General features: G+C 70.3%; 98 protein-coding genes, 10 tRNA genes, 1 other RNA gene and 3 pseudogenes. 57 read left to right on the forward strand and 55 right to left on the reverse strand.

The features are described 5' to 3' along the window. Positions 1–1043 precede the first annotated feature (1043 nt). The 3 genes from ACFV6V_RS10075 to ACFV6V_RS10085 all read left to right on the forward strand — a co-directional run bounded on the left by ACFV6V_RS10075 (position 1044) and on the right by ACFV6V_RS10085 (position 2570). The gene (locus tag ACFV6V_RS10075; RefSeq protein ID WP_385561820.1) at positions 1044–1322 is read left to right on the forward strand and encodes a hypothetical protein; all 279 of its coding nucleotides are present in this window, start codon (positions 1044–1046) and stop codon (positions 1320–1322) included. A 463-nt stretch (positions 1323–1785) separates the two neighbouring features. Further along, on the forward strand, positions 1786–1959 hold the full coding sequence (locus tag ACFV6V_RS10080; RefSeq protein ID WP_167531786.1) for a hypothetical protein: 174 nt from the start codon (positions 1786–1788) through the stop codon (positions 1957–1959). Between the two features lie 422 nt (positions 1960–2381). Then, the gene (locus tag ACFV6V_RS10085) at positions 2382–2570 is read left to right on the forward strand and encodes a hypothetical protein (RefSeq protein WP_385561822.1); all 189 of its coding nucleotides are present in this window, start codon (positions 2382–2384) and stop codon (positions 2568–2570) included. Positions 2571–2746: 176 nt separating this feature from the next. Here the strand turns inward: ACFV6V_RS10085 and ACFV6V_RS10090 are convergent, their stop codons facing one another. Together ACFV6V_RS10090 and ACFV6V_RS10095 are read right to left on the reverse strand one after the other, a co-directional pair. Further along, positions 2747–3598, reverse strand: a complete 852-nt coding sequence (locus ACFV6V_RS10090) for a hypothetical protein (protein WP_385561825.1) — start codon at positions 3596–3598, stop codon at positions 2747–2749. An 86-nt stretch (positions 3599–3684) separates the two neighbouring features. Further along, positions 3685–4296: a hypothetical protein gene (locus ACFV6V_RS10095; protein WP_385561828.1), complete on the reverse strand. Its 612-nt coding sequence runs from the start codon at positions 4294–4296 to the stop codon at positions 3685–3687. A 135-nt stretch (positions 4297–4431) separates the two neighbouring features. Here ACFV6V_RS10095 and ACFV6V_RS10100 point away from each other — a divergent pair, with 135 nt between their 5' ends. The 8 genes from ACFV6V_RS10100 to ACFV6V_RS10135 all read left to right on the forward strand — a co-directional run bounded on the left by ACFV6V_RS10100 (position 4432) and on the right by ACFV6V_RS10135 (position 15106). Continuing rightward, entirely contained in the window at positions 4432–5319 is an 888-nt protein-coding gene (locus ACFV6V_RS10100) for a DUF2797 domain-containing protein (RefSeq protein ID WP_385561831.1), read from the forward strand. Between the two features lie 67 nt (positions 5320–5386). Beyond that, positions 5387–6289 (forward strand): amidohydrolase family protein, encoded by a 903-nt coding sequence (locus ACFV6V_RS10105; RefSeq protein WP_385561834.1) that lies wholly within the window; start codon positions 5387–5389, stop codon positions 6287–6289. Positions 6290–6438: 149 nt separating this feature from the next. After that, the gene (locus tag ACFV6V_RS10110) at positions 6439–7176 is read left to right on the forward strand and encodes a response regulator transcription factor (protein ID WP_385561837.1); all 738 of its coding nucleotides are present in this window, start codon (positions 6439–6441) and stop codon (positions 7174–7176) included. Positions 7177–7199: 23 nt separating this feature from the next. Then, entirely contained in the window at positions 7200–8678 is a 1479-nt protein-coding gene (locus tag ACFV6V_RS10115; RefSeq protein ID WP_385562106.1) for an ATP-binding protein, read from the forward strand. Between the two features lie 96 nt (positions 8679–8774). Beyond that, a complete protein-coding gene (locus ACFV6V_RS10120; RefSeq protein ID WP_385561840.1) occupies positions 8775–10211 on the forward strand; it encodes a glycosyltransferase in 1437 nt (478 codons plus the stop codon). Next, positions 10208–12526, forward strand: coding sequence for a glycosyltransferase family 39 protein (locus ACFV6V_RS10125; RefSeq protein ID WP_385561843.1), 2319 nt, complete (start codon positions 10208–10210; stop codon positions 12524–12526). The genes ACFV6V_RS10120 and ACFV6V_RS10125 overlap by 4 nt, the downstream gene beginning before the upstream one ends. 72 nt (positions 12527–12598) lie before the next feature. Next, entirely contained in the window at positions 12599–14158 is a 1560-nt protein-coding gene (locus ACFV6V_RS10130) for an MFS transporter (RefSeq protein ID WP_385561846.1), read from the forward strand. Between the two features lie 45 nt (positions 14159–14203). Continuing rightward, entirely contained in the window at positions 14204–15106 is a 903-nt protein-coding gene (locus ACFV6V_RS10135) for a TetR/AcrR family transcriptional regulator (protein ID WP_385562109.1), read from the forward strand. Positions 15107–15136: 30 nt separating this feature from the next. Here ACFV6V_RS10135 and ACFV6V_RS10140 read toward each other — a convergent pair whose 3' ends face one another. The 3 genes from ACFV6V_RS10140 to ACFV6V_RS10150 form a co-directional block, all read right to left on the reverse strand. After that, positions 15137–15988 (reverse strand): YceI family protein, encoded by an 852-nt coding sequence (locus tag ACFV6V_RS10140; protein ID WP_385562111.1) that lies wholly within the window; start codon positions 15986–15988, stop codon positions 15137–15139. A 104-nt stretch (positions 15989–16092) separates the two neighbouring features. After that, positions 16093–18546, reverse strand: coding sequence for an MFS transporter (locus ACFV6V_RS10145; protein WP_385561849.1), 2454 nt, complete (start codon positions 18544–18546; stop codon positions 16093–16095). A 74-nt stretch (positions 18547–18620) separates the two neighbouring features. Then, entirely contained in the window at positions 18621–19073 is a 453-nt protein-coding gene (locus tag ACFV6V_RS10150; protein ID WP_385561851.1) for a MarR family winged helix-turn-helix transcriptional regulator, read from the reverse strand. 232 nt (positions 19074–19305) lie between these two features. Here ACFV6V_RS10150 and ACFV6V_RS10155 point away from each other — a divergent pair, with 232 nt between their 5' ends. Continuing rightward, on the forward strand, positions 19306–19539 hold the full coding sequence (locus ACFV6V_RS10155) for a hypothetical protein (RefSeq protein ID WP_385561853.1): 234 nt from the start codon (positions 19306–19308) through the stop codon (positions 19537–19539). Positions 19540–19567: 28 nt separating this feature from the next. Here the strand turns inward: ACFV6V_RS10155 and ACFV6V_RS10160 are convergent, their stop codons facing one another. The 9 genes from ACFV6V_RS10160 to ACFV6V_RS10200 form a co-directional block, all read right to left on the reverse strand. Further along, on the reverse strand, positions 19568–19831 hold the full coding sequence (locus ACFV6V_RS10160; protein ID WP_385561856.1) for a hypothetical protein: 264 nt from the start codon (positions 19829–19831) through the stop codon (positions 19568–19570). A 596-nt stretch (positions 19832–20427) separates the two neighbouring features. Then, positions 20428–21393 carry a SigB/SigF/SigG family RNA polymerase sigma factor gene (locus ACFV6V_RS10165; protein WP_385561858.1) on the reverse strand — a complete coding sequence of 322 codons (966 nt, stop codon included), beginning with the start codon at positions 21391–21393 and terminating at the stop codon, positions 20428–20430. Positions 21394–21627: 234 nt separating this feature from the next. Continuing rightward, entirely contained in the window at positions 21628–22572 is a 945-nt protein-coding gene (locus ACFV6V_RS10170; protein WP_385561861.1) for an RNA polymerase sigma factor SigF, read from the reverse strand. Positions 22573–22796: 224 nt separating this feature from the next. Then, a complete protein-coding gene (locus tag ACFV6V_RS10175) occupies positions 22797–23090 on the reverse strand; it encodes a Dabb family protein (RefSeq protein WP_385561864.1) in 294 nt (97 codons plus the stop codon). 54 nt (positions 23091–23144) lie between these two features. Beyond that, positions 23145–23309, reverse strand: a complete 165-nt coding sequence (locus tag ACFV6V_RS10180) for a hypothetical protein (protein WP_361280882.1) — start codon at positions 23307–23309, stop codon at positions 23145–23147. Positions 23310–23683: 374 nt separating this feature from the next. Continuing rightward, positions 23684–23768 (reverse strand) — tRNA-Ser (locus ACFV6V_RS10185). Positions 23769–23870: 102 nt separating this feature from the next. After that, positions 23871–24413 (reverse strand): tRNA adenosine(34) deaminase TadA, encoded by a 543-nt coding sequence (gene tadA, locus ACFV6V_RS10190; RefSeq protein WP_385561868.1) that lies wholly within the window; start codon positions 24411–24413, stop codon positions 23871–23873. Between the two features lie 11 nt (positions 24414–24424). Next, on the reverse strand, positions 24425–24958 hold the full coding sequence (locus ACFV6V_RS10195; protein WP_385561870.1) for a hypothetical protein: 534 nt from the start codon (positions 24956–24958) through the stop codon (positions 24425–24427). 212 nt (positions 24959–25170) lie between these two features. Beyond that, the gene (locus ACFV6V_RS10200) at positions 25171–25359 is read right to left on the reverse strand and encodes a hypothetical protein (protein ID WP_385561872.1); all 189 of its coding nucleotides are present in this window, start codon (positions 25357–25359) and stop codon (positions 25171–25173) included. Between the two features lie 98 nt (positions 25360–25457). On the opposite strand from ACFV6V_RS10200, the gene upp reads away from it, so the two are divergent. After that, positions 25458–26093, forward strand: coding sequence for a uracil phosphoribosyltransferase (gene upp / locus ACFV6V_RS10205; RefSeq protein ID WP_385561874.1), 636 nt, complete (start codon positions 25458–25460; stop codon positions 26091–26093). 61 nt (positions 26094–26154) lie between these two features. On the opposite strand, the gene ACFV6V_RS10210 is transcribed toward upp, so the two are convergent. The 8 genes from ACFV6V_RS10210 to ACFV6V_RS10245 all read right to left on the reverse strand — a co-directional run bounded on the left by ACFV6V_RS10210 (position 26155) and on the right by ACFV6V_RS10245 (position 33846). Further along, positions 26155–26772: a LytR C-terminal domain-containing protein gene (locus tag ACFV6V_RS10210; RefSeq protein WP_385561876.1), complete on the reverse strand. Its 618-nt coding sequence runs from the start codon at positions 26770–26772 to the stop codon at positions 26155–26157. 107 nt (positions 26773–26879) lie between these two features. After that, complete coding sequence (locus ACFV6V_RS10215) at positions 26880–27176, reverse strand: type II toxin-antitoxin system VapB family antitoxin (RefSeq protein ID WP_003999914.1); 297 nt, start codon at positions 27174–27176, stop codon at positions 26880–26882. A gap of 224 nt (positions 27177–27400) precedes the next feature. After that, the gene (locus ACFV6V_RS10220; protein WP_385562114.1) at positions 27401–28933 is read right to left on the reverse strand and encodes a M28 family metallopeptidase; all 1533 of its coding nucleotides are present in this window, start codon (positions 28931–28933) and stop codon (positions 27401–27403) included. A 160-nt stretch (positions 28934–29093) separates the two neighbouring features. Beyond that, complete coding sequence (locus tag ACFV6V_RS10225) at positions 29094–29693, reverse strand: HhH-GPD-type base excision DNA repair protein (RefSeq protein WP_385561879.1); 600 nt, start codon at positions 29691–29693, stop codon at positions 29094–29096. 88 nt (positions 29694–29781) lie between these two features. Next, positions 29782–31065 carry a YncE family protein gene (locus tag ACFV6V_RS10230; protein WP_385561881.1) on the reverse strand — a complete coding sequence of 428 codons (1284 nt, stop codon included), beginning with the start codon at positions 31063–31065 and terminating at the stop codon, positions 29782–29784. 105 nt (positions 31066–31170) lie between these two features. Next, entirely contained in the window at positions 31171–32403 is a 1233-nt protein-coding gene (locus tag ACFV6V_RS10235; RefSeq protein WP_385561884.1) for an RNA polymerase sigma factor, read from the reverse strand. 17 nt (positions 32404–32420) lie between these two features. After that, a complete protein-coding gene (locus ACFV6V_RS10240) occupies positions 32421–32840 on the reverse strand; it encodes a YciI family protein (RefSeq protein ID WP_361280875.1) in 420 nt (139 codons plus the stop codon). 163 nt (positions 32841–33003) lie between these two features. Beyond that, positions 33004–33846, reverse strand: coding sequence for a nitroreductase/quinone reductase family protein (locus tag ACFV6V_RS10245; protein ID WP_385561887.1), 843 nt, complete (start codon positions 33844–33846; stop codon positions 33004–33006). A gap of 291 nt (positions 33847–34137) precedes the next feature. Here ACFV6V_RS10245 and mutA point away from each other — a divergent pair, with 291 nt between their 5' ends. The 3 genes from mutA to meaB are packed head-to-tail and all read left to right on the forward strand — an operon-like array spanning position 34138 to position 39222. Continuing rightward, complete coding sequence (gene mutA, locus ACFV6V_RS10250) at positions 34138–36000, forward strand: methylmalonyl-CoA mutase small subunit (protein ID WP_385561890.1); 1863 nt, start codon at positions 34138–34140, stop codon at positions 35998–36000. Continuing rightward, positions 36000–38207, forward strand: a complete 2208-nt coding sequence (scpA, locus tag ACFV6V_RS10255; RefSeq protein ID WP_385561892.1) for a methylmalonyl-CoA mutase — start codon at positions 36000–36002, stop codon at positions 38205–38207. Before mutA ends, scpA begins: the two co-directional genes overlap by 1 nt. 13 nt (positions 38208–38220) lie before the next feature. Then, the gene (gene meaB, locus ACFV6V_RS10260) at positions 38221–39222 is read left to right on the forward strand and encodes a methylmalonyl Co-A mutase-associated GTPase MeaB (protein WP_385561894.1); all 1002 of its coding nucleotides are present in this window, start codon (positions 38221–38223) and stop codon (positions 39220–39222) included. 64 nt (positions 39223–39286) lie between these two features. On the opposite strand, the gene ACFV6V_RS10265 is transcribed toward meaB, so the two are convergent. After that, positions 39287–40093, reverse strand: a complete 807-nt coding sequence (locus ACFV6V_RS10265) for a CAP domain-containing protein (RefSeq protein WP_385561897.1) — start codon at positions 40091–40093, stop codon at positions 39287–39289. A 607-nt stretch (positions 40094–40700) separates the two neighbouring features. Between ACFV6V_RS10265 and ACFV6V_RS10270 the strand changes: the two genes are divergently transcribed. From ACFV6V_RS10270 to ACFV6V_RS10280, 3 genes are read left to right on the forward strand one after another with little or no spacing between them, the layout of a single operon-like run. Then, positions 40701–41129, forward strand: a complete 429-nt coding sequence (locus ACFV6V_RS10270) for a hypothetical protein (RefSeq protein ID WP_385561900.1) — start codon at positions 40701–40703, stop codon at positions 41127–41129. Then, entirely contained in the window at positions 41123–41356 is a 234-nt protein-coding gene (locus ACFV6V_RS10275; protein ID WP_385561903.1) for a helix-turn-helix transcriptional regulator, read from the forward strand. The genes ACFV6V_RS10270 and ACFV6V_RS10275 overlap by 7 nt, the downstream gene beginning before the upstream one ends. Further along, the gene (locus ACFV6V_RS10280) at positions 41353–42345 is read left to right on the forward strand and encodes an NAD(P)-dependent alcohol dehydrogenase (protein WP_385561905.1); all 993 of its coding nucleotides are present in this window, start codon (positions 41353–41355) and stop codon (positions 42343–42345) included. Before ACFV6V_RS10275 ends, ACFV6V_RS10280 begins: the two co-directional genes overlap by 4 nt. Positions 42346–42349: 4 nt before the next feature. Here ACFV6V_RS10280 and ACFV6V_RS10285 read toward each other — a convergent pair whose 3' ends face one another. After that, on the reverse strand, positions 42350–43816 hold the full coding sequence (locus ACFV6V_RS10285; protein WP_385561908.1) for an FG-GAP-like repeat-containing protein: 1467 nt from the start codon (positions 43814–43816) through the stop codon (positions 42350–42352). Positions 43817–43931: 115 nt separating this feature from the next. Next, positions 43932–45395, reverse strand: a complete 1464-nt coding sequence (locus ACFV6V_RS10290) for an FG-GAP repeat domain-containing protein (RefSeq protein WP_385561911.1) — start codon at positions 45393–45395, stop codon at positions 43932–43934. Positions 45396–45857: 462 nt separating this feature from the next. Here ACFV6V_RS10290 and ACFV6V_RS10295 point away from each other — a divergent pair, with 462 nt between their 5' ends. The 5 genes from ACFV6V_RS10295 to ACFV6V_RS10315 all read left to right on the forward strand — a co-directional run bounded on the left by ACFV6V_RS10295 (position 45858) and on the right by ACFV6V_RS10315 (position 51231). Next, entirely contained in the window at positions 45858–47057 is a 1200-nt protein-coding gene (locus ACFV6V_RS10295; protein WP_385561914.1) for a DUF6777 domain-containing protein, read from the forward strand. A 44-nt stretch (positions 47058–47101) separates the two neighbouring features. Further along, positions 47102–47563 carry a helix-turn-helix transcriptional regulator gene (locus ACFV6V_RS10300; RefSeq protein WP_361280862.1) on the forward strand — a complete coding sequence of 154 codons (462 nt, stop codon included), beginning with the start codon at positions 47102–47104 and terminating at the stop codon, positions 47561–47563. A gap of 5 nt (positions 47564–47568) precedes the next feature. Continuing rightward, on the forward strand, positions 47569–47979 hold the full coding sequence (locus tag ACFV6V_RS10305; RefSeq protein WP_385561917.1) for a VOC family protein: 411 nt from the start codon (positions 47569–47571) through the stop codon (positions 47977–47979). Positions 47980–48116: 137 nt separating this feature from the next. Then, on the forward strand, positions 48117–50498 hold the full coding sequence (locus ACFV6V_RS10310) for an ATP-binding cassette domain-containing protein (RefSeq protein WP_385561919.1): 2382 nt from the start codon (positions 48117–48119) through the stop codon (positions 50496–50498). A 157-nt stretch (positions 50499–50655) separates the two neighbouring features. Then, positions 50656–51231, forward strand: a complete 576-nt coding sequence (locus ACFV6V_RS10315; protein WP_385561922.1) for a GNAT family N-acetyltransferase — start codon at positions 50656–50658, stop codon at positions 51229–51231. Positions 51232–51360: 129 nt separating this feature from the next. Here the strand turns inward: ACFV6V_RS10315 and ACFV6V_RS10320 are convergent. Further along, positions 51361–51717: pseudogene (locus ACFV6V_RS10320) on the reverse strand (AAA family ATPase); the annotation flags it as partial. Positions 51718–52075: 358 nt separating this feature from the next. Between ACFV6V_RS10320 and ACFV6V_RS10325 the strand changes: the two are divergent. Continuing rightward, complete coding sequence (locus ACFV6V_RS10325) at positions 52076–52861, forward strand: calcium-binding protein (RefSeq protein ID WP_385561925.1); 786 nt, start codon at positions 52076–52078, stop codon at positions 52859–52861. 268 nt (positions 52862–53129) lie between these two features. On the opposite strand, the gene ACFV6V_RS10330 is transcribed toward ACFV6V_RS10325, so the two are convergent. The 11 genes from ACFV6V_RS10330 to ACFV6V_RS10380 all read right to left on the reverse strand — a co-directional run bounded on the left by ACFV6V_RS10330 (position 53130) and on the right by ACFV6V_RS10380 (position 60483). Continuing rightward, positions 53130–53555, reverse strand: coding sequence for a PIN domain-containing protein (locus ACFV6V_RS10330; RefSeq protein ID WP_385561927.1), 426 nt, complete (start codon positions 53553–53555; stop codon positions 53130–53132). Next, the gene (locus ACFV6V_RS10335) at positions 53552–53833 is read right to left on the reverse strand and encodes a CopG family transcriptional regulator (RefSeq protein WP_385561930.1); all 282 of its coding nucleotides are present in this window, start codon (positions 53831–53833) and stop codon (positions 53552–53554) included. The genes ACFV6V_RS10330 and ACFV6V_RS10335 overlap by 4 nt, the downstream gene beginning before the upstream one ends. Positions 53834–53864: 31 nt before the next feature. After that, a complete protein-coding gene (locus tag ACFV6V_RS10340) occupies positions 53865–54050 on the reverse strand; it encodes a hypothetical protein (protein ID WP_385561933.1) in 186 nt (61 codons plus the stop codon). A 116-nt stretch (positions 54051–54166) separates the two neighbouring features. Beyond that, positions 54167–54997 (reverse strand): ABC transporter permease, encoded by an 831-nt coding sequence (locus ACFV6V_RS10345; RefSeq protein ID WP_385561936.1) that lies wholly within the window; start codon positions 54995–54997, stop codon positions 54167–54169. Beyond that, positions 54990–55928, reverse strand: coding sequence for an ATP-binding cassette domain-containing protein (locus ACFV6V_RS10350; RefSeq protein WP_385561939.1), 939 nt, complete (start codon positions 55926–55928; stop codon positions 54990–54992). Before ACFV6V_RS10350 ends, ACFV6V_RS10345 begins: the two co-directional genes overlap by 8 nt. Then, positions 55925–56572 carry an ABC transporter ATP-binding protein gene (locus tag ACFV6V_RS10355; protein ID WP_385561941.1) on the reverse strand — a complete coding sequence of 216 codons (648 nt, stop codon included), beginning with the start codon at positions 56570–56572 and terminating at the stop codon, positions 55925–55927. Before ACFV6V_RS10355 ends, ACFV6V_RS10350 begins: the two co-directional genes overlap by 4 nt. Next, the gene (locus tag ACFV6V_RS10360; protein ID WP_385561944.1) at positions 56569–58242 is read right to left on the reverse strand and encodes a hypothetical protein; all 1674 of its coding nucleotides are present in this window, start codon (positions 58240–58242) and stop codon (positions 56569–56571) included. The genes ACFV6V_RS10355 and ACFV6V_RS10360 overlap by 4 nt, the downstream gene beginning before the upstream one ends. Next, positions 58239–58763, reverse strand: a complete 525-nt coding sequence (locus ACFV6V_RS10365; RefSeq protein WP_385561947.1) for a hypothetical protein — start codon at positions 58761–58763, stop codon at positions 58239–58241. Before ACFV6V_RS10365 ends, ACFV6V_RS10360 begins: the two co-directional genes overlap by 4 nt. A 68-nt stretch (positions 58764–58831) precedes the next feature. Further along, positions 58832–59542: a hypothetical protein gene (locus ACFV6V_RS10370; RefSeq protein WP_385561950.1), complete on the reverse strand. Its 711-nt coding sequence runs from the start codon at positions 59540–59542 to the stop codon at positions 58832–58834. Next, a complete protein-coding gene (locus ACFV6V_RS10375) occupies positions 59539–60081 on the reverse strand; it encodes a stage II sporulation protein M (protein ID WP_385561953.1) in 543 nt (180 codons plus the stop codon). The genes ACFV6V_RS10370 and ACFV6V_RS10375 overlap by 4 nt, the downstream gene beginning before the upstream one ends. Positions 60082–60201: 120 nt before the next feature. Continuing rightward, positions 60202–60483: a hypothetical protein gene (locus ACFV6V_RS10380; protein ID WP_385561955.1), complete on the reverse strand. Its 282-nt coding sequence runs from the start codon at positions 60481–60483 to the stop codon at positions 60202–60204. Between the two features lie 322 nt (positions 60484–60805). On the opposite strand from ACFV6V_RS10380, the gene ACFV6V_RS10385 reads away from it, so the two are divergent. The 3 genes and pseudogenes from ACFV6V_RS10385 (at position 60806) to ACFV6V_RS10395 (ending at position 62333) form a co-directional block, all read left to right on the forward strand. Then, positions 60806–61444, forward strand: coding sequence for a LuxR C-terminal-related transcriptional regulator (locus ACFV6V_RS10385; protein ID WP_385561958.1), 639 nt, complete (start codon positions 60806–60808; stop codon positions 61442–61444). After that, positions 61378–61740: pseudogene (locus tag ACFV6V_RS10390) on the forward strand (asparaginase domain-containing protein); the annotation flags it as partial. The gene ACFV6V_RS10385 and the pseudogene ACFV6V_RS10390, both read left to right, overlap by 67 nt. 185 nt (positions 61741–61925) lie before the next feature. Further along, positions 61926–62333 carry a hypothetical protein gene (locus ACFV6V_RS10395; protein WP_385562118.1) on the forward strand — a complete coding sequence of 136 codons (408 nt, stop codon included), beginning with the start codon at positions 61926–61928 and terminating at the stop codon, positions 62331–62333. Between the two features lie 185 nt (positions 62334–62518). Here ACFV6V_RS10395 and ACFV6V_RS10400 read toward each other — a convergent pair. Continuing rightward, positions 62519–62606 (reverse strand) — tRNA-Ser (locus ACFV6V_RS10400). A gap of 72 nt (positions 62607–62678) precedes the next feature. Between ACFV6V_RS10400 and ffs the strand changes: the two genes are divergently transcribed. From ffs to ACFV6V_RS10430, 6 genes are all read left to right on the forward strand, one after another. Then, an RNA gene (ffs, locus tag ACFV6V_RS10405) (signal recognition particle sRNA small type) lies at positions 62679–62773 on the forward strand. Positions 62774–62864: 91 nt separating this feature from the next. After that, positions 62865–65171 carry a DNA polymerase III subunit gamma and tau gene (locus tag ACFV6V_RS10410; RefSeq protein ID WP_385561960.1) on the forward strand — a complete coding sequence of 769 codons (2307 nt, stop codon included), beginning with the start codon at positions 62865–62867 and terminating at the stop codon, positions 65169–65171. 61 nt (positions 65172–65232) lie between these two features. Further along, the gene (gene purD, locus ACFV6V_RS10415; RefSeq protein ID WP_385561963.1) at positions 65233–66483 is read left to right on the forward strand and encodes a phosphoribosylamine--glycine ligase; all 1251 of its coding nucleotides are present in this window, start codon (positions 65233–65235) and stop codon (positions 66481–66483) included. Between the two features lie 254 nt (positions 66484–66737). Beyond that, the gene (locus tag ACFV6V_RS10420) at positions 66738–68549 is read left to right on the forward strand and encodes a hypothetical protein (RefSeq protein WP_385561966.1); all 1812 of its coding nucleotides are present in this window, start codon (positions 66738–66740) and stop codon (positions 68547–68549) included. Between the two features lie 187 nt (positions 68550–68736). Beyond that, a complete protein-coding gene (locus tag ACFV6V_RS10425) occupies positions 68737–70203 on the forward strand; it encodes a N,N-dimethylformamidase beta subunit family domain-containing protein (RefSeq protein ID WP_385561969.1) in 1467 nt (488 codons plus the stop codon). Positions 70204–70357: 154 nt separating this feature from the next. Further along, on the forward strand, positions 70358–71272 hold the full coding sequence (locus ACFV6V_RS10430) for a phosphoribosylaminoimidazolesuccinocarboxamide synthase (RefSeq protein ID WP_385561971.1): 915 nt from the start codon (positions 70358–70360) through the stop codon (positions 71270–71272). A gap of 58 nt (positions 71273–71330) precedes the next feature. Here the strand turns inward: ACFV6V_RS10430 and ACFV6V_RS10435 are convergent. The 8 genes from ACFV6V_RS10435 to ACFV6V_RS10470 form a co-directional block, all read right to left on the reverse strand. Beyond that, a tRNA-Gly gene (locus ACFV6V_RS10435) sits at positions 71331–71403 on the reverse strand. Positions 71404–71425: 22 nt separating this feature from the next. Further along, positions 71426–72043 (reverse strand): response regulator, encoded by a 618-nt coding sequence (locus ACFV6V_RS10440; RefSeq protein ID WP_385561974.1) that lies wholly within the window; start codon positions 72041–72043, stop codon positions 71426–71428. After that, positions 72040–73353, reverse strand: coding sequence for a sensor histidine kinase (locus ACFV6V_RS10445; protein ID WP_385561977.1), 1314 nt, complete (start codon positions 73351–73353; stop codon positions 72040–72042). Before ACFV6V_RS10445 ends, ACFV6V_RS10440 begins: the two co-directional genes overlap by 4 nt. A 51-nt stretch (positions 73354–73404) precedes the next feature. Beyond that, on the reverse strand, positions 73405–74190 hold the full coding sequence (locus ACFV6V_RS10450) for an ABC transporter permease (RefSeq protein WP_385561980.1): 786 nt from the start codon (positions 74188–74190) through the stop codon (positions 73405–73407). Then, positions 74187–75125: an ABC transporter ATP-binding protein gene (locus ACFV6V_RS10455; protein WP_385561983.1), complete on the reverse strand. Its 939-nt coding sequence runs from the start codon at positions 75123–75125 to the stop codon at positions 74187–74189. The genes ACFV6V_RS10450 and ACFV6V_RS10455 overlap by 4 nt, the downstream gene beginning before the upstream one ends. A gap of 179 nt (positions 75126–75304) precedes the next feature. Continuing rightward, positions 75305–75377 (reverse strand) — tRNA-Gly (locus ACFV6V_RS10460). A gap of 80 nt (positions 75378–75457) precedes the next feature. After that, positions 75458–75529: transfer RNA gene (locus ACFV6V_RS10465), tRNA-Gly, on the reverse strand. A 152-nt stretch (positions 75530–75681) separates the two neighbouring features. Next, positions 75682–76011, reverse strand: a complete 330-nt coding sequence (locus ACFV6V_RS10470) for an Lsr2 family protein (protein WP_385561986.1) — start codon at positions 76009–76011, stop codon at positions 75682–75684. A 364-nt stretch (positions 76012–76375) separates the two neighbouring features. On the opposite strand from ACFV6V_RS10470, the gene purS reads away from it, so the two are divergent. From purS to purM, 7 genes are all read left to right on the forward strand, one after another. Further along, a complete protein-coding gene (gene purS / locus ACFV6V_RS10475) occupies positions 76376–76621 on the forward strand; it encodes a phosphoribosylformylglycinamidine synthase subunit PurS (protein WP_266379892.1) in 246 nt (81 codons plus the stop codon). Beyond that, positions 76618–77298 carry a phosphoribosylformylglycinamidine synthase subunit PurQ gene (gene purQ / locus ACFV6V_RS10480; protein WP_385561989.1) on the forward strand — a complete coding sequence of 227 codons (681 nt, stop codon included), beginning with the start codon at positions 76618–76620 and terminating at the stop codon, positions 77296–77298. Before purS ends, purQ begins: the two co-directional genes overlap by 4 nt. Then, positions 77295–79544: a phosphoribosylformylglycinamidine synthase subunit PurL gene (gene purL / locus ACFV6V_RS10485; protein WP_385561992.1), complete on the forward strand. Its 2250-nt coding sequence runs from the start codon at positions 77295–77297 to the stop codon at positions 79542–79544. The genes purQ and purL overlap by 4 nt, the downstream gene beginning before the upstream one ends. 126 nt (positions 79545–79670) lie before the next feature. Then, complete coding sequence (locus ACFV6V_RS10490; protein ID WP_385561995.1) at positions 79671–80495, forward strand: sterol carrier family protein; 825 nt, start codon at positions 79671–79673, stop codon at positions 80493–80495. Between the two features lie 35 nt (positions 80496–80530). Beyond that, positions 80531–81358: an META domain-containing protein gene (locus ACFV6V_RS10495; RefSeq protein WP_385561996.1), complete on the forward strand. Its 828-nt coding sequence runs from the start codon at positions 80531–80533 to the stop codon at positions 81356–81358. Between the two features lie 225 nt (positions 81359–81583). Beyond that, positions 81584–83101, forward strand: coding sequence for an amidophosphoribosyltransferase (gene purF / locus ACFV6V_RS10500; protein ID WP_385561999.1), 1518 nt, complete (start codon positions 81584–81586; stop codon positions 83099–83101). A 93-nt stretch (positions 83102–83194) separates the two neighbouring features. Beyond that, positions 83195–84259 (forward strand): phosphoribosylformylglycinamidine cyclo-ligase, encoded by a 1065-nt coding sequence (gene purM, locus ACFV6V_RS10505; RefSeq protein WP_385562002.1) that lies wholly within the window; start codon positions 83195–83197, stop codon positions 84257–84259. Positions 84260–84365: 106 nt separating this feature from the next. On the opposite strand, the gene ACFV6V_RS10510 is transcribed toward purM, so the two are convergent. Together ACFV6V_RS10510 and ACFV6V_RS10515 are read right to left on the reverse strand one after the other, a co-directional pair. Then, complete coding sequence (locus tag ACFV6V_RS10510; RefSeq protein ID WP_385562005.1) at positions 84366–84638, reverse strand: DUF3073 domain-containing protein; 273 nt, start codon at positions 84636–84638, stop codon at positions 84366–84368. A gap of 334 nt (positions 84639–84972) precedes the next feature. Next, positions 84973–86064 carry a Leu/Phe/Val dehydrogenase gene (locus ACFV6V_RS10515; protein ID WP_385562008.1) on the reverse strand — a complete coding sequence of 364 codons (1092 nt, stop codon included), beginning with the start codon at positions 86062–86064 and terminating at the stop codon, positions 84973–84975. 195 nt (positions 86065–86259) lie between these two features. On the opposite strand from ACFV6V_RS10515, the gene ACFV6V_RS10520 reads away from it, so the two are divergent. Together ACFV6V_RS10520 and bldC are read left to right on the forward strand one after the other, a co-directional pair. Beyond that, a complete protein-coding gene (locus ACFV6V_RS10520) occupies positions 86260–87105 on the forward strand; it encodes a hypothetical protein (protein ID WP_385562011.1) in 846 nt (281 codons plus the stop codon). Between the two features lie 587 nt (positions 87106–87692). Further along, positions 87693–87899: a developmental transcriptional regulator BldC gene (bldC, locus tag ACFV6V_RS10525; RefSeq protein ID WP_003949541.1), complete on the forward strand. Its 207-nt coding sequence runs from the start codon at positions 87693–87695 to the stop codon at positions 87897–87899. Positions 87900–88141: 242 nt separating this feature from the next. Here the strand turns inward: bldC and ACFV6V_RS10530 are convergent, their stop codons facing one another. From ACFV6V_RS10530 to hrpA, 3 genes are all read right to left on the reverse strand, one after another. Next, positions 88142–88339: a DUF6274 family protein gene (locus ACFV6V_RS10530; protein WP_385562014.1), complete on the reverse strand. Its 198-nt coding sequence runs from the start codon at positions 88337–88339 to the stop codon at positions 88142–88144. Positions 88340–88522: 183 nt separating this feature from the next. Further along, positions 88523–88597 (reverse strand) — tRNA-Asp (locus ACFV6V_RS10535). Between the two features lie 90 nt (positions 88598–88687). Continuing rightward, entirely contained in the window at positions 88688–92629 is a 3942-nt protein-coding gene (gene hrpA / locus ACFV6V_RS10540) for an ATP-dependent RNA helicase HrpA (RefSeq protein WP_385562017.1), read from the reverse strand. Between the two features lie 167 nt (positions 92630–92796). Here hrpA and ACFV6V_RS10545 point away from each other — a divergent pair, with 167 nt between their 5' ends. Further along, entirely contained in the window at positions 92797–93678 is an 882-nt protein-coding gene (locus ACFV6V_RS10545; protein ID WP_385562019.1) for a DsbA family protein, read from the forward strand. After that, a complete protein-coding gene (locus ACFV6V_RS10550) occupies positions 93675–94520 on the forward strand; it encodes a cytochrome c biogenesis CcdA family protein (RefSeq protein WP_385562021.1) in 846 nt (281 codons plus the stop codon). Before ACFV6V_RS10545 ends, ACFV6V_RS10550 begins: the two co-directional genes overlap by 4 nt. Before the next feature lie 83 nt (positions 94521–94603). Here ACFV6V_RS10550 and ACFV6V_RS10555 read toward each other — a convergent pair. The 4 genes from ACFV6V_RS10555 to ACFV6V_RS10570 all read right to left on the reverse strand — a co-directional run bounded on the left by ACFV6V_RS10555 (position 94604) and on the right by ACFV6V_RS10570 (position 96544). After that, a tRNA-Phe gene (locus tag ACFV6V_RS10555) sits at positions 94604–94677 on the reverse strand. Between the two features lie 22 nt (positions 94678–94699). Next, positions 94700–94774 (reverse strand) — tRNA-Asp (locus tag ACFV6V_RS10560). Positions 94775–94820: 46 nt separating this feature from the next. Beyond that, positions 94821–94893 (reverse strand) — tRNA-Glu (locus ACFV6V_RS10565). An 82-nt stretch (positions 94894–94975) separates the two neighbouring features. Beyond that, a complete protein-coding gene (locus tag ACFV6V_RS10570; protein ID WP_385562024.1) occupies positions 94976–96544 on the reverse strand; it encodes a metallophosphoesterase in 1569 nt (522 codons plus the stop codon). 74 nt (positions 96545–96618) lie between these two features. Between ACFV6V_RS10570 and ACFV6V_RS10575 the strand changes: the two genes are divergently transcribed. The 12 genes and pseudogenes from ACFV6V_RS10575 to ACFV6V_RS10630 form a co-directional block, all read left to right on the forward strand. Beyond that, positions 96619–96969, forward strand: coding sequence for a metallopeptidase family protein (locus ACFV6V_RS10575; protein WP_361280836.1), 351 nt, complete (start codon positions 96619–96621; stop codon positions 96967–96969). After that, entirely contained in the window at positions 96966–97526 is a 561-nt protein-coding gene (locus tag ACFV6V_RS10580) for a fluoride efflux transporter FluC (protein WP_385562027.1), read from the forward strand. Before ACFV6V_RS10575 ends, ACFV6V_RS10580 begins: the two co-directional genes overlap by 4 nt. Next, positions 97523–97897 (forward strand): fluoride efflux transporter CrcB, encoded by a 375-nt coding sequence (gene crcB / locus ACFV6V_RS10585; protein WP_385562030.1) that lies wholly within the window; start codon positions 97523–97525, stop codon positions 97895–97897. The genes ACFV6V_RS10580 and crcB overlap by 4 nt, the downstream gene beginning before the upstream one ends. A gap of 84 nt (positions 97898–97981) precedes the next feature. Further along, positions 97982–98608, forward strand: coding sequence for a hypothetical protein (locus ACFV6V_RS10590; RefSeq protein ID WP_385562032.1), 627 nt, complete (start codon positions 97982–97984; stop codon positions 98606–98608). A gap of 254 nt (positions 98609–98862) precedes the next feature. After that, entirely contained in the window at positions 98863–101016 is a 2154-nt protein-coding gene (locus ACFV6V_RS10595; RefSeq protein WP_385562035.1) for a DEAD/DEAH box helicase, read from the forward strand. A 320-nt stretch (positions 101017–101336) separates the two neighbouring features. After that, a tRNA-Lys gene (locus ACFV6V_RS10600) sits at positions 101337–101409 on the forward strand. A gap of 162 nt (positions 101410–101571) precedes the next feature. Further along, positions 101572–101790, forward strand: a pseudogene (locus ACFV6V_RS10605) (bifunctional DNA primase/polymerase); the annotation flags it as partial. Positions 101791–101932: 142 nt separating this feature from the next. Then, the gene (locus ACFV6V_RS10610) at positions 101933–102160 is read left to right on the forward strand and encodes a hypothetical protein (RefSeq protein WP_385562038.1); all 228 of its coding nucleotides are present in this window, start codon (positions 101933–101935) and stop codon (positions 102158–102160) included. Positions 102161–102662: 502 nt separating this feature from the next. After that, positions 102663–103007, forward strand: coding sequence for a transposase family protein (locus ACFV6V_RS10615; protein WP_385562041.1), 345 nt, complete (start codon positions 102663–102665; stop codon positions 103005–103007). Continuing rightward, positions 102959–104254, forward strand: coding sequence for an ISL3 family transposase (locus ACFV6V_RS10620; protein WP_385562116.1), 1296 nt, complete (start codon positions 102959–102961; stop codon positions 104252–104254). The genes ACFV6V_RS10615 and ACFV6V_RS10620 overlap by 49 nt, the downstream gene beginning before the upstream one ends. Before the next feature lie 188 nt (positions 104255–104442). Beyond that, complete coding sequence (locus ACFV6V_RS10625) at positions 104443–104724, forward strand: hypothetical protein (RefSeq protein ID WP_385562044.1); 282 nt, start codon at positions 104443–104445, stop codon at positions 104722–104724. A gap of 307 nt (positions 104725–105031) precedes the next feature. Beyond that, the coding region (locus ACFV6V_RS10630; RefSeq protein ID WP_385562047.1) for a hypothetical protein at positions 105032–106167 on the forward strand (1136 nt) is incomplete at its 3' end.

The raw sequence follows: 106167 nt of genomic DNA on the forward strand, positions 1-106167 counted from the left end.
ACACGCGCTGCAACGACGCGCACAGAAAAGCCGATCACGGCCACTGTCAACCATCAGTTGGGATCGAACTGTCAAGCATCACCCGGGATCGGACATCGCCCTCTGAGCGAGCGCGGTAAGAGTTTCTCTACTTCATCAAGGCACCCGCCGCGCACGGCGCGGCGCGCGCGGCCCGACGGCTCGGGCCGACGCTCCTGTCTACGCCCCGCTCCGGCCCGGCCGCCGGCCGCACGCCAAACGGCGAAGGGTTGATGCGAGACCCGACGTGGCTGGGGCGGTCGGCTCCACGGCTTTAGGCAGCCACCATGGGGCGAGCCTCGAAGATCGGGGGCCCACATCGGGCTATTGCGGGCAGGTCCAGAGACTGCCCGAGTCGCAGGAGCTTACGGGCCCCCGATCTCTCGCCCCATGGCAGCTCCCGCCCAAAGCCGTTCCACCGACCTACGTCGAGGGCTAGAGCCGGTGCGATACCTGGACTGCGAGTAGTTCACCAACGAGTTCATTAACTCGATCCCCGATGGCAAGGGCGGCGCGTTCCGCAAGGGGCACCAGCGATTAGCGGACCTGTCGCTGCCGAAGATCGGCGCACAGTTCGGCGTGCGGGACCGCACCACGGTGGTGCACATGGATCGGAAGATCCGGGCGCTCATGGCGGAGCGACGGTCTACCTACAACCAGGTCTCCGAGCTCACCCGCACCTGGAACGCCTGAGAGTGTTGGCTGTGTCGCACGTCACCATCCGGGTTATCCACAGGTTTTCTGTGGATATAGGGGTTGGCCTGCATGTTTCACGTGAAACGTTAGGAGGGCCATTGGTCGAGGTGGGGGTGCGCGACCGCCTCTGTTGTCCCCAGGTGCTTGATGGTGTCCACAGGGTCGTCCACAAGGCGGAGCTTCAACTGGCTTCGATGCAGCTGGCGTTGGGCTATGCGAGCCGCACCGAGTGTCGGTGCCGTGCCGTAACGTTGCCGAGCAACAGCAAGGGCGCGCCTACCCCTTGGCGAAGGAAAACAGGCGCGCCCCACTTCGACCCTGGAGGACGTATGCCCTTCCTGGCCCTCGGTGGCGTTCCGTTGTTGGACTGCCACCTGCTCCGTACTCTCGCACGGGCCACTGACAGTCGCAAGGAATACATGATCATCACGGCCGCCCTTGTGTTGGCTTGTGTGATCAATGGCGACACGGTGTCTGGTGTCCTGGAACAGGCGACTCGGCTGGTCGTCGTCATCACCGTCCTGGTGATCGTTCAGACGCTCGCTGGCGTCGTGGGGCGCAAGCGAACTGACCCAAGCCTCGAAGCGGGTCCTGACATCAGCCTCTGACGCCAACGGTGGCGGTTACCCCCGACTCTCCGCGAGCAGAAAGTCACGGGTCGAGCGCAGGTCGGGGCTGCTGAGCACGCTCGAACGGCCGCTTGGATCGACCCGATAAGGATGAGGCCGGATCTCAAAGCCTGAGCGGGTGGCGCCCGGCCCGCAGCCGCCGCCTTGTCAGTGGCTGCCGGTAGCCTAAAAAGTTCGCAGCTACCCCCACATCTAGTGGTTGAGCAACCTGACAGACCCACAAGTTGTGGTCCCCGTACCCCATTTGAGCCACAGGAGGCGCTATCCTTCTCAACAGCGCGAAAGACCCCAGTTCAGAAGGACTGACGCGGGGTCAGTGCCTGCTCAAACTGGGGTCGTGATGCGTTCCTAGGCGCCCAACGACCCTACATGGCTCAGCCCTTCAGCCAGAAGGGCGGGGTCAATATCGAGCGGCATCCAGCTCGAAAGGTAGGTGATCAGGATGGCCAAGAAGCTCACGCCGGGTACGCCGGCGCCGGAGTCGGGGCAGTACAAGGTCCCCGGTTCCAAGACCGAGGTTACGGCCGTGAAGGGCAAGCCCCTTCCGCCGACGCCCAAGGCTGGCCAGGGTTACAAGCTCGTTGACCCGACCAAGCACAAGCCGAAGGGCAAGTGATGGGCGGGGGCAGGCTCCTCGGGGTCTGCCCCCTTGCCTCGCGTTGCGAGTACAGCAGCGAAGTACAGCAACGACAGCAACCGACCACGGCCGTCGGCACACTTCATCCCCCGCCCGGCAGCCTGAATGACCACTGATGACCGATCTCTTTAAAGCTACGGATCAGAAGGTTGCAGGTTCGAATCCTGCCGAGTGCACACAGGTCAAAGCCCCCTCGGGATCATCCCGCAGGGGGCTTTGTCGTGCCGTAACACCGGCGAAGTACAGCAACCGCGCCGATCGTCGCCAGCCGGCACCCCCCATCGCGCCGGACAGCATGCCGCGCGGCCCCGGCTCGAAGCCCGGCCGGACCTCGAAGATGGGGGGTCCGTCGGGCTGTTGTGGCGGCGTGGAGCACCGTGTCGACTCAGGGGGAGCGCAGCATGAGCAGAAGGCGGTACGTGGCGAGAGGCGTCCCGGGTGGCTATCGCATCTGGGACAACAGGGGCCGACGCTGGTGGGGCGACCACTACGAACTCTGCCCTGATGATCTGCTGGTGGAGCTGAACGGCGCAGGTGACCAGGAGAAGATCACCGCGCTTCTCAAGAGGTACAGAGCCCAGAAGCGCTAGTGGCGTGCCCCTCCCGAGACGGAGGTGCGGCGCCGGCGTACCTCCGTCACGGCAGTTGGCGCTGATCGGACAGGTACGGCGAGGCCGGGGGCCTGAGGGGAGGGCGGGAGGTTCCGGGCGTCGCCGCCGGAGGGCAGGGTGCGTGCGCGGCCTGCGGTCGATCCGGTGGGTGTGGCCTACGGGTCTGCCTGCTGCGGGTGCTCGAAGAGCTGGAGCACACCACCGATGGAGAAGCACAGCGCGCCGGTGAGCGTTCCCCAGTTGGCGATGCCCGCGTTCACCAGGCTGCCGGTGCTCGGGAGGGTGAAGTCGGCCAGGGCGGAGATCATGAAGAGCGCGGAGCCCGCCTGGTTGACCGCCACGATCCACCAGCCGAGTTCCTGCGGCCGGAGGCCCGGGTGGCCGTGGCACACCTCTTCCAGGGCGAGGTGTCCGGAGATGAGGAAGAGCAGGCAGCCCACCATGTCGGGGGCCCAGATCAGCCGGTTGGTCTGCTGGGCGGAGAGGCCGTGGAGGAACGAGTCCAGCAGGTTGAGGCCGAACACCAGGGTCCCGGCGAACAGGACGAAGGTGCTGAGCCAGTCGATCCGCATGGGCTCGTAGCTCCACCAGCGCCAGCCGCGTGTTGCCAGCGTGTCCGCGGTGGGGCCCAGGGTGGGTGCGTTGATCGTCTGGAGCAGGGAGGCGTAGCCGCCCGCGTTGAAGAACAGACCGCCCGCGAAGTAGACCAGAGCGCTCGTCCACGCGGTACCGCCGCCGAGGGCGATCGCCGCGCCGAGGGCGAAGAGCGCCCCGCCGATCGTGAAGGTCACCGACGCCGTGGTGTTGAGGGTCCTGAGCCTCCCGATGGCCACCGCGTCGGCCGGCCGCGGGGCCTCCTCCGCGTCCGCGGCGGCCTTGACCGTCAGCGTGCCGCGTTTGCGTGCCGCACGGGACTCCCACACCGCGAGGCCGCCCTCGGCCGGTCGCCAGGTCAGCCTGGTGGTGAACGGCCCCGCCCCTTCGGCCCGTTTCTCGATGTGACCCACGCCGTCAGCGTAGGAGCCGGGGCGGCGCCGGGCGGTGAGCGGGCATCCCGACACGCGTGCGCGTCGACGAGGGGCGGGGCCGGGCGTCAGGCGTCCGGGTTCTTGCCCGACGCGGCGATCCTGGCGCGGTCGATCTGGAGCTTGGCGAACTTCTCCAGGTCGCTCTGCTCGCCGTCACGCACACCGACGTAGGCCACGACGGTGCCGATGCGCAGAATGGCCTTGTGGGAGTCCTCCGTGGTGAACGCCTCGGTCTCGTCGGCACCTGCGTCGAGGCTCAGTGCCTTGGGGCTGCCCTCGCCGTCCTTCTCGTCGGCGAGCACCTCCTTCATGCCCACCTTGGCGTTGTCGACGGTGTCGTAGGCGAGCAGGGCGAAGCGCACGCTGGCGCTGTCCGCCGACTCCGACGCGCTGACCGCGCTGTACCGCGTCGTGCCCACCACGGCCAGCCCCGAGCACGTCAGCTCTCCTTGGTCTCTGCACTGCTCAAGGGCCCGGTCGCCTTCGACGACCTCCGGCTGGCGGGCCTTCCACCCGTCCGGAGCCGCGAGCTTGCTGGGCAGTGCCTGGCTGACCTGGGTGGCGGTGAACGTCACGGGCGCGGCGTCGGTCCCCGCGTCACTCACGCCCCCCGAGCAGGCCGTCATCGCCAGCGTGAGCAAGGCGCCTATGGTGGCGTTGCGTGTCCCCCGGTGCATCTGGTGCTCCTTGATTTTCGATTGTGGTGGTTTGACCAGTGGTTCGACCGGTGCGTTGACGCAGTTGATCACACTGTCGTGTACACCTAAACATGGCCACGGGAAGCGACGCCAACTGCCCGTAGCGTGGGCCTCATGGGTGGTGACACAGGCCGGTGGCGGTTCCGCGGGATGGGGTGGGGCCGGGAGGCCGTGCCCGTTTTGCGGTGGGGTCGGGGCGGGGAGCGGCGGAGCAGCGGGCTCGCGTACGGCAGGTGGCTCGGGTTCCGGGCCGTCGGGGTGCGGGGGTGCCTGGGAGCCCGGGGGAACGCCTGTCCGCTCGGGGCCGTGGTGCCGGGGCGCAGCACGGGAGGGCTGTGTCCCGAGTGCGCGCGGCTCGACCGGGCGCACTCGGTGGCCGCCGACACCGTCGCCGACGATCCGCGGCCGTATCGCGTGTATCTGGCCTGGTTCGGGCCCGGCCTGGTGAAGGTGGGGATCACCGCGGAGGAGCGGGGCACGGCGCGGCTGCTCGAGCAGGGGGCCGTGGTGTTCGGCTGGCTGGGACGCGGACCGCTGATGGCCGCGCGACGTACGGAGGAGCTGCTGCGGGCGGCGCTCGGGGTGCCGGACCGGGTCCCGTACGCGCACAAGCGGGCGGTGCGTGCCCTGCTGGCGCCCACGGCAGGGGAGCGAGCGGCGGAGCTCGAGGCGCTCCATGCGCGGGCCGTCGTCCTGGACGGGCTGCCCGAGGCGCTGGAGGGCCTGCCGTTCCAGCCCGTTGACCACATGGGTGTGTTCGGGCTCGAGGGAATCCCGGCGGCATCGGCCGTCGTACGGGAGCTGGTGGAGGGAGGGACGGTCGCGGGGCGGCTGGTGGCTGCCGCTGGACCTGATCTGCACCTGGCCGGCACCGACGGCCGCACGTTCGTCGTCGACACCCGGGTGATGTCCGGCTGGGAGCTGGTGGCGGCGGATCCGTGCGACGCCGTCACCATCCCGCTGGACGAGCTGCCGCGCGGGGTGCAGGACGGGCTCTTCTGACGGTCTCCACCGGGGGTTCGTCAGGGGGCCTGGACACCGGGCCGGCAGCCGCTGGAAGGTGGTCGGCATGAGTGATCACCTCGGGGACCTCGAAGAGGCCGCGGCCGTACGGGCCTTCTGGGAGCGGCTCGGGCTGCCCGGGCTCGTGGACGTACACACCCACTTCATGCCCAAGCAGGTACTGGACAAGGTGTGGGCCTACTTCGACTCAGCCGGTCCGCTGACCGGTCTCGAGTGGCCCATCACCTACCGCGAGGAGGAGGACCGCCGGGTCGCCCTGCTGGAGGGGTTCGGGGTGCGGGCCTTCACCTCGATGCTCTATCCGCACAAGCCGGGCATGGCCGAGTGGCTCAACGGCTGGGCGGCCGGGTTCGCCGCCCGCACCCCCCGCTGTCTGCACACGGCGACCCTCTACCCCGAGCCGGGAGTGGAACGCTATGTCCGCGAGGCGGTGGAGAGCGGGGCACGCGTCTTCAAGTCCCATCTCCAGGTGGGGGCGTACGACCCCAACGACCCGCTGCTCGATCCCGCGTGGGGGCTGCTCGCGGAGGCCCGGGTCCCGGTGGTGATGCACTGCGGATCGGGCCCGGCGCCCGGCAAGTACACCGGGCCCGAGCCGGTCGGGCGGCTGCTCGCGCGCCATCCGAGGCTGCCGCTGATCGTGGCGCACATGGGCATGCCCGAGTACACCGACTTCCTGGACCTGGCGGGGCGCTACGAAGAGGTGCGCCTCGATACGACGATGGCGTTCACGGACTTCAGCGAACGCTTCAGCCCGTTTCCCCCGAGTGAGGGCGGGCGGCTCGCGGATCTCGGGGACCGGGTGCTGCTCGGTACGGACTTCCCCAACATCCCGTATCCGTATGTGCACCAGCTGGAGGCGCTGGAGCGACTGGCGGGGCGGCTGGGCCTCGGCGATGACTGGCTGCGAGCGGTCTGCTACCGCAACGGTGCGCATCTGTTCCTGTGAGGTCCGTGTCCCGGTGATGCCCTGGTGATGCCCGGTGGCGTCCCGGCGGTTCGCGGCCGGCCCCGCTATGTGACTCCCCCCGCGACGTTCTCAGGGAATTCACAGGAAGCGGAAAGGTAGCTCTCACGGCACGGGCCCAGGGTGGGACCATGACGACGACCTCCCCTCAGGGGCGTATCGAAATGCGCAGGCCGGACGGTGGCCCCGTCCGGGTGCTCGTCGTGGACGACGAGACCTCGCTCACCGAGCTGCTCTCCATGGCCCTGCGCTACGAAGGGTGGGAGGTGTGCAGCGCCGGCGACGGCGCGAGTGCGATGAGCACGGCGCGTTCCTTCCGGCCCGACGCGGTGGTCCTGGACATGATGCTCCCGGACATGGACGGGCTTTCCGTGCTCGGCAGGCTGCGCCGGGAGCTGCCTGATGTGCCCGTGCTGTTCCTCACGGCGAAGGACGCCGTGGAGGACCGGATCGCGGGTCTGACCGCGGGCGGTGACGACTATGTCACCAAGCCCTTCAGTCTGGAGGAGGTCGTGGCGCGGCTGCGCGGGCTGATCCGGCGCTCCGGGGCCGCCACCGAGCGCAGCGAGTCGATGCTCGTGGTCGGCGATCTGGCCCTGGACGAGGACAGCCACGAGGTCACCAGGGGCGGTGCGAACATCCATCTCACCGCGACCGAGTTCGAGCTGCTGCGCTATCTCATGCGCAATCCGCGGCGGGTGCTCAGCAAAGCGCAGATCCTCGACCGGGTGTGGTCCTACGACTTCGGCGGCCAGGCCAACGTGGTCGAGCTCTATATCTCCTACCTCCGGCGCAAGATCGACGCCGGCCGGGCGCCGATGATCCACACCCGGCGCGGCGCGGGCTATCTGATCAAGCCAGGGGAATGAGGAGCAAGCACCGCATGATCCGCATGCGCAGGCCGGGACGATGGTCCCTGCGGACCCGCCTGGTCGTGTCCGCCCTCGCGCTGATCGCGGTCGCGACCGCGGTGATCGGCACCGTCACCACGGTCGCTCTGCGCAGCCATCTGTACGGCCAGAAGGGCAGCCAGGTGCATGACCTCGCGCTGCGCGCCGCGGGACCCCCGCCCGGCGCGCGCGGCATGCTGCCGCCGCCCCGGGACCCGCTCACGTTCGTGAAAAGCGGCGGAGCCCCGATCGGTACCGTCGGCGCGCAGGTGGACACCGGCGGCAAGGTGACCGAGGGCGTGGCGTCGCTCCAGAAGGAGACCGGCGGCAGGCCGGAGCTCTCGGGCCGCGCGCTGACGGACGCCGAGCTCTCCGCGCTGGCGGAGGTGCCCCGCGACCGAGACTCGCACACCGTGGAGCTGCCGGGTCTCGGTGACTACCTCGTGGAGTACACCGAGGGGGCGAGCGGCACCTTCCTGGTCGGCGTCCCGCTCGCCGAGGCGCAGAGCACCGTCGGCACCCTCATCGTCGTCGAGGTCTGTGTGACCGCGGCCGGTCTGATCGCCGCCGCGCTGGCGGGCAGCTCCCTGGTGGGGATCGCGCTCAGGCCGCTGCGCCGGGTCGCCACCACCGCCACCCGTGTATCCGAAATCCCCCTGCACAAAGGGGAGGTGGCGTTGCACGAGCGGGTACCCGACGCCGAGGCCGATCCGCGTACCGAGGTCGGGCAGGTCGGCGCCGCGCTCAACCGCATGCTCGATCATGTCCACTCCGCCCTCCACTCCCGCCAGGTGAGCGAGACCCGGGTACGCCAGTTCGTCGCGGACGCCAGCCATGAGCTGCGCACCCCGCTGGCCTCGATCCGCGGATACGCCGAACTCCCGCGCCGAAGCCGAGAGGAGACCGGCCCCGACACCCGGCACGCGCTCGGGCGGATCGAGTCCGAGGCCGAGCGGATGACCGGGCTCGTGGAGGATCTGCTGCTGCTGGCCCGGCTGGACGCCGGACGCCCGCTCTCGTACGAGGAAACCGATCTCACCATGCTCGTCGTGGACGCGGTGAGCGACGCCCGGGCCGCGGGCCGGGGCCACAACTGGCGTCTCGCTTTGCCCGAAGAGCCGGTGAAGGTGTCCGGCGACGGTGCGAGGCTGCACCAGGTACTGGTCAACCTGCTGGCCAACGCCCGCACCCACACCCCGCCGGGGACCACGGTCACCGCGTGCGTGCGGCCCCTCGACGGAGGCCGGGAGGTCGCCCTGGAGGTCCGGGACGACGGGCCGGGTATCCCTGCCGAGCTGATCCCCCATGTCTTCGAGCGGTTCGCACGCGGCGACGCCTCCCGGTCGCGGGCGGCGGCCGGTGTGAGCTCCACCGGGCTGGGCCTCGCGATCGTGCAGGCCGTCGTGGCCGCGCACCGCGGCACGGTCACCGTGGAGAGCGTGCCGGGGCGCACGGTGTTCACGGTCCGGCTGCCGCAGTAGCCACCGCGGCGTGTCCTGGGCGGCCGCGCACGACTCACAGATGTCGCACAGGCGCACCACACAGCCATGACAGGCGCTCTGGCGAGAGTCGGGGCCATGCGAACCGACATTGCACTGGGCACCCTGCCGGCACGTGAGCATCTGCCCGTCGGGGCAGCAGGAACTCCCGTACTGGACGTGGTGATTCCCGTCTACAACGAAGAGAAGGACCTGGAGCGCTGTGTGCGGCGGCTCCACGACCATCTGGCGCGCACGTTCCCGTACGGGTTCAGGATCACCGTCGCCGACAACGCGAGCACCGACCGGACCGCTGAGATCTCGGCGTCGCTCGACGCGGTGATTCCCGAAGTGCGGGCGGTCCGGCTGGAGCAGAAGGGGCGCGGACGGGCCCTGCGGACCGTCTGGGGCGCGTCCGACGCTCCCGTACTCGCGTACATGGACGTGGATCTGTCCACCGACCTGAACGCCCTGCTGCCGCTGGTCGCACCGCTGATCTCGGGCCACTCGGACCTGGCGATCGGCTCCCGGCTGGCGCGATCGTCGCGGGTGGTGCGGGGGCCGAAGCGGGAGTTCATCTCCCGGACCTACAACCTGATCCTGCGGGGATCGCTCCAGGCGCACTTCTCCGACGCCCAGTGCGGATTCAAGGCCATCCGGCGCGATGTGGCCGAGCGGCTGCTGCCGTTGGTCGAGGACACCGGCTGGTTCTTCGACACCGAGCTGCTCGTGCTCGCCGAGCGGGCGGGGCTGCGGATCCACGAGGTGCCGGTGGACTGGGTCGACGACCCCGACTCCACGGTGCACATCGTCAGCACGGCGGTCGAGGACCTCAAGGGTGTCTGGCGGGTGGGCCGGGCGCTTGCGTCCGGTGCGCTGCCCCTCGACCGGCTCGCGCGGCCGTTCGGCGACGACCCGAGGGACCGGGCGCTCAGCGGAGTGCCGCGTGGGCTCGCCCGGCAGCTCGTCGGCTTCTGTGTGATCGGGGCACTGTCGACGTTGTTCTATCTGCTGCTGTACTCCCTCTTCCGGCTGGGCCTCGGGCCGCAACTCGCGAACGCCGCCGCCCTGCTGGTCTCCGCCGTCGCCAACACGGCGGCCAACCGCAGGCTCACCTTCGGAGTGCGCGGCAGGGACCGCGCGCTGCGGCACCAGGCGCAGGGTCTCGTGGTCTTCGGTATCGGCCTCGCCCTGACGAGCGGCTCGCTCGCCCTCCTCAACGCGGTCGCGGGCGAGGCCGCCCACGGTACGGAGCTGGCGGTCCTGGTCATCGCCAACCTCGCGGCGACGGTGGTGCGGTTCGTGCTGCTGAGGGCGTGGGTGTTCCCGGACCGCGGCGAGGGCGCATCCGCGGTCGGGTCCGCACCTTTGCCCGAGCCCGAGCCCGTACCGGCCATGCGTTCGTACGGCCACCACGGCGGACACGGCGGATGCGGCGGATACGGCCGCCAGAACGACCAGAACGACCAGAACGACGGGTACGGCCGCTACGGCGAGTACGGCGGCCCCACGACGAGCACGAGGAACCACGGATGACCATCGCCCAGGGCAACGACAGTCCGCCCGAGCAGAACACGTCCGGTACCGACACGCCGCTGTCTTCGGGCTGGGCCTTCCGGCGGCCGGACGCCGCTGCCAGCACGGCGTCCGGTGGGCCCGCGGCTCCGGCCCAGGCCCCGGCCCCGGCTTCGGGGCCCTCGACGTCCGGTGCCGCTGCGGGCAGGCTCGGCCGCGTCTGGCGCGGCCGGCCCGACGACGCCCCCTGGGTGCGGCCCGCGCTGCTCGGGCTGCTGCTGTTCACCGCCGTGCTCTACCTCTACGACCTCAGTGCCTCCGGCTACGCCAACTCCTTCTACTCCGCAGCCGTCCAGGCGGGCAGCGAGAGCTGGAAGGCGTTCTTCTTCGGCTCATCCGACGCCGGCAACTCCATCACCGTCGACAAGCCTCCGGCCGCGCTCTGGCCGATGGCCCTGTCCGTACGGCTGTTCGGGCTGGGGTCCTGGCAGATCCTGGTGCCCGAGGTACTCATGGGCGTGGCGACGGTCGGAGTCCTGTACGCCGCCGTACGCAGGCGGTTCAGCGCCCCGGCGGGACTGATCGCGGGGGCGGTGCTGGCCCTCACCCCGGTCGCCGCGCTGATGTTCCGCTTCAACAACCCCGACGCGCTGCTCGCCCTGCTGATGACGGCGGCCGTCTACTGCGTTCTGCGCGCCCTTGAGGACGCCCGGACGAAGTGGCTGCTCTGGGCGGGCGTCGCGGTGGGCTTCGCCTTTCTCACCAAGTCCCTCCAGGCCTTCCTCATCCTCCCGGCGCTCGCGCTGGTGTACGGGGTGTGCGCACCCACGACGCTGCGCCGGCGGCTGAGCCAGCTCGCCCTCGCGGGCGGGGCGCTGATCGTGTCGGGCGGCTGGTGGGTCGCGGTCGTCGAGCTGTGGCCGGCGTCCTCGCGCCCGTACATCGGCGGCTCCCAGACCAACAGCTTCCTGGAGCTGACCTTCGGCTACAACGGCCTGGGCCGTATCAACGGTAACGAGACCGGCAGCGTGGGCGGCGGTATGCGCGGTGGCGGCGGGGGTGCCGGTGGCGGCATGTGGGGCGAGACCGGCATCGGGCGGATGTTCGGCGACGGAAGCGGCGGCCAGATCTCCTGGCTGCTGCCCGCCGCGCTGATCCTGCTGGTCGCGGGGCTCGTGCTCACCTGGCGCGGCCGCCAGCACCGGACGGACACCGCGCTGGCCGCGTTCCTGCTCTGGGGCGGCTGCCTGGTGACGACCGTCGTGGTCTTCAGCCTGATGGCGGGGATCTACCACGAGTACTACACGGTCGCCCTCGCTCCGTACATCGCCGCGCTCGTCGGCATGGGGGCGACGATGCTGTGGGAGGAGCGAAGCCGTTTCGAGGCACGGGCCACGCTGGCGGGTGCGACGGTGGTCACCGCGGTGTGGGCGTATGTCCTGCTGGACCGGACGCCCGACTTCACCCCCTGGCTGGGCGTGCTGGTGCTGATCGGCGGGCTCGCCGCGGCCGCCGGGCTGCTGTTCGCCGGGACGGCCGGGCGCCGGCTCACGCTGGGAGCGGCGGGGCTCGCTCTGGCGACCGCGCTCGCCGGGCCGTTCGCGTACACCCTCGCCACCCTGGACTCAGGGCACCAGGGCTCGATCGTGACGGCAGGCCCGGCGTCCGCGCAGCGTGGGCCCGGCGGTGGGGGCGGCCGGGGGCCCGGCGGGCAGACGGGCGGTGCCGGTGGGCCTGGTGGCGGCGGAATGATGCCGCCGGGCATGCAGGGCGCCCAGGGCCAGGGCATGATGCCGGGCCAGGGCGGTATGCCTGGCGGCGGTACGGGGCAGCCCCCGACAGGTGGTCAGGGCCAGGGTGGCCAGGGCCAGATCCCCGGAACGGGTCAAGGCGGTCAAGGGGGTCAAGCCCGGGGCGGCCAGGGCCCAGGGGGTCAAGGCGGCCAGGGCGGCGGAGGCCGCGGGGGCATGGGCGGTCTCCTCAACGGCGCCAAGGTCGACGCCGCCACCACCGACAAACTGAAGGAGAACGCATCCGCCTACACCTGGGTCGCTGCCACCGTCGGCGCCCAGAACGCGGCCAGCTTCCAGCTCGCAGCCGAGGAGTCGGTCATGCCCATCGGTGGCTTCAACGGCACCGACCCGTCACCGACCCTCGCGCAGTTCAAGCAGTACGTCGCGGCAGGGAGGATCCACTACTTCATCGCGGGCGGCACCGGAATGGGGAGCCGGAGCGGAAGCGGCAGCAGCAGCGAGATCTCCGCCTGGGTCCAGGAGAACTTCTCCCAGGTCACGGTGGGTGACACCACCCTCTATGACCTGACCACCGGAAAATAGCGCTATACATCGTATGAGGGATGCCTATACGGTGTACGGGACCAAGCCCCGTACACCGTATAGGAGTATGCAATGACGGCGACGGCCGCCGAACCCGGGAACCACTCGGCCACCCCCCTGACCACCCCCGCCGGCCCCCGCCATCCGCAGCGCTGGCTGATCCTCGGCGTCATCTGCCTCGCCCAGCTCACCGTGCTGCTCGACAACACCGTCCTCAGCGTCGCGATCCCCTCCCTCACCACCGAACTCGACGCGTCCACGGCCGACATCCAGTGGATGATCAACGCCTACTCCCTGGTCCAGTCGGGACTGCTGCTCACCGCGGGCAGCTCGGCCGACCGCTACGGCCGCAAGAAGATGCTCACCGCCGGGCTCGTGCTCTTCGGGCTCGGCTCACTGGCGGCCGGACTCGCCCAGGACTCAGGGCAGTTGATCGCCGCACGGGCGGGCATGGGCATCGGCGGCGCGCTGCTGATGACCACCACCCTCGCCGTCGTCACCCAGGTCTTCGACGAGCAGGAGCGGGTCAAGGCCATCGCGCTCTGGGCCACCGTCGGCGCGCTCGGCTTCGCCGCGGGCCCGCTGATCGGCGGGATCATCCTCAACCACTACTGGTGGGGGATGGTCTTCCTGATCAACCTCCCGGTGGCGCTGATCGGACTGATCGCGGTCGTCAAGCTCGTACCCGAGTCGAAGAACCCGCAGGGCGACCGGCCCGACCTGCTGGGCGCGCTGCTCTCGACGGTCGGGATGTCGTCGGTCGTGTACGCGATCATCAGCGGTCCGGTGGACGGCTGGACCTCCGCACGCGTGCTGGTCGCGGCCGTGCTCGGTCTGGTGGTGCTCGGTGCGTTCGCGCTGTGGGAGCTGCGCATCCCGCATCCGATGCTGGACATGCACTTCTTCCGCGACCAGCGGTTCACGGGCGCGGTGGCGGGTGCCCTGCTCGTGGTCTTCGGCATGGGCGGCTCGATCTTCCTGCTCACCCAGCACCTGCAGTTCGTGCTGGGCTACGAGCCCCTGGAGGCCGGCCTGCGCATGGCCCCGTTCGCCCTCACCGTCGTGCTGCTCAACCTCACCGGTCTCGGCCCCCGGGTCATGGTGAAGCTGGGCACCCCGCTGACGGTGCTGGCCGGGATGACGCTGGTGTCGGGCGGTCTCGCGGCGGTCGCGGTGCTCGGCGGGGGTAAGGACGGCAGCTACGGCGGCATGCTGCTCGGACTGGTCCTGATGGGCGCCGGTCTCGCGCTCTCGCAGCCCGCGATGGCCGCCGCGATCATGGGTGCGATCCCGGCCGAGAAGGCCGGTGTGGGTGCGGGCGTCAACGGCACCCTGGCCGAGTTCGGCAACGGCCTCGGCGTCGCGGTGCTCGGCGCCGTACTGAACTCACGGTTCGCCTCGCTCGTCGCCGTGTCGGCGGCCTCGCTGCCCGCGGCGCTCGCCGCGGCGAAGGGGCCGGCGGAGCGGGCTCGCATCGCCGATGCCTTCGCCACCAGTCTCCAGACCAGCCAGCTGGTGGGTGCGGTGGCCGTGCTGGCGGGTGGCGTGGTGGCGGCGGTGCTGCTGCGCAGGGCCGAAAGGACCGGGCCCGTCGCTCAGCCGGCCGGGGACGAACCCTTGGCCGAGGCATAGCATCGGGCACGTATCGAGCAGAGCAGGCAGGTTGGAGTGAACGCCATGGTGTCGGACGCCGACCGCCCGAAGCGCCCGGCCCGGATGAGCGTGTGGCTCGAGGGCAAAGCCCCCAAGAGCCGCAAGGCCGACCAGCCCTCCGGCCTCGACCGGGACAGGATCACCGAAGTGTCGGTGCGGCTGCTCGACGCCGAGGGGCTCGCCAAGTTCTCCATGCGTCGGCTCGCCGGAGAGCTGGGTGTCACGGCCATGTCGCTCTACTGGTACGTCGACACCAAGGACGACCTCCTGGAACTCGCGCTCGACGCCGTGTTCGGGGAGCTGGACCTGCCGGAGGCGGCAGATGCGGGGAATTCAGGGGACGCAAGGGGTGCGGGGGGTCCGGGCGGCGGCGTGGACTGGCGCGACGAGCTGCGTGAACTGGCGGGCGGATACCGCACGCTGCTGATCGCCCATCCCTGGCTGTCCCCGCTCATCGGCACCTATCTGAACATCGGTCCGCACTCACTGCAGTTCGTGGGGACCGCACAGCGCATCGTGCGCAGCACAGGGCTGCCGCTGAAGTGGCAGGCGGCGGCCCTGGGCGCGGTCTTCCAGTTCGTCTACGGCCTCGGCACGGTCGAGGGTCATCTCAAGAAGCGCTGTGCGGACGCGGGGATGACGCTGGAGGACTACTACGTCGAGGCCATGGGCGCGACCCGCGAGGTGGCGGGCTTCGAGCAGGTCCTCGACGACGCGGAGAAGATCATGGCGGCCAGGGGCACGGACACCGCCGAGGAAATGCTCGAACGGGACTTCGAGATCGCACTCGATCTGATGATCGCCGGGATCGAGACGATGACCGCTCGCCACACGGAGGCGGATTCCGATGCCGACGCCGAGACTGACGAGAAGACCGGGTCCGACGAGAAGACCGGTGCCGACGCCGGGTCGGACGGGGCGGCCTGAGGCCTGCACACCGGCCAAACCTCTGAGCGGTCAGGCCCCCTGGGTCGTTCCGCCGGCCCCCGCATTCCGTGCGTCCCGTACCGCCTGGATCGCCAGTTCGACCTTCAGCGTCGTACCGATCGCCGCGATGCCCGACTGCACGATCTGGTTGTAGTTCATCGCGAAGTCCTCGCGGTGGAGTTCGGCGCTCGCGCTGAAGGCCGCCCGCAGTCCGCCCCAGGGGTCAGGGCTCGTCCCGAGGTAGGCGAGCGACAGATCCACCTCCCGCTCGACACCGTGGAGCGTGAGCAGCCCGTGCACCGTCCAGCGGTCCTGGCCGGCCACGGTCAGGCCGTGGCTGCGGTAGCCGATCTCCGGAAAGAGCTCCACGTCCAGGAAGTCGGCAGACCTGAGGTGCTTGTCCCGCATACCGTTTCCGGTGTCGACCGAGGCCGCGTCGATCACCGCGTGCACGCGCGAGCGCGAGACGTCCTCCGCGATCTCGATCGTGCCGCCGAAGTCCGTGAACCGGCCGTGCACGCTGGAGATCCCCAGATGCCGGGCGACGGCACGCACCGACGAGTGCGCCGGGTCCAGCGACCAGAGGCCCGGAGGCGGCAGCTCCGTACCACCGGTGCGGTCCAGGACGACCGTGCCCACATCGGCCCGGCCGCTCGCGGTGACCAACGCGGTCGAGGCCTGGGGGCCGTAGCCGACGGCCGTCACGATCGCCGTGTAGGGGCCGGGAGCGAGGGCCTCACCGGTCCTCACGGTCCCGTCGCGATCCGCCCCCGCCCGCAGCACCTGTTCGCCCGTCGCGTCGGTCAGGGTCACGACCGCGTGTTCGAGCGCCCAGCCGTCCCGGGTCCTGATCCGTGCCTCCCGCCCCCGGCCCTCCCCAATCCCCCTTTCTCTCGCGGGGGGGACCCGCCGGGGGGGGCGCCCCGCCCGGGCCCCCCCCCCCGGCCCCGTGCGGCGCCTCCGCTCAAGCGCCGCGCGGGGGTCCGTCACTCGCCCGGGTGGGCGAGCTCGATGTCGTGGTCGTCGAGCCCACGGCCGGTGACCGTGAGGGCGCCGGCCACCGGCGGGTAGCCCGTCGCGATCAGCGTGTACACGCCCGTGTCCAGGTCCGCGAAGGCGTACGCCCCGTCGTCGCCGGTCGTCGCGGTGCCGACCACGTTCCCTTGGGCGTCCACGAGGGTCACCAGCGCGTCGGACAGCGGCCTGCGGGCGCTCGGTTCACCACCGGCGCGGACCACGCCCTGGAGCACGGCACCGGACTGGAGGGCCGCCTCGATCCGGGTCACGCCCTGGGTGCCGATGTCCACGGGGAGGGCCAGCGGCCGGAATCCGGCCGCGTTCACGGCGAGCGTCACCGGGCCGGGGACGAGCTCCGCGAAGGTGAAGCCGCCGTCGGCCGCCGACGTGCCGGTGGCAAGGACGTCTCCCCGCACATCGGTGACGATCACCATGGCGCCTTCGACGGGCGCCCGGTCATCGGCGGTGACGACGGTGCCCGCCAGTCCGCTCGTACCACTGAGGGCGATGTCGTTGCCGAGCGGCTCGCCACCGACGACCACGGTGGTGGCCTGCGGCTGGAAGCCGTCCGCCGATGCGATCAGTACATAGGAGCCGGGGGCCGGCGCGTCGAGCGCGTACGAGCCGTCGGTGTGGCTCACCGATCGGCCGAGCTGCCGCCCGCCCAGCGAGATCAGGGTGACGGCGGCGCCGGTGAGCGGGGCGCCGTCACCGCCGCGTACGACTCCGTGCACCGTGATTCCGGTGCCGGCGGTCTCGACCGCCTCGCCTGCCTGTGCCGGTATCACGACCGGAGCGGCTGCCGCGGCGGCCTCGTCCAGCAGGCTCTCGCCGGCGTCGGCGTCGGGCGCCACCGCGGAGGACTTCAGCGCCACCTCCTTGATGAACAGCGTCACCAGGAACGCCAGCAGCGCGAAGGGAGCCGCCCACAGGAAGACATCCGCGACCCCGTGTCCGTACGCGTCCTCGACGATGGTGCGGACCGGCGCCGGGAGGGTGTCCAGGTCGGGGATGCCCCCGCCGCCGGTACCGCCGTGGCCGAGTGCGGCGCCCCGCGGGCCGAGTGCGGCGAAGCCCTCCTCCACGTAGTTGGTGACCCGGTTGGCGAGCACCGCGCCGAGCGCCGAGACACCGACCGCACCGCCCAGCGAGCGGAAGAAGGTGACCACGGACGAGGCGGAGCCGAGGTCCTGCGGGGCCACCTGGTTCTGGGTGGCGAGCACGAGGTTCTGCATCATCATGCCGAGACCGAGGCCCATGACGGCCATGAAGACGGCGATCCGCCAGTACTCGGTGTCGTACCGGATCATGCCCAGCAGACCGAGGCCGCCCGTCACCAGGACGCCACCGCTGACCAGCCAGGCCTTCCAGCGGCCGGTCTTGGTGATGACCATTCCGCTGACGGTGGACGAGATGAACAGGCCGCCGATCATCGGGATCGTCATGACACCGGACATCGTCGGCGACTCGCCCCGGGCCAGCTGGAAGTACTGGCTGAAGAAGACGGTGCCCACGAACATCGCCACACCGACGAAGAGCGAGGCCAGCGATGCGAGGGTGATGGTCCGGTTGCGGAACAGCCGCAGCGGGATGATCGGGTCGCTCGCCTTGGCCTCGATGACCAGGAAGATCACGCCGAGCGCCACGGCACCGCCCGTCATGGCGTAGGTCTGCCAGGACACCCAGTCGTACTTGTCGCCCGCGAAGGTCACCCAGATCAGCAGCAGCGAGACCGCGGCGCTGATGAAGAGGGCACCCGCCCAGTCCACCTTGACCTCGCGCTTCACGACGGGGAGCTTCAGGGTCTTCTGGAGCACGATCAGCGCGATCAGCGCGAAGGGCACACCGACGTAGAAGCACCAGCGCCAGCCGAGCCACTCGGTGTCGGTGATCACACCGCCGAGCAGCGGGCCGCCGACCGTTGCGACAGCGAAGGTCGCTCCGAGGTAGCCGCTGTAGCGTCCGCGCTCACGCGGGGCGATCATCGCGGCCATGATGACCTGGGCGAGGGCGGTCAGACCGCCGACGCCGATGCCCTGGACGACCCGGCAGGCGATCAGCATGCCGGTGTTCTGGGACAGTCCGGCCACCACCGAGCCCGCCACGTAGATCACCAGGGCTATCTGCACCAGCAGCTTCTTGGAGAAGAGGTCGGCGAGCTTGCCCCAGAGCGGGGTGGTGGCGGTCATCGACAGCAGGGCGGCGGTGACCACCCAGGTGTAGGCGGACTGGCCGCCGTCGAGGTCGTTGATGATCTGCGGCAGGGCGTTGGAGACGATCGTCGAGGACAGGATCGCGACGAACATGCCGAGCAGCAGCCCGGACAGCGCCTCCATGATCTGCCGGTGCGTCATTGGCGCGCCGGTGTCCTCCTGGGCCCTGGCGTGGCCGCCCCGCACACCGGTGGGTGTGGTCGTAGCCATGAACTTCCTTAGCTTTCTCGTCTGTGACGTCGGTCGTACGTCGTGCGGTGTGGTGTACGGGTGGTGTGTTCGGCTCAGTCACGGGCCGTCTGGACGGTCCGGCAGTCTCCGAAGGAGTCACGGAGCCGTGCCAGCAGCGCGTTCAGCCGTCCGACGTCGTCGTCGGACCAGTCCCTGAGGGAGTGGGCGAACAGATCCGTGGTCCGGCGGCCGAGCTCGTCGAGCATGTCCCTGCCCTCGGGAGTCAGCCGCAGGATGCGGGAGCGCCGGTCGTCCGGATCCGGTGCCCGCTCGATCCAGCCGCGGTCGGCGACATGGGCCACATGACGGCTGGTGACCGACATGTTCACGGCGAGCAGCTCGGCGAGCCGGCTCATCCGCATTTCGCCGTATCTGTCGAGGAGGGCCAGCACGGCCGCCGACCCACCAGGGCATTCGGCGGGCAGATGACGTGCGAGTCCGCGCTTCACGGCGCCTATGGCGCTGATCTGCTGTGCCAGCTCCTCGTACTGGCTGCGGTCGGCCATGGCTGCCATCCCCTCGAGATCTTGTTGCTTAGGGCAACCATAAAAGCTGTTGGTTGCCGCAGGCAAACGAAAACGGGACGCGAGGAGTAAAGGAACGCCAAAGGATTTGCAAATGCGAGATCCGCCGAGGTCGCTGAGACCGCTGGGCGTCGCGTGAGGGCGCTGCGGGCGGTGAGATCAGCTTCGGGCCTGGGCTTGGGCGGGTCAGCCCGGTTCGCTAGGGTCCTGCACCATGGCACACAACCCCCAAGCCCCCCAGGGTCCCGAGGGCAACTACGACCCGGCGGGCAGCACCCAGATGTTCCGCGCCTTCGTCGACGAGGGTGTCCCGCCGCGCGGCGGCGCCCGCTCGGCGGGACCCACGTCCGGCACGTCCACCGGGTCCGGCTCGCGTGTCGGGCTGATCGTCGGCGTCGTGGCGGTCGTCGTGATACTCGGCGCCGTGGCCTGGCTCGCGCTGGGCTGAGACGAGCCTCCGGGTTGAGCCTGCGGGCTCATCCCCGGGCGAGTTGACGGTTCTCACCCTCGAGGCGCACGTCCCGTGTCTCGATGTGCATACCGAGCGGCACCCGCCAGGAATCCACGCACACGGTGTAGGTCTGCGACCTGGTGCTCTTCGCCGCGATCGGAACGGGTACGGGATGGGCGGACTCGATGGTCGCCCAGTCGATGCCGAGCCCGCCGATGACGTGCGTCCCAAGGGTGACGGTGCCCGAGCGCACAGCTGAGCCACCGGTGTTCCGGAACCTCAGCGTCACCTTCTCGCACCACCGCTGGTCCGTGCTGTCCCGCGCGGGGGAGCCGACGCTCAGTACCGCTGGGCCCGGTGATGGCGATGGCGATGGCGGCGGTGGAGCGGGTGCGGAGCTGCCAGGGGTCGAGGGCGCAGGCCGACTGGACGGTGCTCCGGGCGCGCTGGGTGTGCCTGGCCGCGGAGCGGCTGTGCTTCCGGGGCCGGCGGTGGCTCGGGCGCTACGGCTCGCGGAAGGAGCCGGGGAATCGGCTCCGAGCGCATCGGCCCCCGCGCGGTCCGCGCCATCCGCGCTCGGGGAGGGCGCGGTCCCGTCCAGCGGTACGAGCGCGACGCTCCCGGACGGCGGCAGCGCCCCGCGCGGCCCGGCATCGGGCCCGGTGCCCGCGGCCCCGACGGCCGCGTAGCCACCGCCCCCGCAGGCGACCAGCGCTCCACCGAGGCAGAGCGCGAGACCCGCGAGCCCGTATCCGACCGGTCGGCCCTCTCGGCCGTGTCGCCGCTGTCGCCGTCGCATCGCGCCAGTGTGTCTGACGGGCCGTCAATGAGGAACCCCTTGGAGGTCCCCCCGGCCGAAGGCAGGGGGGACCGGGCTCTCGGACATCAGTCGCTGATGAGGCCTTCACGGAGCTGGGCCAGGGTGCGCGTCAGCAGTCGCGACACATGCATCTGCGAGATGCCGACCTCCTCACCGATCTGGGACTGTGTCATGTTCGCGAAGAAGCGCAGCATGATGATCTGGCGCTCGCGCGGCGGGAGTTTGGCCAGCAGGGGCTTGAGGGACTCGCGGTACTCGACGCCTTCCAGCGCGCTGTCCTCGTAGCCCAGCCGGTCCGCCAGGGAGCCCTCGCCGCCGTCGTCCTCGGGGGACGGGGAGTCCAGCGAGGAGGCGGTGTACGCGTTTCCGACGGCGAGCCCGTCGACGACGTCCTCCTCCGAGACTCCCAGCACCGCCGCGAGTTCGGGCACGGTCGGGGAGCGGTCCAGCTTCTGGGAGAGCTCGTCGCTGGCCTTGGTCAGCGCGAGCCGCAGCTCCTGGAGCCGGCGCGGCACCCGCACCGACCAACTGGTGTCCCGGAAGAAGCGCTTGATCTCACCGACCACGGTGGGCATCGCGAACGTGGGGAACTCCACGCCGCGTTCGCAGTCGAAGCGGTCGATGGCCTTGATCAGGCCGATGGTGCCGACCTGGACGATGTCCTCCATCGGCTCGTTGCGGCTGCGGAAGCGCGCCGCCGCGTACCGCACCAGCGGCAGATTGAGCTCGATGAGGGTGTCGCGCACATACGTACGCTCCGGGCTGTCGGCGTCGAGAGTGGCCAGCCGCAGGAAGAGGGAACGGGAGAGAGTGCGGGTGTCGAGTGCTTCCGGGGCCGCCGTCGCCTGGGGCGCCTCCGGGGACACCGGAGCAACCGGGGCCACGGGAGCCACCTGAGCCACCGAGGGCTCCGGAACGGCCGGAGCCACCGGCGACACCGGGGCTGCCGGGGCGGGCACTGGAAGCACGTCGGGCGAGGGAGCGCTCAACGCGCGGGTGAGCACCTTCGAGCTGCCCTGTTCTACGGACATGCCACCCCCTGGAGGTCGCGGACGGTCGCGTCGGCCGCGACCATCGGTGGAACGCAGCCTCCACCTGAATACCGGAGGCGGGGCCGCGGCAAACGCGGTTTCCGCAGAATGTCACATGTCGGCAACGCGCTGTAGTGACTTGTCGACAACGAGCCATCAAATCCGTGCAGGAAAAGGGGGGTCTGCGGCTTTTGCGCCCCTCAAAGTGGGCTGAAAGGGTTCTACCCGTTTCGGTTACGCTTCGATCCTGTTTGCGGATCTCAAACGGGCGAAACTTCGGGCGAGCAGTCGGGACACGTGCATCTGCGAAACCCCGAGCTCCGCGCTGATCTGCGACTGCGTCAGATTGCTGTAGTAGCGCAGCAGAAGGATCCGCTGCTCACGCTCGGGCAGCTGTACGAGCAGATGCCGTACGAGGTCGCGGTGCTCCACGCCCGCGAGTGCCGGGTCCTCGTACCCGAGCCGGTCCAGCAGGCCCGGCAGCCCGTCGCCCTCCTGTGCTGCCTCCAGTGAAGTCGCGTGGTAGGAACGCCCCGCCTCGATGCAGGCGAGCACCTCGTCCTCGGAGATTTTCAGCCGCTCGGCGATCTCGGCGGTGGTGGGGGAGCGGCCATGAGCGGTCGTCAGGTCCTCGGTGGCGCCGTTGACCTGCACCCACAGCTCATGGAGCCGGCGCGGCACATGGACGGTCCGCACGTTGTCCCGGAAGTACCGCTTGATCTCGCCGACCACCGTCGGCATGGCGAAGGTGGGGAACTGGACCCCGCGGTCGGGATCGAAGCGGTCGATGGCGTTGATCAGGCCGATCGTGCCGACCTGGACCACGTCCTCCATCGGCTCGTTGCGACTGCGGAAGCGGGCCGCCGCGTACCGCACGAGCGGCAGGTTCGCCTCGATCAGCGCCGCACGGACCCGTGAATGCTCGCCGCCGCCCGGCTCCAGCTCCTTGAGCTGGGCGAACAGCACCTGGGTGAGGGCTCTGGTGTCGGCTCCCCTGCTCTGGGGTCTGCCGGGTCTGGCGGCGCCGTTCTCGGTGTGCTCGGTGCTCTCGACGGGCTCGGTGCCGGGGCCGGCGGCACTCCCCGTGCTGCTCACGCCGGCGGATTGGCTCGCGCTGCTCGCGTTGTTGTCGCTGGTCTCGCTCTGGGGCGGCACTTGAGGCGCAGTATTGGCCGACACGGTCTCGCCACCCCTTCATCTTTCGAACAGCGGATCGATCTCGGTCAACTCATCCGTCAAAAGCGGTCATAGCATCACAAGACATGTCCACTGTGTGCAAGCACCGCATTACTCCGTGTTGTGGGGCAAGTTGGACATCGGATCGCGCCGGACGGGGGCGTGGGCACAAAAGAGCCCCTCACCGCAGCGGTGAGGGGCCAGGAGCCGTGGTGCCGGACGGCGGCTCAGAACTCGTAGTCGGCGATCACCCAAGTGGCGAACTCACGCCACTGTCCCGCCGCCGTCTGATGTGCCGGGTGCTCGACATAGCGCTTCAGCGCGTCCCGGTCGACGACCGCCGAGTTGATCGCGAAGTCATAGGCGATCGGTCGGTCGGAGATGTTCCAGGCGCACTCCCAGAACTCGAGCTCCGGGATGAGGTCGCCGAGCTCCTGGAAGGCCCGCGCACCGGCCAACACGCGGGGCTCCTCGCGGTCGACGCCTTCGTTGAGCTTGAACAGGACCAGATGGCGGATCATGGGGGCGCTCCTCCGGGCGGGCTGGGCGTGCGGGCCGACGTGCCGGTCGACGGGCTAGTTGACGAGCTCCGTCATGAATTCGCCGACGCCTTGCGCGGCGCTCGAAATTCCTTCGAACCCTACCTGGACGAGGTCCGCGGCGCGCTCGGGGGAGTTGATGATCGTGTACAGGACGAAGACGACGACTATATAGAGCGCGATCTTCTTCGTTTGCACCATCGGTCCCTGCCTCCCCTGTGAAGTCGCGTGAGTCTAACCGAGGCCTTTATGGACGAAGGTCCCGGAGATCCGGGTCCTTCGCCGGGCCCGGTCGTGCGCCCGTAGGCGCAGGATGGGAGATGTACCCCATGGGTCCGGCGGGATCCGAGGGTAAGGAGCCGACCCCCACAGCGGGGTCCCGCGCCGCGAGCTTCCCCCGAGAGCGGCCCGGGACCGGACGGCCGGTTCTCATCGGGGGGAGCGGGCAGTCCCCCCGAGAGTCCGCTCCCTCCGGCCTCCTCTTCTCTCCCCTCCCCGGAAGTGCAGAGGCGGGCGAACGGCAACTGATAGTGAAGAAGGGCCCGGTCCATCGGACCGGGCCCTTCGTCTTGAAGCGGTAGCGGAGGGATTTGAACCCTCGGTGACTTGCGCCACACTCGCTTTCGAGGCGAGCTCCTTCGGCCGCTCGGACACGCTACCGGGAGAGAGCTTAGCCCAAGGTGGGCCGTGCTCTGAAATCGATATCGATCAGCGGCACACCGGCGGTCTCCCGGCAGCCCGTCGGTGGCCGCTCGGACTCCCTCAGCGAACCCCGGGGGCGCTTCCCAGGCCGTTTCTGAAGAACGCCGAGAGCTGCTCCGAGCACTCGTCCGCGAGCACGCCGAGGATCACTTCAGGGCGGTGGTTGAGCCGCCGGTCCCGTACGAGGTCCCATACGGAGCCCGCCGCACCCGCCTTGTCGTCCCGTGCGCCGTAGACCACCCGGTCCACCCGGGACAGCACCAGCGCGCCCGCGCACATCGTGCAGGGCTCAAGGGTCACGACGAGCGTGCAGCCGGTCAGCCGCCACTCCCCGAGCCTGGCGGCGGCCCTGCGCAGGGCGAGCACCTCCGCGTGCGCGGTCGGATCGCCGGTCAGCTCACGCTCGTTGTGGGCGGTCGAGAGCACCGCGCCGCCGGGTCCCAGCACGACGGCGCCGACAGGTACGTCGCCGCCCTGTGCCGCGCGGGCCGCCTCCGCCAGGGCGAGGCGCATATACGTCTCCCACGGGGCGCGTACGGGGTCGGGCACGGGCTCCGTACCGGGCAGGGGATCGGGCAGCTCGGGCAGTACGGGATCAGGCACGCCACCACTCACTAGCGCACGGTCTCCAGCACCTCGGCGGCGCCCAGCGCGTCCGCGATCTCGCCCAGGGCGTCCGACTCCAGAGCGAGCAGCTCCCTCACCGACATCCCCAGATCCGCGAGGATCTCGCGGTCCCCGGCCGGGCCGGGCGGCACGGACTCCGCGGAGACCGAGTGCTCTTCCTCGTCGTCGTCCGCCGAGGCCGGCTCGCCCTCCTCCGTGCCGTCGAGGTCCAGCGAGTCCAGGTCGTCGGCATCGTCGTCCGACTCCCCGCCCAGAAGTTCCTTGGTGAGGATCTCCCCGTACGAGGAACGGGCGGCGGCGGACGCGTCCGAGACGAAGATGCGGGGGTCGTCCTCGCCCTCCACGCGGACGAGGCCGAACCACGCGTCCTCCTGTTCGATGAAGACGAGCACCGTGTCCTCGTCCACCGAGGCTTCGTGAGCCAAGTCGGTCAGATCCGACAAGGTCTCTACATCGTCGAGCTCTGTGTCGCTCGCTTCCCACCCGTCTTCGGTGCGCGCGAGCAGTGCGGCGAAGTACACCGTGACTCTCCCACTGATCAGAGTTGTGACGACCGGCGGTGCGCTTGACGGCCCCGCCCTTCGGAATCGTGACAGAAACAGCGGCCTGGCGAGAGGTCTTCCGGCCTTGCGTCGTGCACGCGTTCAATCAAAAAGTCCGTTTAAGAGTCCACCCGGGGTGTGTCGGGGGCCCATCGCGCTCACTGCGTGATCGCTCCACGGTCACCCCGGACTCACCACCGGAAGCTGCGCATACGCACGGCCTGACGCATCCGGGCCGCCCGGGCGCGGCGCGGCTGGACGCGCTCCCTCAGCGCCTTGGCCTCGTTCAGTTCGCGCAGGAACTGGGCGCGTCGCCGCCTGCGGTCCGCGTCGGTCTCCTGCTCGGGCCGTTCGGGCTGTTCGGGTCGCTCCTGCTGCATCGGCCGCACCACCTCAGCGCTGGAAGGGTATGTCCCACCTTCCCTCCGGGGTACCCGTTGATGCCAGGGGTTGTCGGGTCCCGGCTACTGTTGGGCCCATGCGGACCCACGTTGTCGACCACCCCCTGGTGGCGCACAAGCTCACCACCCTGCGCGACCGGCGCACCGACTCTCCGACCTTCCGGCGCCTCGCCGACGAGCTGGTGACCCTGCTCGCCTACGAGGCCACCCGGGATGTGCGCACCGAGCAGATCGACATCGAGACCCCGGTGTCACCGACCACGGGCGTCAAGCTCTCCCGCCCGCGCCCCCTCGTGGTGCCGATCCTGCGGGCCGGGCTGGGCATGCTGGACGGCATGGTGCGGCTGCTGCCGACCGCCGAAGTGGGCTTCCTCGGGATGATCCGCAACGAGGAGACCCTGGAGGCGTCCACCTACGCGACCCGTATGCCGGAAGACCTCTCGGGCCGTCAGGTGTACGTGCTCGACCCGATGCTGGCGACCGGCGGCACTCTGGTCGCGGCGATCCGGGAGCTGATCAGGCGCGGTGCGGACGATGTGACCGCGGTCGTGCTGCTGGCGGCGCCCGAGGGCGTCGAGATCATGGAGCGCGAGCTGGCGGGTACGCCGGTCACGGTGGTCACGGCCTCCGTGGACGAGCGGCTCAACGAGCACGGCTACATCGTCCCGGGTCTCGGTGACGCGGGTGACCGAATGTACGGCGCGGCGGAGTAGCGAGCGCGCGAGGCGGGTTCGGCGGCGGTCCTTCGACCGCCGCCGCTCGGCTGCCCGCCGCTCAGCACTGCCCGGCGGGCTTCGGCGGTGCGGCCAGGGCGGCCAGGGCCTTGTCCGACACGGTCTTGGCGGTGAGCGCCTTGAAACCCGTGCCGATGATCAGATCGACGTCCGGGGTCTTGCGGGCGTCCACCCGGAGTTCCGCTCCCGTGAGCTGGGTGGCCAGCACCCGCAGTGCTCCCTCGTGTGCCGTGGCGGCGCCGAGCAGCATCCCGGTGCCGGGGACCTTCTTGTCGTAGGCGGCCGGGGCGTTGCCCACGTTGCCGACGACGAAGCCGCGCTTCCGCAGCTCGTCGGCGGTGGTCTTGGCGAGCCCTGGGCGCGGGGTGGCGTTGTAGACGTTCACCTTGACCTGGGCCGGCCTCGGGAGCAGAGGGGCCCCCGCCGGGGATGCCTGGGCGGCGCAGGCGGCGGCCTGCGTGTGGGTCGCGGGCTTCTCGCCCCCGCCGCTGAACACATCGATGAGCTGCATGGTGCCCCAGCCACCGACGCCGACGACGGTGACCGCGGCGAGCGCGCCGAGCACGTACCTGCGGCGGCGGGGGCGGCGCATACGCGGATAGGCGTTGCCCGTGATGCGGTACTTTCCACCCATGCCTGGGGGCGTGAGCATGCTCATGAGCGCAGCGTAGTGCGGTCCTGGGACATGAGCTACTAAACGATCATCCGACGCCGCCCGTATGGGTTCGAAACTGCGTCCATACGGGTCGGAGGGGCTCGTCCGCCTCAGTCCAGCTCGAGCACGCGGGCGTGCAGTACCTGTCGCTGCTGGAGGGCCGCGCGCACGGCGCGGTGCAGTCCGTCCTCGAGATACAGATCGCCCTGCCACTTCACGACATGGGCGAAGAGATCGCCGTAGAACGTGGAGTCCTCCGCGAGCAGCGTTTCGAGATCCAGCTGCCCCTTGGTGGTCACGAGCTGATCGAGGCGGACCGGGCGCGGCGCGACATCCGCCCACTGCCGGGTGCTTTCCCGGCCATGGTCGGGATACGGCCGCCCGTTACCGATGCGCTTGAAGATCACACGGAAAGCCTACCGGGCAAGCGGCCGTCAGCGCAGCCACGCGACGCCGGTGCGGTGGCGTCCGGGGAGCCAAAAGGCCCATAGGGGCGAAAAAAGCCGAACAAGCGAGGATCCGGGACGGAGACCCTGTCCGGAGGGCTCCGGACGGCGTATGACGCGGGCCGCCCCGGGAGGTTTTCCCGGAGCGGCCCGTGTTCATGGGAGGCGGAGTGGTCAGGGGCCGGTTACTGCGTCACCCCGTGACCGTCGTGCAGACCGCCGCCGCTGCCCGTGCCGCCCTGGGTCGGGACGGTGGTGACCGGCTTGCGCAGCGAGCTCAGGTCGATCGCGTAGGTGCCGACCGCGTTGGCGATGACGTCGATGTTGGCGTCGAACGCCTTCATGTTGATGTTCTTGATGTCGTCGCACTTGGCGTGGTAGCAGGCGTCGTACGCCACGCCCGCCGTGCCGCCGAACTTCGCCGCCTGTGCCTCGGTCTTGATGCCCTCGGCGCCGGTGAAGGTGCCACCGGAGGCGATGCCCGCCTCGACGAACGGCCCGTAGTCGGAGCGGCCGGTGAAGTCCGTTCCCTCGCGCGGCAGCCCCTGCTTGTCCATGAACTCGTTGATGTCGCGCTCCAGCTGCGCGGAGCCCGCAGGGCCCGCGGGGGAGCCGACGCCGTCGGAGTCGTCGCCGTCGTAGACGAAGAGCCCGTAGTTCGGCGAGGCGATCATGTCGAAGTTCAGGTAGAGCTTGATTTCCTTCTTGCCGAGGTCGCTGAGGTTAGCGACGTAGTGCTCGGAGCCGAGCAGCCCGAACTCCTCGGCGGACCACCAGGCGAAGCGCACCTTGTTGGCGGGCCGCTTGTGGCTCTTGGCGAGCTCCAGGGCGGCCTCCAGGAGACCCGCGGAGCCGGAGCCGTTGTCGTTGATGCCCGGGCCGTCCGTCACGCTGTCGAGGTGGGAGCCCAGCATCACCGTGTTGGCGGCGTTGCCGTGCTTGGTCTCGGCGATGACGTTGTTGGTGGTGCGCTTCTGCTGGAGCTGGCGGATCTCGAAGTCGAGCGAGACCGGGCCCGCGGCGAGGTCGGCGGCGAGCTTCTCGCCCTCGGCGAGGGTGATGCCGCCGGTCGGTATCTTGCCGGCCTCCGGTGCGCCCAGGGTGCCGGAGAGGGCGCCCTCGGTGTTGTTGTAGATCACGGCGCCGATCGCGCCCGCAGCTGCGGCGTTCTCCTGCTTCGCGGCGAAGGTGCAGCCACCGCGCTTGATCAGGGCGACCTTGCCGGTGAAGGTCCCGGAGGCGAAGTCCGAGGCCTCACAGCCGTTGGTGCCGTCGGCGTCGACCGGCGCGGCGGCGAGCTCCGCCTTCACCCCGCCGACCGGGGTCGACTTGGTGTACGACATCGCGTGGATCGCTACGTCGCGCGGGGTGGGCGAGACCACGGAGAGCCGCTCGGCCTGGGTCTCGGTGTAGGTGAACTCGAAGGGCTGGTACTCGACGTCGTACCCGGCCTTCTTCAGCAGCTGGTAGACGTACGCGGCAGAGGCGTCGTGGCCCAGTGTGCCCGCGGCCCGGCTGCCTGCGCTGTCGGATATCTGCTGGAACTTCCGCAGGTGCGCGGCGGCGTCCTTGGCAGACGACTCGCGGACCAGCTTCCTGGAGAGCTGTGCGGCTTCCTTCGCCGCCGCCTTGGCAGGGTCATGCCGCTTGGCGGATGCGGGGGAGGCGGATGCCAGCAGGAGCGGGGTCGCGAGTGCGGCTGCGGCCACGGCGGCCACTGCTCTGCGATGGGATGAGTTCACAGAGGTCCTTCCCGGTAAGAACGAGGTTGAGGGGAAGTTAGCGATCTCTGAGTGCCCTGTGAACAGTTGTGCCGCAACTCACGTCATATTTAGCAATGTTGACATCATCTTGTACGTCTAAGGGCGTACTGGTGCGTCATTCGGCCATCTTCGCGGCGCGTTTTCTCTCCTGTTTGTACGATCTGACTTTGGCCAGTGTCTCGGGGTCGGTGATGTCGGCGGCGGACCGGTAGGACCCCTCGTCGCCGTACGGTCCCGCCGCCTCACGCCAGCCCTTCGGCTGCACGCCACACTGCTTGCCCAGCAGCGCCAGGAAGATCTGCGACTTCTGCTTCCCGAACCCGGGCAGCGCCTCCAGCCCCGTGAGCAGCTCCCGCCCCGTCCCGGCCTCCCGCCACAGTGCGGCCGGGTCCCCGCCGTACTCGTCCACGAGGTACTGGCAGAGCTGCTGGATCCGCTTGGCCATGGAGCCCGGATACCGGTGCACCGCCGGCTTCTCGGACAGCAGCGCGCCGAAGGCCTCCGGGTCGTAGGCAGCGATCTCGTGCGCGTCCAGATCGTCCCGCCCGAGGCGCCGGGCGATCGTGTACGGGCCCGAGAAGGCCCACTCCATGGGCACCTGCTGGTCGAGCAGCATCCCGACCAGCAACGCGAGCGGGCTGCGCGAGAGCAGCTCGTCGGCCTCGGGCTGCTGGGCCAGATGGATCACGGGGCGGGCGGGGCGAGTGGGGCTCATTCCCCGATGATCCCTCCGGCCGATGAGCCCTGCACTTTCAGGCGCCCTCACCCGGCGGTCGCGGTGGCCGAGCCGGCGTCCCGTCTCGCTACCGGTTGGCCGCGGGGCCCGTCCAGCCGGAGGGGACGTGGCCCAGGCGCACCCGCTGCGGATGGTCGCCCACGGGCACCGACGTCACCTTGCGGCCGGTGGCGAAGTCGATCGCCGTGACGGCGTCCGCACCGCTCTCGGAGACCACGCAGGACTTCCCGTCGCCGCTGACCGTCGCCCAGTACGGCTTCGACGCCGTGACGAGCGGCCCCTCCTGGAGGGTCTCGCGGTCGACGACCGTCGCGTAGTCGTCCATGGTGCCGGCGACACAGAGCTTGTCGCCCTCCGGGCTCATCGAGATGCCGTGGTGGCGGGAGTCGTTGACCCAGGTGGCGCGGTTCTCGCTGGTGGCCGGGTTCTTGGGGAGGACCTTCTGGCGGAGGATCCGGTCGGCGGCCACGTCGTACTCGAGGAAGCCGTTGAAGAACGACACCTGGAAGTACAGCCTCGACTCGTCGGGGGTGAAGGCCACCGGCCGCACCGCGTCCGAGAGGTCCTTGCGGCCGAAGGCGTCGAGCCGCTCCCGCATGTCGATGACCTTCACCGTCTTGTACGTGTCCGCGTCCACGACGGTGAGCTTGCGGTCGCCCTTGGTCCAGTCGAGGGACGGGTCGTCCAGCATGGTGTTGACATCGCCGATCGCGGAGTTCCAGATCTGCTTGCCGTTCGCCGTGAACACGTTCTCGTGCGGTTTGTCGCCGGTCTTGAACGAGCCCGTCTGGCGGCCGGTCCCGATGTCCAGGACGTGCACCGTGTTGGAGGTGGACGCGGACACGGCGACGCGCCGGCCGTCCGGGGAGACCGCCATGTGGTCGGAGCGGAAGCCGGACACGGGAAAGCGCCAGTTGAGCCTGCCGGTCGCGACGTCGATCGAGACGACGTCGGCGAAGCTCGGGCGGGACACGACGACGGCCGAGCCGTCCGGGGTGGAGTACATGTCGTCCACGAGCTGGTCGTGGCCCTCGCCCACCGACAGGCGTATCGCGAGGAAGTACGCCAGCTTCACGGGGTTGAGATAGATCTCCAGCATCCGCTCGTCCTTGTCGGGGACGACGTTGATGCGCCCGATCTTCCTCAGGGTCCCGGAGGACTCGAGGACATCCGCCGTCCCTTCCCAGTTGTTGCCGACGAGCAGGACCTGGCGGAGCCCTTCCCCGGGCGCCGTGGTCGTGGTCGTCCGGGGCGCCGCTGGCGGACTCGCGGCGGCCGGGGGCGCGATGGTGGCGCCGGCCACGAGCGATACGGCCAGGACGGCGAGGGCAGGGGGAAGTGCTGTCTTCACAGGGACTCCTGAGGCGTGGTGCAGGAGGGAGACAAGCGTTACTGGCGGTAAGTTACTGGTCGGGCGGGACACCTGACCAGACGTCGCGCCGGAGTTCCTGACGCCCTACGGCCCCAGCCGTGCCGCCCGCATCTGGAGGTAGCGGGTCTCCGGGAGGCTGAGGGTCTGCCGTGCGGCTCGCTGGTACGCGGCCCTCGCGCCCTCCCGGTCGCCCGCCCGCTCCAGCAGATGGGCCCGTACCGCGTCCAGACGGTGACGGCCCGATGGCCCTTCCGCCAGCAGGTCCTCAAGGCGGCACACCTCGGCGAGTCCGGCCTCCGGCCCGTCGACCATCGCGAGGGCCACCGCGCGGCCCAGCTCCGCCATGGGGTCGGGGGCACGGGACACGAGGACGTCGTAAAGGGCGAGGATCTGCGGCCAGTCGGTGTCCTCGGACCGTGCCGCCTCGTCGTGGAGGGCGGCGATGGCCGCCTGCAGCTGGTAGGGACCCGCGGGGCCTTCGACGAGAGCCTCCTCGACCAGCGCCGTGCCCTCGGCGATCGCCGCGCGGTCCCACCGGGTGCGGTCCTGTTCGTCGAGCGGGATGAGCTCCCCGTGCGGGCCGGTGCGGGCCGCACTCCGGGCCTGGGTCAGCAGCATGAGCGCCAGCAGCCCGGTGACCGCGGCTTCGCGGGGCAGCAGGGCGCGCACCGCCCGGGTGAGCCGGATGGCCTCGTGGGCGAGGTCCGGGCGCTGGAGCGAGGGTCCGGAGGTGGCCGTATAGCCCTCGTTGAAGATCAGATAGAGCACCTGGAGTACCGCCGCCAGCCGCTGGTCCCGGTCCTCGGGGCCCGGTCGCCGGAAGGGCACGTGCTTGATCTTCGCCTTGGCCCGGCTGATCCGTTGCGCCGCCGTCGCCTCGGGCAGCAACAGCGCACGGGCGGTCTCGGCCGTCGTCAGACCTCCGACCGCCCGCAGGGTGAGCGCGATCTGGGCGGGCGGAGTCAGGGCGGGATGGCAGCACAGGAACAGCAGCGTCAGCGTGTCGTCGTCGGAGGGGGTCCGGCTCTCACCCGGCGGCGGCGAGATGAGCCCGTCCCGCGGGGCCAGCCGCGCGGCGGCCTCCTCGCGCCGCCGCCGTGCCTCCTCACTGCGCAGCCGGTCGGCCAGCCGGCGCGAGGCCACCTTGATCAGCCAGCCGCGCGGATTGTCCGGCACCCCGGCCGAAGGCCACTGCCGCGCGGCGGCGAGCAGCGCCTCCTGCACGCAGTCCTCCGCCTCGCCGAAGTGCCCGTATCGGCGCACCAGCGCGCCGAGGACCTGCGGCGCCTGCGACCGCAGCAGGTCCTCGACACCCAAGCCCTGTCCCGGCCCGTTCACGGGCACAGATCGCCGCCGCTCTCCTGGATCGCACGGATGACCACCGGATAGTCGGGCGAACCCGCCGGCACCGGGCACTGCGCGACGCGTGCCGCGATCTCCGTGACCCGCTCCAGGCTCTCGCAGTCCAGCACCCAGTACCCGGCGAGCAGCTCCTTCGTCTCGCCATAGGGCCCGTCCGAGATCACCGGCCGCCCGTCCTCGCCCGCCCGGACGAACCGGGTCTGCGCGGGCTCGACCAGACCCTGGGCGTCCACCAGCTCGCCGGACTCGGCGAGGTCGTCGTTGACGGCCTGCATGAAGGAGAACATCGTCTGGAGCTCCTTCTCGCTCCAGACCGGGCTGTGCTCCGAGCCGTTCCCGCGCATCGCGTCGTAGTCGGCCTGCGTGCCCTGCACCATCACCAGGTACTTCATGATTCCGCTCCCTCAGGTGCGTGCTGCCCCTCGTGGGCAACTCTCACAGGGGACGTCGGAGCCGTCGACGGTTTCTCGACACCCGTCCGGCGTCTTTTCCGGGGTCTTCTTGCGCGGGGCCCCCGCCGGAAGGGCTGACGCGCCCTCCCGGCGGAGGCGGTGCTCAGTGCGCCACCGCGTCGAGCACCGGGATCAGGTGCTCTTCCTCGTAGCGGAAGTGGCCCTCGATCGCCGCCGAGAGCCGCTCCACCTCGGCGCGCACCCGCACCTGCCCGGCGTCGTCGGCTGTGACGGCCGCGCGCAGCTCTTCGAGCAGGTCCGCCAGCTTCAGATGCTCCTCGGCCAGGCGCTCCAGTGCCGGCGCCAGCTCCGGGTGGCGCTCGGCGAGGAACGGGAACAGCCCGGCGTCCTCGCCGGTGTGGTGGTTGTGCAGCCCCTGGCAGGCCGTCAGGCAGTTCACCCGGAGCTGGGCACCCAACGAGGCACCCCCCGGCCGGGAGAGCTCCTGGCGTATCAGCGCCAACTCCCTGCGGAACCCGTCATGCACCGCCTTCACGGCGGCACCGAACGACGGCGCCGCGATGTCCGGCGGACCCGGGATCTCCTGGAGCGCGACGACCGGGATGACCCGGTCCGCCCTGGCCTGGTAGTCGGCCCACCCGGGGTCGCTCTCGACCGCGCGGGCGAAGGCGCGGTCCCGTTCACCGCCCGCAAGGACCACGGCCTCCGCCTCGTACCGGAACACACCGGCCTCGACCGATACGCGCGGATGGGTGACCAGATTGCGGAACCAGTCCGGGTCGCGCGGGGCGCCGCCCGCCGAGGCTATGACCAGGACCCGGCCGTCACCGTCGGGCAGATAGCCGAGCGGGGTGGTGTGACGGGCGCCCGAACGGGCTCCGGTGGTGGTGAGCAGGAGCAGCCGACTGCCTTCGAAGGGGCCGCCGACCACCCCGCCGTTCGCCCTGAACTCCTCGATGACCTGCTGGTTGAAGTCGTTTGGCATGGGTGGAGGGGTCTCTCTTTCTTCTCATGGATGAAGCGGATGGAGGAGAAGAAAGAGCACGGCGGGCCTCTCGCCGACCCCGGATTCACGCCAGGGCCGGGTGCCCCACTCGCTCATGGCCCAAGGCCGACCCGGCAGTCACGCAAAAGAACCTAAGGGGAGGAAAACGCCGGAGCAATGCCTTTTCCGGTCAGTGCGGTCGGCTCCGCTGAGAGAGAAGGAGGTCACAGAGGGGAAGGTCACATACGCCGCCTCTGCTGCTCATCCGCACGCCTGACCTAGCATCCGAGCATGACCCTTGTTCCCGATGACGGGCTTTCGCTCGCCGCCGAATTCCCGGACGCCACCCATGAGCAGTGGCAGCGCCTCGTGGAGGGTGTGCTGCGCAAATCGGGCAAGGACGTATCAGGCGCGGCGGCCGAGGACGCACTCTCGACGGCGCTGGAAGACGGGCTCGTCGCCCGTCCCCTCTATACGGCGGACACCGCCGGCACGGAGCAGGGCGTCGCCGGTTACCCGGGCTTCGCCCCGTACGTACGCGGCGGCAGGCCGGCCGGTGGCTGGGACGTACGCCAGCGGCACGAGCTCTCCGACCCCGCCCGGGCCAACGAGGCGATCCTCGCCGACCTGGAGAACGGTGTCACCTCGCTGTGGCTGACCGTCGGCGGCTCCGGGCTGCCCGTCAGCGGGCTCGCCCAGGCCCTGGACGGGGTCTACCTCGACCTCGCCCCGGTCGCGCTCGACGCCGGAGCCGAAACCGGCGCCGCGGCCCGCGAGTTGCTGCGGCTGTACGAGGAGAAGGGCGTCGCCCGCGAGGCGGCGCGCGGGACTCTCGGCGCCGACCCGCTCGGGTACGAGGCCCGCACCGGGGAGCCCGGCGACACCGCCACCGCCGTCGAGCTGGCGCGGAACTGCGACCAGGACTACCCGGGACTGCGGGCGCTGGCTGTGGACGCCCTGCCGTACCACGAGGCCGGGGCGTCGGCCGCGCAGGAGCTCGGGGCCTCGCTGGCGACCGGTGTGGCGTATCTGCGGCTGCTCACCGACGCGGGACTCACCGCGGATGACGCCTGCCGCCAGCTGGAGTTCCGCTACGCGGCGACCGCCGACCAGTTCCTGACCGTCGCCAAGCTGCGTGCCGCCCGCCTTCTGTGGGCCCGGGTGGCGGAGGTGTGCGGGGTCGGCGCCGTGGGCGACGCGGGGGCGCAGCGCCAGCACGCCGTCACCTCGCCGGTGATGATGACCCGGCGCGACCCGTACGTGAACATGCTGCGCACCACGATCGCCGCCCTTGGCGCCGGTGTCGGCGGGGCGGACGCCGTGACGGTGCTGCCCTTCGACCACGAACTCGGCCTGCCGGACGCGTTCGCCCGCCGTATCGCCCGCAACACCTCGTCGATCCTGCTCGAGGAGTCGCACCTGGGCCGGGTCGCCGATCCCGCCGGCGGTTCCTGGTACGTGGAGCGGCTCACCGGCGAACTCGCCACCGCAGCCTGGGCGTTCTTCCAGGAACTGGAGCGCGCCGGTGGCATGGCGGCGGCACTGCGCTCGGGCCTGCTCGGCGAGCGGCTCGCGGCCACCTGGCAGGAGCGCAAGAAGAAGCTGGCCCGCCGCCGCGAACCCATCACGGGCGTCAGCGAGTTCCCGCATCTGGCGGAGAAGCCCGTCGAGCGCGAGCCGGCACCGGGATCAGCACGGACCGGGGGCCTGCCGAAGGTCCGCCGCGACGAGGACTACGAGGCACTGCGCGCCCGTTCCGACGCTCACCTTGCCGCCGTGGGCACCCGGCCGAAGGTCTTCATCGCCGCGCTCGGCACGGCCGCGGCGCACACCGCCAGGGCCACGTTCGCCTCGAACCTCTTCCAGGCGGGCGGCGTCGAGCCGGTGCACGACCCGGTGACCGTCGACGCGACCACGGTGGCGGATGCCTTCGCCCGCAGCGGTGCCGCCGTCGCCTGCCTCTGCTCCAGTGACGCGCTGTACGACGAGCAGGCGGCGGAGGTCGCCAAGGCCCTCAAGTCGGCCGGCGCGGAGCGGGTGTTCCTCGCGGGCAAGCCGGGTGAGCACACCGATGTCGACGACTACATCTTCGCGGGCTGCGACGCGGTGAGCGTCCTGTCCTCCGTACTCGACCGCATGGGAGTCGCGGCGTAATGCAGATCCCTGACTTCACCGAGATCGGTCTCGGCTCCGGTGCGTCACCGGCGGCCGTCACCGAGGAGCAGTGGCGCGCGGCCGTGAAGGAGTCGACCGGCAGCAGCCCCGACGACCTGCTGTGGGAGACCCCGGAGGGCATCGGCGTCAAGCCGCTGTACACCGGCCGCGACCTGGAGGGCCTGGACTTCCTCGGCACGTACCCGGGCGTGGCGCCGTATCTGCGCGGCCCGTACCCGACGATGTACGTCAACCAGCCGTGGACGATCCGGCAGTACGCGGGCTTCTCCACGGCCGAGGAGTCCAACGCCTTCTACCGGCGCAACCTCGCGGCCGGACAGAAGGGCCTGTCGGTCGCCTTCGATCTGCCCACGCACCGCGGATACGACAGCGACCACCCGCGGGTGACCGGTGACGTCGGCATGGCGGGTGTGGCCATCGACTCCATCTACGACATGCGGCAGCTCTTCGACGGCATCCCGCTGGACAAGATGACCGTGTCGATGACGATGAACGGCGCCGTGCTGCCGGTGCTCGCGCTCTACATCGTGGCGGCCGAGGAGCAGGGCGTACCGCCCGAGAAGCTGGCCGGGACCATCCAGAACGACATCCTCAAGGAGTTCATGGTCCGCAACACGTACATCTATCCGCCCCGGCCCTCGATGCGGATCATCTCGGACATCTTCGCGTACACCTCGCAGAAGATGCCGCGCTACAACTCCATCTCCATCTCCGGCTACCACATCCAGGAGGCCGGTGCGACGGCCGACCTGGAGCTGGCGTACACGCTCGCCGACGGTGTGGAGTACCTGCGGGCGGGGCGGGACGCGGGTCTGGACGTCGACGCGTTCGCGCCGCGGCTCTCGTTCTTCTGGGCGATCGGCATGAACTTCTTCATGGAGATCGCCAAGATGCGGGCGGCCCGGCTGCTGTGGGCCAAGCTGGTCAAGCAGTTCGACCCGAAGAACGCCAAGTCGCTCTCGCTGCGCACCCATTCGCAGACCTCCGGCTGGTCGCTCACCGCGCAGGACGTGTTCAACAACGTCACACGGACGTGTGTGGAGGCCATGGCCGCCACACAGGGTCACACCCAGTCGCTGCACACCAACGCCCTCGACGAGGCGCTGGCGCTGCCGACCGACTTCTCCGCCCGTATCGCCCGCAACACCCAGCTGGTGCTCCAGCAGGAGTCGGGCACCTGCCGGGTGATCGACCCGTGGGGCGGCAGCGCGTACGTCGAGAAGCTGACGTACGACCTGGCGCGCAAGGCCTGGCAGCACATCCAGGAGGTCGAGGCGGCCGGCGGTATGGCGCAGGCCATCGACGCCGGCATCCCGAAGCTGCGCGTCGAGGAGGCCGCGGCCCGTACCCAGGCGCGGATCGACTCGGGCCGCCAGCCGGTGATCGGCGTCAACAAGTACCGGGTCGAGAACGACGAGGCGATCGATGTCCTCAAGGTCGACAACTCCTCGGTGCGCGCCCAGCAGATCGCCAAGCTGCGGCGGCTGCGCGAGGAGCGCGACGAGGCCGTCTGCCAGGACGCGCTGCGGGCGCTGACGGAGGCCGCGGGACGGGGCTCCGGGCCCGGTCTCGAGGGCAATCTCCTGGAGCTGGCCGTGAACGCGGCCCGGGCGAAGGCCACCGTCGGTGAGATCTCGGACGCCCTCGAGACGGTGTACGGGCGGCACGCGAGCCAGATCCGTACGATCTCCGGCGTGTACCGCAACGAGGCAGGGGAGTCCCCGTCGGTGGACCGCACACGCGCTCTGGTCGACCGGTTCGAGGAGGCCGAGGGCCGCCGCCCGCGCATCCTCGTCGCCAAGATGGGGCAGGACGGTCACGACCGCGGCCAGAAGGTGATCGCTACCGCCTTCGCCGACCTGGGCTTCGACGTGGACGTCGGCCCGCTGTTCCAGACCCCCGCCGAGGTGGCCCGGCAGGCGGTCGAGGCGGACGTGCACGTGGTGGGCGTTTCGTCGCTGGCAGCAGGCCATCTGACCCTCGTCCCCGCGCTGCGCGAGCAGCTCGCGGAAGAGGGTCGCGAGGACATCATGATCGTCGTGGGCGGGGTGATCCCGCCGCAGGACGTGCCCGCGCTGCTGGAGATGGGCGCGACGGCGGTGTTCCCGCCCGGCACGGTGATCCCGGACGCGGCCTACGACCTGGTGCGGCGGCTCGGCGCGGCACTGGGCCACCCCGAGCTGTAGCGGCAGCCGGCGTATGCCCATCGACATCGACAGCTATGTGAAGGGTGTACTCGACGGGAAGCGGGCGTGGATCGCCCGCGCGATCACTCTCGTCGAGTCCACCCGGCCCGATCACCGCGCACTCGCCCAGCGGCTGCTGACCGAACTGCTGCCGCACACCGGCGAGGCACGGCGGATCGGCATCAGCGGAGTGCCCGGAGTCGGCAAGTCCACCTTCATCGACGCCTTCGGCACGATGCTCACCGGCTTGGGCCACCGGGTCGCGGTGCTGGCCGTCGACCCCTCGTCCACCCGCACCGGCGGCTCGATCCTCGGCGACAAGACCCGCATGGAACGCCTCGCGGTGGACCCTGCGGCCTTCGTCCGTCCCTCCCCCAGCGCGGGCACGCTCGGTGGGGTCGCCAAGGCGACCAGGGAGTCCATGGTCGTGATGGAGGCGGCGGGCTACGACGTGGTGCTGGTGGAGACCGTGGGCGTCGGACAGTCCGAGACCACGGTCGCGGGCATGGTCGACTCCTTCCTGCTGCTCAGCCTCGCCCGCACCGGCGACCAGCTCCAGGGCATCAAGAAGGGCGTCCTGGAACTGGCCGACGTCATCGCGGTCAACAAGGCCGACGGCCCCCACGAACGCGATGCCCGCGCCGCCGCCCGCGAACTCGCCGGCGCACTGCGCCTGATGCACCCGGTGGACGCCGCCTGGACCCCTCCGGTGCTGAGCTGCAGTGCCCGCGAGTCCACCGGCCTCGACACCGTCTGGGACCGCCTCGAACAGCACCGCGCCCTCCTGGACGCAGGTGGCAGACTCGCCGCCAAGCGCCGTGACCAGCAGGTGGAGTGGGCCTGGAGCATGGTCCAGGACGAGCTTCTCGGCCGTCTGCGCTCCCACCCGCTCGTACGCTCCCTCGCGCCCGGCCTGGAGCGGCAGGTGCGTGACGGCGAGCTGACGGCCACTCTGGCGGCGGAGCGGATCCTGGAGGCGTTCGGCGGCACGCAGGATCAGGCACCGGGCAGCTGAGCCGTATGCACGGCGAAGGCCCCGGCCGTCAGGAGCCGGGGCCTTGCGCACCGAGGTCACACGGTCAGCGGGCCGTGCCGAAGTCCTGGGTCCAGTAGTGGTTCGGCTGGGCGAGGCCCACGCCGATCTCCTTGAACTCGCAGTTGAGGATGTTGGCCTTGTGGCCGGGGCTGTCCATCCAGCCCGCCATGACGCTCTCGGGGGAGTCGTATCCGTAGGCGACGTTCTCGCCGTAGGTGCTCCAGTCGTAACCGGCGCGCGTGATCCGGGTGCCCGGGTCCGAGCCGTCGGAGCCGGTGTGGGACATGTTCTTGTGGGAGGCCATGTCCTCGCTGTGGGCCTGGGCGGCCTTGCTCAGCGTCGCGTTCAGCTTCACCGGGGAGCAGCCGGCCTTGCTGCGTTCGGCGTTGACGAGGGCCACGATGCGGGCGACGTCACCGGAAGCCGGGGCGGCCGGCTTGGAGGTGGTGGTCGCCGGCTTCGGGGAGGCCGGCTTCGAGGCGCTGGGCTTCGCGGTGGTCGGCTTCGCGGCGGGCTTGGCGGCCGCGGGCTTCTTGGCGGGCTTTGCGGCGGGCTCGGTGGGCTTCGGCGTGCTCGCCGCCTCGGAGGCCTCGGCCGACGGGGTGGCCGACTCCTGGCTCTTCCGGTCGTCCCACCACTTCTTGTGGGAACCGTCCCAGTCCCACCGCTGGTCGGAAGCGGCGTTCTTCCAGTCGCCGCGGTGGCCCTGCCACCGGCCTTCCTGGCCCTGCTGCTGGCTGTCCTGCTGATCCATGCACGCCATGGCGGCTGAGGGCACACCTACCGCCGCCACTGCGACGGCCGCGATCGTTATCTTCCGGTAGTACGTCTTCCTGCGGTGCTTGCTCATGTGTGACCTCACTCGTGTGCGCGGAGCGTCCCTGTGAGCGGTCAGCCCCGGGCACGGAACCTGTGCCTGAGCTGCGGGGACGCCTTTGCGGTCGCCATTGTTAGAAGCGCCGCCAGCGCAGGGCAACGAGTGCTTGTACTACCCCGGCTCGTAGGGTTCGACGGCTCTTGCCAGGGGCGTACGGGCGTGCTGGCCCGCGGGGAGAGGCTCCTGCGAGAACCTGTCGCCCCGTCAGAATCACCCGTGCGGCCGCCAAACGGGCGAAAGCGCCGAGTCTGCCGATTGTGATCGAAGACGGCGCGAGACGGGTGCGGGTCAAGACGGACAAATGTCCTTATGTCGTCCCTACGCCATCTACTACCGGTCGTCCTAGTGCGGTGGGTCTGCGTGAGTGATGTCACGTGACAGGCCGGAAGTGAGGCGGGTGGGGCGGGAACCGGACGTGGTGCGGCGACGTCCGGGGCTGCTCCGGCGGCGTTGCTCGTGCGAAGTGAGGCTGTGGTGCGACTCTCGGTGCAATGTAAAGAATCCTTGACTTGATGTCCGCTTCCTCTTACCTTCCTGATGTCAGGTTTCTTTGACATCGGCTCCATGGGAGGACACAGGAATGGCCATCGAGGAGAAACGCGCCTGGATCCTGGGGGTGGTCGCGATCGCCGCGTACGCCGTCTACCTGGCCCTGATCATGGGGCGCGCGGAGCACACACCTCTCGCCGACGTGGAGTACGTGCCGGCATTGCTGTGGACCGTCGGCGGCTCGATCGTCGCCTCGATCGCACTCAGCATCGGGGCGGCGCTCGTCTCGCCGCGGGAGGCCCGTACGAAGGACCAGCGTGACCGGGAGATCCACCGGTTCGGCGAGTACACCGGACAGTCGTTCCTGGTGCTCGGTGCCGTCGCGGCGCTCGTCCTGGCGATGGCCGAGGTGGACCAGTTCTGGATCGCGAACACGATCTACCTGGCCTTCGTGCTGTCGGCGGTGCTTGGCTCCATGGCGAAGATCGCCGCCTACCGACGGGGCTTCCAGCCGTGGTGAAACCGACTCGTGTCACCAACTCGATCCGTGCCCTGCGCTTCGCCCACGGCGAGATGACGCAGGTGGAGCTCGCCGAACGGATCGGAGTGACCCGCCAGACCCTCATCGCGATCGAGAAAGGACGCTACTCGCCCTCACTCGAGCTGGCTTTCCAGATCGCCGGGGTGTTCGGCGTGCCGCTCGACGAGGTGTTCCAGTACCCCGACAGTGCAGGAGAGGCACCATGAAAGCCATCGTTCAGGACGTGTACGGCTCCTGCGACGTGCTGGAGATCAGAGACATCGAGAAACCCGCCACGCCGTCGGCCGGGGAAAGAGACGTGCTCATACGGGTACGTGCCGCCGCCGTCGACGCGGGCGTCTGGCATCTGATGCGGGGACGGCCCTACCTGGTGCGCCTCATGGGCTACGGCCTGCGCGCACCCAGGGAGCGGGTCAGGGGCCGGGAGGTCGCGGGCATGGTCGAGGCCGTGGGCGGCGAGGTGACCCGGTTCCGTCCCGGCGACGAGGTGTTCGGCTTCTGCGAGGCTTCCTTCGCCGAGTACGCGCGGGGGCCCGAGGACCGGTTCCTGGCGAAGCCCGCGAACCTCGGGATCGAGGAGTCGGCGGCCATCCCCATCTCCGGGGTCACGGCACTCCAGGCCGTACGCGACGTGGGTCGGGTGCGGCCGGGGCAGCAGGTGCTGGTGATCGGCGCGGCGGGTGGCGTGGGGACGTACGCGGTGCAGATCGCGAAGGCGTACGGGGCGGTCGTCACCGGTGTGTGCAGCACCGGCAAGACGGAACTGGTGCGGTCGATCGGCGCGGACGAGGTCATCGACTACACCCGCGAGGACTTCGCCGGCGGGCGCCGCTACGACCTGATCGTGGACACCGCTGGCCACCGGTCGCTGACCCGGCTGCGCCGCGCCCTCGCTCCCCGCGGGACTCTCGTCATCGTCGGCAGCGAGGGCCGTGGCCGCTGGCTCGGTGGTACGGACCGCGCGCTGCGGGCGGTCCTGCTGTCGCCCTTCACCGGCCGACGGCTGCGCGGGCTGATCGCAGCCGAGCGGCTGGAGGACCTGGAGGTCCTGCGCGACCTCGTCGAGGCGGGAAAGGTGCGTCCGGTCGTCGACCGGACGCACCCGCTGAGCGAGGTCCCCGAGGTGATCCGCTCCCTGGAGCAGGGCAATGCACGAGGCAAAGCCGTGATCACCGTGAGCCGCGATACCGCGTGAGGTGTCAGCCGGAGATGCGGTAGCCGAAGTTGCCGCCGACGGCCGGACCGCCGAGGGCGGTCAGGTCGAAGCTGGTGGCACCGGCGCCGGTGACGCCGGCACCGGTCTGGAGCTTCCAGACCCGGCCCTTGAAGCCGTCCTCGCCGTTACCGCCCACGTACAGTTCGGCGCTTCCGTTCTTGTCGGTGTCGGTCAGGGCCAGCGCGGCACCGAAGTAGTCGTTGTTCTCCGAGGTGCTGGGGATGCCCGCGGCGTTCTGGGTGAACGAGGCGGCGCCGCTGGTGGTGAGCCCGGACGCGCTGCCGCGCAGCACGGTGATCGCGCCCGACTTCGCGGTGGTGGCCGGGTCGGATCCGGTCTCGTAGGACGCACCGATGACGACGTCGTCGTAGCCGTCGTTGTCGGTGTCGCCGACGGCCACCGCCGAGCCGAACTGGTCGCCGGCCTCGTCGATGCCGGGGACGCCGCTGCTGGACTGGGTGTACGAACGGCCGTTGGCGAGGCCGTCTGGGCTGCCGTAGGCCACGTAGATCTTGTTCTGCTCCGGGTAGGCCGTGACCAGGTCCTGGCGGCCGTCCTTGTTCAGGTCGCCGAAGGCCGAGCGGGTGTCGGTGAAGAGCTGGTACGGCCCGTTGAACGCCGAACCCTTGACCAGGCCCTTGGCGGAGCCCTTCAGCACGACTCCGCTGGTCGCTCCGCTCCCGAGCGGCACACCGCCACTGACGACGACGTCGTCGATGCCGTCGCCCGTCGTGTCCCCGACGTAGAGTTCGGAGGTGCCGACCTTGTCCAGCTCATCGGTGTCCCGGGTCCACACACCCGCCGGCTTGCCCGTCGTCCTGTTGATCGGGCCGAGCAGCACGCTGGGGCCGTATCCCAGTCCGTGGTTGCTGCGGCTGACGAAGTCGTCGACACCGTCGCCGTTGACGTCGCCCACCCCGAAGCCGCCGCCGAGCAGCTTCGGGTCACTGGCGGTGTAGCTGCCGGTGGGCATGGCCGTCGCGGTGCCGGTGATGCCGTCCTTGCCGCCCCAGAGCACCATGTTCTTCTCGACCCAGCGGACGACCAGGTCGTCGTACCCGTCGCCGTCCAGGTCGCCGTGGCCCCTCACCTCGCGCCACCGCTCGTCCTCGACGGGGTCACCGGGGACCCCGGGAGTGGCCTTGCTGATCACCGAGGCGGTCTCGTACCGCAGACCGGTGGGGGAACCGTAGGCGATGGTGACGACACCGGCGCGCTTGACGGCGCCCGCGGGCGCGGTGTGCGCGCCGATGGCGAGGTCCGGGTAGCCGTCGCCGTTGAAGTCGGCCGTGCCGTCCGCCGCGGCTGCGGCCTTGTCGCCGACCGGGGCGGCGGGCTTGGCCGTGGCCTTCGGCGAGGAGCCCGCCGCGGTGGCGGCGGGTGCCAGGGCGGTGATGCCGAGGACGGTTGCCGCGCAGGCGGCGGCAGCGGTGAGCGCCTTGTAGCGCATCTGATCCCCCAGTTCTGAGGTGGTGCGTCGTGCAGTTCAGAGGTGGTGCAGTTCAGCGGTGGTGCGGTGCAGGGACGGTGCGTCGTGCGTGGGTGGATGCGGTGGGTGAAACGGCTCAGCCGTTCATGTACGCCCCGTACCAGGCGCGGCCCTTGGGCATGCCGAACGCGGTGCCGTTGAAGCTCACCGAGCCACTGCCCGTGACTCCTGCTGGGCTGCCCGGCAGAATCCAGGCCCGGCCGGTGAACCCGTCCTCGCCACGTCCTCCGGCCACCAGCTCGGACCTGCCGTCGCCGTTGGTGTCGACCAGCCGGATGGCACTGCCGAAGTGGTCGTTGTTCTCCGAGGCACTGGGCACGCCCGCGGTGTTCTGGGTGATCACCTCGGCGCCCTCGGTGGTCACCCCGCTCGCGCTGCCGCGCAGGATCGTCACCGCACCGGCGAGGGAGGTCTTGGCAGGGTCGGTTCCGGTCTCGTTGAGCGCGGTCACGGCGAGGTCCCCGTAACCGTCCCCGTCGGTGTCGCCTATGGACACGTCGTAGCCCCACCAGTCGTTCTTCTCGGCGATACCCGGCACACCCGCGGTCGCCTGACTGTACTTCCTGGGCTTGAGCGTGGTGCTCAGCCCCTTCGGGCCGCCGTAGGTCACGTTGATCCAGCCACCCGTACGCGACTGCGTGTAGCCGTCCTTGTGCATGTTGGCGACGACGTCCTGGTAGCCGTCGCCGTTGAGGTCGCCGAGGGTCTGCTCGTACCCCCATGTGATCTCGCTGGACTTGGTGAGCCCACCGGAGTCGCCGGTCGTGCCGGACGTGCCCAGGTACACGAACGACCTGTAAGGACCGGGCGAGGGGTTGCTCATGTCCTGGCCGGACCCGATGAGATCCGTCCTGCCGTCGTGGTTGACGTCACCGGCGGACACGTCCTGCGTCCTGAACTTGTCCTTGCCCCAGGTGCTGCGGAAGGCGGTCGAGGCGAAGGAGCCCTTGGCGCGGTTGAACGGGCCGTACATGATCGCGATGCCACCGCTGGTGTGGAACTGGTGCGCGGGGACGGCGATGTCGGTGTGGCCGTCCCCGTTGAAGTCGCCGGTGTCGCCGCTGGCGGTCCACAGGACGAGGTTGCCGAGGTCACTCACCTTCGTGCCGCTGGTCAGACCTGCCGCACTGCCCCACAGCACCGTGAACCCGGCGTCGGAGCCGGGAGCCATGATCAGATCGGCGTAGCCGTCCGAGTCGATGTCCCCGCTGGTGAGGATCCCCCGACCGAAGCGCTCGTCGGCGACGGGCTCCCCTGGGATGTTCTCGCCCGCCCTGCTGATCACGGTGCCCTTCGCGGGGTCCAGACCGCTCTCCGAGCCATACACCGCGGTGATGCAGCCCGCCCGCTCGGCGCCGTTGACCGTGGCCTCGGGGGCGCTGATCACGACATCGGGGCGGCCGTCGCCGTTGAAGTCGTCCTTGAGCGTGGTGAGCGGGGCGGTGGCGCCGTCCGGGGCCGCCGCGGCCGGAGTCATGCCGACGGTGGAGATGACCGTCGCGGCGCACAGGACAGCGGCTGCGGTGGAGCGCAGATGCACGTGGTAGCCCCTCATTGACACGGAGAAAGGCGCCGGGAAGGCGACCGGTGATCCAGACTCGGGCGAGGTGCGAAGGGTTGTACGAAGATCGGATTTCTTGTCGGTCGAGGTCTGTCAAGCCCCGAGATGCCGGGGAGTGACTCGGCTCTGGAGCAGGCGCTTAATGGAAGGGAGACCACCCGGGATCACCGGGAAAGGGAGAGAGCCATGAGTTCCCAGCCGCCCCCATCGGAACGCCCCACCGGACCGCCTTCAGGGCCCCTGTCCGGCTGGTCGGCGAGTGAACCGGGAAAGCCGGTTCCGGAGCCGAACCGCGAGTCCGCGCCGGGTGCGTCGCCTTCCTCGGGTGTGCCGGTCCCGTCGCCTCCGTCCGGCACGTCGCCTCCGTCTGGCACGTCGGCTTCGTCTGGCACGTCGGCCCCGCTGGCCCGGCGGCTCCGGCTCCGGAGCCGGAGCGCCCTGGTGAACCTGGGCGCCGTGCTGGCCCTTGTGGCGGCGGTGATCGTCGCCTTCGTTCTGCAAGGCGGTGGCAGCAGTGGCGGCGGCACTGGGGGCAAGTCCAAGGGAGAGATCTTCCTCGAGACCACCTCCGCGTCCGGGACGGACCCCTTCACCCCGTCGACGGCGTCCCACCCCGAAAAGGCCGATGAGGCTGTGGAGCCCGTGGCCCCGCCCGCCAACACCACCAGCGTGGTCAACGGTGCGCACCCGGGGTTGTACGGGGGCACGAAGAACGCCGCGAGCTGCGATGTCGAGAAGCAGATCACGTATCTCACGCGTGAACCGGACCGGGGGAAGGCGTTCTCCGGTGTGCTGGGCATCCGCCAGCCCGAGATCCCCTCCTACCTGCGGTCGCTCACCCCGGTCCGGCTGGGCTGGGACACCCGGGTCACCAACCACGGCTACGCGAACAAGGCCGCCTCCAGCTACCAGGCCACTCTCCAGGCCGGTACGGCCGTCCTGATCGACAGCCGCGGAGTACCCCGCGTCCGCTGTGCCAGCGGCAATCCGCTCACACCTCCGGTGACCGTCAAGGGCACGAAGACGTACACCGGACAGAAGTGGGCCGCGTTCCGGCCGGCCGCTCTGGTCGTGGTCAAGCCCGCCGAGAAGCCGATGAAGACCGTCACGCTCTTCGACCGCGAGCGCAAGGAATGGCTGGCACGGCCGAGTGGGGACCAGTCGGCCGGTGAGGACCGCGAGATACCCACCCCGAAGGGTCAGCCTCCGGGAGAGTCGCCGCCCGTCCTGAAGGACGAGCAGTCCCCGGAGGAGCAGCACAAGGAGCAGCCCGGCAAGACGCCTGAGACATCCGAGACGCCTGATACTCCCGGGACACACGAGCCTCCCGAGCAGAAGCCCGAGGAGCAGCCCAAGGACAACCCCGAGCTGAACCCCGAGCAGCAGAAGGAACCCCAGTCGCCGCCCGAGCAGCAGGAAGAACCGCAGTCGCCCGAGCCGCAGTCTCCGGAACCGCAGTCTCCGGAACCGCAGGCTCCTGAACCGAAGTCCCCCGAAGAGCAGCAGGAGCAGCCGCAGGAGCCCCAGCAGCAGCCGCAGCAACCGAAGCACGAGGACCAGCTGCCGCAGCTTCCGCAACTGCCCCGGCTCCCCTACTACCCGCCCGGCTCCTCGGAACAGCCGCAGTCGCTTCCGTTCTGAACCATTCGCTGCGCATCGGGACGCGAGATGGCACGATCGCACAGGTGACCAGTAGACCCACTCCCGCGCAGCAGCGCCTGAAGGACCTCGCGCTGCTGCGCCGGGTCCGCGACCGGATGGACCGGGAGTACGCGCAGCCGCTGGACGTCGAGGCGCTGGCGCGCGGTGTGAACATGTCGGCCGGGCACCTCAGCCGCCAGTTCCGGCTCGCGTACGGCGAGTCGCCCTACGGCTACCTCATGACACGGCGTATCGAGCGGGCGATGGCGCTGCTGCGCCGCGGGGACCTCAGTGTCACCGAGGTCTGCTTCGCGGTCGGCTGTTCCTCGCTCGGCACCTTCAGCAGCCGCTTCACCGAACTGGTCGGCGTGCCGCCCAGTGTCTACCGGCGCCAGGCGGCGCTCGCGACGGCCGGAGTGGCGGGGATTCCGTCCTGCGTGGCGAAACAGGTGACGAGACCGGTCAGGAATCGAGAAGCGCCCTCCCCGGCCCCGCGCCTAGCGTGAGCTCCATGGACATCACCATTCACGCGAGCTTCCTTCCCCATGACGACGCGGACGCCGCTCTGGGCTTCTACCGCGACATCCTCGGTTTCGAGGTCCGCAAGGACGTCGGATTCGGCGGAATGCGCTGGATCACCGTCGGCCCCGCCGGCCAGCCCGGCACCTCCATCGTCCTGACGCCCCCGGCCGCCGACCCCGGCATCACCGACGAAGAGCGCCGTACAGTCGTCGAGATGATGGCCAAGGGCACCTACGCGGGCATCCTCCTGGCCACCGCCGACCTCGACGGCACCTTCGCACGGCTGGCGGCCAGTGACGCCGAGGTCGTACAGGAGCCGACCGACCAGCCGTACGGCATCCGGGACTGCGCCGTGCGCGACCCCGCGGGCAACATGGTCCGCATCCAGGAACTGCCCTGAGCCGTTCCGCCGGACAACCGACGGCCGGACAACCGACGGCCGGACAACCGGGCCGCTGAATCCGATTGCGGGACACCGGGCCGCTGGACCACCGAACCGCTGAACCGGATCGCCGGACAAATGGAGAGACAGAGACGATGAGCAAGGCCCCCGAGGCGGACGCCCTGCACGCCGCCGACAGCCACGACATGATCCGTGTGCACGGCGCACGCGAGAACAACCTCAAGGACGTCAGCATCGAGATCCCGAAGCGCCGTCTGACGGTGTTCACCGGGGTCTCCGGTTCGGGCAAGAGCTCGCTGGTGTTCGACACGATCGCCGCGGAGTCGCAGCGGCTGATCAACGAGACGTACAGCGCCTTCGTGCAGGGCTTCATGCCGACGCTGGCGCGGCCCGAGGTGGACGTACTCGACGGGCTGACGACCGCGATCACCGTCGACCAGCAGCGGCTGGGCGCCGACCCGCGTTCCACGGTCGGCACCGTCACCGACGCCAACGCGATGCTGCGCATCCTCTTCAGCCGGCTGGGCCAGCCGCACATCGGCCCGCCCAGCGCCTACTCCTTCAACGTCGCCTCGGTCCGGGCGACCGGCGCGATCACCGTTGAGCGCGGCGCGAAGACCAAGGCGGAGAAGGCGACGTTCAACCGCACGGGCGGGATGTGCACGTGCTGCGAGGGCCGGGGCAAGGTCTCCGACATCGACCTCACCCAGCTCTACGACGACTCCAAGTCGATCGCCGAAGGCGCGTTCACCATCCCCGGCTGGAAGTCGGACAACGTGTGGACGGTCGGGATCTACGCAGAGTCGGGGTTCCTCGACCCGAACAAGCCGATCCGCAGCTACACCAAGAGGGAGATGCACGACTTCCTCTACCGTGAGCCGACCAAGGTGAAGGTCAACGGGGTCAACCTCACGTACGAGGGCTTGATCCCGAAGATCCAGAAGTCGTTCCTGTCCAAGGACAAGGAGGCGATGCAGCCGCACATCCGGGCGTTCGTGGAGCGGGCCGTCACCTTCACCACCTGCCCCGAGTGCGAGGGCACCCGGCTCACCGAGGGCGCCCGCGCGTCGAAGGTCGCCGGCATCAGCATCGCCGACGCCTGCGCGATGGAGATCAGGGACCTGGCCGAATGGGTACGCGGCCTCGCTGATCCCTCGGTCGCCCCGCTGCTCACGGCGCTGAGCGGAACCCTCGACTCGTTCGTGGAGATCGGCCTCGGCTATCTGTCGCTGGACCGGCCGTCGGGCACGCTGTCGGGCGGCGAGGCGCAGCGCGTCAAGATGATCCGCCACCTCGGCTCCTCGCTCACGGACGTCACGTACGTCTTCGACGAGCCCACCACGGGCCTGCACCCGCACGACATCCAGCGGATGAACAAGCTGCTGCTGCGGCTGCGGGACAAGGGCAACACGGTGCTCGTCGTGGAGCACAAGCCCGAGGTCATCGCGATCGCGGACCATGTCGTCGACCTCGGCCCCGGCGCCGGTACGGCGGGTGGCACCGTCTGCTTCGAAGGCACCGTGGCGGGGCTGCGGGCCGGCGACAGCATCACCGGACGCCATCTCGACGACCGGGCGGCCCTCAAGGAGACGGTCCGCAAGTCCACCGCGGCGCTGGAGATCCGGGGCGCGACGGCGAACAACCTCCAGGGTGTCGACGTCGACATCCCGCTCGGGGTGCTGACCGTGATCACGGGTGTGGCGGGCTCGGGCAAGAGCTCACTCGTGCATGGCTCGGTTCCCGCCGACGGGGGTGTGGTGTCGGTCGACCAGACCCCGATCCGCGGTTCACGACGGAGCAACCCGGCGACGTACACCGGCCTGCTGGAGCCGATCCGCAAGGCGTTCGCCAAGACCAACGGGGTGAAGCCGGCACTGTTCAGCGCCAATTCGGAGGGCGCCTGCCCGACCTGCAACGGCGCCGGCGTCATCTACACCGACCTGGCGATGATGGCCGGGGTCGCCACGACCTGCGAGGACTGCGAGGGGAAGCGGTTCCAGCCCTCGGTGCTGGAGTACCACCTCGGCGGCCGTGACATCAGCGAGGTGCTCGCGATGTCCGTGACGGACGCCGAGCGGTTCTTCGGCGACGGCGAGGCGCGTACCCCCGCCGCGCACAAGATCCTCGAACGGCTCGCGGACGTCGGGCTCGGCTATCTCAGCCTGGGCCAGCCGCTGACCACGCTGTCCGGCGGCGAGCGGCAGCGGCTCAAGCTGGCCACGCACATGGGCGACAAGGGCGGTGTCTACATCCTCGACGAGCCGACCACCGGACTGCACCTCGCGGATGTCGAGCAGCTGCTCGGCCTGCTCGACCGGCTGGTCGACTCGGGCAAGTCGGTGATCGTCATCGAGCACCACCAGGCGGTCATGGCCCACGCGGACTGGATCATCGACCTGGGTCCCGGCGCAGGCCACGACGGCGGCCGGATCGTCTTCGAGGGCCCCCCGTCCGACCTGGTCGCGGCCCGCTCCACCCTCACGGGCGAGCACTTGGCGGACTACGTCGGCGCGTAGGCCCGGGCCACCGGTCTCCCGGCGTGGTCAACCCCGGCCGCTGGACGGATCCAGCGGCCGGGGTACCCGGTTCCCCGGCTAAATACAGGTGTCAGGCCGCCTGCGTCAGCTGATGATGGGTGTCCATCCTGTTTGCTACCGGGGAAGTTGGATGCACATGTATCTGCCCGTGACCTCTCAGCCGGTCATGACGGAGCGGTTGGCCCTTCGCCTGTTCACGGCGGATGACATCGACGACATGTACGCGTACCAAGGGCTGCCCGGGGTGGCCAGGTACCTCTATCGACCGCCGCGTGACCGCGCGCGCTGCGCCGAGATGATCGAACGTGTCGGGCAGGGCACTTACTGGAAGGAGGACGGGGACAACCTCACGCTGGCGGTCTGCCGTCGCGAAGTCCCCGGGGTGATAGGCGAGGTCCAGGTGACCTTGTCGAGCGCCTCCGCCAGGCAGGCCGAGATCGGTTGGGTCTTCCACCCCGCCCACGGCGGCCGTGGTTACGCCACGGAGGCCGCGCTCGCACTGCGCGACCTGGCCTTTCGGGAGCTGTCCGTGCACCGCTTGTACGCTCGCCTCGACGCGGAGAACACGGCGTCGGAGCGGATCTGCGAGCGGCTGTCGATGCGTCGTGAGGCGCACCTGATCGAGAACGACCGCAATGACTGGGGCTGGGGCAGCGAGTACGTCTACGCCATCCTCGCCCGGGAGGCCGGCGCCGTGGGGACGGACCGGTAGCAGGCAAGCGCGGTCCCGGCGCCGCCCTTCGGCGCCGGGGTGCCGAGCCGGAGCCGGAGCCGGGTCAGATCGTCCTTCTTCCCCACACCGCCCCGGCTCTTCGTAAGGGCCCCGGCTGTCGGGAGCCCCGACGACCACGCTCGGGCGGTCGTCGGGCAGGATCTCCGCAAGGAGCCTCAATGCCGCATTCCACTGCTCCGGGGTCTCCTCCGAGAACAGCTCCCGTTCCGGGAGGGTGGATCTCGCCACGGCGTCGAGCAACTCCGTCAGTTCGTTCTCCGCCGTGCCGCCCGCCGCGGTGAAGAAGAGGTGGGGCGTTTCGGAGCGCCGGAGGAATTCTTCGACGAGGCTGGATTTGCCGACCCGCCTCCGTCCGCGGATGGGGAGGCACTGGCCGGGCTTCGCTGACCCGACGGCGTGGTGAACCGCCTCCAAGGCGGTGCCGAGCGTGTTCAGCTCGCGCTCCCGCCCGATGAAACGACGCATGGGAAGCCTATCGCCGAGGATGGGATCGACGGTGTTTCGCCCCGAGGTCCGGGGTGGTGATCGCCATGGGCTGCGGAGACGCCTGCCCTACTTCCCGGCAAGCGCTACCCGGACGGGAAGCGGGGACGACCCCGCCGGGCGGGGCGTGGGTGCCCGCCCCACCCATCCGGCCACTGGCCACCCGACCGGCCGTGCGGGTGGCGACCGATGGAGTGTTTGTGGTGCCTGGTCCGTCGCTGTGACCTGCGCAAAGAGCTTGTGGGCGGGAGCCGTCCCGCTGGGTTCCGGAGCGGGCTGGGCGAGAGTATGACTTTCTGTGAGGGACGGTTACCCACCTTGCCCAGGAGACAGGCGAGCCATGGTCCAGCCCCGCCTCTATGACCACGACCGGCCGATGGCGGCTCCAACTGATCGTTCCCTCCGGAACCGCGCCAGCGCCCGACTGCTGCCCGCGCTCGTCGCTCTCGTCGTCGGAGGACTGTTCGTCTTCTCCGCTTCCACAACGGCCGCCGTACGAGGAACACCGAGGCAGGCCATGGGTTCGACCCCGGCCACGTCAACCGGCTCGAGCGTGTCGAAGACGTCGGCCGGCGCGACCTGCGAGGACGCCAGACCCACCAAGGTCGGCACCGAGAGGAACGACCTCATCTTCGGAACCCCCGGCAATGACGTCATCTTCGCCCTCGGAGGCAATGACACGGTCTACGGATTCGGTGGGAGCGACCTCATCTGCGGTGGCTCGGGCAACGACACCCTCAACGGTGACAGGGACAACGATCAGCTCTTCGGGGGCTCGGGCGACGATCAGCTCTCGGGCGGCCCGGACAATGACGAACTCAATGGCGAATCGGGCAACGACGGGCTCGACGGTGAAACAGGCAACGACGAGCTTTACGGTGGCCCGGGCAACGATCACCTCTCCGGTTTCCTGGGCAACGACGCCCTCTTCGGTGGAAGGGGCAACGACGACCTCCTCGGGGGAAGGGGCAACGACGACCTCTTCGGTGACGCGGGTAACGACCAGCTCTTCGGGGAAGCCGACGATGACGCCCTGGACGGCGGCACAGGCACGAACCGCAACAACGGCGGATCCGGAACCAACACCTGCGTCGACCCGAGCGAGGGCCCCGGCTGCAACAACTGAGCCGGCCATTCCCGGACCCGACCACCACGGTACGGAGGCGCTGTGCCCCTCACTGCACCGTGGCCACCACGGACGGCCGCACGCCCGAGGCGGCCCGGAAGATCGAAAGAGCGATCCCGGGAGTTCCTGAAACAGTCCTTGTGGACGATGACCAGGACAACGAGGGCTGAGATACGACGAAGGCCCCACCGCGAACGGTGGGGTCCTTCGACATCGTACGGCGCTGGACGGGGGTGAATGAGACCAAAACTGAGACCAGGGCGCCGGGTCATACCTTCTTGACGACGATCGACTCCGCAACCAGCTTCTCCAGGTCGTCCACGTCCGAGGTGAAGACGGTGACCTGTCCCTTCTGTTGGCGTGCGATGACGGCGAGCATCGCGTCGATCGCGTACTTGTGGCCGTGCAGCTTGGCGTCGGCCAGCAGGCGGCGGGCCTGGCGTGCCTCGTCCGTTCCGAGGTCGGCGACCTTGAGTCGGGAGAGCACCCAGTCCCAGCGCTGCTCGGTGGTTCTGCCGTCGTACGCCTCGACCAGCGTCATCGGGGACGTCACCACCTCGGCTTCACCCCGGGCCGCCAGATCGAGCCAGGCGATCATCTTCCTGTCGCCGCGCACAGCCAGGGACAGGGCTTCGCAGTCGAGTACGAAGACGCGCAGTGGTCGCTGTCCGCGCTCACCGGCCCGCTTCTTCACGCGGCTTCGCCGGCGCCGTGCTGTCCGGTGGCGCGGCGGTGCTCGTGCTCGGCGTCGAGATCCTCCAGTTCCTTGAAGGATGTGGTGCGCTCTTCTTCGGTGAGTGGGCCATGTTCCTCTTGCAGCCAGTCGGCCAGTTCCCGCAGCCGGTCCCGGTCGCGCTTGAAGCGCAGGGCCTCGGCGACGTACGCGGACAGGCCCCGCTCTGCCGCCTCGGCACGGATCTCGTCCAGGAGATCCTCGGGAATCGTCACCGTTACCTTCTTGGTCGCCGCCATACAAGAGACCATACTCCTGGTATTGGACCCCTTACCAGTGCGTGCCGGGAGTGGTGGCACGGTCCGACAGCTCGTCTTTCATGGTGCCGTGATGCTCAGGAGCCGCGCGTTCGGCCTCGTCCGGTGTGAAACGGTCGGGGGCGAATTCCGTGGCGGACCGAAGTCCGAGCCACTCCAGCATGGCGTGGGTGCTCCTCATGCGGACGTCGGATCTCATGCGACACCTCCGCATCCAGGACGTCCGGGTCCGCCATGACGACTTCGAGGCGGGAGCGCGGTTCGCCGACGGGCAGGTGGACGTCTGACCTACCCCGCCGCGGAGCGGGCAGATCCTCAGCACTCCTGGCGGCGCAGTGCGAGATGCGAGCCCGCCGCCGCCAGGAGGGCCCACAGGAGCAGGACGGCGCCGCCCGCCGCCGGGGAGAGGTCGCCGGTGTCCTGGTGGACCTGCATCAGGCGGAGGCCGGCGCGGTCCGGGAGGAGGCGGGCCAGGGGGCGGAGGTGGGGGGTCGCGGCGAGGGCGCCGGAGACGACGAACAGGAGGGGGAGCAGGATGCCGAGGGCGGTCAGGGAGCGGCGTACGACGAAGGTGAGCGCCGCCGCGAGCACCGCGAGCAGCCCCGCGTAGACGCCCGCGCCGGCCAGGGCCCGGAGCGCGTCCGCGTGGAGCGGGGCCGGGGCGCCGAGCACGGCGCTGCCGGCGGTCAGGGCGACCGCGCCGGTGACCAGGCCCCAGACGAGCCCGGTGGTGCCGAGGACGGCCAGCTTGGCCGTGAGGAGCCTGCCCCGGCGCGGTACGGCGGCGAGGCTGGTGCGGATCATGCCGGTGCCGTACTCGCTGCCGACCGCGAGGACCGCCAAGACCACCACGGGCACCTGGCCGAACTGCAGGCCGGTGAAGGTGAGCCCGACCGGGTCGAGCGCGCGCTGTTGGGCGGGGTCCGCCCGGCGGAACTCGGGGCCGATGAGCGCGCAGAACAGCAGGCTCACCAGGACGGTGAGGACCGCGCCGAGGGCGAGCAGGGTCCAGGTGGAGCGCAGCGAGCGCAGCTTCGTCCACTCGGCGGCCACGAGGTCGGGCAGACGGCCGCCGCTCGGGCCCCCACTCAGGCCGCCTGGGCCCCCACCAGGGCCCGCGCCCACCCGTTCGGTCGTGTCACGCATGGGCCAGAGTCTCCTGTCGGGTCGTCGGGGCGGTCGCCCGGTACTCCACCGCCTCCGCCGTCAGGCGCATGTACGCATCCTCCAAGGAGGGCCGCAGCGGGGTGAGTTCGTGGACGCTCCAGGCGTTCCGGGCGGCGATGTCGCCGATGCGGGTGCTCGGCAGGCCCGTCACGGTGGCGGTGCGGGGAGCGCTGTCGTACGTCACCCGCCCGCCTTCCTCGCGCAGCGCGCCGGCCAGTTCGTCGAGCCGGGGCGTGACGAGGCGGACCGGCGGCAGGTCCGTGTCGAGGAACGCGGCGAGGCCGCCGTCGGCGAGCACCCGGCCGCGGCCGATGACCAGGACGTGGTCGGCGGTGACCGCCATCTCCCGCATGAGGTGGCTGGAGACCAGGACCGTGCGGCCCTCGTCGGCGAGGGCGCGCAGCAGGCCACGCAGCCACTGAATGCCCTCGGGGTCAAGGCCGTTCATCGGCTCGTCGAGCAGCAGCGTCTCCGGGTCGCCGAGCAGGGCGACGGCGATGCCGAGGCGTTGCCGCATGCCGAGCGAGAAGCCCCGTACGGGCCGGCGCGCGGCCGGGCCGAGGCCGACCAGGTCGAGCACCTCGGTCACGCGCGCGTGCGGGATCCGGTGGGTGCGGGCCAGCCAGGACAGGTGTGCGCGGGGGCTGCGCGCGGGGTGGCAGGCGGACGCGTCGAGCAGTGCGCCCACCGTACGGAGCGGGTCGCGAAGTTCGGCGTACCGGACACCGTGGACGAGGGCGTGACCGGCGTCGGGGGTGCCGAGGCCCAGGACCATGCGCAGGGTGGTGCTCTTGCCCGCGCCGTTGGGGCCGAGGAAGGCGGTGACGCGGCCGGGCGCGGCGGTGAACGACAGCCCGTCCAGGACCCGGCGCCCACCGTACGACTTCACGAGCCCGCTGACCTCGATCACGAGCCGTCCTCCGTCGAGAGGGCGAGGGTGAGGGTGGTGTCCACCAGGTCCGCCACCGAGCCGTCGGCGTGCGAGACGACGACGAGGGTGCGCCCCTCCGCCCGCCAGCGGGCGAGGTCCTCACGCACCGCCCGCTCGGCCGCGGCGTCGAGCCCGTTGAACGGCTCGTCGAGCAGCACCAGGCGCGGCTCGTGCGCGGTGGCGCACACATAGCCGAGCTTCTTGCGCTGGCCGAGAGAGAGGTCCCCGACGAGCACGTCGAAGCGCTCACCGAGCCCCAGGCTCGCGGCGCGCTCCCGCAGGTCCCCTGCGCGCAGCCCCCACACGCCCGCGACCAGCCCCAACTGCTCCTCTGCGGTGAGGTGTTCATAGAGCGGTGGCGGCTCCTGGACGAAGCCGCGTACGGCCCGTACGGCGGGGTCGGCGGGCGGCTTTCCGGCGATGGTCACGTGGCCCGTGTCCGGCGTGGTGAGGCCGGCGAGCACGCGCAGCAGCGTGCTCTTGCCACTGCCGTTCGGGCCGGCGACGCGCACCGCCGTGCCCTCGGGCACGTGGGCGGTGAGGCCGCGCAGGACGTGCCCCTCGCCCCGGTGTACGACGAGGTTCTCGATGCGGATGTCGACGGCGATGTCGGTGGCGTTCACGAAGAGCTCCGGGAAGTCGGGGTTTCGGGTGCGGGGCGTGCCTCGACGGAAGCCGGCCGGAGGTCGCTCCGCGCTGCCCTGCGCACCACCGCCCAACCGGTCCCGAGGGAGAGGACGAGCAGCACCCCGTGCCCCACGTCTCCGCCGGCGCCCACAGCGGCGCCCGCGGTGACCGGCAGGGTGAGGAGCGCGACGAGCAGGCCCTCCGTGACCTCGGCGGCCGGGGCCCGGGTGATCCGGCTCTCGGCGAAGGCCTCGGAGCGGGGCACGAGGAAGTACGTGAGCACGACGGCGCAGCCGGTGGCCGCGGCCACCGCGGCCCACGCGAGGACCGCGCGCGCCCAGCCGGCCGGGCCGTGCACGCCGCACAGTGCCGCGATCCCCAGGGCGAACGGGCCGGTCACCGCCGCCACCGCGACCGATGCGGTGGCGATTTTCGCCGCCACCCAGGCGCCGGCGGCCCGCGGCGCCTGCCGCAGCACGTCCCAGGACTCCCGGTCCGCCTCGATGCCGCAGACCTGCACGACCTCGCCGGTGGTGATCAGTGCGGCGGCCACGAACAGTCCGCCCACGGCGGCGAACGGCAGTTCCCACAGCGGCCCACCGAGCCCGACGACGACCCCCATACATCCGGTGCCCAGCAGCACGCTCAGCCGCTGGAGGCGGGCGAGACCGCCGACCGTCTGCGGGTGTCCGCGCAGGAACCGCAGCCAGGTCACCTGCCTCACCAGGGCGTATGGCGACGAGGACCAGGGCCTCCGCCCGCCCGCCACCGGGCGCGCGGCAGCCGTGTCCCCGAGGCCGGCGTCGCGGCGCACCGTGGCGCGCAGCCGGAGCACTGCCGTCGTGGTCAGGAGGAGCGTGAGCCCGGCGTACGAGGCGGCCACCCACGCCGCCGCCCCGGGGCGGTGGGCGACCGTCCACAGGTGGGGACGGGCGGCGGTGAGCGCCTCCCCGACGATCCGGGCCACATCGGCCTGCGAGGGGCCGTCGCCGCCCGTGAGGGCCCGTACGAAAGGTGCGGTCACGGCACCGACGGCACCGCCGACCACCGCGGAGACGAGCAGGCGCGGCAGGTGAGGGATCCGTACGACCCGGACCATCAGGGCCGTGACCAGGGCGATGTGCAGCGCGACTCCGGTCACGGCCGCGCCCGCGCAGTGCAGCAGGAACACCGGCAGCAGCCGGCGGCCCTCCGCGCCCGCCGCCAGCCAGGGGGCGCCGACGGCGGTCGCGGCGGTCAGCACCAGGGCGGCGATCCCGGTGGCGGGGACGACGAGCCGGGCGGTGACGAGCTGGGCGCGGGACACCGGGAGCGTGCGCAGGACGCTCGCGTCGGGCGGGCTGACCAGGGCGCGGGCCTTGGCCGGTTCGGCGGTCAGGACCTGGTGCAGGAACCACACCACGACCGGCGTCCACGTCCAGGCCGCCAGCTCGGTGCGCACGGCGGGCCCGGGCGGGGCCAGCGCGCCCAGGGTGCGCCCGACGACGGTCAGGGTGCCGAGCGTGGCGGCGGCCCCGGCGCCGACGACCATCCAGGCCGCCTTGCGCCGGCGCCGTGCGGAAGGGCGCGCGCCGACGAGGAGGTTGAGCCGTCGGCGGGTGTCGGCGAGGCAGAGCGCGGCCACGGTACGGGGCCAGGCCGGGGACCCCGGAGCCGTACGGCTCACGAGGCGGCGCCGGCGCGTGCCGCCGTCCCGCCGAAGCGCTGCGCGGGGCACAGCAGGGTCGCCGGGACGACCAGGGCTATGAACAGCCCGGCGAGCAGCTTCGGCGCGGACGCGGTCGGCAGGTACAGGCCGAGGATGCCGAGCGGCGCCCACCACAGCACACCGCCCACGATCATCGCGACGCTGCCCCAGCGGGCGATGGCGACGAGCAGGCCGAGCGCGAGCAGCACGACCCCGCTCAGTAGCCAGACGACGCTGATGAGTTGGAGGACGTCCATGACGTTCCCCGGCTCCCCGCGCAGGTCGGGGGAGGCCGTCACGGCCCGCCTGGTCTCGTCCGTCGTGACCCGGAAGACCACGCAGTACGCGATCGCGCAGGCCCCGGCCGCTGCGGCGAGCACCCCGCCTGCGATCCGCACCCCCGGCCGGGAGACGCCGTCGACCACCACCGTCCGGCAACGCAGCAGGAACTGGATCACCTTGGGGTTCGCCAGGGTGCCGAAGAGGAGGCGGTGCAGCATTTTTCTCCGAAACGCGGATGGTGATGGTGGGGGGAGACGGGGGCCGGGGCGGAACAGGCCGGGGCAGGTCAGGCGGGAAGGGCGCGGAGCGCGATCGCGTACAGCGCGGTGATCCCGACCGCGACGGTCGCGGCGCGAGGCCAGGAGGCCCCGACGGTGCGGCCGGTCAGCAGCAGGGCGCAGGGCAGCAGCGGCAGCCAGGCGTCGAGATGGGTCACGGACGGCACGGCCCACGCGGTCGAACCGCCCGTGACGAGCCGGGTCAGGGTCCAGCCGGTGAGCTTGGCGAGTACGAAGCCGATCCAGCCGAGTGTGAACGCGCGCCGCAGGTCGGTGAATTCGCCGCGCGCCCCGCCGGTCGGGAGCGGGTGCCGCTCACCGGGCAGGGGCAGTGGCAGGTGGCGTACGGCGAGCGCGCAGAGGACGCCTATGAGGACGCCGAGGACGCCGAGCGTCACGATGTTGGCGAGCGCGCTGGTCGTCCACGCGATGCCCGTTCCGATCCCGATCGCCCCGTCGGGCACGGGCCCGACGCGGTCGAGGACGCGCTCCCGTATCTCGCCCCAGAGGGGGACGCCGAAGCCGAGGATGGCCGCAACGAGGGCGCAGACACCGAGGGCGTGGAGGCGCCGGCTCGGGAGGCGGGCGCCGCCGGGTACTCGACTGCCTCCGTGGGCGGGGGCGGTGTCGCCGTCGCCCCGGTAGCTCGGCAGCCCGCCCGGGCTGCCCGTCTCGCTTGCCGCCCTCACCTTGTCCGTATCCCGTGCAGTTGTGCTCACGTACTCACCCACGTCTCGATTCCCGCCGCCACGACCAATCCCGCCACCGCCACACCCCACAGCCGGCAGGCGTCCGGAAACCCCGCCCGCGCGAGCAGTCCGGCCCCCGTCGCCCGTCCCGTGAGTCCGGCGCGCGCCCAGCCCACCAGCGGCACGAGGCCGGCCGCTGCGGCTAGCGCGAGGCAGGCTAGCTCCAGGGGCATGTGCGGCAGCAGGTGCCGTACGACGCCGCCCGCGCCGAGGACGGCGCTGCCCTGGCCCCAGTAGTAACCGGCGAGGACGCCGGTCAGGAGGGTCAGCGGGATCGTCATCACGCCGAGCGTGAGGACACCGAGGAAGAGGGCTGCGGAGACGCCGACGTTCCGCGCGAGGATCTCCGCGAACAGATTCCAGTCACCGTTCTTCGGGGCGAGGCTCACCCCGGTGGGGTCGGTGGGCGCCCAGTGCCAGCCCGCGCCGAACGCGGCGGACCACAGCAGGGTGCCGCACACCACGGCGGGCCACTGCCTCCGGAAGAGCCCACTGGTCGTCGTCTCCATGTACTTCTCGCGCCTGCCTGCCCGTCCGCCCTGTCTACCTGCCTGCCCGGGTGTCCGCCCACCGGCCCGCCGGCCCCTGCGAACGGGGCCGGCGGTCACGGTGTGGGGTGGTGTCGGCTCTTAGGCGATGACGGCCTTCTTGCCGCCCTTCTTGATGGCCTGCTTGACGCCCCAGATCACGATGGAGCCAACGGCGAGACCGCCGGAGACCAGGCCGATGGCGGAGGCCACGTCCATGCCGGTCATGATCGCCTGGTAGGCGGTGGAGGCCGAGTCCTTGCTCATGTTCAGGGCGCTCTTCAGGAAGAAGGGGGTCGCGGTGGCCGCGACCATGAAGGCGCCGAGGACGGTGGCCGTGACGGCGGCGGCGGACAGCGGACGGCGGGTTGCCGAGCGGTTCATGAAGAGTGTTCCTTCGCGTTCGTTCATTACGATCGGAGGGTGTGCCCGCCCCGATTGGCGCGGGGCGGGCACACCGTCCGGCCCGGCGTCACGCCGAGCCGTGTTGATCATGGTCGGCGGCGAACGGCTCCCGTACTGCCTGTCAGCGGGTCCGTTCGGGAGTTACCGGAGCGTAGCTAGGGCGAATGTGTACATGACGGGCGGAATCCGGCTGGGGGGCATGGGGAGCCTGCCTGACATGCAGCCAAATACTTTGAGGTAACTTGACCCCGACCACGCTTGACGTCCAGTCGATCCAGTTCTCGGGGGAACCGTGTTGCATGTGTCGATTGCCCACCACCATCCGCTGATCCGTGAGGCGCTCGCGCAATCCCTCGCGAGACGGGGCGAGTTCACGGTCGCAAGCCATGGCGACGTGGACGAGGTGCTCACCTGGGTACGGGGCGGGCGGCGGTCGGTCGTGCTCGCCTCCCGCAACCTGCCCGGGGTCGGCCAGCTGCTCTCCACACTGAAGGGCGGCGAGGCATCGTCGGGCGGTCCGGGTGTCCCGGTGGCGCTGCTCGGCGAAGCCGGCGCCGCGCGTCCCGCCGCGGCCGGTCTGCCGCCGGGCGCCTCCGGCTACCTCCCCGAGGACGCCGACACGAGCGCCCTCTCGCACGCCGTGCACACCCTCGCCTCGGGCGCGGCTGTGCTGCCCGCCTCCTGGATCCGCCACACCGGCGCCGCGGCCATCCGCGCGGAGACCCGCGAGCCGGGCGTCCCGCTGCCGCTCTCCCTGCGCGAGCGCGAGGTGCTCGTGCTGCTCGGCCGGGGCCTCACCAACCAGCAGATTGGGAAGCGGCTCGGCCTCGGCGCCGGCACCGTGAAGTCGTACATCAGCGCCGTCTACACCAAGTGCGGCGTCGACAACCGCGTCCAGGCCGCCCTCTTCGCCCACGGCATCGAGGTCCTCGCCGCCTGACCCCGGCCCCGTCCCGCGTCGCCCCGGCCCCACTCCACCTGCCCCGCCCGGACCGCCTTTCCGCGCCCGGGCGGGACGGCGCAGCGGGCGACCGGTCGCACACACGCGGAAGGGCCGGACCGCTTTCGCGATCCGGCCCTTCCGGCTGGGACCCACGACCTACCGACTGCGCGGCCGATGCGTTCACGGATCTGTCGGCCGCGATCGCGGCGGAGTTGGGGACCGGAGACATCGGCGGCGTCGTCATCACCCAGGGCACCGACACCATCGAGGAGACCGTCTTCCTCCTCGACCTTCACCACGGCAACGAACATGTGAGGCTGACCCAGGAACTCGCGAGTACTCCGATTGCCGAACGTATCGAGCACGCCGACCGGATGTGGGACCGAAAAACCGTATGCCGGGACGTCTACCGGCCGGTAAAGGGCGAGCTTGAGCCATGGCGCCGGGCCTGGACTGTTGCATGTATTGCGGCAATCACATGGCCGACACGGTCGACCACTTCGTTCCCAAGTCTCGGTGCCGCGCTCCGGACGTTCCACCGGCTGAACCTTCTGCTCGCCTGTTCCACCTGCGACTCTCGAGGAAGGGCCAGTGGGCGATTGACGTGTGTGGGCTCAATGAGGGGAAGCGTCGCCGGGCGCGGGAGCGTGCCTGGCAGAACCTGGGTGGCGACCTGAAGGAGTGGGCACGTGCACGGGATGAGGGTCGACCGGACGACATGCGCCACTACGTCTGGTGCATGCGCGACCAGCCCTTCGCTGATGTCTGCTACGCGGCCCTGCACAAGGCCGTCTCCGTAAACGCCGACGCCAACCTCGTTGATGCGGACCCTCACGTCCGTGCTCTGCTGAGAGACGAGGAGCTGTGTGCGCTCCTCCTTCAGTGAGGGAGCGCACACGGTGGTGGCTCACGTTGGTCAGCGTGGGCCTCATGAACCATGCGCAGTGAGCGGCCACAGGGCTGACCCCAGACCAGGAGTGAACGGCAGCTGAGACCAGAGCTGAGACCACGCACGACGAAGGGCCCCACCGCGAACGGTGGGGCCCTTCGACATCGTGCCCGGTGAGGCACTGGCGGAGGATACGAGATTCGAACTCGTGAGGGGTTGCCCCCAACACGCTTTCCAAGCGTGCGCCCTAGGCCTCTAGGCGAATCCTCCGTCGAGAACATTACATGACGCTGAGGAGTGCTAGCGAACTCGTTCCTACCCCCGCCATCAGGTACTCTGTGCGGAGCCCCTCACGTGGCGCTAACTGACTGAACTCCCCCAGGGCCGGAAGGCAGCAAGGGTAGGTCGGCTCTGGCGGGTGCGTGGGGGGCGTTTGCGTGCCCGGTGAAGGTTGGGGCGCTCGGCAGGAGCGGTGCGGGTGTCCAGCGGCGGGGTCGGATGTCGGTGGGCCCCGATAACCTCGTAGGCGTGTCGTCCCTTGCGCTGTACCGCCGCTACCGTCCCGAGTCCTTCGCCGAGGTCATCGGGCAGGAGCATGTCACCGACCCGTTGCAGCAGGCGCTGCGCAACAACCGGGTCAATCACGCGTACCTGTTCAGCGGGCCGCGCGGGTGCGGCAAGACGACCAGTGCCCGCATCCTCGCGCGCTGTCTGAACTGCGCGCAGGGGCCCACGCCGACCCCCTGCGGGGAGTGCCAGTCGTGCCGGGACCTCGCGCGGAACGGACCGGGGTCGATCGATGTCATCGAGATCGACGCCGCTTCGCACGGTGGTGTGGACGACGCCCGTGAGCTGCGTGAGAAGGCCTTCTTCGGACCGGCGGCCAGCCGGTACAAGATCTACATCATCGACGAGGCCCACATGGTCACGCCGGCGGGGTTCAACGCCCTGCTGAAAGTGGTCGAGGAGCCTCCGGAGCACCTCAAGTTCATCTTCGCCACCACCGAGCCCGAGAAGGTCATCGGGACCATCCGGTCCAGGACGCACCACTATCCGTTCCGCCTCGTGCCACCCGGGACGCTCAGGGAGTATCTGGGCGAGGTCTGCGGCCGTGAGGGCATTCCCGTCGAGGACGGGGTGCTGCCCCTGGTCGTGCGGGCCGGGGCGGGGTCCGTGCGTGACTCGATGTCCGTGATGGACCAACTGCTCGCCGGTGCCGCCGACGACGGTGTGACGTATGGCATGGCGACGGCCCTGCTCGGTTACACGGACGGGGCGCTGCTGGACTCCGTTGTGGACGCGTTCGCGGCGGGGGACGGGGCCGCGGCGTTCGAGGTGGTCGACCGGGTCATCGAGGGCGGCAACGATCCGCGCCGGTTCGTCGCCGATCTGCTGGAGCGCCTGCGCGACCTGGTGATCCTCGCGGCGGTGCCGGACGCGGCCGGGAAGGGTCTCATCGACGCGCCCGTGGACGTGGTCGAACGGATGCAGGCCCAGGCCCAGGTCTTCGGTGCCGCCGAGCTCAGCAGGGCGGCGGACCTTGTCAACGCGGGGCTGACCGAGATGCGCGGGGCGACCTCGCCGAGGCTTCAGCTCGAGCTGATCTGCGCCCGGGTGCTGCTGCCCGCCGCCTTCGACGACGAGCGTTCGCTCCAGGCGCGGCTCGACCGGTTGGAGCGCGGCGTCTCCTTCCCCGCGGCCGGACAGGCGCCCGCAGTCGGATACGTACCGGCCACCGACGCCCACATGCCAGCCGGCCCGCACGGTCCGTCCGGTCAGGGTGGCGGCGCGGCCGCTGCGCGTGCTGCCGTTCGCGGGCCTGTCGCGGAGCCGCAGTCGCAGTCGATGCCGTCCCCGACGCCGTCCCCGACGCCGATGCCGTCCCCGACGCCGACGCCGACGCCGTCCGCGCCGGTCGCCTCCGCGCCGCCTGTCGTACCCGACGAGCCTGACGCGGCACATGATCAGCCCACGCCGCCGGCGCCCGAGTCCGGCGCTCCCCGGCCGGGTGCCTGGCCGGGTGGTGGCTCCGGCCCCGCGCCCGTGCCCCCGTCGGCGCCCTCGTCGCCCGCGTCCGCGCAGCGGCCCGGTGCCTGGCCATCCGCTGCCGCGCCCGGCCAGGGGCGGTCTGCCCCGGTCGAGCCGGCCGCCGCCGATCCCGCTGCCGTCCCCGCGCCCGCCCCGGTTCCGGCGAGCACCACCGTCTCGCCAGGAGCGGCCCAAGGCGCCGCCCAGGTGCGCAACATGTGGCCCGCCATCCTGGAGGCCGTCAAGAACCGCCGCCGCTTCACCTGGATCCTGCTCAGTCAGAACGCCCAGGTCGCGGGGTTCGACGGCGCCACGCTCCAGATCGGCTTCATCAACGCGGGCGCCCGGGACAACTTCGCGAGCAGCGGCAGCGAGGAGGTGCTCCGCCAGGCGCTGGCCGAGCAGTTCAACGTCCAGTGGAAGATCGAGGCGATCATCGATCCGTCCGGTGGTGCGGGCCCGTCCCCGGGCTCCGGTCCCGGTGGGGGCGGGGGCTACGGCGGCCGTCCCGGGCCCGGCCAGCCGTCGGCGCCGTCGGCGTCCGCGGTCTCCTATGCCGCACAGCCGCCCTCCGCTCCTGCGCCCGCATCCGCTCAGCCGCCGCGCCCGGAGCAGTCGGCGCCGTCGCCCGCCCCCGAGACGCCGCGCCCCGCGGACGCCGGGCCCGTGCGCCCGCCGGCTGTGGCGCTGGAGGACGACATCCCGGAGGAGGACGATCCGGACCTCGTGGACTCCGCACTCTCCGGTCACGATCTGATCGTCCGAGAGCTCGGTGCCACGGTCGTGGAGGAATACACAAACGAGTAAGGGTGGCCGCTTGGGCGGCCCGCACAAGGCCGACCTCGGCCCGCGGGCTACCCTGGCTGCCGTGAAGGTCCTCGTCATCGGCGGCGGCGCCCGCGAACACGCCCTGTGCCGCTCACTCTCTCTCGACCCCGACGTCACCGCTCTGCACTGCGCGCCCGGCAATGCCGGTATCGCCGAGGTCGCCGAGCTGCACCCGGTGGACGCCCTCGACGGCGACGCCGTGGTCGCGCTCGCCACCGGTCTGGAAGCCGACCTCGTCGTCGTCGGGCCCGAGGCCCCGCTCGTGGCCGGTGTCGCCGACGCCGTGCGCGCGGCCGGGATCGCCTGCTTCGGCCCGTCCCGGGAGGCCGCCCGGATCGAGGGCTCCAAGGCATTCGCCAAGGAGATCATGGCCGCGGCGAACGTACCCACGGCCCGCTCGTACATCTGCACCAGCCCGGAGGAGGTGGACGAGGCGCTGGACGCCTTCGGCCCCCCGTACGTGGTCAAGGACGACGGGCTGGCGGCCGGCAAGGGCGTCGTGGTGACCGAGGACGTGGCCGCGGCGCGCGAGCACGCGCTCGCCTGCGGACGGGTGGTCATCGAGGAGTACCTCGACGGCCCCGAGGTCTCCCTCTTCGCCGTCACGGACGGCGAGACCGTGCTGCCCCTCCAGCCCGCCCAGGACTTCAAGCGGGCACTCGACGACGACCAGGGGCCGAACACCGGTGGCATGGGGGCGTACTCCCCGCTGCCCTGGGCCGACCCGAAGCTGGTCGAGGACGTCATGGAGAACGTGCTCCAGCCGACGGTGGACGAGATGCACCGGCGCGGCACCCCCTTCTCCGGGCTGCTGTACGCGGGTCTCGCGATCACCAGCCGGGGCGTACGGGTGATCGAGTTCAACGCCCGCTTCGGTGACCCCGAGACCCAGGTGGTCCTGGCCCGCCTCAAGACCCCGCTCGCGGGCCTTCTGCTGAGTGCGGCGCGGGGCACCCTCGAGAACGAGCCACCGCTCAAGTGGCGCGACGACGCCGCCGTCACCGTGGTCGTCGCCTCGCACAACTACCCGGGTACGCCGCGCACCGGTGACCCGATCGAGGGACTGGCGGAGGTCGCAGGGCAGGACGCCCCACACGCCTACGTGCTGCACGCCGGCACCAGGAACGACGGCGGGACGGTCGTCAGTGCCGGTGGCCGTGTGCTGTCGGTGACCGCGACCGGCGAGGATCTCGCGCAGGCCCGGGAGCGTGCCTATGAGGCAGTCGGCCGTATCCGGCTTGACGGTTCACAGCACCGTACGGACATCGCCCGCAAGGCCGCGGGGGAGTGAACCCTAAGGGCCCGCGGGTAGCGGAAGGGGAGTGAACCCACAGCTCCTTCGGGCCGTCATTCCCTTTGCCCAAGGCCATTCCATCGAGTGATGGCTCGGCCATCCGGATGACGGCCGCCGCGGCCCCAACTAGGGTGCGGCGCAGGTGTTCCGGCACTTGGCCCACCGGCATTGCGATGTCGGTGGCGGGTGCCACAGTGGGGTCGTGACCTACACCGCCGCAGGGCTGAGGGGCAGAGGGGGTGAGTCCGGCCGTGTCCGGAACCGGTATCGGTGAGGAGGCGGGCGCGCAGGTCGCCCGTTCCCGGGCCCTTGCTGTGCTGCGCGTCCGCAGCAGGGCACTGGCCCTGGCGCTGCTGCCAGCGGCAGCCGCCGTCGTGCTGCTGGCCGGGGAGGCCACGGGCACCATCGGGGGCGGCAGCGGCTGGGATGCCGCGCGCTGGGCGGTGACGTCGGCCGCGGTCGTGGTGCTGCTGTTCGCGGCGGCCGTGGCGCTGGTGATCGCCCGGGCGAGGCCGGCCGTCAGCCCCACGGTGGAGCTGTCCGAGAGGTCGGCCCCCGATCTGTACCGGCTGGTGGAGGAGCTCGCCGACCGGCTGGACGTTCCCGTGCCGTCCGCGATAGCCCTCACACCGGACTGCGACAGCTGGCTCGAGGACCGGACCCACCCCGCGACCCGGCCGAAATCCCCGACGGTGCCGGACCAGGGCCACGGCACGGGTGCGGGCACGTTCATGTCGCAGGCGATATCGGGCGGCGCCCAGCGCACCTCCACCCCGCCCGTGCTGGTGATCGGCTCGCCCTTCCTGTGGTGGATGCGGGTCGCCGAGCTGAGGGCCGTGCTGGCCCCGGTCGTCGCGGGCACGGGGCCGTCCGCCCACCCCGACATAGCCGCGGCCCGCCGCTTCATCCGTGGCCTTGACGCCGCTGTCGGGGCCGCTGCCCGGCCGGGACTCGGTCTGGTCCGCGGGCCCGCGCTCGGCCTCGCGGGCCGTATCGCCCGGATTCTGCTGCGCGGCTGCCGGGTGCACGCCGCCGAGATGGAACGCGCGGTCGCCGCAGCGGCGTCCGCGCGTGCACAGGCTGTGGACTACGGTCTGCGCATCGTGGCGCAGGAGCAGGTCGGCCTCGCCTACGCGGGCTGGGACCGGCTGCTGACGCGGGTGGCGCTGCCCGCCTGGCGGATGGGGCGCTGGCCGTCCCGGCTCGACGCCGGGGTGGTCTCCGCGCTGACCGAGCTGTCCCGCCGCGACCGGCTGGCCGAGGGCTTCACCTCCCGACTGGGCGAACGTCCCGCGTGCGATCTGCTGGAGGAGCCGGGCGCCGTCGACGAGGCCGCTTCCCTGCTCGCCGCGCGGCTCTTCCACGGGTGCCCGGGCGAGAGCGGAGCCGACTGGGCGCCGGTGGACTGGCAGGCGTATCCGGAAGAGGTCGTGGACCGTAAGTGGCGTACGGAAGCGGCCAGGCTCCACCGTGTCCTGGACGCCATGGGCGTCCGGCCCGCCGCCGCGCCCGCGGGGCCGAACCTCGCCCGGGTGATGGACTACCTCTGCGCCGCAGGGCCGTCCACTGCGGGGCCGTCCACAGACGGCCCGGTCGTGTCCATGGAGCCGGAGGCGGACTCCGGCCATGGCAGCGCACTCGCTGCCGGGATCAGTGCGGCGGTCGCCCGCGAGGAGGCGGCACGCGAGCGGACCGCGGAGGCCACCGGATCCGCGGGCCCGCCGGGATGCACGGCCACCGGCACCGAGGCGCTGAGCGGCGACACCCCGCACGTCTGGGTCACGGAACCCCTGCCGCTCTTCCCGCTCCAGCCACCGCGCACCGCCCGCGAACTGCTCGCGGACCACGTCATCGCCATGGTCTGCTGCGCGGCCGTCGACACCGCCGGTGCGGCGCCGGGACTCGACTGGCTCGACGGCCCCGCCCTCCTCGTCGGCGGTGTGCGCAGCGCCGACCTGGGCGGCCGAGTGCTCAGTCTGGTCGAGGACGGTGACCCCGAGCCGCTGCGCGACTGGTTCACGGCGGTGGGCGTCCGCCCGGAGAAGCCCATCCGGCTCGTGTGACGGTGCGGCCGGGGCGGTCGGACGGCACAGCTGGGAATGGCGCATTCCGTTCACGTAAATTCGCGACGAACGGTGACGGAGTGCGTGCGTTATGTGATGTGCTGGGGAATGGCGCCGCCGGAAGCAGTGAAGCCAGGGCGGCGGCCAGTGCAATCCATCAGAACAGTGGTCGGAGGAGGGGCGTGACATGGGGGCGGAGCAGATCCGGCGCTGGGAATCAGGCGCCCTCGCACATGCCGTCTCCGATCCCTTCGGACAGGGGCCGCTGCCCTGGCTGCGGGGTAGTGAGCAGTACTTCGACGACACCGGCCAGGTCGTCCCCTGGTACGCGGATCCCGACCCGGGCCGGGGAGGCGGCACCCGGGGCCGTCCCCGCACCGCCGATGACGTGCGCCGCCAGATCAAGGGCTTCGCCTCCAGCGGGGCGGTCGCCCCCGGTGAGGCCATCGACTTCCATGTGACGGTCAACCCGCCGCAGCAGTTCTCCGTCGACGTCTACCGCATCGGCCACTACGGCGGCGACGGCGCATCCAAGATCACCACGAGTCCGCGGCTCTCCGGCATCGTCCAGCCGGCACCGCTCACCGCCGAACGCACGGTCTCCTGCCACCACTGGTGGCTCTCCTGGCGGCTCCAGGTCCCTTCGTACTGGTCGATCGGGGCCTACGTGGCCGTGCTCACCACCGCGGACGGCTACCGCTCGCACATCCCCTTCACCGTGCGGGACGACCATCCGGCCGATCTGCTGCTGCTGCTCCCGGACATCACCTGGCAGGCGTACAACCTCTATCCGGAGGACGGCAGGACCGGCGCCAGCCTCTACCACGCCTGGGACGAACACGGCCGGCTGCTCGGCGAGGAGGACGCCGCGATCACCGTGTCCTTCGACCGCCCCTACGCGGGCGCCGGCCTGCCCCTCCATGTCGGGCACGCCTACGACTTCATCCGCTGGGCCGAGCGCTACGGCTACCACCTCGCTTACGCCGACACCCGGGACCTGCACGCGGGCCGGGTCGACCCCACCCGCTACCGGGGTCTGGTGTTCCCCGGCCATGACGAGTACTGGTCGGCGTCCATGCGCCGCACCGTCGAGTCCGCCCGAGACCACGGCACGTCCCTGGTGTTCCTCTCCGCCAACACCATGTACTGGCAGGTCGAGCTGGGCCCGTCCGCCTCGGGCGTTCCCGACCGCCTGCTCACCTGCCGCAAGCGTCGCGGCCCCGGCCGACCCGCCCTCTGGCGCGAGGCCGGCCGTGCGGAGCAGCAACTCCTCGGGATCCAGTACGCCGGCCGAGTCCCCGAACCACACCCCCTGGTGGTGCGGAACGCGGAGCACTGGCTCTGGGAGGCCACCGGAGCGGGCGAAGGCGACGAGATCACCGGTCTGGTCGCGGGCGAGGCCGATCGGTACTTCCCCCGCACCGCGCTCCCCGAGCACCAGGGCCGCATCCTGCTGGCCCACTCCCCCTACCAGGACGGGGAGGGTGTGATCCGGCACCAGGAGACCTCCCTCTACCGCGCCCCCTCCGGCGCCTGGGTCTTCGCCTCGGGCACCTTCGCCTGGTCCCCGGCGCTCGACCGGCCAGGGCATGTGGATTCCCGGGTCCAGCGCGCGACCGCCAACCTGCTGGACCGGATCTGCAAGCGGGACTGACGCCCCACAGCGCCCTTCCGCGGTGTGGGCCCCGCGTGAGCCGGAATCGAGCACGCCGAGGCGGTGCGGCGCTGACCTGCGTGCCCTGGCTGCACCCGGCCGGGCCGGGTGGGAGACAATCGGGAGGCCTTGGATATAACCACGCGGAGGAACCGTGTCCGGATTCGTAGAAAAGCCCGAGCCGCTTCAGGTCCCGGGGCTGACGCACCTCCACACGGGCAAGGTGCGTGATCTGTACCGCACCGAGGGCGGTGAGCTCGTGATGGTCGCGAGCGACCGGATGTCCGCGTACGACTGGGTGCTGCCGACCGAGATCCCCGACAAGGGGCGGGTCCTCACCCAGCTCTCGCTGTGGTGGTTCGAGCGCCTTGAGGACCTCGTCCCCCACCACGTGCTCTCCACCGACCTTCCGGCCGGGGCGCCCGCCGACTGGGAGGGGCGCACCCTCATGTGCAGGGCCCTGGACATGGTCCCGGTCGAGTGTGTGGCCCGGGGCTATCTCACCGGATCCGGGCTGGTCGAGTACAACGCCACCCGCACCGTCTGCGGTCTCGGCCTCCCCGAGGGGCTCGTGGACGGCTCGGAGCTGCCCGCACCGATCTTCACCCCCGCCACCAAGGCCGCCGTCGGCGACCACGACGAGAACGTCTCGTACGAGGAGGTCGCCCACCAGGTCGGCGTGGAGACCGCCGCGCTGCTGCGCCAGAAGACCCTCGCGGTGTACGGGCGCGCCCGGGATATCGCGCGCGAGCGGGGGATCATCCTCGCGGACACCAAGTTCGAGTTCGGCTTCGCCACCGCGGACGGGGCCGAGCCCGAACTGGTCATCGCCGACGAGGTGCTGACCCCGGACTCCTCACGGTTCTGGCCCGCCGACTCCTGGCAGCCGGGCCGGGCCCAGCCGTCGTACGACAAGCAGTACGTGCGGGACTGGCTCACCTCGCCCGCCTCCGGCTGGGACCGCGAGAGCGAGCAGCCCCCGCCCCCGCTGCCGCAGGAGGTCGTGGACGCGACACGCGCCAAGTACGTGGAGGCATACGAGCTGCTGACCGGCATCCGCTGGTCATAGGTCTCGCCTCGGGGCACGACAAAGCCCCCGGCCCAAGGGGCCGGGGGCTTTGTATCTGAGCGGACGACGAGGCTCGAACTCGCGACCTCAACCTTGGCAAGGTTGCGCTCTACCAACTGAGCTACGTCCGCATGCGCCGTGGCGCGGAAGCCACTATACCCAACCTCGCTGCCGTGCGAGACGCACAGCGGTGTGCCGGTTGCCCGCGCCCAGTTTCGAGGCCGCCGACGACAGATAGTTGCGTACCGTCCCGGGGGACAACGCGGCTCGTGCGGCGATCTCCGCGATGGGCGCACCGTCGGCGGCGAGCTCCAGGACCTCGGCCTCGCGGGCCGTCAGGGGCGAGTCTCCCGCGGAGATGGCGTCGGCGGCCAATTCCGGGTCCACATAGCGGTTTCCGGCCTGGACGGTACGGATGATCTCCGCGAGCCGCTGGGCACTGACGGTCTTGGGGACGAAGCCGCGCACCCCTGCCGCCAGAGCACGCTTCAGATGCCCCGGGCGGCCATGGCTGGTGACGATCATGGTCCGGCATCCGGGCAGCACGGTCCGCAGCTCTGTGGCCACCGTCACACCGTCGGCGCCGGGCATCTGGAGGTCCAGCACCGCGACATCGGGCCGGTGCGCCCGGGCCATGGCGAGGGCCTCCGGGCCGGAGGCCGCCTCCGCCACGACGACCAGGTCGTCCTCGAGGGCGAGCAGGGCGGCGAGGGCTCCCCGGATGAGGTGCTCGTCGTCGGCGAGCAGCACCCGGACACGGTCCTGGCTCACGGTTGTCCTCCCGTCCCGGCTGTCCCGGCTGATTCCGGTGTGCGTACCTTCCGGGGGGCCAGCGGCACCCGCGCGGTGAGACGGAATCCGTCCCGTCCCGCGCGGCTCGCGTCCAGCGTGCCGTCCAGCGCGGCCAGCCGCTCACGCAGACCCGCCAGCCCCGTGCCGCCCGGTCCCGGCACCACGGTGTCCCGCGCGCCGTCGTTCTCCACGGTCAGCACCGCGGAACCGTCCCCCACACCCAGCCGGATCGCGCAGTGCTCGGCGTCCCCGTGCCGCAGGACGTTCGTCGTGGCCTCCCGCACCACCCACGCCAGCGCCGACTGGACCTCGACCGGCAGTCCGGCGTCTGGCGGACCGACGTCCCGGGAGTCGATCAGGCAGTCGATACCCGCGGCCGTCAACACACCCCGAGCCCCCTCCAGTTCCGTGGACAGATCCGCCTCGCGATAGCCGCGTACGACATCGCGCACCTCGCGCTGCGACTCACGGGCTATCCGCTGCACCTCCGTCATCTCGGCCAGTGCCTGCTCCGTCGCACCGCGCTGAGCCAGCTGTACGGCCAGCTCGCTCTTGAGGGCGATCACCGCGAGATTGCGGCCCATCACATCGTGCAGATCACGGCCGAAGCGCAGCCGCTCCTCGGCGACCGCCAGCCGGGTCTGAAGCTCCCTCGCACGGTCCAGCTCCCATACGGCGCTCAGCAGCCAGGCGGAGAAGGCGTAGGTGAAGGAGATACCCGTGGCACCCATGAGGGTGCCCACCCCGATGCCGAGGGCCTCGGGAGCAGCGAAGCCGCCCGTACCGGCCGCGGGGGCAGGCAGGGCGAGCGCACACGCGATCGCGGTGGTGACGGTCACGGTGGCCAGGACGAACCAGATCATGTGGCGGACCCGGTTCAGGCACAGCACCAGGGAGGCACAGCCGAAACTGACCAGACCCGTGGTCACGGTGACCACGGTCACCGGTGTGAACTGCACGACGGCCCCGCTCGCCCCCGTCACCAGTACGGTCAGCGTCGAGGTACCGGTCAGCAACCCCAGCGCCGCCGCCGTGCCGAGCGGACGCGGGCGCCGGCCCAGACGCCAGTCCAGGGCGCGGGACGAGAGCACCCCGCTCAGCACCGCGTGGACGCAGACCAGCAGGGTCACCGGCAGACTCACCGGCCAGCGGCCACCCTGGCGCCCCAGCGTGGCCAGCCCGATCGTGAACACCTCGACAAGCACGAAAGTGTGGAACGACCAGCGGGTGTACAGCTCGACCTTGGCCGCATTGCCCCGGCGGTTCCACCAGCCGGTCAGTCGGGACACCGGTTCACCCCTTCCACCCCTCGTCCTGTCCTGGTCCTCGCCAGGGCCCTTCTAGCGTCGTGGCTCCCAGCGGAACCACCGACGCACAGCAAACACCGAGAGCAGAGTCCAGACCAGCACGCTCAGCGCCGCACGCGCCAGCTCCGGAGCATCGGCCCCACCGTGAAGCCCCGCCTCCACGAGCCGTACCACCCCGGTCATCGGCAGCACTTCGCACAGCGGGAGCAGCCTGTCGGGCAGCGTGTCGAGCGGGACGAACAGTCCTGAGCCGAACGCCGAGACCAGGAACAGCGGCGTCGTCGTGAGTTGTGCGCTCTCCACGGTGCGGGTGACCGAGGAGGTGACGGCGGCGAGCGCCGTCATCAGGACGGTGCCCAGCAGCAGTCCCGCCACCAGCAGTTCGGGCCGCTGCGGCGGATCCGTGTCGAGCACCACCGCACCCGCGACCACCAGGACCGCGCTCTGGGCTATGGCCAGCACGGCCGCCGGGAGCGCCGTGCCGCCCAGGATCTCCGTATCGGACACCTCGCCCGTGCGCAGTCGTTTGAGCACCAGCTCCTCACGCCGCGCCACGAGGGCGGAGGTGACGTTGAGATACACGACGAGGATCAGCACCATCCCGATCCCTCCGCTCAGCAGCGCGTCCCCGAGCCGTATCCCCGTCCCTTCGAGTGCCTCCGGGGTGAGCGCGGACCGCAGCACCCCCACCATGGCCAGCGGCATCAGCAGGGCGACGAACAGTGCCGTCCTGTTGCGCACGAGCAGAGTCAGCTCGGCGCGGGCGAGCGCGGTCAGCCGTCCGGTCGCCGTGGTGGCGGCGGTAGTGGTGGCGTTCATCGTGCACCTGCCAGTGCTGCTTCGCCCGTGTCCGATCGCGCGATGTCCAGGAAGGCTTCTTCCAGGGTGGCCGAGCGGGCATCAAGCCCTCCCAGCTCCACCCCGGAATCGGCGGCCCAGCTCAGCAGTTCACCGAGGGACTGCTGGAGCCGGTGCGTCCGGATCTCGATGCGCTGCCCTTCGGCCGCGGCGTGCAGCGTGAGCGGCAGCCTTCCTGCCGGGACGTCGTCGGGGAGCAGGAAGCGGATACGGGCCGGGCGTGAGGCCGAGACCTCCGCCGGTGTGCCGGTGGCGACGATCCGGCCCTGGTGCATGATCGCGAGCCGGTCGGCGAGCACTTCCGCCTCCTCCATGTAGTGCGTGGTCAGCAGCACGGTCGTGCCCGTGTCCCGCAGCTCCCGCACCAACCGCCAGGTGTCCTGGCGGCCTTCCGCGTCGAGCCCGGTCGTCGGCTCGTCGAGGAAGAGCACCTCGGGCCGTCCGAGCAGGGCCAGCGCCAGATCGAGACGCCGGCGTTCGCCGCCGGAGAGCTGCTTGACCCGGATGCCCGACCGATGGCCGAGGCCCACGAGTTCAAGAGACTCCCCGGAAGGGCGAGCTCCGCTGGTGCAGCCCGCCCACAGGCGCACGGTCTCGCTGACCGTCAGGTCGGAGGGGAAGCCGCCCTCCTGGAGCATCACCCCGGTCCTGGGCCGTACGGCGGCGCGCTCACGGTACGGGTCATGGCCGAGCACTCGCACGGTGCCGCCGCTCGGCTCGGCCAGCCCTTCGAGCAGCTCGACGGTGGACGTCTTGCCCGCGCCGTTCGTGCCGAGCAGTGCGAACAACTCGCCCCGCGCCACGGAGAAGGTGATTCCGCTCACCGCCTCGAACCCGCCGGCGTAGCTACGGCGCAGCTCACCGGCCTCGATTACGAACCCCTCGGTCGTTGCCATATTCCAAGGCTTCCGCCCGAGCGGGTCGGCCGGCAGTGCGCGCTGTCATCGGGGCTCATGACAAATGTCAGCACTGGCGGTGCTCGCCCGGACAGTTCCTGACCGGAGCGCGGGAAACGTGGGGTGAAGTGCGCACACGACAAAGGCCCCGGTCTGATGACCGGGGCCTTTGTCACCTGAGCGGACGACGAGATTCGAACTCGCGACCCTCACCTTGGCAAGGTGATGCTCTACCAACTGAGCCACGTCCGCAGTGCTCCCGCTTCGGCTTTCACCGGGCGGTGCGTCCACCACTGTACCCGATCCACCGGAGTGGCCGTTACGTGGTGCGGAGCGGGTGACAGGAATTGCACACTGCGCCTTCCCTCTGGAAGAGGGCTGTTCTACTACTGAACTACACCCGCACGCTCCGGGAGGTTTGGCCTGTCGGCCTCGTCTCTCGGCGTGTTCCAGACTCTAGCCCACCTGCGGGGGTGCCGTGCAACTCGGTTCGCGGCGGGTGCCGTTCGGTCGCCGGTCGGGAGTGTTCCCAGCTGCTCGGCCGGCCGCGGCGTGCTCAGCTCGCCTGGCGGAACGCCTCGTACACCCGCTTGGGGATCCGGCCGCGGGCCGGTACCTCCATCTTGTTGGACTGGGCCCAGGCGCGGACGGCCGCGGGGTCCGGCTCCAGAGTGGTGTGCCGGTATTCCTGGCGCGTCTTGCCCGGATACTTCGCCGCCTTGCGTCCAGCAGCCATGTACGGTGCGAGGGCCTTGCGTAGTTTCTTTGCATTGGCGGGATTGAGGTCGATCTCGTACGACTTCCCGTCCAGGCCGAACTTGACCGTTTCCGCTGCTTCTCCGCCGTCGATGTCGTCGGAGAGAGTGACTACTACACGCTGAGCCACGGATATAGGTCCTTTCGTGCGGTTTCGCTGCCGCCTGACCGGATGGTCCGACCTGCTGGACCGGACCGGGGCCGGGCCGGTGCTGACGTGCGGCGATACCGAAGTTTCCGGCTGCGGCGGGGGCGATGCTGCTTTCCGCTGTATTCCTTTGTACAGCCGCCGGTGTCGCATTGTGAAGCCCTGGCAATTGCTTCAGCGTGTCATCCACAATGGGGCTGACGGGTTTTTCTTCGGATTTCCTGCTGGACTTCTCTGCGTCTTCTCTGCGCCTTCCTCGCGTTTTCTCTGCATATCTATGCGCGTAGATTTTCGGGGCGGGTACGCTGAGGGAACCGCCTTCAGCACCACACCACCGGGAGTGCCAGTGGCACGCGTCGTAGTCGACGTCATGCTCAAGCCGGAGATCCTCGACCCGCAGGGCCAGGCTGTGCAGCGTGCACTGCCCCGCCTGGGCTTCGAGGGGATCGCGGACGTACGTCAGGGGAAGCGTTTCGAGCTCGAGGTGGAGGGGCCGGTCGATGACGCCGCCCTCGCCCGCATCCACGAGATGGCCGAAACGTTCCTCGCCAACACCGTCATCGAGGACTTCGTCGTAAAGGTGGAGTCGTGACCGCTCGTATCGGAGTCGTCACCTTCCCTGGCACGCTCGACGACCAGGACGCACTGCGTGCCGTCCGCCTCGCGGGCGCGGAGCCCGTATCGCTGTGGCACCGCGACAAGGACCTCAAGCAGGTCGACGCGGTTGTCCTCGCGGGCGGCTTCTCCTACGGAGACTATCTGCGCGCGGGTGCCATCTCCCGGTTCTCGCCGGTGATGGAGCCCCTCATCGACCAGGCGAAGGCCGGGCTGCCGGTCCTCGGTATCTGCAACGGCTTCCAGATCCTCACCGAGGCCCATCTGCTGCCGGGCGCGATGCTGCGGAACAATCATCTCCACTTCATCTGCCGCGACCAGAAGCTGCGCGTGGAGAACGCGGAGACCGCCTGGACCGCCGACTACGAGCAGGGCCAGGAGATCTCCGTCCCGCTGAAGAACATGGACGGCCGGTACGTCGCCGACGAGCGCACGCTCGACGAGCTGGAGGCAGAGGGCCGGGTCGCGTTCCGCTACATGGACCTGAACCCGAACGGCTCGCTGCGCGACATCGCGGGCATCACCAACGCCGCGGGCAACGTCGTCGGTCTGATGCCGCACCCCGAGCACGCCGTGGAGCCGCTGATCGGCACCGGCGGCACGGACGGCCTCGGTTTCTTCACTTCGATCATCAAGAAGCTGGTTGCCGCATGACCCTCGACACCGTCAAGCACGCCGCCGAGACGCCCGAGACCGAGCAGCCCTGGAAGGAGCTCGGCCTCAAGGAGGACGAGTACACGCGGATCCGCGAGATCCTCGACCGCCGTCCGACCGGCGCCGAGCTGGCGATGTACTCCGTGATGTGGTCCGAGCACTGCTCGTACAAGAGCAGCAAGGTCCATCTGCGCCAGTTCGGCGAGAAGGCGCCCGAGAACGACGCCCTGCTCGTCGGCATCGGCGAGAACGCGGGCGTCGTGGACGTCGGTCAGGGATACGCGGTCACCTTCAAGGTCGAGTCGCACAACCACCCCAGCTATATCGAGCCCTACCAGGGCGCCGCCACCGGCGTCGGCGGCATCGTCCGCGACATCCTCGCCATGGGTGCCCGGCCCGTGGCCGTGATGGACCCGCTGCGTTTCGGCTCCGCCCTCCACACCGACACCAAGCGCGTCCTGCCGGGTGTCGTCGCGGGCATCGGCGGCTACGGCAACTGCCTGGGCCTGCCGAACATCGGCGGCGAGGTCGTCTTCGACCCCTGCTACCAGGGAAACCCGCTGGTCAACGCCCTGTGCGTGGGTGTGATGAAGCACGAGGACATCCACCTTGCGAAGGCCTCCGGTGCCGGCAACAAGGTGATCCTCTACGGCGCCCGCACCGGCGGCGACGGCATCGGCGGCGTGTCCGTGCTCGCCTCCGAGACCTTCGACGACACGAAGCCGGCCAAGCGCCCGGCCGTCCAGGTCGGCGATCCCTTCCAGGAGAAGCTCCTCATCGAGTGCACCCTGGAAGTCTTCAAGGAGAAGCTGGTCGCCGGTATCCAGGACCTCGGCGGCGCGGGCCTGTCCTGCGCCACCTCCGAGCTGGCGAGCGCCGGTTCGGGCGGTATGCGGGTCGAGCTCGACACCGTGCCGCTGCGTGACGCGACCCTCTCGCCCGAGGAGATCCTCATGAGCGAGTCGCAGGAGCGCATGTGCGCGATCGTGGAGCCGAGGTACGTCGACCGCTTCATGGAGATCTGTGAGAAGTGGGATGTCATCGCCACCGTGATCGGTGAGGTGACCGACGGCGAGCGGCTCGAGATCTTCTGGCACGGCGAGCAGATCGTGGACGTACCGCCGCGCACGGTCGCCCACGAGGGTCCGGTGTACGAGCGTCCCTACGCCCGCCCCGACTGGCAGGACGACCTCCAGGCCGACGACGCGGGCAGGCTGCAGCGCCCGGACAGCGGCGAGGAGCTGCGTGAGCAGGTCCTGCGTCTCGTCTCGTCCCCGAACCAGGCCTCGAAGTCCTGGATCACGGACCAGTACGACCGCTTCGTGCAGGGCAACACGGTGCTCTCCCAGCCCGAGGACTCGGGCATGGTCCGGATCGACCCGGACACCAACCTCGGTGTCGCGGTCGCGACGGACGGCAACGGCCGCTACGCGAAGCTCGACCCGTACGCGGGCGCGCAGCTCGCGCTGGCCGAGGCGTACCGCAATGTCGCCGCGACCGGCGCCAAGCCGCTGGCGGTCTCGGACTGCCTGAACTTCGGCTCGCCCGAGGACCCGGCCGTGATGTGGCAGTTCGCCGAGGCCACCCGAGGGCTCGCGGACGCCTGCCAGACCCTCGGCACCCCGGTGACCGGTGGCAATGTCTCGCTCTACAACCAGACGGGCGAGACGGCGATCCACCCGACGCCGGTCGTGGCGGTGCTGGGCGTGATCGACGACGTGACGCGCCGTACGCCGATGGCGTTCGCCGAAGAGGGGCAGCTGCTCTACCTCCTGGGCGACACCCGCGAGGAGTTCGGCGGTTCAGCCTGGTCGCAGGTGGTCCACGGCCATCTCGGAGGACTGCCGCCCAAGGTCGACCTGGAGCGGGAGCGGCTGCTGGCCGAGATCCTGATCTCGGCGTCCCGCGACGGCATGGTCGACGCGGCGCACGACCTGTCCGACGGCGGTCTGGTCCAGGCGGTCACCGAGTCCTGCCTGCGCGGCGGTACGGGTGCGCGGCTGATCGTGCCCGACGGGCTCGACGCGTTCACGTTCCTCTTCAGCGAGTCGGCGGGCCGTGCGGTCGTCTCCGTCCCGCGCAGCGAGGAGCTCCGCTTCACGGACATGTGCGGGGCGCGGGGACTGCCCGCGACCCGGATCGGTGTGGTCGACGGGGACGCGGTGGAGGTGCAGGGAGAGTTCGGCATTCCGCTGAGCGAGCTGCGCACGGCGCACGAGGAGACCATTCCGGGTCTGTTCGCCTGAGCACGTCGGTACGAGGGCTCCCACCGGGACGAGGTCCGGGTGGGAGCCCTCGTCGTATGCCGCGACGACCACACGGCGTATCCCCGCGCCGAGTTGAGCCGAGCCGTGGTGGGCTAGCCTCACGCCATGCCACCGGCCAGGAGACGCACCCGCAGCTACGACCACGCCAAGATCCGCGCCGCGGTGCTCGCGCAGCTCGGTCACGTACGGCAGGCGGTGGCGGCGCTCACCCCCGACGAGCTGGCGGCGCCGACCCGGCTCGGGACCTGGACCGTCCGCGACCTGGCCGTCCATATCGCGCTGGCCACCGGGGCGGTGGCCGGTGCCACCGCCCTCCCGGAGCCGCCGAAGCAGGACTTCGCCCTGCTGGACTGGCCGCTGCGCACCGTCGAACAGGCGGCGGCGATCGACGAGAGCACCCGCGAGACCGCTTCCGCACTCGAAAGCACCGCCCTCCCGGGCACCACCGCCGAGGCCCTCGGCGAGCTGTACGACGGGACCACCAGGGCACTCGCGGACACCCTCGAGGTCAACACCGACGACCGGCTGATCGCCACGCGACGGGGTGCGATGCGGCTCGGCGACCACCTGGTCACGCGTGCCGTGGAACTGATCGTCCACACCGATGATCTGAACGCCGCGACGGGCCGTGACATCCCCCTCGAGCGGCAGGCCATCGCCGCCTGCGTACGGCTGCTCGCGGACACGCTCGCCGTGAAGGCCCCGGGCGGCTCGGTCGAGGTGCGGATCCCGCCGTACGCGGTGGTGCAGTGCGTCGAGGGCCCCCGGCACACCAGGGGGACCCCGCCCAATGTGGTCGAGACCGACCCGCTCACCTGGATCCGGCTTGCGACGGGCCGTACCGGCTGGGACGAGGCGCTCGCCGCCGCCCGGGTGACCGCCAGCGGGGAACGTGCCGACATTTCCGGGCTGCTGCCCCTTCTTGCCTGAGGGAACCGCTGTCACAGCTGTACCGTCGGACCGACATGCGAACCAAGCTGATCGTTCCCGGTACGGCCGTGCTGACCCTGACCGCCGTCCTCACGCTGACCGCCTGCGGTACTGAGCAGGGGCCGGGCAGCGGGGGCGCATCCGACGTGCGGCCCGCGGCGTCCTTCACCGGTGTGCACTGGTCCGTCGACAGCGTGACCGTCGACGGCAAGAAGACGACCGCCCCCGAAGGCGCTCATGTCCTGATCGGCACCAAGGGCCGTGCCGAGGGCAACTTCGGCTGCAACCACTTCGGCGCCGATGTCACCGTCGACGGCGAAACCATCACCGTCGGTCAGGCCCAGCGGACCGAGATGGGCTGCGCCAAGGACGTCGACGCCTTCGAGCGCACCATGAGCGAGGCATTCTCCGGTGAGCTCAAGGCGAAGCGCTCGGACCGGACTCTCACGCTGACCACGGAGAAGGGCGACACCATCGCCCTGACCGAGCAGCGGCCAGCCCCTCTCGTCGGCACCAAGTGGACCGTCACCTCCCTGCTCACGGGCGACCGGGCCGCCTCACTTCCGGCCGGTACGGAGAAGCGGGCGTACCTCGTGCTGGGCAAGGACGGTTCCGTGCGGGGCAGCCTCGGCTGCAACACCTTCAGCGGTACGGCGAAGGTGTCCGCGTCCGGATCCACGATCACCTTCGGCAGGCTCGCCACCACGCGCAGGATGTGCGCGCCGCCGCAGATGACCCTGGAAGGCGAGCTCGGCAAGGTACTCCAGGGGACGGTCTCGTACGAGCTCGACCACCGGAGCCTGAGCCTCACCGGCACCACCGGGGAGAGCAGCGGCAAGGGAATCTCCGCGACAGCGTCCTGACGAGCGCCTGGCGATCGCTTCGCGACCCCCTGGCGACCGGCGGACGGCTCGCCGGAGGAGTGCGGAGAGTGACATGCGGCACGCCGAAGCTCCCCTAAACGCCCCCCGTAGGACCGCCCAAAGGCTCTATTGAGCGGCTTTCGTACGAATCTACGAGTACTGGGGAGGCCCTTGTGCCCCGTACTCAATTCGGACCAGTGGTCGATCTCGCCTACACTCGGTGCCGTGCCACGTGGTGACGGACGACTCAACCACGACCTGCTCCCCGGCGAGAAGGGCCCCCAGGACGCATGCGGCGTCTTCGGTGTCTGGGCTCCGGGTGAAGAGGTCGCCAAGCTCACGTACTTCGGGCTCTACGCCCTCCAACACCGGGGCCAGGAATCCGCGGGTATCGCGGTCAGCAACGGCTCCCAGATCCTCGTCTTCAAGGACATGGGCCTCGTGTCCCAGGTCTTCGACGAGACCTCCCTCGGCTCCCTCAGGGGTCATATCGCGGTCGGACACGCCCGCTACTCGACCACCGGCGCGTCCGTGTGGGAGAACGCGCAGCCCACCTTCCGGGCCACCGCGAACGGCTCCATCGCGCTCGGTCACAACGGCAATCTGGTCAACACGGCGCAGCTCGCCGAGATGGTCGCGGACCTGCCCCGCAGGGACGGCCGCGCCACCCAGGTCGCCGCCACCAACGACACCGACCTCGTCACCGCGCTGCTCGCCGGGCAGACCGACGACAACGGCGAACCGCTCACCATCGAGCAGGCAGCCGCGAAGGTGCTCCCGGAGGTCCGGGGTGCCTTCTCCCTCGTCTTCATGGACGAGCACACCCTCTACGCCGCCCGCGACCCGCAGGGCATCCGCCCGCTCGTCCTGGGCCGTCTCGAGCGCGGCTGGGTGGTCGCGTCCGAGACCGCGGCCCTCGACATCTGCGGTGCGAGCTTCGTCCGCGAGATCGAGCCGGGCGAGATGATCGCGATCGACGAGCAGGGCCTCCGCACCTCGCGATTCGCGGAAGCGAAGCCCAAGGGCTGTGTCTTCGAGTACGTCTATCTGGCCCGCCCCGACACCGAGATCGCCGGGCGCAACGTCTATCTGTCCCGGGTCGAGATGGGCCGCCGCCTGGCCAAGGAAGCGCCTGCCGACGCCGACCTGGTGATAGCGACGCCCGAGTCCGGCACCCCGGCTGCCATCGGTTACGCCGAGGCCTCCGGTATCCCCTACGGCGCGGGACTCGTGAAGAACGCCTACGTCGGCCGGACCTTCATCCAGCCGTCCCAGACCATCCGCCAGCTCGGCATCCGCCTCAAGCTGAACCCGCTCAAGGAGGTCATCCAGGGCAAGCGCCTGGTGGTCGTGGACGACTCGATCGTCCGTGGCAACACCCAGCGCGCGCTGGTCCGGATGCTCCGCGAGGCCGGTGCCGCCGAGGTCCATGTGCGGATCTCCTCGCCACCCGTCAAGTGGCCCTGCTTCTTCGGCATCGACTTCGCGACACGTGCCGAGCTCATCGCCAACGGGATGACCATCGACGAGATCGGTGCCTCGCTCGGCGCCGACTCGCTGTCGTACATCTCCCTCGACGGCATGATCGAGGCGACCACGATCGACAAGCCGAACCTCTGCCGTGCCTGCTTCGACGGCGAGTACCCGATGGAGCTGCCCGACCCCGAACTCCTCGGCAAGCAGCTCCTGGAGACCGAGCTGGCGGGCGGCGCCGACGCCGCCGACGCCCTGCGCCGTCCCTGAGGACCCTTTGGCCTCAGGGCGCTGACGTCCCCGACCAGGCCGGCCCCACACGGGCTCACCAGGCATCCCCATCCAACCGAAAGATCCCAGGCAATGTCTGAGACAGGTGCTTCCTACGCCGCCGCGGGCGTCGACATCGAAGCCGGTGACCGCGCCGTCGAGCTGATGAAGGAGTGGGTCAAGAAGGCCCGGCGCCCCGAGGTGCTCGGTGGCATCGGCGGCTTCGCCGGCCTCTTCGACGCCTCCGCCCTCAAGCGCTATGAGCGCCCGCTGCTGGCCTCCGCCACCGACGGTGTCGGCACCAAGGTCGATCTGGCTCGCCAGATGGGCGTCTACGACAGCATCGGCCATGACCTGGTCGCGATGGTGATGGACGACATCGTCGTCTGCGGCGCCGAGCCGCTGTTCATGACCGACTACATCTGTGTCGGCAAGGTCCACCCCGAGCGCGTGGCCGCGATCGTCAAGGGCATCGCCGAGGGCTGTGTCCTCGCCGGCTGCGCGCTGGTCGGCGGCGAGACCGCCGAGCACCCCGGTCTGCTCGGGCCCGACGACTTCGATGTCGCCGGCGCGGGCACGGGTGTCGTGGAGGCGGACCGGCTGCTGGGCGCGGATCGTATCCGTACGGGGGACGCGGTGATCGCCATGGCGTCCTCCGGCCTTCACTCGAACGGGTACTCGCTCGTCCGGCACGTGGTCTTCGACCGGGCGGGCTGGGCGCTCGACCGGGAGGTCCCGGAGTTCGGCCGCACCCTCGGCGAGGAGCTGCTCGAGCCCACCAAGATCTACTCCCTGGACTGCCTTGCGCTGACGCGTACCACCGAGGTGCACGCCTTCAGCCACATCACGGGCGGCGGCCTCGCGGCCAATCTGGCCCGGGTGGTCCCGGACGGTCTGCACGCGGTCGTCGACCGGTCGACCTGGGTGCCCGCCCCGGTCTTCGAGCTGGTCGGCAGCGCGGGTCAGGTCGAGCGGCTGGAGCTGGAGAAGACGCTGAACATGGGCGTCGGCATGGTCGCCATCGTGCCCGGGGAATCGGTCGACGTGGCGCTGACGACACTCGCCGACCGTGGCGTGGACGCCTGGGTCGCCGGCACGGTCACGGAGCGCGGTGAGCACACCACGGGCGCCGCACTGGTGGGCGACTACGCGAGCTGACGACGCCGGTCACGCGGCCGGGTGACCGGCCCGAACGGCGTGAAAGCGCGAACAGCACGGAAACCCGGTCCAGGGACGAGCCCCGGACCGGGTTTCCGTGTAAGCGTCAAGCGCCGCGGCGCTGCGATGAGGGACCGGACTCGTCCTCGTCCTCGTCCTCGTCATCGTCTTCGTCGTACAGCTCCGCGTAGCGGGCGTACGGGTCGTCGTCTTCCTCGTCATCCTCGAACGGCTCAGCGTTCGGCGGCTGGCTCGAAATCGGACTCGAAGTCGATGCGCCCAGCTCGTTGGCCAGACGCGACAGGTCAGTCCCGCCGCTGTTGTACTTCAGCTGGCGGGCGACCTTCGTCTGCTTGGCCTTGGCCCGGCCGCGCCCCATGGCTCGACCCCCTCGGTGACGGGGCTCGACGGCCCCAGAGTCTTGACACGCGTTCATGATTCGGAACGGGCTCTCCTCAGAGAGACCGGTCCGTAGAGCTTCAACGGTACCTGCTTCCGCGGCCATACGGTACGCCGCCCGCATGACGCGCCAATGCGCAGAACCCGCGAGACGCCCCGTACTCGCTGGTCAACCGTGATTTTAACCCGTTCTCGGCGGTCGACCCGCCGACCGGCGTGAGTCTTCTCTCGCCGGTCGGCGGCGACTGTGCGGGCGGCTGCCCCCGCGATCGTTCCGCGCGGTGTCAACCGCTCCGCGCGAGCCGGACGCAGCGCTATGCGCGGCGCGCCTCCGCCATCCGCTGCTCGGCGATCCGGTCGGCCGCCGCGGCCGGCGGAATACCGTCCGTCTTCGCACGTGCGAATATCGCCAGCGTGGTGTCGAAGATCTTCGCGGCCTTGGCCTTGCAGCGGTCGAAGTCGAAGCCGTGCAGCTCGTCGGCGACCTGGATCACGCCGCCGGCGTTCACCACGTAGTCGGGCGCATAGAGGATGTGGCGGTCGGCCAGATCCTTCTCGACACCCGGGTGCGCGAGCTGGTTGTTGGCCGCGCCGCACACCACCGTCGCCGTGAGCGCGGGCACGGTCTCGTCATTCAGGGCACCGCCGAGCGCGCACGGGGCGTAGATGTCCAGGCCCTCGGTACGGATCAGGGCGTCGGTGTCCTTGACCACCGTGACCTGCGGGAACATTTCGGTGATCCGGCGCAGCGACTCGTCCCGCACATCGGTGACGACCACGTCGGCGCCGTCCTGGACCAGATGTCCGACCAGGTAGTGGCCGACCTTGCCGACGCCCGCGACGCCCACCTTGCGCCCCCGCAGGGTCGGGTCGCCCCACTGGTGCTGCGCGGAGGCGCGCATGCCCTGGAAGACGCCGTAGGCGGTGAGGACAGAGGAGTCGCCGGCGCCGCCGTTCTCCGGGGAGCGGCCGGTGGTCCACTGGTTCGCCCGGGCCACGACGTCCATGTCGGCGACATACGTGCCGACGTCGCAGGCCGTGACGTAGCGGCCGCCGAGCGAGGCGACGAAGCGCCCGTACGCGAGCAGCAGCTCCTCGGTCTTGATCCGCTCGGGGTCGCCTATGATCACGGCCTTGCCGCCACCGTGGTCGAGCCCGGCCATGGCGTTCTTGTACGACATCCCGCGCGAGAGGTTCAGCGCGTCGGCGACGGCCTCGTCCTCGCTGGCGTAGGGGTAGAAGCGCGTACCGCCGAGGGCGGGGCCCAGGGCGGTCGAGTGGATGGCGATAACGGCCTTCAGGCCACTGGCACGGTCCTGGCACAGCACGACTTGCTCGTGGCCGCCCTGGTCCGACCGGAACAGGGTGTGCAGTACGTCGACAGGGGCGCCGGTTACATCGGTCACGGTGGTGACTCCCAAGTACGAAGCGGCGATGGTGGGCCCTTCCCTGGCCGCCCCCTGTGCTTGTGGCCGGGGATGGGTGGGGGAGGGACCGGTTGGGCAAGAGAGTAAGTCCTACGGGTGCGTAGATCCGACCCAGTGCCGAGGATCACCCTCTCCCGGAGTACGCCCGTGTACGAGCGTGGAAGGATCTGCGACATGCCGGCCGTCACCTCTGTGCTCGTTCCGTACGCCGCCTACCTGCGGGTGTACGAGCCCCTGGCGGCGTTCCCCGAGCCCGAGCGGGGCTACTGGGCGCGCTACACCCGCAGCGGGCGGACCCCCACGGCCCAGGACGAACTGCGACGCTCGCTCGCCGACTTGCTGCCCACCCCGCCCGTGCCGGTTCCGGTGCACGAGAGCCCCGACGCGTTTGTGACGGAGGTGGACGGAGTGGTCTGCGTCTGCCCCTGGCGGACCCGGCTGCGGGGCTGGCTGGCACTGATGGAACTGGCGGAGATGTTCCCCGCGCCGGTGCTGGACGCCGTCCTGCCGCCGGTGCTCCGCGGTCAGGCCACCGCGGACTACGAGGCCTGGCGCGAGGGCCATCCCGACGCACGCCCGTGGATCAGGACGGCGGTGTGGCAGGTGCCGGTGCGCTGGTTCTCGCTGTTCGCGGACGAGGAGCGGGAGTACGTGCCGGGCGAGGCGTCGGGAGAGCCGCCGGTGATGCGCTACCGGACGCCGATGGTGCAGGCGCGCCGCAGGCTCGCGCGGGCCCTGAAGACCCTGAGGGAGGCCGTCGACGAGGGCCCGCTCACGGAGGGGCTGGTGGATGTGGGGCGGTGGCTGGAAGAGTTCCACCCGCGCTCCCTGGTCGAGCTCGACTACGGCGGGCTCGTTCACGCCCTGTCCCCGGAGCAGCTCGCCGGTGATCGTTCGGCGGCGGATGTCGCCGAGGGGATCGCCGCCCTGCGGGCCGGAGACGGCGAGGGCGCGGAGGTGGCGTACGGGCGGCTCTCGGAGCGGTGGCGTGCGGTCCGGGATCGCCAGTTCGCGAACTGACGGCCCGACAGTCTCCTATAGCGGTGCAAAACCTCAGATGAGGGCACCTGTCAGGATCTTCGGGTCAAGCGGTCCAATCGCTCCAAGGGTGTGAAGACCCGCAAGAGCGGCAAGACTCACAACACCGGCAAGATTCGCAAGGTTCCCAAGACCGCCAAGGGTGCCAAGACCCCCAAGGGTGACGGACAGCACTAAGTCGTCCCTTGCGTCCATCACCCACCCTCGTGCCAAAATAGGACAAGGAGTCCGGGGAGGGTTCCTTCCATCCGTAAAAGGATGGATTTCTCTGCATTGCACGCTATGGGGGGTCTGATGACTCCTGATCGCTCTGTGACTGATCGTCACTGTGACGTGACTGTCCGTTATGCCATGGTCCATCGGCTTCCGCCGCTGATGAACACCTGAGAGGGCAATTCCATCGGTTTGGCCGACGTGGCTGGACAGATGGTGTAGTTGTAGTGCCGAGGACAAGCCGTTCGTCCTATAACCGACTCGGCCCGCGTCCGCCCATTTCGGGCAACGCGGGTCAAGGTGCAGAATTTAGAGGAAAGAACCGAGAAGGTTCGGTTCTCCCGAGGAGGCCGCTCATGACCGCTCGCACCCCTGATGCCGAGCCGCTGCTGACCCCGGCTGAGGTCGCCACGATGTTCCGCGTGGACCCGAAGACGGTTACGCGCTGGGCCAAGGCTGGCAAGCTCACGTCCATCCGCACTCTTGGTGGACATCGCCGGTACCGCGAGGCAGAGGTCCGCGCACTGCTGGCGGGTATTCCGCAGCAGCGCAGCGAGGCCTGACACCCCGAAAGCCGGGCATAGCCGGGGCCCCCAACCCCGCAGCCCGCAACGAGCTCGACACGGCGGGCGCCTGCCCCAACAGGACTTCGTCGTCGATCGCGCTGGACTCCGCCGGGTCCAGCGCGATCTTTTTTATGGGCGCAAAAACCCGTCGGTAGGCCGTGCAATTGCACATATTAAATCCGCCCGTTGTAGGGGGCGTATAAGGCCACCCGTTGGTAAAACTCGTTCGGTGACTCCCGTCACACGGCGTGGGGGGTCTCCTGTCCGTCCTCGTCGGCGTCCGTGCCGGCCTCCGGGGCTTCTGTGGGCTCCATCGCGAGGCGCAGCAGCCGGTGACAGACGGGACAGTGCCGGGTGAGGTGCCGGTAGCCGGAGACGGCCGACAGGTGGGCGCGCAGCAGCGCCCGGGTCTCGTGCCTCGCTGTGGATGCCGCCATGCGCCACCTCCGCGGTCCGGGGCCGCGTGCCCCTGTCATGTCTGGGTACCGGTGGCAAGTGGCCCCGTCAATACGGCAGAAGGCGCCATGAGGGGTCGGCAGGGGTCGGCAGGGGCTGCGGGCGGTGGGTCGGGAAACGCCAGAAGGCCCGGCACCTGAGGGTGCCGGGCCTTCTGATTACTGCGGTCCTGACGGGATTTGAACCCGCGGCCTCCACCTTGACAGGGTGGCGAGCACTCCAAACTGCTCCACAGGACCAGGTTTCGCAGCCGTTCACTCCTTGGCTGCGAGAGAGACTGTACAGCAGGTCAGAGGGTCCGGTCGAACTCACTCATGGCAACGGCCATGTCACGGCGCCGCCGCGTCGATTGCCTTGACGATGCGCTTGTCCGAAACGGGGTACGCCGTGCCCAGTGCGTGCGCGAAGTAGCTCACGCGCAGTTCCTCGATCATCCAGCGGATGTCCAGCACCTCCTGGGGCACCGGCCGCCCCTTGGGCAGCTGTTCAAGCAGCCAGGCGTACTCGTCCTGCATCTCGTGGACCTTCGCCATGCGCGTGGTGTCCCGCTGCACGGAGGTCGGCATCTGCTGGAGCCGTCGGTCCACCGCGACGAGATAGCGCATCAGGTCGGCAAGCCTCCGCAGCCCCGTGCGGGTGACGAAGCCCGCGGGCATGAGGCCGGCCAGTTGTTCCCGTACGTCCTGAACGTTGTTGATCAGGGTCAGGCTGTTGGTGGCCTTGAGACGCCGCTCACAGGCCTGCCAGGCGGCCAGGATCTGCCCCACCTGGTCCACGGTCCGAACGGTCGTGTCCACGAGGTCCGCCCGCACCGAGTCGAACAGCTTGCGGAAGGCCTCCTCGTCCCAGGCCGGACCGCCGCGCTCGGCGATCAGCCGGTCCGCGGCAGCGGCGGCGCAGTCGTCGAACAGGGCCTGGATGGACCCGTGCGGATTGCGCGAGAGCGCGAGCTTCTGCTGGTTGGTCAGCCGCTCGGAGGCGAACTTCGCCGGATTGACCGGGATGTTCAGCATGATCAGCCGGCGGGTGCCCTGCCACATCGCCTGCGCCTGTTCGGCCTCGGTGTCGAAGAGCCGTACGGACACGCTCTCGCCGGCGTCCACCAGGGCCGGGAAGGCCTTGACGGGCTGGCCGGCGCGGCGGGTCTCGAAGACCTTCGGGAGCGTCCCGAACGTCCAGTCCTTCAGTCCCGTGCGCTCGATCGAGGTGCCGCCCGAGCGCTCGGCCGTGGCCGCGGCGGCCTGGGAGAGCGCCTGCCGGGCCTTGGGCCTCAGCCGGAGCCGCAGGGCTTCCAGGTCCTTGTCCTCGGCGAGGCTGCGGCGGCGCTCGTCGACGATCCGGAAAGTGATCTTCAGATGGTCGGGGACCTTGACGATCTCGAAGTCGTCGGCCGTGACCGGCACACCGACCATGCGCTGCAGCTCCCGCGCCAGTGTCACCGTCAGTGGCTCCTGCAAGGGCACGGCCTTCTCCAGGAAGGCCCTGGCGAAGTTCGGAGCGGGCACGTAGTGGCGGCGTACCGGCTTGGGCAGGGAACGGATCAGCTCGGTGACGACCTCTTCGCGCAGACCCGGGATCTGCCAGTCGAAGCCCTCGTCCGTCACCTGGTTGAGCACCTGGAGCGGGATATGGACGGTGACACCATCGGCGTCCGTACCCGGTTCGAACTGGTAGGTGACCCGGAACTTCAGCTGTCCCTGCCGCCATGAGTCGGGGTAGTCGTCCTTGGTGACCGCCCCGGCCTTCTCGTTGATGAGCATCTCGCGCTCGAAGTCGAGCAGCTCCGGCTGCTCGCGGCGCTCCTGCTTCCACCAGGAGTCGAAATGGGCGCCGGACACCACATGCTCGGGCACCCGCTGGTCGTAGAAGTCGAACAGCGTCTCGTCGTCCACGAGGATGTCGCGGCGGCGGGCCCGGTGCTCAAGCTCCTCCACCTCGGTGAGGAGCCTGCGGTTGTCCGCGTAGAACTTGTGGTGCGTACGCCAGTCGCCCTCGACCAGGGCATGGCGGATGAACAGCTCCCGGCTTGTCTCCGGGTCGATCCGGCCGTAGTTCACCTTGCGCTGGGCGACGATCGGCACGCCGTACAGCGTGACCTTCTCGTACGCCATCACCGCCGCCTGGTCCTTCTCCCAGTGCGGCTCGCTGTAGGTGCGCTTGATCAGATGTCCTGCGAGCGGTTCGATCCACTCGGGCTCGATCCTGGCGTTGACCCGGGCCCAGAGCCGCGAGGTCTCGACCAGCTCGGCGGACATCACGAAACGCGGCGGCTTCTTGAAGAGCGCGGACCCCGGGAAGACGGCGAACTTGGCGCTGCGGGCGCCCAGATACTCGTTCTTCGAGCCGTCCTTGATGTCCTTCATCCCGATGTGGGACAGGAGTCCGGCGAGCAGCGAGACATGCACGGACTGCTCCGGCGCGTCGTCCTCGTTGAGGTGGATGCCCATCTGTTTCGCGACGGTGCGGAGCTGGGCGTAGATGTCCTGCCACTCACGGATCCGCAGGAAGTTCAGGTACTCCTGCTTGCACATGCGGCGGAAGCTGGACGAGCCGCGCTCCTTCTGCTGCTCGCGCACATAGCGCCAGAGGTTGAGGAAGGCGAGGAAGTCGCTGGTCTCGTCCTTGAAGCGGGCGTGCTGCTGGTCGGCCTGCGCCTGCTTGTCGGAGGGGCGTTCGCGCGGGTCCTGGATGGAGAGCGCGGCGGCGATCACCATGACCTCGCGGACACAGCCGTTCTTGTCGGCCTCGAGGACCATCCGGGCCAGCCGGGGGTCGACCGGCAGCTGGGCCAGCTTCCGGCCCATCTGCGTCAGCCGCTTCTTCGGATCCTTCTGCGCCGGGTCCAGCGCGCCCAGCTCCTGGAGCAACTGCACACCGTCGCGGATGTTGCGGTGGTCCGGGGGGTCGATGAAGGGGAACTTCTCGATGTCCCCGAGTCCCGCCGCGGTCATCTGGAGGATGACGGACGCCAGATTGGTACGGAGGATCTCCGCGTCGGTGAACTCCGGCCGGGACAGGAAGTCGTCCTCGCTGTACAGCCGGATGCAGACGCCGTCGGACGTACGGCCGCAGCGGCCCTTGCGCTGGTTGGCGCTGGCCTGGCTGATGGCCTCGATGGGCAGGCGCTGGACCTTGGTGCGATGGCTGTAGCGGGAGATGCGGGCAGTGCCCGGGTCGATCACGTACTTGATGCCGGGCACCGTCAGCGAGGTCTCGGCGACGTTCGTGGCGAGGACGATGCGGCGGCCGGTGTGCGGCTGGAAGACACGGTGCTGCTCGGCGTGCGAGAGACGGGCGTAGAGCGGGAGCACCTCGGTGAAGCGGAGGTTCTTCTTGTTCAGTGCGTCCGCGGTGTCGCGGATCTCGCGCTCACCGGAGAGGAAGACCAGGATGTCGCCCGGACCTTCCTTCTGCAGCTCGGCCGCCGCGTCGCAGATCGCGGTGATCTGGTCGCGGTCGGACTCGTCCGCGTTCTCTTCGTCCCCGTCGAGAAGGGGGCGGTAGCGCACCTCGACCGGATAGGTGCGTCCGCTGACCTCCACGATCGGGGCGTCCCCGAAGTGCCGTGAGAAGCGCTCGGGGTCGATGGTCGCGGAGGTGATGACCACCTTGAGATCCGGGCGCTTCGGCAGCAGCCGGGCCAGATACCCGAGCAGGAAGTCGATGTTGAGGGACCGCTCGTGGGCCTCGTCGATGATGATCGTGTCGTAGGCGCGCAGCTCGCGGTCCGTCTGGATCTCCGCGAGCAGGATGCCGTCCGTCATCAGCTTCACGAAGGTCGCGTCCGGATTCACCTGGTCGGTGAACCTGACCTTCCAGCCCACCGCCTCTCCGAGCGGGCTGCGCAGCTCGTCGGCGACCCGCTCGGCGACCGTGCGGGCCGCGATCCGGCGGGGTTGGGTGTGCCCGATCATTCCGCGCACGCCGCGGCCCAGCTCCAGACAGATCTTGGGGATCTGGGTGGTCTTTCCCGAACCGGTCTCACCCGCGACGATCACGACCTGGTGGTCCCGTATCGCCTCGAGGATCGTGTCCTTCTTCTGACTGACCGGGAGCTGCTCGGGGTAGGACACCCCGGGCACCCGTGCCGCGCGCTCGGCGGTGCGGGCTGCGGACCTGGCGACCTCCGCCGAGATCTCGGCCAGCGCGGTCTGCCGGGCTTCGGGGCTTCGGATACGGCGGGTGCCCTCGAGCCGCCGCCCGAGCCGGTGCGCGTCGCGCAGCGAGATCTCGGCCAGCTGAGTCTGGAGATCGGCGAAGGAAGTAGACATACGGAATCCAGGATCGCACCCGGGCGAGCGGAGTGGCGAACCCATTTCCGACGGTTTCCCGGCGGCGCCCGGGCGGCTGCCGGGTGCACGGAGTGCGGCCCCGTACGATGACGATCACATCAATCCGGACGTACCGGATGTATCGGACTCGGAGGGACCCCGCCGCCATGCCCGATTCCCTGAAGCCCTTCGTGCTCGGTGCCGGGGTGGCCGCGGTCGCGGTGGTGCTCGGTGTCGTCTCGTACACCGCCACCCGCCCCGAGGCGCCCTCGGCGAACTCCGGCGACATCACGGCGGAGTCCACCGCACCCGAGTCCGGGGTCTACCCCGAACTGGAGAAGCTCGCCCGGCGCGCCGCTGGCGACCCCATGGCGCTCGGCCGGACGGACGCGCCCGTGGTCATGATCGAGTACGCCGACTTCAAGTGCGGCTACTGCGCCAAGTTCGCCCGCGACACCCAGCCCGCTCTGGTGAAGCGGTACGTCGACGACGGCACCCTGCGCATCGAGTGGCGCAACTTCCCGGTGTTCGGCGAGGAGTCGGAGAGCGTGGCGCGCGCCTCATGGGCGGCGGGTCAGCAGGGCCGCTTCTGGCAGTTCCACGACGCCGCGTACGCCCCGGAGGCCAAGGAGCAGGGCTTCGGCGCGGAGCGGCTGAAGGAACTCGCGCGGCAGGCGGGTGTGAAGGACCTGGACCGTTTCACGGGCGACGCGGACGGTGAGGCCGCCCGGCAGGCGGTGGTCAGGGACCAGGAGGAGGCTTATGCGCTGGGCGCGACCTCCACGCCGTCGTTCCTGGTCAACGGACGTCCGATCGCCGGGGCGCAGTCGGAGGGGACGTTCGCCGAGGCGATCGACGCGGCGACGGATGCGGCGCGTGAGTCCGCCGACCCCGGGATGGCGGCGGGACCTGACGACCCGAGCCCCGCTCCTCCGAGTGCGACCGCACCGGGCTCGGACGGCCCGAGCCCCGCTCCTCCGAGTGCGACCGCACCGAGCCCGTTCGTGACGCCCGGATCCTCCGCCTCCCGGCAGGAGTCCGGCCGATGACCGGCGTCGGCTATCTCGCCGCCTTCATCGGCGGCCTGCTCGCTCTGCTCAGCCCGTGCAGCGCCCTGCTGCTCCCGGCGTTCTTCGCGTACTCGATCGACACCGCGACCCGGCTCATCGCCCGTACCGGCGTCTTCTACGCGGGCCTGGCGACCACGCTGGTGCCGCTCGGGGCCGCCGGATCGATCGCCGGGCGTCTCTTCTACGGCCACCGCGAGCTGCTGGTCACAGCCGGGGGCTGCCTGATCATCGTGCTCGGCGTGGCCCAGATCCTGGGCCGGGGTTTCGCCCCGCGCCGGCTCGCCGAAGCCAGCGGCCGCATCAGGCCCACGACCGCCCTCTCCGTCTACGCCCTCGGTCTGGTCTACGGACTCGCCGGCTTCTGCGCGGGCCCGATCCTCGGGAGCGTCCTCACCGTGGCGGCCCTCAGCGGCAGCCCCACCTACGGGGGCTTGCTGCTCGCCGTCTACGCCCTCGGGATGGCCGTACCGCTCTTCGCGCTCGCGCTCCTGTGGGAGCGCTGCCGTCTCGGCGAGCGCGGATGGCTGCGTGGCCGCACGATCCGTGTCGCCGGTGGCCGCCTCGGGCTGCATACGACATCCGTGCTGTCCGGACTGTTCTTCATCACCCTGGGCGGCCTCTTCCTCCTCTTCGACGGCATGACCGCACTGCCCGGTCTGCTCCCGGTCGATCTGTCGTACGAGCTGGAGAAATGGGCGGTCGGCGTCGGCCAGGCGGTACCGGACTGGGCTCTGGTCGGCCTGATGGCGCTGACCGCGGGGGCCGTCCCCGCGGTACGCGCCTGGCGTCGGCGCGGCGCGGCTGCCCGACCGAGTGCGTGATGGCCCTGAACGAAGAGGAACGACAACGAGAACACCCCTTCCGAAGTCCTTCGGAAGGGGTGTTCTGCCCTGACGGGCTGCGGTGGCTGGGGCCGGGGTCGAACCGGCGACCTTCCGCTTTTCAGGCGGACGCTCGTACCAACTGAGCTACCCAGCCACGCGGCTCTGACGAGCCGCAGCGGTCCTGACGGGATTTGAACCCGCGGCCTCCACCTTGACAGGGTGGCGAGCACTCCAAACTGCTCCACAGGACCAGAGGTGATGCATTGTGCGAGAGCAAGTCTCGCACACGGTGATGCGTGCCCCCAACGGGATTCGAACCCGTGCTACCGCCTTGAAAGGGCGGCGTCCTGGGCCACTAGACGATGAGGGCTAAGAGGCCCGCCGTGGGCGCTTCGCACCGCGTCGGGGACGTGAGAAGCATATGGGATGCGGGGAGCTATCGCCAAAACGGTTTACGGGGCCGGGCTGCGCGGGGGTGCCGAGGGTCCGGAGCGCGGGGGCGGGGTGGCCACCAGATGCCGGCTGACCTCGGCCGTCGTCAGGCCCAGGCCGCCCAGGGTGATCTCGTCCCAGGCCTGGAGCGCGCGGGTGCCGCGGTCGAGGTAGAGGACGGAGGCGCGCACCTGCTCCGGCTCCTCGTTCTGGACCGCGCGCAGTCCACCGCCGCCCGTGGAGCCCTCGATCTTGAGGCGGGTGCCGAGCGGGAGCTGCTCGTTCTCGCGGTGGTGGACATGACCCGCCAGGGCGAGCGGGACCGCGCCGTCGGTCTCGCGGGCCGCGACCGGGTTGTGGGCGACCGCGATGTCGACGGGTGTGCCCGCGCGCCGCTGGTCACGCAGGGCGGAGGCGAGACGGATACCGGCCATCCGCTCGGCCGGGTCGCCGCCCGGCACCGTGGTGCGGTCGGGCGTGAACTGGGGATCGCCCGTGCCGGCCACCCGCAGACCGCCGACGGTGACCGCGCGGCCCTCGTCGAGCACATGCACGTTCTTGAGGCCCTGGAGGTAGCGCTGGGTGGCGGGCGAGTCGTGATTGCCGCGCACCCAGACGTAGGGCGCGCCGAGATCGGGAATCGGGTCGAGGAAGGCGTTCTCGGCGGCGCTGCCGTGGTCCATCGTGTCCCCGGAGTCGATGATCACGTCGATCTTGTACTGCTCCACCAGCGAGCCGATGATGTGCCAGGCCGCCGGGTTGAGATGGATGTCGGAGACGTGCAGCACGCGGACCGTCCCGGGGTCCGGCTGGTAGACCGGCAGCGTGGAAGTGGCGTCGTACAGCTTGGTGACATTGGTGACCAGCCGTGCCAACTCCTTCTGGTAGACGTCGAATTCGGTGACGATCGAACGGGCGTTGCCGACGACGGAGGGTGCGCTGCTCAGCAGCCCGGAGAACTTCGGTTCGAGAACCGACTTCGGGTTCCAGGTGGCGTACGCGCTGGCGCCGGACGTCGCGAGAAGCGCCAGCGCCAGCCCACCCGCCGCCAGCGCGCGGCGTGGGCGGCGATAGACGGCCAGGCCGAGGGCGGTGGCGCCGGACACGACGGCGACGCAGGACCGCCAGGCCAGCTCGCGGGAGCCGTCCCGCACGTCGTCGGCGACCTCCTGCTGGAGGCCCGACAGCCGCTCGGGGTGCTCGACGAGGGCTTGGGACCGCACAGGGTCCAGACGGTCGACGTCGACATCGAGGCGGATGGGCGCCACATGGGAGTCCAGCTCCAGGGCGCCCAGCGGCGACACGTTGATCTTCGTGCCGCCGGAGAGGGACGGGCGCAGGGTCATGGTCGTGTCCATCGGCCCCACGGGCGCCCGGACCGCCCCGACGATCAGCAGCCCGAGCCAGGCGCCGACCAGCACGAGCGTGACCAGGCCGAGTGCGCGGGCATACGGGTGGGGTGCGGAGTCCGTGGAGAGAAGGCCGGTGCGGAGCTGGTTCCTGTGGTGGTGCCTATGCCGGCTCCTGCGCAGGCCGGGGCGCGGGATACGGGTGACGAAGGCGCGGAGCCGTTCACGAGCGCGAGCCATTGGTCCCGTATGCCCAGGTGCAGGGCCGGGTATGCCGCGTGCCCCGCACCCACCGGCTGCGTGACAATGGCCGGGTGCTGGAGATGACGCGCGAGGAGTTCGAGGAACTGGTCGCCGAGGCCCTGGACCGGATTCCACCGGAGCTGACGCGGCTGATGGACAACGTCGCGGTGTTCGTCGAGGACGAACCGCCCGCCGACGACCCGGAGCTGCTCGGGCTCTATGAGGGCACCCCCCTGACCGACCGCGGCGAGTGGTACGCAGGCGTCCTGCCGGACCGGATCACCATCTACCGGGGGCCGACCCTGCGGATGTGCGAGTCGAGGGAGGACGTGGTGGCCGAGACCGAGGTCACCGTGGTCCATGAGATTGCCCATCACTTCGGCATCGACGACGAACGGCTGCACGCACTGGGGTACGGATGAGCCTCGATCCTGAACGCGGTCGTGGCCCTAAAGGCGGTCGTGGGCCTGAACGCGGTCGTGGTCATGGACACGGTCCCGGTTCCCACCACGATCCCGCCCCCGATGAGCCCGTCGACCCGGATGTCGACCTCCACCAGCCCGCGCAGCGTGCCGAGACCAGCGGTGCCGGGAAGTGGAAGGTGCTCGCCGCCGTCTCCGCGGGCGGGGTCATCGGGGCGTGCGGCCGCTACGGGGTCTCGCTCGCCTGGCCGTCCCCATGGGCGACGCTTGCCGTCAACGTTTCGGGCTGCGCACTCATCGGCGTGCTGATGGTGCTGGTCAGCGAGCACAAGGTGGTCACCTGGGCGCTGGCGAGGCCGTTCCTGGGGGTCGGGGTGCTCGGCGGCTACACCACTTTCTCCAGCTATGTGCTGGACATCGCGACGCTGGCGGACCATCAGAAGGGGCTCATGGCGGCCGGATACGCCGCCGCCACGCTGGCCGGGGCGCTGGGCGCGGTGTGGCTGGCGGCCACGCTGACGCGCAGGGCGCTGGGAGCGGGCGCGGTGGCCCCGTGAACTGGCTGCTGGTGGTGGTCGGCGCGGCCTTCGGGGCGCCGCTGCGGTATTTGACGGACCGTGCGGTGCAGGCGCGGCACGGCTCGGAGTTCCCCTGGGGGACCTTTGCGGTGAACGTCGCCGGGAGCCTGGTGCTGGGTCTGATCGCCGGGGTGTCGGCCGCCGAGGGGCGTTCGTCGGGCGTGTACGCGCTGCTCGGCACCGGGTTCTGCGGGGCGCTGACGACGTATTCGACCTTTTCGTACGAGACGCTCCGGCTGGTCGAACGGGGGCGGTCGCGGTGGGCGGCTGCGAACGTGGGTGCGTCGTTGCTGGTGGGACTGCTTGCGGTGTGGCTGGGTGCGGACCTGGCGGGCGGGCTGGGCCGGTAGGAGGACCGGGCGGGGGCGTGTCCCCCGTGGGGCGTGGGGAGTTGGGCAGGCAGACCGCGATCCCGCGTCCCGGAGGTGCCGCCCATGCGCCAGTTGTCCGCCCCTGGCCGTTGTGCCGTATGGCTCGCCACCGTCCTCGCGGCGGCCACCACCGCGGGGTGCGTCAGCGTGGGCGATGACGGCGGGGCGGCGGCGCCGTCGAAGCCCCCGCAGCCGCGCGGAGCAAATGCCGAGCCGGACGGTGGAGGCGCGGCGTCGGGTGGCGGCGGCGGGCGCTCCCGTACGGGCATGGGTGGCACCAGGCACTCCCGGGACACCGGGGACAAGCACGAAGGCAAGGACGCGGGGGCCGACGGCGGCCCGAGTACGTCCGCGGCTGCACCCACCACGCGCCCCCCGGCCGCGAGCGGGGGCGGGAGCGCCGGGGTCCCGCCCCGAACCCCCGGTCCCCAGGGGCCCACCGGCGCGCCGGACCAACCCGACCCGCCGACGGATCCGACGCCCCCGGCCGGGGAACCGACCACACCGGTGGACCCGACTTCGCCCGGTACGGACCCGGGCCCTACGGAGCAGCCGCCGACCGATCCGCCGACCGAGACGCCTGCGGCGGAAACACAGCTGGGCGAGCTGCGGGAATCGTCCGATGCGTGGTCGGACGGGCCCTACGCGGATCCGTATGCCGAGCCGGAGGCGCGGCTCGGCACCGGGTGACACCCACGAAGCGCGTGCCGGGGTGGTGGCGGGCGGCGGGGTGTGACGAGGGCCGCAACCTCCTGGTTTGCTTTCGGTGGGGGAGGGTGCGTATGGTGGTAGATCGTTTGATCCCATTTGCCCGGCGCCACCACAGAAGCGCGCCGCGTGTGGCGCGTACTCTCCCTTGCCGTGGCTGACCGCATTGAGGCGGTCGAATTGCGAATCACGGAGTTTGGGCGCGTGCCGAGACTCCGGAAGGTTTCGCATTTCGCATGTCCATTTCCAGTTCTGACCGTGCCGTCCTGCCCGAGAACGATCTCGAGAACGAGAACGGCGTTGCGGTCGACACCGCGGCCGACACCGACGCCGCTGAGGCCGCGGCTCCCGAGGTGACCTTCGGTGACCTGGGCCTGCCCGACGGCGTGGTCCGCAAGCTCGCCCAGAACGGTGTCACCGTCCCGTTCCCGATCCAGGCCGCGACCATCCCGGACGCCCTCGCCGGCAAGGACATCCTCGGCCGTGGCCGTACCGGCTCCGGCAAGACGCTCTCCTTCGGCCTGCCGACCCTGGCCACGCTGGCCGGCGGTCAGACCGAGAAGAAGAAGCCCCGCGCGGTCATCCTCACCCCGACCCGTGAGCTCGCGATGCAGGTCGCGGACGCGCTCCAGCCCTACGGCGACGTTCTCGGCCTGAAGATCAAGGTCGTCTGCGGCGGTACGTCCATGGGTAACCAGATCTACGCGCTCGAGCGCGGCGTCGACATCCTCGTCGCCACCCCGGGCCGACTGCGCGACATCATCAACCGCGGTGCCTGCTCCCTCGAGCAGGTCCAGGTCGCGGTCCTCGACGAGGCCGACCAGATGTCCGACCTGGGCTTCCTGCCCGAGGTCACGGAGCTGCTCGACCAGGTGCCCGAGGGCGGCCAGCGCATGCTCTTCTCCGCCACCATGGAGAACGAGATCGGCACGCTGGTCAAGCGCTACCTGAACAACCCGGTCAGCCACGAGGTCGACAGCGCCCAGGGCAACGTCACGACCATGACGCACCACGTCCTCGTCGTGAAGCCGAAGGACAAGGCCCCGGTCACGGCCGCGATCGCCGCCCGCAAGGGCCGGACGATCATCTTCGTGCGCACCCAGCTCGGCGCCGACCGTATCGCCGAGCAGCTCATCGAGGCGGGCGTGAAGGCGGACGCGCTGCACGGCGGCATGACGCAGGGCGCCCGTACCCGCGTCCTCGCCGACTTCAAGGACGGCTACGTCAACGCGCTCGTCGCCACCGACGTCGCCGCCCGCGGTATCCACGTGGACGGCATCGACCTGGTGCTGAACGTGGACCCCGCAGGTGACCACAAGGACTACCTGCACCGCTCCGGCCGTACCGCCCGCGCGGGCCGGTCCGGCACGGTCGTCTCGCTGGCGCTGCCGCACCAGCGCCGCCAGATCTTCCGCCTCATGGAGGACGCGGGCGTCGACGCCTCGCGCCACATCGTCGGCGGTGCGGGCACCTTCGACCCGGAGGTCGCCGAGATCACCGGTGCCCGTTCGCTGACCGAGGTCCAGGCCGACTCCGCGAACAACGCCGCCAAGCAGGCCGAGCGCGAGGTCGCCCAGCTCACCAAGGACCTGGAGCGCGTGCAGCGCCGCGCCAACGAGCTCCGCGAGGAGGCGGACCGCCTGGTGGCCCGTGCCGCGCGCGAGCGTGGTGAGGACCCGGAGGCCGCGGTCGCCGAGGTGACGGAGGCGGCGCAGGCCGAGGCCGTCGCGGAGGCAGCGAAGGCTTCGGTGCCGGAGCAGCGTGAGGAGCGCGAGCCGCGCGAGTCCCGGGATGAACGCCCCTCGTACGAGCGCCGTGACCGCCGCGACGATCGGGGCAACTTCGACCGCCGCGACCGCCGTGACGACCGTCGTGACGGTGACCGTCCGTTCAACCGTGACCGTCGTGACGACCGTCGTGACGGTGACCGTGGTGGCTTCCGTCGTGACAACGACCGTCCGTTCAACCGTGACCGTCGTGACGACCGCCGTGACGGTGACCGTCCGTTCAACCGCGACCGTCGTGACGACCGCCGTGATGGCGACCGTGGTGGCGACCGTGGTGGTTTCCGTCGGGACAACGACCGGTTCGAGCGTCGGGACAACGACCGTCCCTTCAACCGCGACCGTCGTGACGACCGCCCCGCGGGCGGCGGCTTCCGCCGTGACGACCGTGGTGGCCGCCCCTTCGAGCGCCGTGACCACCGGAGCGGTGACCGTCCGTTCAACCGTGACCGTCGAGACGACCGCCCCGCGGGTGGCGGCTTCCGCTCGGCCGGCCACGACCGCCCGCACGGCCGCCGTGACGACCACCGCGGTTCGGGCACGGGCACCGGGTCGTTCGGTGGCGGCCGCCGCGAGGACAAGCCGCGCTGGAAGCGCAACGGCTGATCGGCGACTCAGCTGATCGGCGAAGCGGCTGACCAACAGCTTCGCGCCTGATGGGCCCGGACAGCACCGTGAGAGCGGTGGTGTCCGGGCCCATTGCTCGTGGCCGTGTACTCCGCGTGCTCCGCGCTCTTGCGCGGGCGCTGCGCTGACTGGTGGTCATCGGCACGAGTCCGGAGATGGCCACTTCCTGCGGGAAGTTCACGAGCGAGGCCCGTCCTGACCGCATGGGTGGGTGCACCGGCACCTGCGACGACGCCCGGGAGCCGATACCCGATCGGATCCTCGCCGCGGTCCGGCTATGCTCAGTGATGACGCGTCGAGGGCCGTTAGCTCAATTGGCAGAGCAGCGGACTTTTAATCCGTTGGTTGTGGGTTCGAGTCCCACACGGCCTACCGCATGCGGGGACGGGGAAGCATCCCCTGACCTGTGCTTTAGTGCCCCATCCGAGTGCTTCGGGTGGGGCACTTTGCTGTGCCGGGGGCGGCCGTTGGCCTGATGTGAGCCCGAGGTGAGCCCGGCGGTACGCCCTGCTCGTCGAGGCGCGGCGCGCTGCGCTGCTTGGCTGTGGGCCGGAGACCCTCATGGTGCGCACGCCTTCTGGCGGAGTGCACTACTGGCTCCGCGCTCCGGCCGGAACGACATGGCGCCCGCTCGCAGGAGCCCTGGGCTGGCAGCTCGATGTGCGCGCAGGTTCCTCGTACGCAGTCGCCCCGGGCACCGCCACCCGCTCCGGCACGTACACCGCACTCGGCGACTGCCGCATGGTCGCCGAGCTGCCGGTGTGGCTGGCGCACGACCTCGACCGCACCGGGCACCGCGTGCGTCCCGAGCGACCGCGCACGGTGCTGCCCTGGCGCTCCCGCAGCATGGGCAGCGGCTTACATCGCCCGTGCCGTCGAGGGCGAACTCCGAGCCGTGGCCGAGGCGCAGCCCGGAACCAGGAACGCGACGCTCAACCGCGCCGCATTCAAGCTTGGCACGCTCTGCGCGGCCGGCCGCGTCGACCGCGGGCAGCTCGTCGATGTCCTGCTCGACACCGCCCGGCACGGTGGGCTGCCCGAACGCGAGGCCGAGGCTGCTATTCGCTCCGGCCTGACCGCCGGCGAGCGGCGCCCGCGCACGTACACCGGGCGCGCCGCATGACTGCCCCGACCTTTGACCCGATCGCTGCCACCCGCTCCGTCGTCCCCTTCCCGAGGGTGGAGCAGGGCGGGTAACAGCCACGCCCCGCGAACCAGGAACGGCAGCCCTCGCAGGCCGACGTGCTGCGTGTCCTCGGGCAGAACCGGTTCCGGTACCCGCACCACAACGGCGCTCCCCGCGTCCGACAGGTGGCGCCCGCACTCCGTGCCCGCGGCATCCATGTGCGGCGTGCCTCTGCCAGCAACAAGCACGGCGAGGTCTACAACGTCACCCACGATCCCATCTCATGAGCCGCTCTCGACGGGCTGGCTTCGTTCACGAGAATGGGGTTCTGGCACAGATCTTGGGGAGCGGTCGCGGAGAGTCACCTTGGTGTTCGATTGTGAGGGGCTGGGTGGCGTGAGATCGCGTACGCCTGGCCGTCCGACAGCCGAGAGTGACGCTCCGTCAAGTCTTCCGTCGTCTCTGCCGTGGTCGGCCGTGCGTAGTGATCGTGCTGGTCATGCAGACCGATGCATCGTTGTGGGACTCGCTCGTGTTTGACGGTATCGACGACGTGGACGTCGAGGCAGTGACGGCTGCGTTCGGCACGGTCGAGGTGGTGGCGAGAGGCCGACTGTCCGGGGCGGAGTGTCCGGACTGCGGCCGTTTCTCGGACCGAGTGCACGACCGCTATCACCGCAGGTTGAAGGATCTTCCGCTCGCTGAGCAGGGCTTTGTGATCCGGCTGATGGTCCGGCGTTCATCTGTGGAGCTGCAGACTGTCCGCGTCGCACGTTCGCCGAGCGGTTCTCGCGGCTGGCCGCCCCGTACGCACGGTTCACCGCCCGGCTCAACCGTGCCCTGAAGCGGGTGGGGCTCGCGCTAGCCGGGCGGGCCGGCGCCCGGCTGGCCGCCCAGCTGGGATGCGGCGCGGGAAGAATGACCTTGCTACGCAGGGTCATGGCATTGCCCGATCCGCAGTTCAGCACGCCGCGGGTGCTGGGTGTGGACGACTTCGCGATCCGTCGCGGTCAGACCTACTCCACCGTCTTGACCAGCATCGAAGACCACCGCGTGGTCGATGTCCTCCCGACGCGTGAAGCCGATCCGCTGGCCGCGTGGCTGATCCTTCACCCAGGCGTGGAGATCATCTGCCGGGACCGGGCGGGTTCCTACGCCGAGGGTGCCCGACGCGGTGCCCCCGATGCTCTGCAGGTCGCTGACCTGTTTCACCTGTGGCAGGGCCTCGGCCGGGCCGTGGAGACCTGCGTTGCCGCCCACCGCGACTGTCTGCGCAACCCGTCGCCCAGCGGCGTGCTGCCGGAGACGACCCGCCCGGACTCCGGCCGGCTGCAGGACGACTCGGAACCCGTCGGTCGGCGGGCCGAGCGCAAGAAAGCCGCCCACGCCCTGGTCCACGAGATGCTCGCCCAAGGCCACTCGCGCCGGGCGATCGCCCGGCACCTGGGCTGGGGCCTCAACACCGTGCTCAGATACGCGAACGCCGCGAACTGGCAGGACACCATCCGCGAAAACCGGCCCCGCCCCAGCAGACTGGACCCCTACAAGCTCCACCTGGAGCGACGCTTCGCCGCGGGATGCACCAGCGTCACCCAGCTCCACAGCGAACTTGTCGCCGACAACGCGCCCGTCACCTACCAGATGGTCCGCGCCCACATCGCCACCCTCCGCGGGACTCCCGCCGAAACGCCACCTCGAACTCCGACGGTGCGTCAGGTGACCGGCTGGCTCACCCGACACCCCACTGCGCTGAGCGAGGAAGACCGGGCCGGCCTGAAGGATGTCCTTGCACGCTGCCCTGAACTTGACACAGCCGCCGGACACGTCCGCGACTTCGGCGAGATACTCACCGACCGCCTCGGCTCCACACTCCCCACCTGGATCGACGCAGTCGATGGCAGCCAGCTTCCCGGCCTCACCGGCTTCGCGCTCCACCTTCTGCGGGACCTTGACGCCGTGATAGCTGGGCTCACTCTCGACTGGAGCTCCGGCAGCATCGAGGGTGCCGTTAACCGCATCAAGAAGATCAAGCGCCAGCTCTACGGCCGAGCCGGATTTGAACTCCTCCGCAAGATGATCCTGCTCCAGTAACACTGCGCGAGCAGCCGCCCACCCGTGGCAGGATGGCCTCATGTTGATCCGAAAGGGCGATGCCGCGTAGGCGTCCCAAGGCCGTCCGCGCAGAGCGGTGGCGGCCACGATGGCAGTGTTCGGTCCTGAGAGTCCGCGGTGTCTCTGCGCGGACTCGTGCAGCGATCCGCCGGGTCGAAGACCAGGAGATGTGGCCCCACGCGGTCGCCGATGCGCTCTCGTGTTTCGAGCGAGCTTTTAACCAGCCGGGACGCTACCTGGACGCCTCCGAGTTCGAATCGCCCGGGATGGGAGATGCCCGTGACGACCTCGAGTGGGCGATGCGGCTCCTTCCTCCCGGAGCGCAACGGGACTTGGGCCGACTGATCACACGCATCGATGAGGAATTCGAGCGCCGCACCCTGCCCGACCCCAACAATATTGAGTTGGCGGTGTTCGGCTGGTGGTGGACCAGAATGCGAGAACGCTGACGAGCCCCGGACCCGCGCCCTCAATCGAACGACACCGTCACCCTCCGCGACGACTCCCCAAGATCTGTGCCAGAACCGAGAATGGGCAGCAGATGTTCGCCACTTCGGGAGGCGCCACAGCACACCGGGAATTCGAACACTGAGCGAGTCGCTTGCCGCAGTCAGAGGCGGCGGCTGGCACTTGCCCGTGCTGCGTTGATACTCCACGACGGTGGCGGGTGCCGTTCCCGCAACGGATGAGAAAACATGTTGGCCGGCTGCCGGCGAGCTGCGAAGATGCGTCTGTTTGTTCCCAGGCGGAGGGCATTTGTTCGTTTTCGTGTGTGCGGGATGCGGCGCCGAGTTGACCACCCCGCTGTCACAGGTCTCGCTGCCAGTCCACGCCCGTCAGAAGTACGGGAACGGGGCCCAGCTTCCAGTGCTCATGCAGTCAGGAACGTTTGCCGTGGACTCGAACCCCTGGGGAGGGCCGTGGCGGATGTGGGACGAGATCGATCCGGGCGAGGCGGAGGCACGCGGCATCTACGCGCCGGTCTATGCCCTGTCCGACAGCACGCCCGGGGCGAGTGTCATCGCGCCCGGTGATATTCGTGGAACCCGGCTGATTCCTGAGAAGCGCGGCGGTGCCTGCTGTGGCCTCGACGGAGCCGACGGGCCCAACGTGGCCTGCGAGGCATGCGACCTCCCCGTGGCGACCAGGGTCGACGACTGCTCGCTCTGGCAGGCAGTGTGGCTCAGCTCGGACGCCGTGCACCGCGTCCCCGTTGACGGTACCCACGCTGCGCCCCTCTCCTGGGCTGAACTGGCAGAGAAGGGGGAGAAAACGCCCCCGTTCGAGCCGATTGCCACGTGGGGAGGACGGTTGGGGTCGAACCACTACTGGTCGTGGAGTCCGCAGTGGGAGGCGGCAGCCGGACAGGCGCTCGCCCACCTACTGGTTGCCTCCCAAGGGCAGCCGGTGAAGGTCCCGGGCGGTCTGACCGCGGACGTGTTCCAACGCGCGCTCGACGCCCTGCTGCCCGCAGGCCCCCTGAAGCGGCGCGCCGTCCTAGCTGGACCGGGACAGCCCTACCCGGACGCGGGCGTCGACATCCTCCTCGTACCGGTCCATCCCCAGACTGGTCAGACCTGGACCCCCGCCAGCCCGACTGCGTCGGCGTACCTGGTACCCCTGCCGCTGGGGGTATGGCTGTGGCTGGCCTCTCCCCAGCCTTACTTGCCGGTCCCCACATCAGGCCGCATACCCCAAGACGTCCTCCGCGACGACCCGCTCCCGCTGCTCCCCACCTACCTGTTCCGAGCCGACCGGGATACGTTCCAGCACACCTTGGTCCGGCTACCAGCCGTGGGGGGGGGGGGGGGGGGGGGCGAAGGTGAGATACACAACAGGGGGCGGGCGGCGGGCCGGGTTATATCGCGGGGGAGTCTAAAAAGAGGCCGAGA

This window comes from Streptomyces sp. NPDC059828 (assembly GCF_042731955.1).
Taxonomy (GTDB): domain Bacteria; phylum Actinomycetota; class Actinomycetes; order Streptomycetales; family Streptomycetaceae; genus Streptomyces.

What these genes read in the sequence shown, in the direction of transcription:
- ACFV6V_RS10075 (WP_385561820.1), top strand. Translation starts at nt 1,044, where the DNA reads ATGCCCTTCCTGGCCCTCGGTGGCGTTCCGTTGTTGGACTGCCACCTG.
- ACFV6V_RS10080 (WP_167531786.1), top strand. Translation starts at nt 1,786, where the DNA reads ATGGCCAAGAAGCTCACGCCGGGTACGCCGGCGCCGGAGTCGGGGCAG.
- ACFV6V_RS10085 (WP_385561822.1), top strand. Translation starts at nt 2,382, where the DNA reads ATGAGCAGAAGGCGGTACGTGGCGAGAGGCGTCCCGGGTGGCTATCGC.
- ACFV6V_RS10095 (WP_385561828.1), bottom strand. Translation starts at nt 4,296, where the DNA reads ATGCACCGGGGGACACGCAACGCCACCATAGGCGCCTTGCTCACGCTG.
- ACFV6V_RS10100 (WP_385561831.1), top strand. Translation starts at nt 4,432, where the DNA reads ATGGGTGGTGACACAGGCCGGTGGCGGTTCCGCGGGATGGGGTGGGGC.
- ACFV6V_RS10105 (WP_385561834.1), top strand. Translation starts at nt 5,387, where the DNA reads ATGAGTGATCACCTCGGGGACCTCGAAGAGGCCGCGGCCGTACGGGCC.
- ACFV6V_RS10110 (WP_385561837.1), top strand. Translation starts at nt 6,439, where the DNA reads ATGACGACGACCTCCCCTCAGGGGCGTATCGAAATGCGCAGGCCGGAC.
- ACFV6V_RS10115 (WP_385562106.1), top strand. Translation starts at nt 7,200, where the DNA reads ATGCGCAGGCCGGGACGATGGTCCCTGCGGACCCGCCTGGTCGTGTCC.
- ACFV6V_RS10120 (WP_385561840.1), top strand. Translation starts at nt 8,775, where the DNA reads ATGCGAACCGACATTGCACTGGGCACCCTGCCGGCACGTGAGCATCTG.
- ACFV6V_RS10125 (WP_385561843.1), top strand. Translation starts at nt 10,208, where the DNA reads ATGACCATCGCCCAGGGCAACGACAGTCCGCCCGAGCAGAACACGTCC.
- ACFV6V_RS10130 (WP_385561846.1), top strand. Translation starts at nt 12,599, where the DNA reads ATGACGGCGACGGCCGCCGAACCCGGGAACCACTCGGCCACCCCCCTG.
- ACFV6V_RS10135 (WP_385562109.1), top strand. Translation starts at nt 14,204, where the DNA reads ATGGTGTCGGACGCCGACCGCCCGAAGCGCCCGGCCCGGATGAGCGTG.
- ACFV6V_RS10145 (WP_385561849.1), bottom strand. Translation starts at nt 18,546, where the DNA reads ATGGCTACGACCACACCCACCGGTGTGCGGGGCGGCCACGCCAGGGCC.
- ACFV6V_RS10150 (WP_385561851.1), bottom strand. Translation starts at nt 19,073, where the DNA reads ATGGCCGACCGCAGCCAGTACGAGGAGCTGGCACAGCAGATCAGCGCC.
- ACFV6V_RS10155 (WP_385561853.1), top strand. Translation starts at nt 19,306, where the DNA reads ATGGCACACAACCCCCAAGCCCCCCAGGGTCCCGAGGGCAACTACGAC.
- ACFV6V_RS10165 (WP_385561858.1), bottom strand. Translation starts at nt 21,393, where the DNA reads ATGTCCGTAGAACAGGGCAGCTCGAAGGTGCTCACCCGCGCGTTGAGC.
- ACFV6V_RS10175 (WP_385561864.1), bottom strand. Translation starts at nt 23,090, where the DNA reads ATGATCCGCCATCTGGTCCTGTTCAAGCTCAACGAAGGCGTCGACCGC.
- ACFV6V_RS10180 (WP_361280882.1), bottom strand. Translation starts at nt 23,309, where the DNA reads ATGGTGCAAACGAAGAAGATCGCGCTCTATATAGTCGTCGTCTTCGTC.
- ACFV6V_RS10200 (WP_385561872.1), bottom strand. Translation starts at nt 25,359, where the DNA reads ATGCAGCAGGAGCGACCCGAACAGCCCGAACGGCCCGAGCAGGAGACC.
- upp (WP_385561874.1), top strand. Translation starts at nt 25,458, where the DNA reads ATGCGGACCCACGTTGTCGACCACCCCCTGGTGGCGCACAAGCTCACC.
- ACFV6V_RS10210 (WP_385561876.1), bottom strand. Translation starts at nt 26,772, where the DNA reads ATGAGCATGCTCACGCCCCCAGGCATGGGTGGAAAGTACCGCATCACG.
- ACFV6V_RS10225 (WP_385561879.1), bottom strand. Translation starts at nt 29,693, where the DNA reads ATGAGCCCCACTCGCCCCGCCCGCCCCGTGATCCATCTGGCCCAGCAG.
- ACFV6V_RS10240 (WP_361280875.1), bottom strand. Translation starts at nt 32,840, where the DNA reads ATGAAGTACCTGGTGATGGTGCAGGGCACGCAGGCCGACTACGACGCG.
- ACFV6V_RS10245 (WP_385561887.1), bottom strand. Translation starts at nt 33,846, where the DNA reads ATGCCAAACGACTTCAACCAGCAGGTCATCGAGGAGTTCAGGGCGAAC.
- mutA (WP_385561890.1), top strand. Translation starts at nt 34,138, where the DNA reads ATGACCCTTGTTCCCGATGACGGGCTTTCGCTCGCCGCCGAATTCCCG.
- scpA (WP_385561892.1), top strand. Translation starts at nt 36,000, where the DNA reads ATGCAGATCCCTGACTTCACCGAGATCGGTCTCGGCTCCGGTGCGTCA.
- meaB (WP_385561894.1), top strand. Translation starts at nt 38,221, where the DNA reads ATGCCCATCGACATCGACAGCTATGTGAAGGGTGTACTCGACGGGAAG.
- ACFV6V_RS10265 (WP_385561897.1), bottom strand. Translation starts at nt 40,093, where the DNA reads ATGAGCAAGCACCGCAGGAAGACGTACTACCGGAAGATAACGATCGCG.
- ACFV6V_RS10270 (WP_385561900.1), top strand. Translation starts at nt 40,701, where the DNA reads ATGGCCATCGAGGAGAAACGCGCCTGGATCCTGGGGGTGGTCGCGATC.
- ACFV6V_RS10280 (WP_385561905.1), top strand. Translation starts at nt 41,353, where the DNA reads ATGAAAGCCATCGTTCAGGACGTGTACGGCTCCTGCGACGTGCTGGAG.
- ACFV6V_RS10285 (WP_385561908.1), bottom strand. Translation starts at nt 43,816, where the DNA reads ATGCGCTACAAGGCGCTCACCGCTGCCGCCGCCTGCGCGGCAACCGTC.
- ACFV6V_RS10305 (WP_385561917.1), top strand. Translation starts at nt 47,569, where the DNA reads ATGGACATCACCATTCACGCGAGCTTCCTTCCCCATGACGACGCGGAC.
- ACFV6V_RS10310 (WP_385561919.1), top strand. Translation starts at nt 48,117, where the DNA reads ATGAGCAAGGCCCCCGAGGCGGACGCCCTGCACGCCGCCGACAGCCAC.
- ACFV6V_RS10315 (WP_385561922.1), top strand. Translation starts at nt 50,656, where the DNA reads ATGTATCTGCCCGTGACCTCTCAGCCGGTCATGACGGAGCGGTTGGCC.
- ACFV6V_RS10325 (WP_385561925.1), top strand. Translation starts at nt 52,076, where the DNA reads ATGGTCCAGCCCCGCCTCTATGACCACGACCGGCCGATGGCGGCTCCA.
- ACFV6V_RS10335 (WP_385561930.1), bottom strand. Translation starts at nt 53,833, where the DNA reads ATGGCGGCGACCAAGAAGGTAACGGTGACGATTCCCGAGGATCTCCTG.
- ACFV6V_RS10340 (WP_385561933.1), bottom strand. Translation starts at nt 54,050, where the DNA reads ATGAGATCCGACGTCCGCATGAGGAGCACCCACGCCATGCTGGAGTGG.
- ACFV6V_RS10345 (WP_385561936.1), bottom strand. Translation starts at nt 54,997, where the DNA reads ATGCGTGACACGACCGAACGGGTGGGCGCGGGCCCTGGTGGGGGCCCA.
- ACFV6V_RS10365 (WP_385561947.1), bottom strand. Translation starts at nt 58,763, where the DNA reads ATGCTGCACCGCCTCCTCTTCGGCACCCTGGCGAACCCCAAGGTGATC.
- ACFV6V_RS10375 (WP_385561953.1), bottom strand. Translation starts at nt 60,081, where the DNA reads ATGGAGACGACGACCAGTGGGCTCTTCCGGAGGCAGTGGCCCGCCGTG.
- ACFV6V_RS10380 (WP_385561955.1), bottom strand. Translation starts at nt 60,483, where the DNA reads ATGAACCGCTCGGCAACCCGCCGTCCGCTGTCCGCCGCCGCCGTCACG.
- ACFV6V_RS10395 (WP_385562118.1), top strand. Translation starts at nt 61,926, where the DNA reads ATGGCCGACACGGTCGACCACTTCGTTCCCAAGTCTCGGTGCCGCGCT.
- ACFV6V_RS10425 (WP_385561969.1), top strand. Translation starts at nt 68,737, where the DNA reads ATGGGGGCGGAGCAGATCCGGCGCTGGGAATCAGGCGCCCTCGCACAT.
- ACFV6V_RS10450 (WP_385561980.1), bottom strand. Translation starts at nt 74,190, where the DNA reads ATGAACGCCACCACTACCGCCGCCACCACGGCGACCGGACGGCTGACC.
- ACFV6V_RS10455 (WP_385561983.1), bottom strand. Translation starts at nt 75,125, where the DNA reads ATGGCAACGACCGAGGGGTTCGTAATCGAGGCCGGTGAGCTGCGCCGT.
- purL (WP_385561992.1), top strand. Translation starts at nt 77,295, where the DNA reads ATGACCCTCGACACCGTCAAGCACGCCGCCGAGACGCCCGAGACCGAG.
- ACFV6V_RS10490 (WP_385561995.1), top strand. Translation starts at nt 79,671, where the DNA reads ATGCCACCGGCCAGGAGACGCACCCGCAGCTACGACCACGCCAAGATC.
- ACFV6V_RS10495 (WP_385561996.1), top strand. Translation starts at nt 80,531, where the DNA reads ATGCGAACCAAGCTGATCGTTCCCGGTACGGCCGTGCTGACCCTGACC.
- purM (WP_385562002.1), top strand. Translation starts at nt 83,195, where the DNA reads ATGTCTGAGACAGGTGCTTCCTACGCCGCCGCGGGCGTCGACATCGAA.
- ACFV6V_RS10510 (WP_385562005.1), bottom strand. Translation starts at nt 84,638, where the DNA reads ATGGGGCGCGGCCGGGCCAAGGCCAAGCAGACGAAGGTCGCCCGCCAG.
- ACFV6V_RS10520 (WP_385562011.1), top strand. Translation starts at nt 86,260, where the DNA reads ATGCCGGCCGTCACCTCTGTGCTCGTTCCGTACGCCGCCTACCTGCGG.
- bldC (WP_003949541.1), top strand. Translation starts at nt 87,693, where the DNA reads ATGACCGCTCGCACCCCTGATGCCGAGCCGCTGCTGACCCCGGCTGAG.
- ACFV6V_RS10530 (WP_385562014.1), bottom strand. Translation starts at nt 88,339, where the DNA reads ATGGCGGCATCCACAGCGAGGCACGAGACCCGGGCGCTGCTGCGCGCC.
- hrpA (WP_385562017.1), bottom strand. Translation starts at nt 92,629, where the DNA reads ATGTCTACTTCCTTCGCCGATCTCCAGACTCAGCTGGCCGAGATCTCG.
- ACFV6V_RS10545 (WP_385562019.1), top strand. Translation starts at nt 92,797, where the DNA reads ATGCCCGATTCCCTGAAGCCCTTCGTGCTCGGTGCCGGGGTGGCCGCG.
- ACFV6V_RS10550 (WP_385562021.1), top strand. Translation starts at nt 93,675, where the DNA reads ATGACCGGCGTCGGCTATCTCGCCGCCTTCATCGGCGGCCTGCTCGCT.
- ACFV6V_RS10570 (WP_385562024.1), bottom strand. Translation starts at nt 96,544, where the DNA reads ATGGCTCGCGCTCGTGAACGGCTCCGCGCCTTCGTCACCCGTATCCCG.
- ACFV6V_RS10580 (WP_385562027.1), top strand. Translation starts at nt 96,966, where the DNA reads ATGAGCCTCGATCCTGAACGCGGTCGTGGCCCTAAAGGCGGTCGTGGG.
- ACFV6V_RS10590 (WP_385562032.1), top strand. Translation starts at nt 97,982, where the DNA reads ATGCGCCAGTTGTCCGCCCCTGGCCGTTGTGCCGTATGGCTCGCCACC.
- ACFV6V_RS10595 (WP_385562035.1), top strand. Translation starts at nt 98,863, where the DNA reads ATGTCCATTTCCAGTTCTGACCGTGCCGTCCTGCCCGAGAACGATCTC.
- ACFV6V_RS10615 (WP_385562041.1), top strand. Translation starts at nt 102,663, where the DNA reads ATGCAGACCGATGCATCGTTGTGGGACTCGCTCGTGTTTGACGGTATC.
- ACFV6V_RS10625 (WP_385562044.1), top strand. Translation starts at nt 104,443, where the DNA reads ATGTGGCCCCACGCGGTCGCCGATGCGCTCTCGTGTTTCGAGCGAGCT.